Here is a 115343-nt window from a genome sequence, read left to right on the forward strand (position 1 = left end):
ATCCGGTCCCTTGAGGTGGATATGCCCCAACTGGACTTGGGCGCCTGTATCGCCGGCCTCGGCCGCGGCTTGCAGCCAGCGCAGCGCCTCGGTCACGTTGCGCGGGCCGCTGGCGTCAGTCAGATAGCGCAGACCGAGCTCGCGCTGGGCGACGGGAAGCCCTGCTTCGGCGGCGCGGCGGAACCAGGACAGGGCCGCGGCGCGATCCTGCTTCATGCCGTTGCCGCGATCCAGCGCTAAGGCAAGGAAAAGCTGTGATTGGACATGGCCGTTGGCGGCGGCCTCGGTCAGCCAGCGCTGAGTTTTAACGGTATCCTTTTCGGTGCCGATACCGCGGGAAAAGGCCTTGGCAAGCTCGAACTGGGCGGCAACGTGCCCCTGTTCCCCGGCGGCCAGGAGCCAGTTCAGTGCATTGGCAGGATCGGCCTCCATGCCGACACCGTTCTGCATCGACAGAGCCAGGTAGTATTGCCCGCCGGAATTGCCGCGCGCAGCGGCGCGTTGCAGCAGCGGTGCAGCGGCCAGCGCGCCTTTTTCCGTCTTGGAGCTGAGGTAGATGCGGGCCAGAAGCACCATCGCCTCTATATGGTCCTGATCAACCGCCTTTTGCAGCCACGTCGCCGCGGCCTTGTTGTCGCGCGGGCCACCATGGCCATTGGCCAGAACCCGGCCATAGCGGTACTGCGCCAGCGCGGTGCCTTCGGTTTCGGCCAGGATTTTCAGACCCTCGCGAACAAAGACCATGTCCCCCGCGGCCCAGGCGCGCTCGATTTCGGCCATGGTGGGGGCGGCGGGTTGTGAGGGTTGGGCGGGGTTCTCACCGCTGGTCTGTGCCGGAAGAACGTTCGGGCCAAGGACCAGGGCACAGGCAAGGCAGAGCGGGACAAGGCGGAAAGAATGCAGCGTCATCTGGGGAATCCATTGTTCGGGTTCTTGGTTGTGGCGGTCGAAAAAACTGAAACTATAGGTGTAGGTTAAGATGCGATGCGCGCATGGTCAAACCGGCAATCGCAAGGTCAGCCAGAGGAGGCCGGTTGCCGCCGCCAATGCCGCACCGAAGGGCAGGGGCCGTGTGGCCTGCATCGCATGGCTGCGCCCCATCAGCGCACCGATCAGAGCAGAGGCAAGCGCCGCAAGAGATGCCATGAGAACCATGATCGGCAGCATTTCCGGGCCAAGTGCGGCCCCCAGCCCGGCCATCAGCTTGACATCGCCCAGGCCCAGCCCCTCGCGGCCGCGCAGCCAGAAATAGGCCAGGCGCAGGGCCAGGAAACTGCCCAGCCCGATGGCCGCGCCCCAGATTGCATCGGTCATTGACGGCAGGCCTGTTTGCCAGGCCAGCAGCAGCGCCACGATCAAGAGCGCCCCGGTCAGCAGATCGGGCAGGCGAAAATGGTGCAGATCGGCCGCGGCCAGCGTCACGAGAAGCCAAAGAAAAACAGCATAACCCCAGGCCAGCATTGGCGTCGGCGCCAGAACCACGGCAAAGAGAGCAAGGCCGACGGTGGTCAGTTCGAAGTAAACAAGCCAGGACGGGATCGGTGCGCCGCAATGGCGACAACGGCCCCGGGTCAAGGCAAAGGACAGGATCGGGATCAGGTCACGGGCGGAGAGGGGGATCTTGCAGCTCCGACAATGCGAGCGCGGCAGGATGATGCTTTCGTCACGCGGCAATCGGTCGGCTGCGAGCGCCAGGAACGAGCCGGCAAATGGCGAAAACACAAGCAGCATCAGGATATATGGATCGGTGAGGGCCATGCGGTCTCATACGGTGTGGATGACTGATTGTCAGCCCGTTTGCCGCCTTGTAGGGTGGAACCATTCAAGCAAGGGCTATTTCGCATGACTGACACAACGCGGCGCACAACCGGCAAATCCGATGACGGGTTTTCCCTTTTGGAACTGATGGTTGTGGTGGTGATTCTGTCGATCCTGGCACTGGTCATCGTGCCGCGTGTGATCGACCGCCCGGATCAGGCGCGGGCGGCACGGGCGCAGTCGGACATCGCCGCGATTGTCAGCGCGGTCAAGCTCTACCGGCTTGATAACTTCCGTTATCCCAGCACCGAGCAGGGGCTTGCGGCGCTGGTGAGCAAGCCGGTGACAAGCCCGGTGCCGGAAAACTGGAGCAAATACATGGACCGGCTGCCGGTCGATCCCTGGGGCAAGCCCTATCAGTACCTGGCACCGGGCGTGCATGGCGAGTTCGACGTGTTCACCTATGGGGCGGATGGGGCCGCCGGCGGCAGCGGCGCCGATGCGGATATCGGATCGTGGGCGACGCAGTAGATCAACCGGGAAACCACGCGCGCGCCGGGTTTTCGCTGATCGAGCTGCTGGTGGTGATTGCGATTTTGGCGGTGCTGGCGCTGGGTGTGGTGTTCACGGTTGGCCGCGACAGCAAGAGCAGTGATCTGGAAGCGTTTCGCAGCGCCTTTGTTTTGCAGCGCGATCTGGCCATCGAGGGGCGCGAGATGCGCGGGTTGCGGATCGGTCCGCGTGTCATGCAGGTCATGGTCTGGCGACCCGGCGATGGGCAGGAACCGGCAGGCTGGCAGGGCGCGGGGGACGGGCTGCGCTGGCGCGGCCGGGTCGGGTTTTCCACCGCGCAAATCCCGCCAATGGGCGCGCCCGAGATCGTGTTCCTGCCGGATGGCCAGGGCAGCGGGTTTTCGGTGCAGTTCGATGATGGCGCACGTTGCGAGAGCGATGGATGGACAGGGTTGTCATGCGGATGAGTGCCCGGTGGCATAGCCGGCGCAGGCCGGGCCGGGCGCGGGGCTTCACCCTGGTCGAGCTCGCGGTTGCGATCCTGGTCCTGTCGGTCGGCGCCATCGCGGCGACCCGCGCCGGCGATCAGGCGCAGCAATCTCTGGGCGGGATACAGGCGCGCATACTGGCACGAATCGTGGCCCAGAACCGGGCCGAGGAGTTGCACCTTTTCGGTGCCATTGCCGCGCTGCCTGAAACGGTCGCGATGGGCGGCCAGAGCTTTGTCGTCAAGGTCGAGCAGGCCCCGACCCAGGGCGGTCTTGTCGAGGCCCGGATCACCGTGCGGTCCGCCCTTGGACCCGGCGCGCAGCTTGTCGGGTACGTGCCGCAGTTCGGAGAGCGGCAATGAGCCGGCGGATGCGCGAGAGGCGCGACCGGACGCGCGGGCTGACCATGATCGAGCTGGTCGTGGCGATGTCGGTTTTTGCGCTGGTGGCGGTGCTGGGGCTGCAATCGCTTGGCGGGATGCTGCGGCAGCGTGACCGGGCCGCCGAGTTTGCCGAAGCCGGGGCCGGGCTTGGGCGGGCCACCAGCCTGATCCGGCAGGACCTGTCGCTGATGGTGCCAGTGTTGTTTTATCCACCCGGCGGTGGCGTGGTCTCGGCACTCGATGCCGACCCGGCGGGAAACTGGATGTCTCTGAGCGTCGGGAACGCGCATCGCTATGCACCGATGGGAAAATCCGGTCTTGTCGAACGGGTGGAATACCGGCTGAACCGAGAGACCGGGCAGCTGTTGCGCGGTGTCTGGCGCACCGTGTGGCCGGTCGGCGCGGACCAGAAAAGCCCGGACATCGTGGTGATGGAGGGGGTTGCCGACCTGCGGATCCGCAGCCACTGGACCGGGATCGGCTGGATCGAGGGGGTGCGGTTCGCGGCGTTGGACAAGACTATGCAGGAGGTACGCAAGTCGCAACAGGATGACGCCGGAGTGGCAGCGGAGACCTATTCCGATTTTCTGCCCCAGGCGGTCGAGATTACCCTGGTGACGCAGGCGTTTGGAGACATCCGGTTGCTGGAGACATTGCAATGAAAATGGCAATGAACAGGGCAAGACGGCAGGGTGGCTTCGTGCTTGTCAACGCACTGATCATCGTGGCCGCCCTTTCGGCGGCCGCGGTCTATATGCTGAGCCGGGCCGAGAGCGGCAGGGTCCGGGCCGAAGTGGCACTGCATGCGGTGCAGTTGGGGCTCTATCTGGACGGGTTCGAGAGCCTGGCGCGGGCAATGTTGGAGCAGGACCTGCAAACCGGAGCGCAGACAGATCACCCAGGCGAGGCCTGGGCCCGCGCGGTGCCGCCGGTGACGCTGGACCGGGGTCAGGTGCGCGGTCAGATCCGCGACCTGCAGGGGCGGTTCAACCTCAACCGGCTGGCCGATCCCAATGACATGCTGGCCCGGGCCGCATTCGAGCGGTTGGCGCAGCGGCGCGGGGTGTCGTCGGTCAGCGTTGCCGCGATTGCCGGGTTTCTTTCTCCGGACGGCCCGGCCGATCCGCGGGCCTATGCCCATAAGGAGGTGCCAGAGCGCCCGGTCGGAGGCGCCCTGGTGATGGTTGAACAGCTGCGCGGCATTCCAGGGCTGAGTGCACGTGATATCGAGAGGCTGGCACCGTTCATCGCGGTCCTGCCAGCGGATGCGTCACTCAACATCAACACGATATCGGCAGAGGTCCTGGCCAGCTTTTTCCCGAACGTCGAGGTCACGCATATTGGTGCGCTGGTGCAATTGGCGCGGCGGCAGCCCTTTGCTTCGATCGAGACCTTCCTGAACGAACTTGGCAAGATCGTGACCCCGGAGGTGATCGAGGACCTGCCGGCGGCGTTCTTTGCCGTCGGATCGTCGTGGTTCGAGGTTGAGATAGTTGCCGATCTGGACGGGCGACGGGCATCCAGACGGGTTGTGATCAACCGTTTGTCGCTTCCCCAACGGCCAGTGGTGGCCTATCGTCTGGACAACTGGAACTGAGAGGGTGGCACACCGGTGGTGCAGGCGGGTAACAAGGCAGGGCGCGTGACATGACGGCAGCGTCGCCCACGTTCAATCCCAAGGGGTTTCTGCGTCTGGACGGTGTCGGCAGCACGCGGCCCGGCAAGCGGCAGGTGGCTCTGGTGCCGGGCGCGCGTGTGGCGGTGATGACGCTTGATTTGCCTGCGGGCCTGCAAGGGGCCGCGCGCGAAAAGGTCGCCCGGCGGCAGGTCTCGGACATGACCGGGCAGACGGCCGAGGCGTTGGATATCCGCCCGTTTCATGGTCCCGGAGGGGCACGGGCCTGGACCCGGGTTCTGGTGGCCGGGGCGGATGAAGTTGCAGGTTGGCGGCGGGTCGCGGGAGAGCGCTGTCGCGCGGTGCTTCCGGACTATCTGGGCTTGCCCGCGGCCGAGGGTCTTTGGACCGTTTACGTTGAAGCGGATACGGTGATGGCGCGGCTGGGACCCGGGGATGGGTTCTCTGCGGCGCCGGAGTTGGCCGGGGCGATGCTGCAGCGCGCCTGGGACGAGGTGGAAGAGCGTGACCGGCCCAAGGCGATCCTTTTGATCGGGCAGGATGCGGCGGGACTACGTGACTGGGCCGATGCTACCGGAGTGGCGGTTGTTGAGAAGATTGCCGAGCTGGGTCGGTTGGGCGTGGCAACGCCCAAACCTCTGGCCCATGGAGAGTTGGGGTTTGATCTGCGCCGCGACGCCCAGGCGGCGCGGGCGCGGCTCAGGGCGCGAGTGCTACCGTGGCGCTGGCCGGTTCTGATCGGGCTGGTTGCGGCGGGTCTGTGGGCGGCGGGGCAGATTCTGGCAACCCAGCGGCTGGAGGAGCAGCGCCGCGAGATGACGGCGGCAACCATCGCACAGGTGCGCGAGCATTTTGTCCCGCAAGGGCCTATTCTCGACATCCGCACCCAGGTTAGCCGCGAGATCGAGGCGCGCCAGGCCGGGCGTGGTGGCGGGCCCGAGGTGTCGCATATCGCGCCGCTCGAGCTGTTCGGTGCGACCGCCGAGGTGCTGGCCGCACAACGCGCCCGCGTCGGCGTGGTCAGCTATGGCCCGGTGCAGGGTTTGGAAATCACGGCCGAGTTGGCGGATTTTGCCGCGCTCGATGGGTTGGTCGAAGCCCTTGGTGTGGCGGGATTGCAGGTGACGGTTCTGCAATCGCGCAGCGTCGACGGCGGCACGGAGGCGCGGTTGAAGCTGTCGACAGGCATCGGCGGGGAGGACAGGCCATGAGCATGATCGACTGGCTGGTGGCCCGGACAGGGCGCGAACGCGGGCTTTTGGGCGTGCTCTTTGCCATTTTGGTGCCGCTGGGATTAATCCTCGGGGTTCTGTTGCCCCTGGGGGAACGCCGGGCCGGGGCCGAACGGGCGCTGGAAGAGGCGCGCATGCTCAACATCTGGGTCGCGGCGCGGGCCGAAGAGGCCGCCGCTCTGGGCCTTGTGCCGGTGGAGTCGGCGAAGGAAATCGCCCCGATTGGCATTTCGGCGCTGGAACAGGGGTTGAAACAGGCCGGGCTCTGGCCCTATGTCAGCCGCCTTGAAGCGCGCAGCGAAGGCGGCATCGCACTTGATTTCCAGGAGGTCGAGTTCGTTGACCTGATCACCTGGCTGCAGACGGTCGCGCCGCGCTGGGGTTACGGTTTCGAAGGGTTCCGCTTCGAACCGCGCGAAGTGCCGGCGATGGTCAAGGTCTCGATTGCCCTGTCGGAGGTTGGGGTGGACTAGGCGACCGCGGTCCGGTCAGGGGTGCCGACCGCGGCGCTTGTGGCAGGTACGGGACGCTCCGCGGGGTGGTTTTCGTCCACGCAAGAGGCGCAGGGCTGGGGCTCTTTCTTGGGACAAATACTCATTCACGACATCTGTGCCTGAGGCCTGTTTTCAGCTTTCCGAGTGACAGGTGCAGCCGCGCCGCGCGTCAGCGCGGCGCCGCCAGATACCATGCGGGCCGAGCGAAGAGGCCCCCGGGACGCCGTCAGCTGCGCAACAACCTCCACTGTGACGCTGTCAGGCAGCGCAAACCTTTATCCAGCGACCATCGACTGCATGTCGAAGATCGGCAGCAGCACCGCCAGCACGATGGTCAGAACGAAGGCACCCACCAGCATCATCAACATCGGCTCCAGCAGGGCGGCAATGCGACGGCGCTCGGTTGAGAGCGCGTTTTCAACCATCATCGCGGCGCGTTCGGTCATGCGCGCCAGCCGAACAGAAGCCTCGCCCGCAGCAATCAGCTGTCGCGCGACCGGCGGGATAATCGACAGGCGCTCCAGCGCCGAAGACAGGGTTTCGCCCTGGCGCACGGCTTCGGTGACCGCGCGCCCTTCATTGGTGAATTGCCGGACCCAGAGCACCTGTGACGCACTTTCGGTGGCACCCAGGACCGGCTGGCGGCTGGCCAGAACCAGCGCCAGTGTGCGCAGGTACTGCACGGCCGCACCGCGCCGCATCAACCGCCCCACCATGGGCAGGCGTAACAGAAAACGTGCCCGCGCCTGGCGCCAGCGCGGGATGGCCGAGGACGCGCCCCAAAGCACCAGCAACCCGCCCGCACCGATCAACAGCCAGAGTGCGTTGGCAGATATCCAGTCGGAGATGCTCAGCATGGTGCGGGTCAGCCCGGGCAGAGGGCGGCCAGACATTTCAAACATTGATACGATTTCGGGGGCCACGGTCGTCATCAGGATGCCGCAGACCAGAAGCGACACGGCGGCGACGAAGGCAGGGTAGATCAGCGCGGTGGAAATCTGTGCCTTGTCGGTGCCAAGCGTCTCCAGGTGATCGGCCAGTTCCCCCATCACCGTCGCGGTATCGCCGGCGCTTTCACCGGCGCGCACCGAGGCGATGTAATAGGCGGGCCAGCCTGCGCCGGTGCTTTCCAGCGCCTCGGACAACGACGCGCCTTCCATCAACTCGGCGCGGGCCCTGGCCGCCACTGCGTCCAGGGCTGGATGTCCGCCCTGGCGTACTGCCTCCAGCGCGGCTTCGGTCGGCATTTCGGCTGCCAGAAGCACTGCCATCTGGCGGGTGAACACCGCCTGAAGATCGGCACCGAGCCGAATACGACGACCGGCGCCCCGGGCGAGTGACAGGGCGGACTGTCCCTTGGTCGCGCCCTGTTGCGGGGTCAGGTCTTCGACAAACAGTCCCTGGGCCTTCAATTCGGCCGAGGCCTGAGCCTCGGTGTCGGCAATAACGGTACCGGTCTTGCGTTGGCCAGCATCGGTATAGGCGGTATAGGCATAGGCCCTCATGCCACGTCTCCGACGACGCGCAGGGTCTCGGATACGCTGGTTTCGCCAGCGGTAACCTGGGTGAGACCTTGGCCGACCAGAGTCTCGTCGCTGCTGAGCGCCAGCGATTTCATCTCCGATTCCGCAGCGCCCCGGTCGATGGCTTCGCGCAGGGCTTCGCCGACTTCGATCATCTCGAAAATGCCGATCCGGCCGGAATAGCCGCTGTTGCCGCAGGCTTCGCATCCTGTCGCATCGAAGATCTCGAGCGGCAGGGGAAGGCCGTGGTTTTCGAAATGCCGTGCTTCGGATGCCGTCGGGGCGTGGGGCGATTTGCAGTCCGGGCAGAGGCGGCGCAACAGGCGCTGGGCAATGACGCCGCGCAGGGTGGCCGCGATCAGGAAGTTGTCGAGACCGAGATCGCGCAGGCGCACCACCGCGCCGATGGAGCCGTTGGCGTGTAGTGAGCTGAAGACAAGGTGGCCGGTGAGCGCGGCCTGGGCCGCAGTGCTGGCGGTTTCGCCATCACGGATTTCACCCACCAGGATCACGTCGGGGTCCTGGCGCAGGGTGGCGCGTAACCCTGCGGCAAAGGTCATGCCGATCTCGGCGTTGATCTGGCTTTGCGAGATGCCGGGCAGGTCATATTCGATCGGGTCCTCGACGGTGACGATGTTTCGTTCATCGCGGTTGGCAAGTTTCAAGAGCGAATAAAGCGTCGTGGTCTTGCCCGAACCGGTCGGACCGGTGGCCAGGATGATGCCGTTCGGCAGCGCCGAGAGCCGTTCGAGAAGCGTCTGCTGCGCAGCGGAGAGGCCCAGTTCCGACAGCGGCATCAGTCCCGAGGAGCGATCGAGGATTCTGAGCACGATGCGTTCGCCGTAATTGCCCGGAAGCGAGCTGACCCGTGTGTCGATGCCGCGCCCACCCAGCGACAGCGGGATGCGCCCGTCCTGGGGCAGGCGGGTTTCGGCGATGTCGAGCCCGGCCATGACCTTGAGCCGCGAGACCACACGCTTCACCGGCACGTCCGAGCGGTCCATCACGGTTTGCAGGAAGCCATCCACCCGCATCCGGGCGCGCAACCCGCCCTCATAGGGTTCGACATGCAGGTCCGAGGCGCCCGAGCTGACGGCGCGTTTCAGAAGGGAATTGACTAGTTGGATGACCGGGGCGTCCTCGGCCTCGTCCAGAAGGTCGCGGCCACGGGTTGATCCGGTGGTGCCATCTTCGAGATCGAAAGTGAGGTCTTCGCCGTCGCCCGCGCCCTGGCCGGATTGATAGCTGCGGGTCAGGGCGGCCTCGAACCCGGCGACGGTTTCCTGCTCGAAGTGGAGCGGGCCGGGCGGCGCGCGGCGCTGGGCCTCGCGCAGGCCGAGCGAGGTGGCACCGGGTCCGGCAATGATGCGCGCACCATCGAGGATCACCTGGTTGTCGCGGGCAAAAGCAAAGGGCAGGCGCGCCGGGGCCGCTGATGACACAGAGGCCGGAGATGGGGTTGCGGAGTCCTCGATCAGATCAGTCCTTTGCTGGTGCCACGTTAGTTTGGGGGAGTGTCCAACATTGGATGGGGGGAAGGCAAGGGTCGGCGAGAGTGCGGTCTTTCGAAACATGTGGCGCGTCGACGGGATGCTACCTCTGCTATGTCTCATTGCCGGTGCGGAAGGTGTTTTTTACGGCGCGTCGGGTTTGCGGCTCGGGAGAAGGTGATTGTACGATAGGCGGTCGGATGGCCTGGAGCTGGCTTTCGAATTGCTTGCGCAATCCGACCGACTGGGGGGCCAGCCCCCCAGACCCCCCGGGATATTTCTGGCAAGAGGAAGAGGCGGACCGGGGTGTTGGAATGACCGCTTGAGGCCAGAAGCGGACTTGGCGGTAGGCCGGTTTGCAACCCTTGAGAACGTGGTAGAGGCCTCGTATCAGTTCCCGTTAAACCTCAATCGCGACGGCAGGGGTGGGTAGTTGCGGCTTTGGGCGATGTCATCGACGAAGCCGGCGTCAAACGGCTGGTTCAGGTCGGCGCCGTCAAACGGGAAGCTGCCACGCGGTGTGCGCGGGTATTGGCCGTCATCCATCGGCGCGATGGTCTGGCTGGCGGCCTTGGCCTCGCGCGAGATCTGGCGGGTGAGTTTGCGGGCCTCGGCATCGGTGGCCACGACCTGTGGGCGCAAAAGCACCAGCAGCACGCGCTGGTTCTTGGAGGCGTTTTTGCCCCGGAACAGTCCGCCCAGAAGCGGGATTTTCGACAGCCCCGGCACCCGTTGATTGGCGCTGCCCGAGCCATTTTCCAAAAGGCCGCCCAGCATCACCACGTTGCCGTCACGCACCAGAACGGTGGTGGAAATGGCACGTTTCGAGGTGATCTCGCCGCCCGAGGCCGAGGTGGTGCGGGTGAGGTTCGAGACCTCCTGGTTGATCAGCATCTTGACAGTGCGGTCGGCGTTGATCTGGGGCGTGACGGCGAGGGTCAGGCCGACATCCTGACGTTCGACCGTCTGGAACGGGTTTTCCGGGTTCGAGCCTGAGCCGGTCGAGGTGAAGGAGCCCGTGACGAAGGGCACGTTCTGGGCGACGACGATCTCGGCCTCTTTGTTGTTCAGCGTCATGATCGACGGCGTCGACAGAAGCCGGGTCGATTGCTGGGTGGCCACGGCCGCCAGGAACCCGGCAATGCCGTTTGAACCGTTGCGTGGCACACCGGCAAGGATACCACCATTGCCCACGTCGACGGTCTGTTCGTTGACGATGGCACTGACCAGGCTGGTCAGCGTCGGGCGGCCCTGCATCGAGAATTGTGCCCCACCGACGATGGCCTGGTTCACGATGCCGCCGAACTGGGCGGTGAGGTCCGAGAATCCTTCAACGGTCATTTCAAAGATCACCGCTTCGACAAGCACCTGGGTCGGGCGGCGATCAAGGTATTTGACCATGTTCTGGATGTCGTCGATCCGGTCCTGCGGCGCGGTGATCAGCAGGGAATTGGTCTGTGGTTCGGGAACGATATGAATCTGCCCCTCGGTTTGCGGGTTTTCGCTTTGCAGGCTGCGCAGCACGATATCGGCGAGAGTGGCGGCCTCGGCATAGTTGAGGCCGATAGCGGTGGAGACGGTGTTGTTGCGCTGGGTATCAAGCCGGCTGGCCAGGGCACGCACCTGCTGGCGAAGCTGGTCGGGGCCAGAGATGACCAGCGCGTTCGAGCGCCGGTCGACGGTCACCGAGGCGCCTTCGGGCACGATATTCATGGCCTGCACCACCTGCAGCACCTCTGCCGCGTTGGCGTTGCGCAGGCGGATCATCTCGATCGGTTTCTCGGAAGGTTTGTCGAGCCGCTTGATCAGGCCTTCGATGCGGCGATGGTTCTGGCCACGGTCGGAAAGGATGATCAGGTTCGAGCCGGGCACGATGGACATCACCGCCTCGGCCGGCAGGAGCGGGCGGACCACCTCGGTCACCTCGGCAGGCGTGGCGTTCTGCAACTCGATCACCCGGGTCTGGTAGCTGCCATCGGCAACGCCCAGGCGCGAACCGGGCGACATTTCACGGGCTGAGTTCATCGCCACGATCTTGTCCGAGCCAACGCCTTCGATGATGGTCAGGCGGTTGAGCTCCAGCACCGACAGGAAGACCTCGTATAGCTCGTCGGGGGTGAGCGTGCCGGGGGCGAGGATAGTGACGGTGCCGCGCACGTTCGGGTCGAGCACGTAATTGCGCCCCGTGGTTTCGGCGACGATTTCGACGAAACTGCGCAGATCGGCATCGCGCAAATCCAGCCGGACCTGGGCCGATGCGGGGATCGCCATCAGGGCGGATAACCCCAACGCCAGAAAAAGGGCCAGCACATGCGCCCTTGCCGTCACAAGTCTGTTCATAACCTGCTCTCTGCCTGCTTTGCCACGCGTGCCCGGGTCTTTGTTGACCTCTTCCAACACAGGCGGCTGCCTCTGATTTTTTGTCAGTTTAACCTAGTTCACCGGGAAATGGCACAAAATCCTTCAACGCTTTGCAAGATGTGGCCGAAATCCCTCGGACCCTAAAGCGTTTCTGCATATTGCCGTGCCTCAACAACCTGTCGAAACACTTTATTGGGCAAAGCCCAGAAGTGCCGGGTCGGCCTGGCCATCGGTAATCCAGACGCCGTCATGGTCGATCCGGTCGATCAGGTAGCCATCGTCGAGCCTGTCTCCCGCCCGCAATACCTTTTGCCCGGTGGGATGCGAAATCATCGCCAGCGTCACATCACCGGACTGAACCAGCCCGGTCAGGGTGTAGCCCAGGCTTTCGATCGGGGGCATCTGCGGTTTTGGCGGTTGCGGCTCGGCGACGGGTGTCGGCGGCTGCGGTTCCGGTTGTGGCGGCATCGGCGGCTGCGGTTCGCCAAACAGCGCGGGCCAGACACGGGGCGGTTCTGGCTCGGTCGCGATTTGCGCCTCGCTGGTGTCGACAATCGCCAGCGGCGTCAGGGCCGGGGGTGGATCCTTGACCTCGTGCCATAGGCCCTGGCCCGCCAGGGCGGCGGCGGTCAGGGCGATCAGGGTGAGCAAAGCGGCAACAAAGCGCATCTGAAATCCTTGGCGGTCTTGAAATACTTGGACCGGGCGATACTGGCATGTTAATTTCCATTAATAATATACCAAAAAAGTATGAGAGCACAATGCAGGCAGGACAAATCCTAAAGGTCGGGCTATCCGGCATGGCGCTTATTGCGCTTGTAGGTTGTGAAGAAGGCGCCCCCTTCGGACAACAGACGTTCCGCGCGCAATATGCCGTGGCGCGGCAATCCCTTGAAAACGGGCAATATGAGAAAGCAGGGCGCAGCTACCAGAGGTTGTTGGAGCAGGCTGGGCCATTGGCCCCGCGGATTCGGCTGGAATATGCCCACACGCTGTTACGGCAAGGGGATTTCCCCCAGGCAGCGGCGCAGGCGGGCAGCCTTGTGCAAGGATCAACCGGTGCGGCGCGGGCTGCAGCGCTGGCTGTGCAGGCAACGGCCGAGCACGAGATGGCGCTGCAATTCCTGGCCCAGGGCGACCGGGTCAAAGGCAAACAATACCTGATCCGAGCCGACAAGGGCATGGCCGAAGTTTTGAAGAAACACCCCGAGATGGACCCGATTGGCAGCCTTGCGGCGCGTCGGGCCAGCATCAAGGTGCGCAAGGCGGCCTTGTGAGCACCTGATGCCACGGTTTTCGGCCAATCTTGGGTTTCTGTGGACTGATCGGTCGTTGCCGGAGGCGATCCGGGCGGCGGCGCGGGCGGGCTTTGCCGCGGTGGAATGCCATTGGCCCTATGACGAAGATGCCGGTGAGGTTGCGGCGGCGCTGAGCGAAACTGGCTTGCCGATGCTGGGGATCAACACCGTGCGCGGTGGCGCAGGGGAGTTCGGCCTGGCGGCGCTACCCGGGCGCGAGGTCGAGGCGCGGGCCGCCATCGAGCAGGCGGTGGCCTATGCCATGGCCATCGGCGCGCAGGCGGTGCATGTGATGGCCGGCAAGGTTCAGGGGCCAGCCGCAAGAGCGGTGTTTCTGGACAATCTCGACTATGCCTGCGGGTTGGCGGGGCAGCAGGGGATCACGGTTCTGATCGAGCCGCTGAACCAGTGGGATGCGCCGGGCTATTTCCTGCAAACAACTGATCAGGCGGACGAGGTTATCGGCGCATTGGGGGCCGCGAACCTGAAGCTGATGTTTGATTGCTATCACGTGGCGCGGCAAGAAGGAGATGTGGCGGTGCGGCTTGAGCGGTTGTTGCCAATCATCGGCCATATTCAGTTTGCCGGAGTGCCGGAGCGTGGTGCGCCTGAGCTGGGCGATTTGGACTACAATGCACTGTTTCGAACCATCGACTCGCTGGGATGGTCCCGGCCTCTGGGGGCGGAATACCGGCCCGAGGGGGATACCCGTGACAGCCTGGGTTGGATGACAGCCTTGGGTTGAACTGCGCAGGACGTCCCGGGGGCGGCTTCACAGGTTACAGTCCCTTTGATACATTAAAAATCATGTAACGCGACGAATCGCGTGGATTTTGGGAGGAATCATGAACAAATTTACCAAACTGCTGAGCAGTGCCGCGATCTGTGTCGGCACTTTTGCAGGCGCCGCCATGGCGGAAACCAAGCTGGTCATCTCGACCTGGCTGCCGCCGAAACATGCGATCAACACGGGCATGTTCCAGGGCCTGATCGACATGATGGAAGAGGCCACAGGCGGTGAAGTGACCGCCGAGCTGAAACACGGGCTGGCCCCGCCGCCGGCGCAGATGGACCTGGTAATGGACGGCGCGGCCGATTTCGCCATCATCTTTCATGGCTATCAGCCGGGTCGCTTCACCGGCACAAAGCTGATCGAACTGCCGGGCTATGAGGGCAATGCCGAGGCCGCTTCGGTCGCTTACTGGCGCGTGCATGAAAAGCACCTGGCCAAGCTGGACGAACATCGCGGCGTCAAGCTGGTGTCGCTCAACACGCACGGACCGGGGCAGGTTCACTCGAACGCAAAAGTGACCGAGATGAGCCAGATCAACGGCATGAAAATCCGTATCGGTGGCGGTGTTGCCGGTGATGTGGGCGCGGCACTGGGCATGAAGGGTATTCGCGTACCTGCGCCGAAAGTGTACGAGACGCTGGCCTCGAACGCGGCTGACGGTGTGGCGATGCCGGTGGAAAGCCGCCGGGGCTTCAAGCTGACCGAAGTCGCCAAGAACGTCTATGAAATGCCGGGCGGTTTCTATCGCGGCTCGTTTGCCGTGATCATGAGCCAGGAGGCGTTTGATGCCCTGCCGGAAGCGGCCCAAAAGGCGCTGGACGAGAAGGTGTTCGGTGAACCGGCGAGCCGTATGATGGGCGCCGTCTGGGACGCGTCGGACGCAGCCGGTTACGAGGCCACCAACGGCGCAGCGGATAACGTGATCAACGTCGCCAACGAGGCCGACCAGGCAGCGTTTGGCAAGATTGCAGCTGACGTCACCGCCAAGGTTCTGGCCGAGCTGGAAGCGGCCGGTGTGGATGCACAGGCGGCCTATGACATGGTCAAGTCCGAGATGGCCGCGAACTAAGCGGTTGCCTTGAAAAATTTGGGGCGGCGCAGTTTTGTGCCGCCTCGACCTTTATCCGAGGCCAGGCGATGCATGTGATATCCAACCTTTTGCGCAAGAGCGCGGCCTTGCCGGTGGCGGTGGCCAGCGCGGCGCTGTTCTTCCTGATGATCCTGACCTTTTGCGACGTGGTGTTGCGGTCAGCCTTCAATGCGCCGATCGAGGCCGCGACCGAGCTGACGCGGATTTCCATGGCGATCACCGTGTTTGCAGTGATGCCGGTGATGTCGGCACGGGGGGAGCATATCAGCGTAGACCTGCTGGACGGGGTGTTTCAGAGGCTGCGGTTGACGCGTATCCGCGATGCCATCGTGTTCATCGGCTGCGGCGTCATGCTGTACTGGCCGGCGGGACGAGTTGTGGTGTTGGCCGAGAGGGCGCGGGATTACGGTGACGTAACCGAATACCTGGGCATCCCGGTGTTCTACATGGGCTGGTTCATCGCAATTATGACTTATCTGACCATGATGGCGATGGTGCTTCGGGGGCTTGCCATCCTGTTCGCGCCGCAACTGTTGGAGCGTCAATCATGATCGAGGGAATGATCGGATTTGCCTGCGTCCTGGCGCTGGTTCTGGTGCGGGTGCCGATTGCCTTTGCCATGGGGCTGGTCGGGATGATCGGCTACACGCTCGAAAGCAGCTATCGCGGGGCCATTTCGATGGTGGCGCGGCTGATCATCGACACGGCGCAGGATTATGGCCTTTCGGTCGTGCCGCTCTTCATCCTGATGGGACTGTTTGTGAACAAGGGCGGGATCAGCCGCGAGCTTTATGCCGCCGCCAACGCTTTCATGGGGCATTTCAAGGGCGGGCTGGCGATGGCGACCATCGTGGCCTGCGGCGGATTTGCCGCGATTTCCGGCTCGTCACTGGCGACGGCGGCGACCATGTCGAAGGTGGCGATGCCCGAGATGCGGCGGTTCAACTATGATGACCGGCTGAGCACGGCGTCGATTGCGGCCGGGGGAACGTTGGGCATTCTGATCCCGCCAAGCGTGATCCTTGTGATTTATGGTCTTCTGACCGAGACCTCGATTGGTAAACTTTTCATCGCAGGGGTGATCCCGGGGATGCTGGGCATCCTGTTCTACCTGTTGGCGGTACGCTGGTCGGTCTGGCGCAATCCTGCCTCGGGACCTGCCGGGCCGCGGACCGATTGGGCCGGGCGAGTTTCCGCGCTGAAAGGCGTCTGGGCGGTGATGCTGCTGTTCTTCCTGGTGATTGGCGGGCTGTATGGTGTTCTGGACTTCTATCCACTGAACCTGACCTTTTCACCGACCGAGGCGGCGGGGATGGGGGCGATGGGAGCTTTTGTCATCGCGCTGGCGCGGCGGCGGCTGTCATTCAAGGACACGCTTGAGGTGCTGAAAGATACGGCGATCACGGCGGCGTCGCTGTTTGCCGTGTTGATCGGGGCGTGGATTTTCTCGAATTTCGTCAACCGGGCGGGGCTGCCCGAGGCTTTGTTGGCGCTTGTGACCGATAACAACCTCAGCCCGTGGATGGTGATGGCGGTGATCCTTGTCATTTACATCGCGTTGGGCTGTGTGTTCGAGAGCCTGTCGATGCTTTTGCTGACCGTGCCGATCTTTTATCCGCTGGTGACGTCGCTGGGGTTTGACCCGGTGTGGTTTGGTATCATCGTCGTGGTGGTGACCGAGATCAGCCTGATCACACCGCCTGTCGGGTTGAACGTGTTCGTGCTCAAAGGGGTGGTCGGAGACGTCAGCACCGGCACGATCTTCCGCGGTGTTACACCGTTCTGGGTGATGGACATCCTGCGATTGGCACTGCTTCTGGCGATCCCGGCACTGGCGCTATACCTGCCGTCACAGATGTGAGAACGGGATGCAGGATCTGAAATCGGATAAGGTGGAAAGCCCCGCGTCGCTGACCGGGTTGCCGTCGTACCTGATGATGCGGATCACCCACGCTTATAAACAGTCGCTGCATGAGAAGTTGAAGCCGATCGGGCTCAACATGATTTCGACGCGGATCGTCGTATCGCTGAAGATGTTTCAGGAGATGACGGTGAGCGAGCTGTGTGTGCACGCGATTGCCGAACAACCCACCATGAGCCGGGCGCTGGACAAGCTGGAAGGCGACGGGATCGTCGAGCGCCGCGTCAGTGAAGAGGACCACCGAGCGCGGGCGGTGCGGCTGACCGAGAAGGGGGCTGGATATGTTGAAAAAATCCTGCCGGGGATGCTGGGCCTGAACGAAAAACTGATGCAGGATGTTCCGGAGGCGGATCGCGTTGTGTTCATGCGAACGCTTCTGAAAGTTCTGGAAAACGCGGATGGGCGGGACTAGGCCGCCCGCATTCAAAAGGGTTTGAGCCATGGGGAAACGAATTGCATTGGTGACAGGTGCGGCGCAGGGCATCGGTTTTGCCTGTGCCGAGGCCTTGGTCGCGGACGGATTTCGCGTGGTTTTGAGCGATGTCAACGCCGAAGGATTGGCGGAGGCCACGGCAAAAATCGGCGGCGACGCGGTTTCGATGGTTTGCGACATGAGCGACGTGGCGGCGATTGGCGCGTTGTTTGATCGGATCGAGGCTGAGATCGGGCCGGTGGGGGCTTTGGTGAATAACGCCGGGATCGGATTGCCTGGGTCGTTCCTGGAGTATCCGCTGGAGGATTTTCAGAAGGTTCTTGATGTGAACGTGACTGGTGTTTTTGCGGCCACGCAACGGGCGGCGCAGACCATGGTCGAAAAGGCCATCAAGGGCGCCATCGTCAACATGTCGTCGATCAACGCGGTGGTGGCGATCCCGGCGATCCCGGCCTATTGCGCCAGCAAAGGCGCGGTGATGCAGCTGACCAAGGCATCGTCCTTGGCGCTGGCCGAGCATGGCATCCGGGTCAACGCGGTGGGGCCGGGATCGATCGATACCGAGATGATGGCGGCGGTGAATTCCAACCCCGCGGCGATGCAGAAAGCCCTGTCGCGCACGCCGCTGGGGCGCATGGGCGAGGCGAAGGAAATCGCCGATGCGGTGGCCTTTCTGATCAGCGACAAGGCCAGCTATATCACTGGCGAGACGATCTATGTCGATGGTGGGCGGCTGGGGCAGAACTATCCGGTTTGATCATTGATTTCGAATTGGCTTTTCCAATCCGACAAGGCGCAAAATGCATGGCATTTTGTCGCTCGGTTTTCGGCTGGGGGGCCAGCCCCCCAGACCCCCCGGGATATTTTTGGCAAGAGGAAGGATTGGGACCCGCATTTTCATGTCCGCGTTGCGTTTCCGCGTGGGGTAGCCTCATCATGCCGCGTGCCAATCACGTCAAACTTGTCGATCCAGTTGCGTACCGAGAAGACATCGAAATAGATTGTCAGCAAAGATGGAAGCACCAGAACCACGAGGATCATCGAGGCGGTCAGGCCGGCAGCAACCGACAGGACAAGCGGCACCATGATCTGCACCTGTGGGCTGCCGTCTGCCATCAGCGGGATCAACCCGACGACCGTGGTCCCGGTGCTGAGAAGGATCGGGCGGAACCGGTCGCGCACGGCGTCCAGTGCGGCCGAGACGTGGTCTTCGTCTTTCAGGTGGGTCTGAAAGAAGGTGAGGAACAGGATGGCGTTGTTGACCACGATGCCCGCCAGCGAGGCAAAACCGATGAAGCTGGGCATGGCGAGGTCGATACCCATTGCCCAGTGACCCATGATCGTGCCGATCAGGGCAAACGGAATCGATAACATGACAACCAGCGGCAGGGTGTAGCTGCGGAACTGGAAGGCCAGTATCAGGTAGACACCTGCAAGACCGAGGAGCAGCTTTGATTGCATCGAGGCTGTGGATTTGGCCTGATCTTCGGAGGCACCGCCGATGTCGATGCTGATACCGGAATAAAGGGTTTCCAGCTCGGGTCCGACCTCGTCCACGGCAAAGGTGGCGATGGCGGTGGCGGTCACGGCGTCGCGGTCGATCTGACCGATGATGTTGGCCTCGGTCTGGCCGTTACGGCGGTTGATCGCCGGGTAACTTGTGGTCAATTCAATGTCGGCGACCGTAGCCAATTCTGTCAGCTTGCCATTGCCGACCGAAATCGGGAACTGTTCCAGCTTGGTCAGGCTGTCGACTGCGTTGTCGAGTTCCACACGCACGGTAACAGTGGAGAGGCCTGATCGGAAATTGTCAGTCTCGGACCCGGAAAAGGCCTGCCGCAACTGGTCGGCCAGGGATTGCGGCGTAAGGCCGATGGCGCTGCCATAGGCGTTGAGCGACAGGCTGGCCTCGAACCGGCCCCCGTGGAAATTCAGGAAGGCCTCGGTCACGTCATCGCGGGCCAGAAGCCGGGCCAGCATTTCGGCACCTGCGGCTTCGACCTGTGCGAGGTCACGGCCCAATATGCGGATGTCAATATCCGAGCCGCCCGGGCCAAGTTCGGCCTGGGCAAAGCTGGCTTGCACGAGGTCGGGGATCGGTCCGGCCTCGGCCCGCCATTGGGCCAGGACATCGTCGGCACGGATATTACGGCGCGAGCTTTCCAGCAGATCGACGGTCAGGGTGACGGTGTTGGAACCGTTGTCATTGACGTCGGAATTGGTGGCGTATTGCACCAGTACCCGTTTGACCAGGGGCTCTTGCCCTTCGGTCTTGGGCGTCAACTGGGCGTTAACGCGATCCAGCGCCGAGGTCAGCTGATCCACGGTTTCGACGGTGCGTTCGCGGGCGATACCCGAGGACAGAGCAAGTTTCACTTGAACCGTGTCACCTTCGATCGCCGGGAACCCGACAACCTTGATCTGACCCGATGTGACCAGCCCGACCGACAGGATCAGTGCGGCAATGACCGAGCCAACGGTCAGATAACGTACCTTAACAAAGGCTCCGGCCAGCGGGATCACGATCTTTTCCTTGAACGCCTCAATGGCGCGGGCGGCGGGGCGGTTGTGAGAATTGTCAGGGTTGTCGGGGCCGTGGCCGCCGCTGAGGTGGTGCGGCAGGATTAGGAACCCCTCGACAAGCGAGAGCGCCAGCGTCAGCAGCAGAACCATCGGAATGAATTGCAGAACCCGGCCCATGTCGCCGGCCAGAAACATCAGTGGGCCAAAGACACAGGCGGTCGTCAGGAAGGACGAGGTCACGCCGGGGATCACTTCGAGCAGGCCTTTGGTGGCGGCTTCGCGCTGGCCAGCGCGTTTGCGCCAAAGCGCGATGTTTTCGGCAATCACGATAGAATCGTCCATGATCAGGCCCACCGCCATCAACAGCGCCACAAGGGTGATCATATTGATTGAAATGCCCAGCGTGCTCATCAGGAACATGGTGCCCAGGAAGCTGACCGGCAGGGCGGCGGCGATCCACAGCGCGTCGCGCAGGGTAAAGAACAACCACATGGTGCAAAAGACCAGGAACAGGCCGATACCGGTGTTCTTGAGGATCAGGTTGAGCCGTTCATTCACCAGGTCGGTCATGTTGAAGGTGATGGTCAGGTCGAACGGTTCGGGGAATTTCGCGCGCTCTTCGACCAGAAGGGCCTCGACCCGGTTGTAGGCGCGGATCGCGTCCGCCTCCTTGGTTTTGAAGAGGTAGATGATTGCAGCCTGCTTACCGTTGATGAAGGATTCCTGGTTTTCGTCCAGGTCGACCAGGTTGACCGAGGCCACATCACTCAGTTGGACAACGCCGCCGCTCGCGGTTTGCAGGATGATCAGGTCTTCGAGCTCGGCCTTGTTGCGCCGCGTGTCGGCGTATTTGAGGGTCAGGCTTTGTTCGTCCGTGAGCATAGCGCCCAAGGGCAGACGCAAGGAACGAGCGTTGATGGCGTTAACGATATCCTTGCCGGAGAGGCCATAGCGGCGCAGGGCGAGATCATCGAAACTGACCCGCAATTCGCGGTCGGTGATGCCCGAAACGCGAGCTTCGGTTACGCCTTCGAGGTGTTGCAGGCGGTCGGCCAGCGTGTCGGAATAGCGGATCAGCCCCTCTTTTCCGTCGATACCTGACACCGCAAGCATGGCTATGAGTTCGGTATTGCCCTGAAGCTTGATCATCGGGGTTTCGGTCTCGGTCGGGAAGTCATTGATCCCTGAAACCGAGGAAAACACATCATTGTAGAACTGGATCTCGTCGCCGCCTTCATCCAGTTCCGCTGCGGCCTGGGCCACGCCGTCGATGGCAAGGCAGGTCATATCGGCCAGACCGGTGGTGCCGGTCAGGGCGTCTTCGATGGGGGCGCAGACCTCTTCTGCGACGTCGCGGGCCGAGGCGCCGGGATAGGCAACGGTGACCGATACGATCGACTTGGAAATGTCGGGGAAGGTTTCACGCTTGATGTTGCTGATGCTGGCAAGACCCAGAAGACATAGGCCCACCATCAAAAGGTTGGCGGCGACCGGGTGGCGGACGAACCATCCGAACATCTCAGTTTCCCCCGTTCGCGGGAACGATATCCAGCGCCATGCCAAGAACAGGTGGCTGCGGGTTGGTTAGGATCAGGGTGTCACCGGGAGCAAGCCCGTCGCGCACGATCACCTCGTCGCCAAGAACGGCACCGAGGGTCAGCGCTGTCTTAGCCAGCCGCGCATCATCTCCCACCACGTAGGCAAAGGGCGCGCCGATGTCGTCATAGCGCACGGACTGGCGCGGGATGGCGAGGATATTGTCGACCTGAGGCGAGGAGAACTGCACCGAAACAAAGGCCCCGACATTGAGCGGCGGGCGTGACTGGGCCCTGCTGCTGATCAGCGGGTCATCGACCCGGACGATCAGACCAAGCGCGCCGGTGGTGCTGTCCAAGGTGCCACGCATACGGACGATTTCGGCGGGCCAACGGGCGTTGGGGCGGCCGGGGTCCGTGGTTGTTTCCGAGACGACCTGAGCCGTGATGCCGGCGTCGCGGAAGATCGAAACAGCCTGAGTTGTGTCTATTGTGCCGCTGTCGCTGCCCTTGTTCCGAAGCGCCAGGCTGATCATCGGGGCAAAGGCAGCGGGTTGCAGCTCGGCGGTGATTTCGGCGGCAGAAATGTCTTGTAGTTCGAGCACCTTGTCGCCCAAGCGCACGAACTGCCCCTGTTCAATGTTCAGCGCCGAGACGCGGGCCTTGAAAGGCGCGGTGACGCGGGTTTTAGCAATCGAGCGTTCGGCATCGGCCAGATCGGCCTTGCGCACTTTGAGGGTGGCTTCGAGCGATTGGCGTTTCGAAGGGTAGAGCGCCTGTGTATTGCGCAGGTTGGTGATCGCGGTGGACTGCGCCAGCAGAGTTTTTTCAGCCTTGTCGAGCGCGGCTTGTGTAGAGGTGCCCCGGTCCACCAGGGCCTTCACCCTGTCGTATTCGGCTTGGGCAACCGCAAGAACGCGTTCCTCAAGTTCAAGCGAATTGCGGGTGTTGCCCTCTTGCCCGTCAAGTTCGGCCAGCTGTGCCTCGACCGAGGCGATGTTGGCCACCGCCTTTTCGCGGGCAAGTTCGTAATCGGTGGCGTCGATGCTGAAGAGGGTCGATCCGGCCTCGACGATGCTGCCGACGGCGAGATCGGTCTGCAGATCTTCCATCCGGCCCTGCACCTCGGCTACGGCGGTCCACTCATGCACCGGTTCGACCCGGCCATAGCCGATGGCGGTGGCGTTTGCGGGCTTTTCCGCCAGGGTGAATGTGCGCACGGCCAGACGGGTTTCGGGCTTGGGCGCAGGTTCTGTCGGCACGGTTTCGTTCATCTTCATGAAGCCGAACACGGCCAGCGCGATAGGGGGGATGAAGAGCAGGGGTTTGAGGTTCATGTGAACGCTTCCGTCAATGGGGCGGCATGTCGGGGTGCCACTTCTGATGTGGGCGTTATCCTGCGCCCGGGCAATGGTAGATGGGTGACGTTGACGCAGAAGCGCCGACGCTTGCAAGCTTTTACGGTCGTCTCGCCACCTTCCGTCGCAAAAAATTCGCGTCGATCAGATGTCGATGGTGATTTCCGTCTCATCGGCGGCTGCGCGGGATTGGCAAGTGACGATTTCGCTCTCGCGTTGCTTGTTGGACAGGACAAAATCACGGTGTTCGACCTTTCCCTTGAGCAGCCCGCATTTGCAGACACCACAAATCCCGTCCGAGCATTTCACATCCACATGCACACCGTTTTCCAGCAGGATCTCCGCGAGATCCTTATCGGCGGGCACAGAAAGGGTTTTACCGGACTTGGCGAGGTGCACGGTGAACTCGTGGTTCACATAGTCGGGCTGTTCGGGGACCGAGAAATATTCAAGGTGGCGCGCCTCTTCGGGGAAGCCTTGCCGCTCGGCGGACTGCATGACGCCGTCCATGAACCGGTCAGGTCCGCAGGTGTAGACATGCCAACCCGGTTGGTAACCTGATAGCACCTTATCGAGATCAGCGCGGGTGCCCTTGTCTGAGAAATGAAGTGAAACGCGGTCCTTCCACGCGACATTGGCGAGGTCATAAAGGTAGCCTGCGCCGTCTTTGCGGCTCGCGGAATAGTGCAGTTCGAAATCGTGGCCCAGGGCGTGCAGGCGGTGGGCGAAGGCGATCATTGGGGTGATGCCGATGCCGCCGCCCATCAAGAAGGTTTTCGTCGCGGTTTCGTCCAGTTCGAAATGGTTGATCGGTTTCGACAGGAACACCCGCCGGCCCTCGGTGAAGATGCGGTGCAGCATTTTCGAACCGCCGCGGCCTTCATCCTCGCGCAACACGCCGATCTGGTAGGTGGAGCGGTCGGCCGGATTGCCGGACATGGAGTATTGCCGCAGGAATTCGGGCGTGACCACCACGTCGAGATGCGCGCCTGCCGTCCATTCCGGCAGAGCGCTGCCGTCGAAGGAGGAGAATTCGTATTTGGTGACGTCCGGAGTCATCTGGTCCACGCGTGAGATGCGAGCTTTGATCACCGGGGCATCGTCGTAAGAGGGGTATTCGTGGGCCAGCCCCTTGGTGTCACCGCGCGACAGGCGGACTTTATATTCGCCCGCGGTGATCAGCGCCTGGTAGGCTTGGATGCCAGCCTCGCGATCCATCGGGAAGGGATATGGCCAGGGCGGCGGAGCCAGAGTGGCGGGATAGACCGCCAGGGTCTGGTCCTCGTACTTCAGGTCAAGATCGGTTTGCAGGCCCCGTTGGTTGGGTTCGTAGGTTGGCGCGCGATAGCCGCCATCCTCTTTGATCTCGATATCCCACCACCATTTCTTGGCCGGGTTCAGCGAGCCATGGCCGAGCCAGTCATCAAGCCGGGCCAGAGGTGGCGCGGTGAAGGGCAGGTTCATTGCCGCCCAGCGGAAGGGACGTTCGGAAAAGATACCTTCGAGGTTCCACGGACAGGTCTTCATGCAGCGCCCGCACATGGCACCGCCTTCGTTGGTCACTCGATAGGTGGTGCATTTCTGGCTATCGGATTTCCAGATTTCATAGCCGTTGAACATCAGCTTCGGCCCGGCGGTGATCGCGCCGGAAGGGCATTCGCGGGCGCATTTGTTGCAGGCCTCGCAGAACTTCTGAAGCCCGAAATCGATCGGCTTGTCATGGGCCAAGGGCATGTCGGTGGTGACCACGCCGGATTTGAGACGGGGCCCGAGCAGCGGGTGCAGAATGACTTCGCCTATACGAGAGACCTCGCCCAGACCCGACAGGAGTAGCAGGGGAGGTTGCAGCACTTCGCCGTCCATCACCGAGTGGGCCTTGGCAGAGTAGCCCAGGTTGCGGATCTGCTTGGCGATGACCCCGCCAAGCAGGGAAAACCGCAGATAGGCGCGCATCGACTGGGCCACGGCAATCCAATCGTCACCGGAAGCGCCCTCCATGGTCTCATACCCCTGGTCGAGGATCATCGAGATGGCGTTGTCGTGCGGTGGAATCAGCTCTTCGCCGGTGGCGTCATGGGAGTACCAGGTCCAGTCCGGGCAGCGTGAGATACCCACCGCGTCGGTGCCAAGGAAATAACTTGCGGCCTTGACGTTTTGCGCGTTGCGTTCCGCTTCGGTCGGTTTGGCGGCGTCTTTGTTGGCGGGGCCGTCCTGCAACAGGACAAAGGCGCCAAGAACGCGGCGTTGCGCCATCGAAGGGGCGGATTTGCGCACGTAATGCCCGCCGATGGTCGCGGCCTGCACCTTCTTGCCCATGTCGCCGAACTGGGCGCGGGCGAACATGTCGGTGCGTTTGGGAACCCGGGCAACGCGGCCCTCGTCGATGAAAGTTGTAGGCTGGTCGACGCGTTTCAATTTCTCGAAGGGGAGCGATCCATCGGCATAGTTGCGGCGAGCATAGGGATCGCGGTTGAACGCGCCCTTGACCGTACCCTTGCCCAGTTTCCACGCCAGACCAAGATGTTGGCTGGACATCGGGGCCAGCAGGGCGTCGGTGGCCAATTCAAAATCGGTGGTGACGACGGCAACGCCAAAACCTTCGCCCAGATGTGGTGCGATGAGTTTGCCGTTTTCGAGCGCGGCAAGGCCGGAGGCCACGGTCAGGCGATTGAGATCGACATCGGAAGACGAAGACGTGTGCGCCTTGGCCTCGTATCCCAGCAGGCGAATGTAGTTGGCAAGGACCACCGCCGCCTCGGTGGCGCGCAGGCAGGCGCGGTGGTCTTGAGCGTCCATGATCCATTCGGCACCAGGTTCGTCCGCGTGCGGATCACGGTGATGCTCAAAGAGGCAGACAATGGCGTGGCTGTGGCTGTCGATGGAACTGGGCGGGGCCTCCATCGATTCCTTGAGGTCGGCCATGATCAGGTCGATGCCCGAGGCCAGCGTCTTGGTCTGCCGGGTGCGCAGATCATGGGCGAGGCGGTCGATCTCGGGGTTTCTGATCGGGTTTTGCAGCCGGGCCTCGTCGGGCAGGCGGCAGATGCCCATCATCGAGGCATCCGAGAAATAGCCGAAGCCCTTGATATGCTCGGCCCGCTCGCGCGGATCGGACGGGATTTCGGCCTTCTGGGGATTGACGATCCCGTCGCGGATCGCGTCCATCATCGCCTGGTATTCACCCATCGCATTGACCAGCGAGTGCGGTGTGTCGAGCCGCTCGAAAGACAGGGCTGCCATCGGTGGCACCGCGTTCAGGTCCGCATGCCCCGAGGCGCGGGCCAGATTCTCGAGCGGATAGGGGCCAAGGTGGAAGGCGCGGTTCCGGGTCGAGAAGAAACGTGTGCCCATGAGGACTCCTGATCAGTTCGTTGCGCGCCGGGGTACACTAGCCGGTTCGGGACTGGGGCGGAATAGGGGTTTGATAGGTCGTTGATGTGCATGCTTATCTTTTCCTTGAAGTAAAATGATAAGTATGATTACTATATTGGAATTGAAAACCAACGAGAGGCCACGCCATGCAGTTTCATGTCAACGGGTTTCGCGCCGGGGATCCGGACGTCCATGCCGCCGCTGAGGCCCCGGTACGAGTGAACGGTGCCAACGGCCTGCCGGAAAAGGTTGATGTGCTGATTGCCGGCTGTGGACCGGCGGGGCTGTGCCTTGCGGCGCAACTGGCGGCCTTCCCCGAGATTGCCACGATGATCGTCGAGCCCAAGGACGGCCCGATGGAAAAAGGGCAGGCGGATGGGATCAACGTGCGTTCGATGGAGATGTTTCAGGCCTTTGGCTTTGCCGACAAGGTCAAGCGCGAATCCCATTGGATCAACGAAACCACCTTCTGGATGCCGAACCCAGAGGTGCCCGGTGAAATCGCCCGCGTCGGGCGGGTGCAGGACGTGGCAGACGGGCTGAGTGAGATGCCACATGTGCTGATCAATCAGGGCCGGGTGCATGACATGTATCTCGACGTCATGCGCAATTCACCGTCGCGATTGGAACCGGACTACCAGTTGCAGGTGGTCGATCTGGAGGTGGACGCCGAGGTCAGCGAGTACCCCGTGACCGTGACGCTGGAGCATACCGCGCCGGGTCGTGAGGGAGAACGCGAGACGGTGCGGGCCAACTACGTGGCGGGCTGTGACGGCGCGCGCAGCAATGTGCGCCGGGCGATTGGTGGAGCGTTGCATGGCGATGCGGCACACCAGGCCTGGGGCGTGATGGACGTGCTGGTGACCACCGACTTCCCGGACCTGCGGATGAAATGCATTGTCCAGTCACAGGCTGAGGGCAATATCCTTGTGCTGCCGCGAGAAGGCGGGCACCTGGTGCGGTTCTATGTCGAGTTGGACAAGCTTGATGAAAGTGAACGCGTCGCCGACCGGGGGCTTGGGATTGACGACATCATCGCCAAAGCGGCGCGGATCATGGCGCCATACAGCTTCGATGTGAAAGAGGTGGTGTGGTGGTCGATCTATGAAATCGGGCATCGGCTGACCGACAAGTTCGACGATGTGCCGGCAGGGCAGACCGGCGACCGCACGCCGCGAGTGTTCACTGCGGGCGATGCCTGTCACACCCACAGCCCCAAGGCGGGGCAGGGGATGAACGTGTCGATGGGTGACGCGTTCAACCTCGGCTGGAAGCTGATTTCGGTGTTGACCGGGCGGGCCGCGCCGGAACTCTTGCATTCCTATTCCGACGAGCGCCGGGCGGCCGCCAAGGGTTTGGTGGACTACGATCACCAATGGGCCCGGATCGTCAGCGCGCCGCCAAGTGACGGTGAGGGTGGCATGCCACGGGTGCAGCGGCAGTTCATTGACGGTGGTACCTTTACCGCCGGGTTGACCGTGCAATACGCACCCTCGGCCTTGACGGATGATGACCGTTTCCAAGGGCTGGCCCCGGGATTCGAGATCGGGAAACGGTTCCATTCCGCGCCGGTGGTCCGGCTGTCGGATGCCAAGCCGATGCATTTGGGTCATGTGATTGAGGCGGGCATTCGCTGGACCGTGTTCCTGTTTGCACCGCGGAGCCCGCAGGCGCTGGATGATCTGTGTACCCGGTTGGAAAACGACCCCAGCTCGCCGCTGAACAGGTATCGCCGCGAAGGCGAGGATATCGACACCCTGATCGACTTCCGGGGCGTGTTCCAGCAAGGAATCCGCGACCTGGCCTATGGTGATATGCCGCCGCTGCTGCGCCCTGGTGTCGGCCGCTACGGCTTGACCGACTATGAAAAGATCTTCTGTGCCGACGTGAAAAGTGGCGAGGATATCTTTGACATGCGTGGCGTAGATCGAGACAAGGGATGCATGGTGGTGGTGCGGCCGGATCAGCACGTGGCGCAGGTTTTGCCGCTGGATGCGGACCAGGAACTGGTGCACTTTTTCGGCGGCGTTTTCCAAATGCCTGACGGGGGTTGATCCGGACCATTGAAGGGGACAAACTGGGCTTTGAGCGTAATAGTTTCATTGAGTCCCAGTGGCTTATCTAGGGCAAAAGAAAGAATAGACCGGAGGCCCCCCGATGTCCTTGCTGTTTGCTGTGCTTCGGCGTTTGCGCGGGCTGAAACGGGCCACCATGTTTTTCGGCGCGGGGGCAGTGATGCTGACCTTGTCGGCCTGTTCCGACACCGGCCCGGTCTATCTGACGGCGGAGGCGCTTCAAGCCTGGGTCAGGACACCGGGAGCGGTTGATCCGCGGTCCGACCGGGCGCCTGCCGTGTCCGAAGATGCTGTACGTTTCGCCCTGTCACGGGGGCAGCGCCGGTCGATGCTGCGCACCGGCAATGAATGGCTTGTCGGGCAGAGCTATCTCTTCGGGTTCGATGTTCGCGCCGATCGCAAGCAGCTGGGCAACAGGCCGGTGGTCATTTCTCGCCTGATGCGCAAGAGCGATCCGACGCGGGTGCTGGCGGAGGTCAGGCTGGATGCGCGTAACGGCGTCACGGTGATGGGACGCAGCTGTATCCCGGCCAACGCGTTGGGGACATGGCACCAGGTCGAGATGCGAATTAGGCTGGCCGACGATGATACCGGTTTTTTCGAGGTATTTTGCGACCGCAAACCGGTCTGGGCACAAAGTGAATTGCGCACAACCCAACCGCCAATTTGCCGCCGAAGTGCGGGGTGCAACCAACCTGTGGCCAAACCTGTGGCCTTTGAATGGCAGTTTGGCCTGCTGGCGGTTGGCCGAGCGACCCGTGCGGTACAGGTTGAAATGCAGCGGGTGTTCTACCATCGGTTGTTTGTGATCCCGAACCGAGTTGGCCGGCTTTAATCGTGAAAAACGTGGTTTGAACCCGAACGGTTGCATTCCGCCGGGACCCGCTATCGCTTCGGAAACCGAGGGTTTTACCAGGCTGGTTGTGCGTTGGATCAGCCAATTGCACGTCCATTTCGGTCAGCGTTGCCGCGTGCCAAGCTCGATGGATGGGTTAGTTCAGGCCTAATGAGTGATGCGAAACTAAGTAATTACACCAATAGCCACACGGAATTATTGTCATGTGAATGAACTGCGAGGGCAAAGGAGACGCGCGTGCCGGAACAGGGACCGAATGCCATCGAAGTCAGGGAGGCAGTGAAGCGATACGGTGATTTCACCGCGCTGAAGCGCATTACCCTGACGATCGAGGACAACGAATTCTTCACGCTGCTGGGGCCGTCGGGCTGTGGCAAGACCACGCTTTTGCGGATGATCGCCGGGTTCGAGGATGTAACCGAGGGCGAGATTTTCCTGTTTGGCGAGGAAATTGAGAACCTGCCGCCAAACAAGCGGCCGGTGAACACGGTGTTCCAGAATTACGCCTTGTTTCCGCATCTGACTGTTCTCGACAACGTGGCCTTTGGCCTGGAAATGCGCGGCGCATCCAAGCCCGAGGCACGCACCCAGGCAGGTGAGATGCTTGAGCTGGTGCAGCTGAGCCAATTTGCCGGACGCAAGCCATCGCAACTGTCGGGCGGGCAGCAACAGCGCGTGGCGCTGGCCCGGGCACTGGCACCGAAACCCAAGGTGTTGCTGCTGGACGAGCCGCTTTCGGCGCTGGACCTGAAGCTCAGGAAAGCGATGCAGCTGGAGCTGAAGCACCTGCAGCGCGAAACCGGGATCACCTTCATCTTCGTCACCCATGACCAGGAAGAGGCGCTGACCATGTCGGACCGGATCGCGGTCATGTCGGCGGGCGAGTTGCAGCAGCTGGGCGAGGCACGCGACATCTATGAACGCCCGCGCAACATGTTCGTGGCCGACTTCATCGGCGAAACCAACCTGCTTGATGTGTCGGTCGATGCCATTCGGGACGGCCGCGCGATCTGCCATCTGGGCGGCGGGCACGAGTTGACCTGCAACGCGGTCGACGGGATCGGTATAGGCGCGCATGTACACATGTCGGTGCGGCCCGAGCGCCTGTTCATTTCGGACGCGCCAACTGAAAGCGAGAGCCTGAAAGGGACCGTGGTTGAAAACGTCTTTGTCGGCACCGACATCACCACCATCGTTGATCTGGCCGACGGGCCGAACTTTTCCGTGCGAACCTCGAATTCAGACCGCGGCAACAAGCGCATCTTCGAAGCCGGCGCGCCGGTTTTCGTCAACATGGAGCTGGGGGCCGCGCGCCTCCTGGTTGACTGATGGCGGGCGGGGCGGCAAGCGGTGGCAGCGCCACGACCGACACTTATGCTGAAGCCAGACATTGGCTTTTGCTTCCATCCTGGATCGTGCTGCTGGGATTGTCGCTGATCCCGGTAGGAATGATGCTGATCTATTCCTTCCTGACCAAGGAGTTCCGTGGCGGAGTGATCTGGGAGTTCAGTTTTGGCGCCTATGATCAATTCTTTTGTGACCGGGGCCTGTTCGGCGATGAGGCCTGCAAGATCGAATGGACCTATATCCTGATCTTCTGGCGGTCGATCTGGCAGGCGGGCGCGGCGACGCTCCTGAGCCTGGCGATCGGCTTTCCAACGGCGTATTACATTGCGACGCGGCCGGCTAAGGTGCGCCCGCTCTGGGTCTTTCTGATCACCATTCCCTATTGGGTGAACCTGCTGATCCGGACCGTGTCGATGAAGTTCCTGCTGCGTGACGAGGGTCCGCTGAACGGGTTCTTGATGAATATCGGCCTGATCGACGATCCGATCCGCATCATCAACACAAATTTTGCGGTGCAGCTGGGGCTATTCTATTCCTATTTGCCGTTCATGGTGTTGCCGATCTATGCGGCGGTCGAGCGATACAATTTTGCGCTCTCCGAGGCGGCGGCGGACCTTTATGCCAGTAAATGGACCACCTTGCGGAGGGTTCTTCTGCCCGCGGTGAAGCCGGGTGTGGTGGCGGGCTGCATTCTGGTCTTCGTGCCGTCGCTGGGCTCGTTTCTGGCGCCGGATCTTCTGGGCGGGGCCAAGAACTTCATGATCGGTTCGCTGATCGAGGAGCAGTTCAAGGGCAATGCCGGCAACTGGCCTTTCGGGGCGGCGGCCTCGATGATCCTGTTGACCCTGGTCCTGATCATCCTGCTGATCTTTGCCCGCCAGCAGGCCAAGGCGGAAAAGGAGGCGGGATGATGGCCAGCAAGACCGGCGACGTCCGCAGCTACAAGGGCTTTCGGGCCATCACCCTTTTGTGCCTGGTGATCCTCTATGCGCCGCTGGTGGTGGTCACGATCTATTCCTTCAACGCCTCGAAATCGATCACCGTGTGGGAGGGGCTGTCGCTGCAATGGTACGCGGATGTCTTCACTGGGCCGGAGAGCGGCAAGTTCAAGCTGGCAGCGCGCAACAGTTTTGTCATCGCGATCATTGCCGCGACGGTCTCGACCACGATCGCCACGCTGGCGGCCACGGCGATCATCCGGGGTGGCAGGTTCCGCCTGCGCAGGGTCAGCTTCGGGCTGATCACGCTGCCCTTGATGGTGCCCGAGATCGTGACCGCGGTTGCGACGCTGATCTTCTTTAACGCGATTGGCTTCGACCGCGGGCTGATGACCATCGTCCTGGCGCATATCGCGTTTTGCATTCCGTTTGCCTACCTGCCGATCTCGGCCCGGATGCAAGGGATCGAAGACAGCTATGAACAGGCAGCGATGGACCTTTATGCCAGCAAGCGGCAGGCCTTTACCAGGATCCTGCTGCCGCTGATGATGCCCGGCATTATCTCGGGCTTTCTGCTGGCTTTCATTGTCAGCCTGGATGACTTCATCATTACCAATTTCGTCAAGGGGGCCGGTGTCGAAACCCTGCCTACGGCGATTTTCGGGTCGGTCAAGCAGGGGATCAAACCGAACATCATGGCCATATCGACCATGTTGCTGGCCGTGTCCGTGTTGATGGTCACGATCAGCTATTTTGTCAGCAAGTCTGACAACACCAAGTAATCAACAGTGGAGAGGAAACGATGAAAACACTTCTGAAATCGGGCGTTGCTGCCCTTGCCCTGAGCTTGGGCGCCAATGCCGCCGCCGCGGAGGGCAAACTGGTGATTTATCACTGGTTCGAATACATGCCGCAGGAGCTTTTGGACAAGTTCACCGCCGAGACCGGGATCGAGGTGACGATGGACACCTATGACAGCAACGAGGCGATGCTGGCCTCGCTCAAGGCCGGGGCGCTGGGCACCTATGACGTGGCGGTGCCGGGCGATTACATGGTCGAGATCATGGCCGGTGAGGGCATGCTGGACACGATCGCCGACGGTGAGTTGGCCAACAAGGGCAACATCGCGCCGGAATGGGCCGACCCGTCCTTCGACCCGGGCCGCACGCATTCGATCCCGTACCAGTGGGGTTCGACCTCGTTCATGGTGGATACGGCCGTCTATGGGGGCGATATCGACACCACGGACATCCTGTTCAATCCACCGGCGGAACTCAGCGGCAAGATCAACATGCTCGACAGTCAGGGCGAGGTTATGGCGATGGCCGCGCTGCATGTGGGTATGGAGCAATGCTCGACTGACCGCGAAAAGCTGAAAGCGCTGAACGCGATGATGATAGATGCCAAGTCGCACTGGGCCTCCTTCAACAGCGACACCGCCAAGGAGGTTCTGGTTTCGGGTGACGCCGCAGTGGGTCAGATCTATGACGGGTTCGGCGCCAAGGCGCGGGCCGAGAAGGCAACGTTGAAATATGCCTTCCCGACCCAGGGCTATGTGGTGTGGATGGATAACGTGGTGCTTCTGAAGGATGCACCGAACCGCGACAGTGCCATCAAGTTCATGGATTTCCTATTGAAACCGGAAAACATTGCCGCCGTGTCGAACTATGCCCGCTATGGCGCCGGTGTCACCGGGGTTGGGCCGCACCTTGATCCCGAACTGGCAACCCTGCCGGAATCGAATCCGCCAGCCAGCGCCGGTGACGGCGTGTTCATCCAAGTCTGCGACGAAGCCACCCAGGCCGTCTATGACCAGATCTGGACCAACGTGAAGAAGTAACGCCTGGTCCTTTTCGAGAATTTCGCCCCGGACGGTTCCCGCTGTCCGGGGTTTTGCGTTTTGGGGACAGCTTCGCTTGGCCCGTGTCAGGATGTGTTGACGCTGGCTTGTAGTCCGAAACGAACCTGCCGGCCCAACTTGACCTTCCCAAATGCCCACGGCGGAAAATCGCCGGACTGTGCCGTGTTTGGCGCCCATGTAATGCACCGTGATGCGGTTGATGTTGGTTTTCCCCGTGTCTTGGGGTAGTTTGCCTGCCAAGAAGGCCGAAAAACGGTCACACACAAAAATGAGCAGGCAGAATGGAAGCAGAAACCCTTGCCCTGGCGCAGGAGATTGATTTCTCCTTGTGGGCCCTTTTCGCGCGCGCCACGCTGACCGTCAAACTGGTGATGATCCTGTTGATCGTCGCGAGTTTCTGGTCCTGGTCGATCATCATTCAGAAAATCATCAACTACCGCAAGGCCCGGGTCGAGGCGGACAAGTTCGACCGGGCCTTCTGGTCAGGAGAGCCGCTCGATGGGTTGTTCGAACAGATCGGCACCGACCCGAGCGGCCAGTCCGAGAAAGTCTTTGCTGCCGGCATGATCGAGTGGCGACGCTCGCACAAGCCCACGGGCGAGATGATCATGGGCGCGCAGGCGCGGATTGACCGCAGCATGGATGTGGCCATCGCCAAGGAGGCTGAGGTCTTGCAGAAGGGTCTGCCGATCCTGGCCACCGTGGGGTCGACCGCGCCGTTTGTGGGGCTGTTTGGCACCGTTGTGGGCATCATGAACGCGTTCATCGAGATCGCCCAGCAGCAGCAAACCAACCTGGCAGTGGTTGCCCCCGGTATTGCCGAGGCGCTTTTGGCGACGGGCCTTGGCCTGCTGGCGGCGATCCCTGCGGTGGTGTTCTACAATAAACTGAGCGCCGACAGCGACCGGATCATTGCCAGCTACGAGGCCTTTGCCGACGAGTTTGCCACCATTCTCAGCCGCCAGTTGGACGCCTGAGCCATGGGAGCAGGTGTTGTAAAATCCACCCATGACGGGGGGTCGAGGCGTCGGCGCAGGGGCGGCCGCGCCCAGCCGATGAGCGAGATCAATGTCACGCCCTTTGTCGACGTGATGCTGGTGCTATTGATCATCTTCATGGTCGCCGCGCCGCTGATGACGGTGGGCGTTCCGGTAGAATTGCCGAAAACGGCGGCCAATGCGCTGCCCGCCGAGGCCGAGGAGCCGCTGACAGTGACGGTTACTGCGGATGGCAAGGTGCTGGTGCAAACCAGCGAAGTGCCGCGCGAGGAACTATTGGGCAAGCTGCGCGCGATTGCCGCCGAGCGGGCCAGTGACCGGGTGTTCCTGCGCGCCGATGGGGCCGTGCCTTACGCCGAGGTCGTGCAGGTGATGGGGGCGCTTAACCGCGGCGGGTTCTCAAATATCGGGCTGGTCACCGAGGGTGGCGGTCCGAAGCTGGACGAGACGCAGAACTAAGCGATCATGAACACGGGTCAGATCATATCAGGTGTTGGGCATCTGGGGCTGATTGGCTGGATGCTGTTCGGTGGCAATTTTGCCAGCGAGCCGTTGCCGTTTGATGTGACCGATGTCGAGGTGATCAGTTCGGCCGAGTTCGAGGCGATGCTGGCCGGGCAGAACGTGCCCGAGACGGTGACCGAGGTGGCGATGCCTGCCCCGCCCGTGCCGGATGCGCCGCCGACGCCTGATCTGAACTCAACACCGGACAATCCGCCGGAACAGGCCGAGCCGGAGGTGGCCGAAACGTCGCCCCCTGACGCGCCGCCAGACCCGGTAACACCCGCGCCCGAACCGGCAGACATTGCCGATCAGCCACCCGAGATCGCTCCGCCACCACAAGACGACGTTGCCGTTTTGGTGCCGCAGCAAAGCCCGAGGCCGCAGTCCCGGCCGGTTGAACGGTTGGCGCCGACACCGGTGGCGCGCCCGCCCGAACCCGAGATCGCCCCGGATCCGGTGGTGCGGGAAGAAACAAGTGATGAGCCGGCGGAAGAAACCCGGCCGGATGACGAAGCCACGGCCCCGCCCGAGGCCCAGACAGATCCGCAGCCTGAAGCGAATGACGAGGTGACCGCAGCGCCAACACGGTCCGTGCGACCCCAACTGCGTCCGCGTCGTCCGGCAGCGGAGCCGAGCGAGGACACGTCCAATGCAGTGAATGCGGCATTGGCCGCGCTTCAGAACGAGGACGCCCAGGGCGGGGAGCCGACCAATGCGCAGGCCGGCGCGGGCAGCGATCCGTTGACACAAGGCGAACGTGATGGGCTGATTGTCGCCATCAAGCAATGTTGGAATGTCGACCCTTACGCGGCATCTGGTAAGGTGACGGTTGTGGTCAAGGCCGAGTTGGACCGCGAGGGCAAGATTGCCGGGACGCCGAAATTCATCAGCGCCAGCGGCGGAGATCAGACCGCGACGAATGTGGCGTTTCGCAATGCGCGCTCGGCGCTGATTGAATGTGGCAGGCGGGGATTTGACCTGCCCGAGGAGAAGTACGAGCAATGGCGCGAGATCGAGATTACCTTCAATCCGGAAAAAATGAGGCTGGAATGATCATCAGGTGGGTATGTGCTGGGTTGGCTCTGTTTGCGGTGTGGTGTGTGCCACCCTATGCAGAGGCCGAACCGTTGCGGATCGAGATTACCGAAGGGGTGCAGGAGCCGATGCCCTATGCGGTGCCGGATTTCGTGGCGGAAAACGGTGCCGCGGCACAGGTGGCCCAGGACATTGCCCGGGTGATTGCCGATGATCTTGGCGGTACCGGCCTGTTCCGCGAAATCGGCAAGGCCGCCTATATCAGCCAGATCACCAGCTTCTCGTCGCCGGTGCAATTTGCGGATTGGAAGGCGATCAATGCGCGCGCGCTGATCACAGGTGCGGTGAGCGTGAACGGCAACAACGTGACGGTCAAGTTCCGGGTCTGGGATGTGTTTGCCGACGAAGAGCTTGGCAACGGACTGCAATTTTCCGGAACGATTGATGGGTGGCGACGGATGGGGCACAAGGTGGCCGACGCGGTGTATTCACGTATCACCGGCGAGGGCGGCTATTTCGACAGCCGGGTGGTGTTCGTTTCCGAAACCGGGCCAAAGAACGACCGCAAAAAACGGTTGGCCATCATGGATTATGACGGGGCCAATGTGCAGTACCTGACCGATAGTCGCTCGATTGTGTTGAACCCACGTTTCTCGCCCACCGGGGACCGGGTACTTTACACCAGTTTCGAGACGGGATTCCCGCGAATTTACTTGCTGGACGTGGCAAGTGTGGGACGCCGGGTGCTGCAGAGTCGGGAAGGGACGATGAGCTTCGGTTCGCGATTCAGCCCGAGCGGTGACAAAGTGGTGTTCTCGCTCGAAGCCGGGGGCAATACCGATTTGTACGAGATCGGCGTGTCGGGTGGAGGTGAGCGGCGGTTGACCTCGGCGCCGTCGATCGAGACCTCTCCCAGTTTTTCACCGGATGGCAGCCGGATCGTGTTTGAAAGTGACCGATCCGGGTCGCGGCAGCTCTATGTCATGCCCGCGAGTGGGGGAGAGGCGCAGCGGATCAGCTTTGGCCCCGGGAATTACGGCACTCCGGTGTGGTCACCGAGGGGAGATCTGATTGCGTTTACCAAGCAGCACAAGGGCCGGTTTCATATTGGCGTGATGCGTGTCGACGGGCAGGGTGAGCGGTTGTTGACGGCATCCTTCCTTGAGGAAGGGCCGACCTGGAGCCCGAATGGGCGGGTGATCATGTTCACCCGCGAAACCCAGGGCGCGCAGGGTAGCGCAAGCCTTTACATGGTCGATATCACCGGCCGTTCGCTGAAGAAGGTGCGCACGCCGGGCGGCGCATCGGACCCGAGCTGGTCACCGTTGCAGAAGTGAGAGACGGGCAACGCGCCGTCGGTCCGTGGGCTTCGGAAAAACACCTGTGGAGCGGGTAAAATGGGACAAATCGTCGAAACGACACTATCGTTCCAGTTCAATGACCCAAGGAGTGCCCGATGATACAGCGTTTGTTTCTTGCATGTGCCCTAGTTGCGGTTAGCACTGCGGCTGGAGCTTCTTGTGACGGCCCCGAGGTCAAACCCTCTGCTGCTGCATGGCAAGTTGAAGAAACCGACGATGGGTGGATTGCCCGATCGGAAGCTTATCCCGGGTTGGACGTACCGCTTCACATGGCATCTCCCAGTGTTCCGGAGCTTTACGAATTCGTCACACTGCCGCGCTATCAACACCGTATCGGCCTCCTGCAGTACTTTGCCGGAGAGCCGGGAACTTCGCATTTGGTCACATTGATCCACAACGCGATTCTGGACCTGGAGGCGGGTCGCGTAATCGGTGACGCGCCCTTCAGCGAAGATTGTGTTCCCACTGAATGGTCTTGGTCTGATGGCGAAGTCAGCGTCCAGTCATCCTATGGACATGAGGTCTTCGATTTGCGCTAGGTTGGCCTTGGCCGTGCGCAGGTCTGACTGTATATCCGGCGCGCCATGCGGACGTTACGCAACCCATTCAGACACCGGCGCGGCTGCATCGCTAAGCGATTGCGAGTGAATGTCGACCAGCGTTGGGCCGTCATGAGCGATCGCCTTGGCCAGCACGGTGCGAAGGTCGTCGGGGTCGCGGACGGTCCAGCTTTTGACGCCGAAAGCCGAGGCGACAGCGGCATGATCGGTGCGGTTGAAATCGACGTTGTAGTAACGTTCGTCAAAGCCCGCTTTTTGCCCGGCCTTGATCCAGGAAAAGGTCGAGTTTGAGAACACGATGCAGGTGATCGGCATGTGGTGGCGGACCATGGTTTCGAACTCGCCACAGGCGAAGCCGAAGCTGCCGTCGCCCATTACGGCAAGAGTTTTCACATCGGGGCGGCCGATATGGGCCCCCATGGCGGCGCCGATGGAATAGCCCAAGGCGCCGTGGGCGCGGTTGGTGATGAAATGGCGGCCATCGCGCGGCCAGCGGTAATAGCCTGAGAAATAGGGACAAGGGGTGCCCGGGTCAGCAACCACCACAGCATCGTCATCGAGCACTTTCATCAGCTCGGCCATCACCCGTTCGGGGCGGATCGGGGTGTCGCGGGAACTGGATAGAGCGCTAAATTGTTGTGCTTTGGCCGCCCAGGCGGCGGTGGCACGGGCCGCCCCGTTCTGCGGGGCGCATTGGCGGGTTTCAAGAGCATCGGCCAAGGCCTCGAGCGCGAGGCGGGCATCGGCGTTGATCGATACGGCGGTGTCGTAATTGGTGCCGGGCACGTTTGGATCACTGTCGATATGGAGGATGGTTGTGCCCTTGGCGGGCGAGGACCAGCGTTCGGTGGTGACGGACCCGGCTCGACAGCCAATAAAAAGAACGACATCAGCTGCATCAACCTCGGCCCGTGTCGCCGGGATGCCGCCGTTTGATCCGACCACGCCCAAGGCCAGCGGGTCGGTTTCGGCGATGCTGCCCTGGCCCGAGACCGTGGTGGCCACAGGCATATCAAGCGCGCGGGCGACGCGGGCCAGCGCCGCTTCAGCGCCCGATATCACGGGACCTCCACCGCAGATGGCGATTGCGTTTTTCGCGTTCGCAAGGATGGTGGCGGCCTCTTCGATGGCCTGTGCATCCGGGGACTGACGTTCTGCCGGGAAATGGGTGTGGGCGGCGTTGGCGTGAATCTCGTCACTTTCGACCGGGGCTTTTTGGGTGTCAAACGGCAGGCACAGGTGGACGGCGCCGGGGGTGCCGGTTGTCATCTGCCTGAAGGCCTCGCGCACCACGGACGGCAGTTGCGAAGCGTCGTCGAGCGAGGCGTTCCACTTGGTCAGAGGTTTGAACAGCGCCGGTTGGTCCAATTCGGTCAAGGGGTATTTGCCGCGCGAGGTGGTGGCCACGTCCGAAGTGATCGCCAGGATCGGGATCGAACTCTCGCTGGCCTCGACCACGCCGGGCAGAATGTAGGTGGCACCGCCGCCCGAGGGCCCTTCGCAAACACCGGGGCGACCGGTCACGCGGGCATAGCCGTCGGCCATATAGGCGGCGTGGCGTTCATCGCGGGTCAGGAAATGGGTGATGCCATGATCGAGCGTTGCCATCGCGTCGTAAAACGGCAGGGTGGTGTCACCGCAGAGGCCAAAGATGTGGCGCACGCCGTAGGCTTCGAGCATGCGAACAAGGGCTTCGCCGCCAGTGAGTTGGTTGGTTTTCGCCTCGGACATGGTGCTTCCCCGTATCGAATCTGATCGTTGTATTTTTACCTGTATACAGCTTTGCATATTGATTTCAAGTTCTGAACATGGCAGGGATCGGGACAGGCGAACGAAGGTATGTGACATGAGCGAAACCCGCGTTGACGATATTTTCCAGAGGCTCAAGGCCAAGGCGGTGTCGTTCGAGTTGCGCCCCGGAGACCGGATTAACGAGGGGGCGCTGGCGCGTGAACTTGGGGTCAGCCGCACGCCATTGCGCGAGGCACTGAACCGGTTGGTGGCCGAGAAGTTCTTTGATTTTCGTCCGGGGACCGGGTTTTTCTGCCGCCCGCTGGAGGCGCAGGAGATTTATGACCTGTTCGAGTTGCGCCGGGTGCTGGAAATGGCTGCGGCGCGGATGGCGGTGGAGCGGGCCAGCGACGAGGATATCGCGACGCTGAAGGACCGGCTTTATGCCGAAGGGCTGGAGACATTGGGGCTGAGCGTGGCCGAGGCCTGTGCCCGTGACGAGGCGTTCCATGTTGGGATTGCCGAGTTGAGTGGCAATGCGCAGCTAGTGGCGCAATTGGTCGGGATCAACGAGCGCATCCGCTTCATCCGCTGGATCGAAATGAGCGCGCGGATCAAACGCTCGAAGAACCAGCACATGCAGATCATGGAGGCGCTGGAGAAGCGCAATGCCAACAAGGCAGCGCGGCTCTTGGGCGAGCATATCGAGAAGCGGATGGATCAGATATTGGCCTCGGTCCGGCAGGGGATTGCCAGCATCTATGTCGATGGCGGCGAGGTGTTGCAGGATCGGGTGCTTGAGGAGGAAGGGGCATGAAAGCGCAAGGCGGCAAGTCGATCTATGGCGCGTCGGTCGGCATATTGATGCTGGATGCGCGGTTTCCGAGGATTCCCGGCGACATGGGCAATGCGTTGACCTGGCCGTTTCCGGTGCACTACCGGATCGTGCGCGATGCCTCGCCCGACCGTGTGGTGCGCAAGGGTGGGGCGGGGACGCTGGATGATTTCATTGCCGCCGCGCGGGCGCTGGAGGCCGATGGGGTGGACGGGATCACCACCAATTGCGGCTTCCTCGCGCTGTTCCAGGATGAGCTGGCAGAGGCGGTGAATGTGCCGGTGGTGACGTCGTCCCTGATGCAGGTCGAGCAGGTCAACCGGGTGCTGCCCAAGGGCAAACGGGCCGGGGTGCTGACGATTTCGAGCTCGTCGTTGACGGATGAGCATTTGCGCAAGGCACGGGTGCCCGAGGGCACGCCGATCGGCACGACCGAGGGCGGGCAGGAGTTTACCCGGGCGATCCTCGACAATGAGCTGGAGCTGGACGTGGAGCTGGCGCGGCAGGACAACGTTGAGGCGGCGCTGGAGTTGCAGAAGAACAATCCCGAGCTGGGCGCGATCGTGTTGGAATGCACCAACATGACACCCTATGCGGCGGATATTCAGGTGGCGACGGAGTTGCCGGTGTTTTCCATCGTGTCGCTTATCGCGTGGTTCCAGGCAGGGCTGGCGCCCGGGCGGTATCTGTAGCTTGTTCTTGGCAACGCAGGACGGTATGCCCTTACACGCTCTTTCTGGAAAGGGCGGCTGCGACAAGGACCTGATGTCATGAGAATTGCCTATACGATGGCCAACCGGCAGGGCGGCACCGACATGCTGCTTCATGAACTGTCCGAGATTGCGGCCGCGCGTGGGATCAAGGCCTGCGGTTTGGTTCAGATCAACACAGAATGCGCCGATGGCGGAAAATGCGACATGGACGTGCAGGTGCTGCCCAAGGGCCGGGTGATCCGGATTTCGCAATCGCTGGGCCGCGAGGCTCGGGGATGCCGTTTGGACAGCCAGGCGCTGGAAGAGGCGGTGGGGCTGGTGACGGTCGAGCTGGAGAGCGGGGCCGATCTGATGATCATCAACAAGTTCGGCAAGGCCGAGGCCGAGGGGCGGGGACTGCGGCCCGTGATTGCCGAGGCGCTGGGCATGGACGTGCCGGTGGTGGTCGGACTGAATGCGGCCAACGAGGCTGCATTCGAGGAATTTTCCGGTGGGCTGGCCGAGAAGCTGGAGCCGGAGATTTCGGTGCTGACGGACTGGGTTGGCAAGGCCGGCGCGTAATTCGCCCGCGTAACATGGGCCCGCGTGTGGCCTACGCGTGGCCTAACCGAGACGTCAGTTTCCGAGGATGCCCGGCAAGCGCAATCCATGGTCGCGAGCGCAGTCGATTGCGACTTCATACCCTGCATCGGCATGACGCCAGACGCCAGAGGCCGGGTCATTCCAGAGCACGCGCTCCAAACGTTTCGCGGCCTCGGGCGTGCCATCGGCGACAATCACCACGCCTGCGTGCTGCGAAAACCCCATGCCGACGCCGCCGCCATGGTGCAGGCTGACCCATGTGGCGCCTGAGGCAGTGTTGACGAGCGCGTTCAGCAGCGGCCAGTCCGACACGGCGTCGGAGCCGTCTTTCATGGCTTCGGTTTCGCGGTTGGGGCTGGCGACGGATCCGCTGTCCAGATGGTCACGTCCGATGACAATGGGGGCCTTAAGCTCTCCACTGGCCACCATTTCATTGAACATCAGGCCGGCCTTGTGGCGCTCACCCAACCCGATCCAGCAGATGCGGGCGGGCAGGCCCTGGAAGCTGATCCGTTCGCGGGCCATGTCGAGCCACTGGTGCAGGTGTTGGTTTTCCGGGAAGAGCTTCTTCATCGCTTCGTCGGTTTTGTAGATATCCTCCGGGTCGCCAGAGAGGGCGCACCAGCGAAACGGTCCAATGCCCTTGCAAAACAAGGGGCGGATATAGGCAGGGACGAAACCAGGGAAGGCAAACGCGTTCTCAAGCCCCTCTTCGAGGGCGACCTGACGGATGTTGTTGCCGTAATCAAGTGTCGGCACGCCATCGTTCCAGAAGTCGACCATCGCCTGCACGTGGGTCTTCATCGAGGCGCGAGCGGCTGTTTCGACGGATTTGGGGTCACTTTCACGGGCGGCGGCGGCCTGCGCGAGAGTCCATCCCTGCGGCAGGTAGCCGTTGAGCGGATCGTGCGCCGATGTCTGATCGGTGACGATGTCGGGGCGCAACCCGCCTGCCTTCATCCTGCGATGGATTTCGGGGAAGACGTCGGCGGCATTGCCCAGAAGGCCGACGGATTTGGCCTCGCCCGTCTTGGTCCATGTCGCGATCAGGTCGAGGGCTTCGTCCAAAGTGCGGGCCTTTTCATCGACATAGCCGGTGCGCAAGCGGAAATCTATGCGGCTCTCGTCACATTCGACAGCAAGACAGCAGGCCCCGGCAAAGACCGCCGCAAGCGGTTGCGCCCCGCCCATGCCACCAAGCCCGCCGGTGAGAATCCAGCGCCCCGTGAGGTCTCCGCCATAATGCTGGCGGCCTGCTTCGGCAAAGGTCTCGTAAGTGCCCTGAACGATGCCTTGGGTTCCGATATAGATCCATGATCCGGCAGTCATCTGGCCGTACATCATCAGCCCGTTTTTATCGAGCTCGTTGAAGTGGTCCCAGTTTGCCCAGTGCGGAACGATGTTGGAATTTGCGATCAACACGCGCGGCGCATCCGCATGGGTGCGGACGATGGCCACGGGTTTACCGGATTGAACGACAAGGGTTTCGTCGGCCTCAAGATCACGCAGACCGGCGACGATGCGGTCGAAATCCTCCCATGTGCGGGCGGCGCGGCCGATGCCGCCATAGACCACCAATTCGTGCGGATTTTCGGCGACGTCGGGGTGCAGGTTGTTCATCAGCATCCGCATCGGCGCCTCGGTCAACCAGGACTTGGCAGTGATCTCGGTACCGGTGGGGGGGAAGACGTCGCGGATGTTGTGGCGGGGATCGGTCATGTGGGCCTCCAGCGGATCAGGGTTTCGAGGATGGTTTTCAGGTGCGCGCGCAGGGCGGTGGCGCGGGTGTCGTCATAGGTCCAGGGCGGGGATTCCTGCATGTAGGTCGACTGTGCCAGTTCCATCTGGATGGCGTGGACGCCGTTTACCGGAACGCCATGGTGGCGCGTGGTCCAACCGCCCTTGAATCTGCCATTGTAGACGGAGGTAAACCCCGTGGCCCCGGCGCAGACATTGGCGACGGCCTGTTCGATACGCGCGTGGCAGGAGCGGCCAAGGTCGGTGCCGATGTTGAAATCGGGCAGGGTGCCTTTGAACAGGAAAGGAATGTGCGAGCGGATCGAATGACAGTCGTAAAGGATCGCAATGCCGTAGAGCGATTTGACCCGGGCAAGTTCGGCGCGGATGGCGTCGTGGTAGGGGGTGTGGAACTGGTCGCGACGGCGGGTGATTTCGACCTCATCGGGCTCGCGGCCCGAAAGGTAGATCGGATTGCCGTCGAAATCGGTGAGCGGACAGAGCGTGGTGGTGTTCTGATCCGGGTAAAGACTGACGCCAGCTGGATCGCGATTTGCGTCGATGACATAGCGATGCACCGGCGTGCGGATGGTGGTGATGTTCTCCACCAAGCCGTCGTAGAGCCGGTCGATATGCCAGTCGGTGTCGGCCAGGGCATGGCCGTTATCGTTGAAGTTGGCCATGATCTCTGGAGGAACATACGTTCCGGTATGGGGCAGACCAAGGATCAGGGGGCTGGTGCCTCGGGTGACCTCGATCATGGGTTGAGTTCCACGTTGGCGGCCTCGGCTAGTGCGCCCGATACAATCAAGTGTGCCGCCTTTTCGAGGTCGGGGGCAAGGAAACGGTCCTGCTCCAGAGGCGAGACATCGGCACGCAAACGGTCGAGAGCCGCTTTCAGTGGGGACGAGGTGGTGAGTGGGGCGCGGGCCTCGATCCCTTGGGCGGCACATAGGGCTTCGACCCCGAGGATGGTGGAGAGGTTGATCCCCATGCGCTCAAGGCGGCGGGCGGCGTGGGCGGCCATGGAGACGTGATCTTCCTGATTGGCCGAGGTCGGGGTGCTATCGGTCGAGCAGGGGTTAGCGAGGTGTTTGTTCTCGCTCATCAGCGCCGCCGTCGTGACCTCGGCGATCATAAGGCCCGAGTTGAGGCCGGGATCGGGGGTCAGGAAGGGCGGCAGGTCATGCGAAAGCGCCGGGTCGACCATAAGCGCGACGCGGCGCTGGGCGATGGCACCGATTTCGCTGAGCGCCAAAGCGATCTGATCGGCGGCGAAGGCGACCGGTTCGGCGTGGAAATTGCCGCCCGAGAGGATGGCGCCATCTGCGGAGATGACGAGGGGATTGTCGGTGACGGCGTTGGCCTCGATTTCCAAAGTCTGGCCTGCAAAGCGCAGGAGGTCGAGCGCCGCGCCGGTCACTTGTGGGGCGCAGCGGATGCAATAGGGATCCTGCACGCGGGTGTCATCGTCGCGGTGGCTTTCGCGGATTTCGCTGCCGGACATCAGGGCGCGCATTGCCGAGGCAGTATCGATCTGGCCGCGATGGCCGCGCAGGTCATGAATTTCGGCGCGCAGGGGGGCGGTGGACCCCATGATGGCATCGGTTGAAAGCGAAGCCGTCACCAGACTGGCGCGCAGGAGGTGGCAGGCGTTGAACAGGCCGGTGAGGGCCAGCGCGGTTGAGAATTGCGTGCCATTGATCAGGGCGAGCCCTTCTTTGGCGCCAAGGGTGATCGGGGTGAGGCCTGCGCGGGACAGGGCCTCGGACCCCGCCAGGGTTTCGCCTTGATAGAGCGCCTGGCCTTCGCCGATCATCACAGCGGCCATATGGGCCAGCGGGGCAAGATCGCCCGAGGCGCCGACCGAGCCTTGTTCAGGGATCACCGGCGTTAGGTTTGCGTACAGCATGGCCTCGATCTGGAGACAGATTTGCCAGCGCACGCCGGAAGCGCCGCGCCCCAGGGACAGGAGTTTCAGGGCCATCATCAGGCGGGTTGTGGCGGGGTCGAGCGGTTGCCCGACGCCGCAGCAGTGGCTGAGGATCAGGTTGCGTTGAAGTTGTGCGGTTTGGTCGGGCGGGATTTTCACCGAAGCGAGTTTGCCGAAACCGGTGTTGACACCATAGACCGGGGTATTGCCCTGGGCGGCCTGTTCCACGATCTGGGCGGCGGCCTCAACCTGCGGTTTGCAGGCGGGGTCGAGGGAGATCTTGGCGCTTCCGCGCCAGATTTGTTCAAGTTGTTTGAGGTCAGCAGTGCCGGGAGTGAGGATCATAGGGTGCCCTCGTGGATGCGTTGGTGCAGCGGATTAAAGCCGAAACGATAGGAGAGCTCGGCCGGGTGTTCGACGTTCCAGATGGCAAGGTCGGCACGCTGGCCCGGGGTGATGGTGCCGCGATCGGTAAGGCCAAGGGCAAGGGCGGCGTTTCTTGTGGTGCTTCCAAGGGCCTCGGCAGGGGTGAGGCCAAACAAGGTGCAGCCCATGTTCATTGCCAAGAGGAGCGAGCCCATGGGGGAAGAGCCGGGGTTCCAGTCGGTGGCAAGCGCTATCGGGACGTCATGGTGGCGCAAGGCATCGACCGGCGGCATTTGCGTCTCGTGCAGGGTGTAGAAGGCGCCGGGCAGAAGGACTGCGACGGTGCCTGCGCCGGCCATGGCGGCTGCGTCGCTTTCGTTGGCATATTCGATGTGATCGGCTGAGAGGGCGTTGTATTTGGCTGCCAGCGCGGTTCCGCCAAGATGCGAGAGTTGCTCGGCGTGGAGCTTGACCGGCAGGTCGAGGGCGCGCGCGCGATCGAATACGCGGGCGATCTGGGCGGGGGTGAAGGCGATGCCCTCGCAGAAGCCGTCGACGGCATCGACCAGACCTTCGCCGTGGGCAGCGTCAAGCGCGGGCAGGCAGATCGTGTCGATATAGGTGTCCGCATCCATGCCCGCGGGCACGGCATGAGCGCCGAGGAAGGTCGTTTTCACAGTGATCGCGCGGGCCTGTTCCAAGGCGCGGGCGGCGCGGAGCATGTTCAACTCTGTTTCGAGATCAAGACCGTATCCGGATTTGATTTCGACGGTGGAGACGCCTTCGCCGATCAGGGCGTCGATGCGGGGCAGGGCTGTGGCGATCAGGTCGTCAAGGCTGGCATCACGGGTGGCCGTAACGGTGGAAATGATGCCGCCTCCGGCACGGGCAATGTCCTCGTAACTTGCGCCTTCCAGACGCATTTCGAATTCGCGGGCGCGGTGGCCGCCATGGACGATATGGGTGTGGCAGTCGATCAGCGCGGGGGTAACAAGGCGGCCCTCATGCGGATGATGCGGCAGGGCAAGGTGATCGGCCGGACAGCCCGAAAGGGGGCCAACCCAAAGGATTTTTCCGTCGCCGACGGCAATGGCCGCGTCGGGGATCAGTCCATAGGCGTTGTCATCGCCTTGCATTGTTGCGGCGGTAAGGCCGGTGAGGAGGGCGGCACCTTGCATGCGAGAATCCTTGATAAAGTGCGTGCATAATATTATTATGTAGCTACTTAATATTGTCAACTTGGAGATGATGAGGCAGTGCCGATGCAAATCCTTCATGCAGGACAAGCGCTTACCCCGGGTGGGTGGCAGCGGGACGTGGAAATTCACATCGGTGATGATGGGCGAATCGCGTCAGTGGCGGGGCAGAAGGGCGTGGCCGACGTTCGGGTGGATTTAGCGCTGCCTGCGCCGGTAAACCTGCATTCGCACACGTTTCAACGGGCGATGGCGGGGCTGACCGAGTCGCGGGGACCTGATGCGCGTGACAGTTTCTGGACCTGGCGGACGTTGATGTACCGCTTCCTTGAGAGGCTGACCCCGGAGCATGTAGAGGCAATTGCGGCGCAGGTGTTCATGGAATCGCTGGAGGCCGGGTATGGTGGCGTGGCCGAGTTTCATTACCTGCATCACGGGCCAGGCGGGGTAGCCTATGACAATGCGGCCGAGATGGCCGACCGGGTGGTGGCGGCAGCGGAAGAGGCTGGAATCGGGCTGACCCTGTTGCCGGTGCTTTACGAGCGGGGTGGCTGCGACGGGCGGGCGCTGGAAGGCGGTCAGCTGCGGTTCGGCAATGATCTTGAGCGATATGGCGCGGTGCTTGAGGGCACTGCGTTGCGCCGTGCGGATGATCGCATGGGGGTGGCCCCGCATTCATTGCGGGCCGTGCGTGCTGAAAGCCTGACGGTGGTGTCGGACATGGTGCCCGAGGGACCGGTACATATCCACTTGGCCGAGCAGGTGGCCGAGGTGGAAGAGGTTCTGTCCCATACCGGGGCGCGTCCGGTCGAGTGGTTGTTGGGCAATGCACAGGTGGATCGGCGATGGTGCGCGGTACATGCAACCCAGATGACGGATACTGAACTGGTGGGGCTGGCCGAGAGTGGTGCAGTGGCCGGATTGTGCCCGATTACCGAGGCTAACCTCGGGGACGGGATGTTTCCGGGGGCCAATTTTTTGCGCGCCGGGGGGCGGTTCGGCGTTGGATCGGATTCAAACGTGCATGTGACGCTGTTCGGAGAGTTGTCGATGCTGGAGTATTCGCAGCGTTTGCGCGACCGGGGCCGGGCGGTTCTGGCAGATGAACGGTCAACCGGGCGGGTGCTGTTTGAAGAAGTCGCGCGTGGCGGAGCGCAGGCGGCGGCGCGCGGCTCCGGCGGACTGGCGGTCGGGCAGGTGGCCGACATTTTGGGGGTTGAGAGCGATAATGAGTTTCTGTGTGGGCGCGGCGGGGACGCTGCGCTGGATACGCTGATCTTTGGCGGACGCGGGCGCGAGTGCATTCGCGAGGTCTGGAGTGCTGGGCGGCATGTGGTCAAGGGTGGGCGGCATCTGACCCGTGGCGCGATCGTGCAGCGATTCCGGGGAGTAATGGACGAACTGGGGCAGGGGATATGACCATAACAAAGCGGCGGTCCTGGCAGGATGTACGGGACGAAATCCATGGCTGGATCCTGGATGGGCAGATGGCCCCGGGTGACCGGTTCGAACGCGACGAGGATATCGCCACGCGGTTGGGTTGTTCGCGGGCCACTGTGCAACGGGCGATGGGCGATCTGGCCGAGCGCGGCGTGGTCGAGCGGCGGCGCAAGGGGGGGACGCGGGTGCGTCCCGATCCGGTGACACGCGCGACCTTTGACATTCCGATTGCACGCCATGAGGTCGAAGCGCGCGGCGGGGTCTATGGCTATCAGTTGATCCAGGCGGCGTTGGAAAAGACGCCGCGTCCGGTGGCGGCGGCCTTGGATTTAAGGGCGCCGGTTGAAATGCTGCGGGTGGAGGCGCTGCACCTGATGGATGGGCGGGTGTTTCTTTACGAAGATCGCTGGGTGTTCACCCGGACCGTGCCCGAGATATTGACCGTCGATCTGAGTGCTGAGAGTGCCAACGAATGGTTGGTTCATAACAAGCCCTACAGCGCCTGTGATCTGCATTTCTCGGCCCAGGCGGCGGATGGCTACCTGGCCGGGATCATGGGGGTTGAGGCGGGGGCGGCGCTGTTCGTTCTGAACCGGACGACATGGAGCGGGGATGCACCAATCACCACGGTGAAGGCGGTGCATATGCCGGGGTACCGGATGGTGACGCGGGTTTGAACCTGTGCTTTCGGGTGTGAAGCGGGCTTTACTGCGCATTGCGTCAATGGTCGCTCTACGGGGCGCAGCAGACTTTCGATGCATGCCCGGCTATTCGGGCCAGCCCTAAGCCGACGAGGTGGCAAGTCTTGTTTCAGAACAATTACAACCGTTCCCAGTTCCCGTCAGAAACCGTTATCACTCACCTGCCGGCACCCCGGCGGCTTCCAGCGCCGCGTGGTAACGTGTGCGATACTCCGGATGACGTGACCGTGGAAGAGCTTTTACGCCTCCACGACTGCGTTCCGGTCCATGGCCAAGTGACGCTCGACGCGGAAATAGTTACAGCAGGCTTCTTCAAGGCCGGAACACGCGCCACACCTCTCGCGCCAAACGCCGTCATGATGCGTTCACCGGATACGAACACGCATCTCTGCTTTCTTTACGATGCGTTCGGAGACTTGGAAGTCACTGCCATCCTGACGCCCGCGACAAGCCCATTTGCCACGCTCAAGTGAGGACGGAGCCACCGGAATAGATCTCGAACGAAAAGGTCGGCCAGATGCCTTGCATGATATCCGACCGGCCTTTTCAAGGTCCGCCGGCTTGTTTGTACAATTCGGCAGGCAGCCGGGTCGTACCTTGGCATTTCGTCAAGAAGTTGAGCCTTGGAAGAACGGTTGTTGATGCAAATTGATCGCTCAGAACAGGACGCTGCGAATTTCCTCACATGGTAGAATACGTTCTTACCGGCCCTTCGCTTCAATTGTGGCAAATGTCGGCTTTTGGCCAGTCCACCGCTTGGTCGACGTGCATTGGGGGAGGTCAGAACGTGGGGGGGGTGCAGGCGCTGATCACCACACATTTCTCAGGACCGACCTGGCGGAAGCGGTGGGGCGTGCGGCTGTCGAAGTAATAGGCATCGCCGGGGCCGAGCACCTTGCGTTGATCTCCCACGGTGACCTCGACACGGCCCGAGACGACGATGCCGCCTTCCTCGGCCTCGTGGCCATAGAGGTTGCGCCCGGTATCGGCGCCGATGTCGTAGGTTTCGTACAGGATCATCATCGCGCGACCAAAGAGGTTGGTGCCGATCTGTCTGAACGAGAGTTTGCCCTTGGCAATCTCGGTCAACTCTTCGGCGGCGTAGAAGACCTGTTTCTCGGCTTCGGGTTCAAAGGCGAAGAACTCGGACATGGCGACCGGGATGCCGTCGAGGATGCGTTTCAGGGCACCGACGGAGGGGTTCATCTTGCCCGCCTCGATCAGCGAGATCGTCGAATTGGTGACCTCGGCCCGTTTGGCCAGGGCACGTTGCGATAGCCCCGCGCGGTCGCGCAGGAGGCGCAGGCGCAGGCCGATATCGAGACCGGGGCTGTCTGGGCTGTTTGACATGTTCAGTATCCGCAACAAAATGTTTCCCTATCGTGATATTTCAGGAGGTTGACGGGTGCAAGAAACAGCCTGTTTTGCAAATGTGAATCACCGTAGGGTTATTTGATCAAATGTTTGGCGTCGCGGGATGCGTCGCCCCAGGGGAGAGACCACCATGACAAATGCCGAGATTGGAAAACGCCGCGAAGCCGCCGTGGCCCAGGGTGTGGGCGTGCAGACCGGGATCTATGCCGAACGGGCGTTGAATTCCGAGGTCTGGGATGTCGAGGGCAATCGATACATAGACTTTGCCGCCGGGATCGCCGTGGTCAATACCGGGCATTGCCATCCCAAGGTGATGGACGCGGTGCAGAAGCAGGTGAGCAATTTCACCCATACCTGTCACCAGGTGATGCCCTATGAAAACTATGTCCGGCTGGCCGAGCGGTTGAACGAGAAGGTTCCGGGCGATTTCGAAAAGAAGACGATCTTTGTCACCACCGGTGCCGAAGCGGTGGAAAACGCCATCAAGATTGCCCGCGCGGCAACGGGCCGCCCGGCGGTGATTGCCTTTGGCGGGGCGTTCCATGGCCGCACCTTCATGGGGATGAGCCTGACCGGCAAGGTCGCGCCCTACAAGAAGGGCTTTGGCGCGATGATGCCGGATGTCTATCACGTTCCCTTCCCGGTCGAGTTGCATGGCTCGTCGGTCGAGGAGGCATTGGGTGCGCTGACAAAGCTGTTCAAAGCTGATCTCGACCCCGAGCGGGTGGCCGCGATCATCCTGGAACCAGTGCAGGGTGAGGGCGGTTTCTATCCCGCGCCGGCGGCCCTGATGAGCGGGGTGCGCGCGCTCTGCAATGAATATGGCATCGTGATGATCGCCGACGAGGTGCAGACCGGGTTTGCCCGCACCGGCAACCTGTTTGCGATGGAGGGCTATGACGTGAGCGCCGACATCACCACCATGGCCAAGGGTCTGGCCGGGGGGCTGCCGCTGGCGGCTGTCACGGGGCGCGCCGGCCTGATGGACGCCGCAGCGCCGGGTGGTCTGGGTGGCACCTATGGCGGCAACCCGCTTGGGATTGCGGCGGCTAACGCGGTACTGGACGTGATCGAGGAAGAAGACCTTTGCGCGCGCGCCAACGAGTTGGGGTCGCGGTTGAAGCAACGGTTGGAATCGATCCGGGCCAAGACACCAGAGATGGTGGATATTCGCGGCCCCGGCTTCATGGTAGCGGCGGAATTCAACACCGCCGACGGGTCGGCACCAAACCCGGACATGGCCAATGCGATCCGCGCCGAGGCGTTGGAACGCGGACTGGTTTTGCTGACCTGCGGGGTTTACGGCAACGTGATCCGCTTCCTGGCGCCGATCACGGTGCAGGACGAGGTGTTTGCCGAGGCGATGGACATCCTGGAAGCCTCGATCGAGGCGGTGAAGGCGCGGGGTTGAGTTTCGAATTGGCTGTGCCAATCCGACCGGCCGGGGGGCCAGCCCCCCGGACCCCCCGGGGATATTTATAGCAAGAGGAAGACAGCGGCTGGGTTCGAATTGAACCGGTGAGGTCTAGGTGACAGACTTCCTAAGATCGTCGGTCGCGAGTTGGTCGTGGAGCCCGATACAGACAATTCCCGTTGCGCACGTGCCTGTAGCCGGATCGGCCTGCCAGCGTTTTCCGACCACCTGAATGAGCCATGATCTTTTGTCCTTGCCAGTGACATGGCCCTTGGCGCGGATGATGCCATAGCCCCCGGCGGCGAGGGTTTTGGCGAGGGCCTGGGCATCGACCGGGGTTGAGGGGGTCAAAACGAAGCTGTCGAACAGGGCATCGGAGTGGGGGGATTTGTGGCCTGTGCCGGGGGTGGTGACCGCGCCGAAAATGGTTTCGGGAGCGACCTGGCCGAAACGGGCTGGAAGCTGGGCCGCGCCGGGGGCCATAGTGGCTAGCCATTGGAGCAGGTCCGAGGCGGTTGCCTCGTCCACCAGGTCGAGCTTGTTGATCACCACGATTTCTGCGTCGGCCAACTGGCGGGTGATGGTATCGCCGATGTAATCGTCGCGAGCCGCCTTGCGGACGGTTTCGGCGTCAACCACAACGATGGTGCCGTCCGGGCGCACGCCATCAAGCAATGCGACCGAGGCGGTGATTGCGCCGGGGATGGCCACGCCCGAGCTTTCGATGATCACGTAATCGGGGCGGGGCTGCATTTGTGACAGATCGCGCAGCGCGGCGAGAAGATCATTGCCGAACGAACAGCAAACGCAACCGCCGGCAATGGAGATCAGGCCGTCCTCTTCCGCCTCGATCAGGTCGGCGTCGATCGGCAGTTCGCCGAACTCGTTGACCAGGATTGCCAGCCGTCGGCCATCGGCGTGGCGCAGGAGGTGATTGAGCAGCGTGGTCTTGCCCGAGCCGAGATAGCCACCGATGGTGATGGCCGGAAGAGGATCGCTCATAGGTCTGACGCGGCGAAGATGCGGCCGCCCTGAACCGTGCCCCAGACAGCAATATCCTTGAGCGCCATCGGGTCGAGCGCTGTCGGATCATCTTCGAGCACGGCAAAATCGGCCTTCTTGCCAACCTCGATCGAGCCGACCTCGCTATCCATGTGCAGGGTATAGGCGGCGCCGAGGGTGATGGCCTGAAGCGCCTGGTCGACGGTGATTTTCTCGCCTTCGCCCTGGGTGCGCCCAGAGGCGGTGATGCGATTGACGGCGGCCCATGCTGTGAAGAGCGGGCCAAGCGGCGTGACGGGTGCGTCGGAGTGGATGGCCATGGGTACGCCCGTGTCCAGCGCGGTGCGGCAGGCGTTCATCCGTTCGGCACGTTCCGGGCCGACGGTCAGGCGGTAATGTTCATCGCCCCAGTAGAAATGGTGGTTGGCAAAGAGGTTCACGCACATGTCGAGCGTCTTCATCTTGCGGAACTGGGCGGCATCGGCCAGTTGGCAATGTTGCAGGACAAACCGGTGATCCGGGCTCGGGTTGGCCTTGAGGGCAGGTTCCAGCATGTCGAGCGCCATTTGCGTGGCCTGATCGCCATTCGTATGCGTATGGACCTGCACTCCGGCGGCCAGTGCGCGCTTGTAGAGGTCAAGCATCTGCTCGGGTGGGGTATACCAGAGGCCGTTCGGGGAGCCGTTGTGATAGCCGGGCCAGCGCATCCGGGCCGAGAAACCCTGGATTGAACCATCGGCCACGGCCTTGATCCGACCAAGGCGCAGGCGTTCGGTGGATTTCTCTTTCAGCTCAAGTACGTAGGCGACGATTTCTTCGGCGCTCATCCCGAAAAAGACGCGCAGAGGGACGATGATGGCGGGATAGCTGTCTTCGCCGGTCACGCGCAGCATCATCGACACCGAGTCATCGGTTAGGCGCGCGGCAAGGTCGGTGCAGGTGGTCACGCCCGAGCGGACGCAAAGCTTGCCGTAATCACGCAAGCCCCGTTCATCGCAATCGGTCATCGCGCGGTCAAAGCCGACATGTTCGCCGACAGGGGTCATGGCGTCGGGGCCGTAAAGTTCGCCGGTTGGCAAGCCATCGTCGCCCAGGGGAATGCCCTGGTGATTGACGCCGGTTTTTAGAAGGCCGGCCAGCTCAAGTGCCTTGGAATTGACGTTGAGAATATGGCCCGAGGCATGCAGTACGCCGATGGGGCGGGCGGTGGACACTTGATCGAGGTGGTGGCGGTTGACACGTTCATTGTTCATGTAGATCGGATCAAGCGACCATCCTGAAAGCGGCGCATCCGGGTCCGACAGTTCGGAATCGGCCTCTTTCAGGCGTTCCAGAACCGCGTCGATTGTCTTCAGGCCGGACCACATCTTGCCATCAGGGTCCATCCGATCAAACCAGCCGACATAGGTGTTGCGCCACAGGGTGCCCTCCATAGTGTGGGCGTGGCCCTCGACAAAGCCGGGCATCAGAACCTTATCGGCAAAACGGTCGTCCAAGGTGTAGTCCCCCCAGGGTTCCAGGTCCGACAGCGCGCCAGCACCAAGGATGCGGCCATCGCGCACGGCGACATGGCTGACCACCGGCTGATTTGGGTTCATGGTTAGGATTTTGCGGGCAGAATAGATAACGGTATCTGTCATGGGGGTCCCCGAGCTAGGCTATCCGATCAAGCTAGGGCGGTTTCAATTCCCTGAAAAATGGATTTAACTGGCTAATAACCTCGGATTTATGATGGAGGCCCGGGTTTATTGAATTTCACGCTAAAGCAATTGCGCTATATCGAGGCCGCGGGGCGGCTGGGTTCGATCGCGCGGGCGGCGGAAGAGATGAACATCTCTCAAAGCTCGATCACGGCTGCGATTGATGCTCTGGAGCAGGGCTTGGATTACGATATTTTCGTGCGCACTCCGGCCAAGGGGATTCAGGCCACGCCATCGGGGGCCGAGACGCTGACCCTGATCCGCAGTTTCATTGACCAGTCGCGCCATTTCGAGACAGAGATGCAATCTGTGGGCGGGGATGCGGCCGGATTGGTGCGGATTGCGTGTTACGCCACTGCGGCACCGTCTTTCCTGCCGCCGATCTTGCAGGCCATCACCGAAGAGTTCCCGGGGATTTCAATCAAGCTTTTGGAAGGTAACATGGATCGCATCACCGAGTTTCTGTTCGATGGCGAAGCGGATCTTGTGTTCACCTACGAGGAAACAATTGACCAGAGACAGCATTTTGAACCGCTGTTCGAGGCACCCGCCTATGCCTTGATCTCGGTCCGCGACCCGTTGGCAGCGCAGGACAGTGTGAGCATGGCCCAACTGGCCGAGCGGCCGATGGTGTTGCTGGATCTGCCAAGAACGCGCGAATATTTTATCAGCATGTTCACGGATAAGGGGCTGGATGCCAATGTGGCCCATACCACTCGGTCATCAGAGATTTGCCGGACATTGGTGGCCAGTGGATTCGGGTATTCGATTCTCAATATCCACCCCCCTGAACACTTGGGGGCAGACGCACCATACCGGGCCGTTGCCATTCGTGACGGTGGCGCCGCGCCCGTGTTTGGCATTGCGACTTTGGCCGGAGCAAGACCACCCAAAACGGTGCGCGCGTTTCTGGACAGTTGCCTGCGCCTGAGTGCGGCAAATGCGTTTTCCGGGATAACCGTTCCCTTGCCGGCCAGCTAAAACCCACATAAAATAGTGAAACTGATCTTATTTAATCTGTTTTCTGACGGAACGACTCTGCGCTAGGCTTCCTCTCAATAACAAAAAACAAGAAATCCATTCTGGGAGGAATGACATGAAACACATGTTCAAGGGCCTTGTGGCCGCGACCGCGCTTGCGTCGGTTTTGGCGACAGGGGTGGTGGCCGAAGAGCCAAAGCGCGGCGGTACGCTGCTGACCGTGCTGGGCACCAATGTTCGGAACCTAAATCCGGCTGTGCAGTCGGGGATTGTTACGGGCTATCCAGGGGCACAGCTTTTTGCCGCGCCTCTGCGTTATGACGACAGCTGGACGCCGCAACCTTACCTGGCCGAAAGCTGGGAAGTGAGCGACGATGGGCTGAGCGTGACCCTAAATCTGGTCAAGAACGCCACGTTTCATGATGGCCAGCCGATCACATCGAAGGACGTGGCGTTCTCGGTCGAAGTAATCAAGGCAAACCACCCGTTCAAGGCGATGTTTGCCCCGGTTGAAACCGTGGAGACGCCGGACGACCACACCGCCATTCTGAAGCTCAGCAAACCGCACCCGGCGCTGATGCTGGCGATGTCGGGCCAGCTGATGGCGATCATTCCGCAGCATATTTACGGTGATGTGGCGATCAACGAGGTCAAGACCCACCCGCGCAACAACGAGAACGTGATCGGGTCCGGCCCGTTCAAGCTTGTCGAGTTCAAGAATGGTGAGCATGTGATCATGGAACGCCATGAAGGGTTCTTTATGGAGGGACGCCCCTATCTCGACAAGATCGTGATGCGGATCATCTCGGACCCGGCGGCACGTGCGATTGCATATGAAAACGGCGAGCTGCACATGGGCGCGTTTGAATCGCTGCCACGGATCATCAACCGATTGAAGAAGGTCGATAGCCTGACCGTGACTCCCGAAGGTTATGGCGGGATCGGTCCGCTGGACTGGCTGGCGATGAACACCACCAAGGGGCCGCTCAAGGATGTGCGCGTGCGCAAGGCGATTGCCTATGCGGTGGACAAGAAGTTTATCATGAATGCGCTGATGCAGGGCACGGCCAACGAAAGCCGCACCGGCATTCACCCTGACAGCCCGTTCTACAATGCGGATGTCGAAGCCTACGAGGTTGATCTGGACAAGGCCAACGCACTTCTGGACGAGGCGGGTTTCCCGATGGAGGGTGGCAAACGCTTTGGTCTGACCATTGATTTTGGCTGGCCGGGCGTGAAACCGCAGGTCGAGTATGTCAAGGCGGCGCTCAAGAAGGTGGGTATCGAGGTCGAGGTCCGTTCAAGCGCCGATTTCCCGACCTGGGCCAAGCGCATGGGCACGATGGATTTCGACATGAGCTGGGACACCGTGTTTAACTGGGGTGACCCGGTGATCGGGGTGCACCGGACCTACGATTCGACCAATATCGCCAAGGGCGTGTGGTCAAACACCCAGGGCTATGCCAATGCCCGCGTCGACGAACTGGCGGCGATGGCTGCGGTTGAGAACGACCCGGAGAAACGCAAGGCGCTTTATGCTGAGTTCCAGGCGATCATCGCCGATGAGCTGCCGGTCTATCACGTCAACACGTTGCCGTATCACACGGTCTATTCCGACAAGGTCGGAAACCCGCCTCTGGGCATCTGGTCGACTTCGTCACCGATCGACATGGTCTATCTGAAAGACTGATGACCTGAGACAAGAGCAAGGTCTGCGGCGGGGGATCATCGCCGCCGCGGGCGACCTTTCTGGCGAGGGACAGTCCCGTGCAATTCCTGCAAACGACCATGATCCGTGTGGCCTATGCCATCCTCCTGCTTCTGGCGGTTCTGGTGCTGAACTTTTCGCTGATGCATTTGGCGCCGGGTGATGTGGCTGACACGATCAGCCAATCCATGGGCGGGGCCGACGAAGAGATTTTGAACGAGATTCGCCGCGATTACGGGCTGGACCGGCCGTTCATCGTGCAACTGGGCACCTATATCGGCAAGGTTCTGAGTTTCGATCTGGGTTATTCGTTTTTCTACAATCAACCGGTGACCAAGCTGATCCTCGAGCGGTTGCCGGCGACGTTGCTTCTGGTGTTCAGTGCGCAGTTGCTGGCGTTGGTTGTGGGTGTTGTTCTGGGGGTTTATTCGGCGCGCAAACCTAACGGGATCGTCAGCCATTTCGTGACCTTGTTTGCGCTGTTTGGTTATTCCGCGCCGGTATTCTGGACCGGTATTCTGCTGCTCATCGGGTTCAGCCTGCATATCCAATGGTTTCCGGTGGCCGGCATGCGCGATGTCACCATCGAGGGCGGGTTCTGGATACATTTCATGGACGTGGCGCGGCACCTTGTGTTGCCGATGATCACGCTGGCGTCGATCTTCTTTGCGCTTTATTCGCGGCTGGCCCGGGCGACGATGATGGAGACGTTGGGCAGTGACTACGTGCGCACGGCCAAGGCCAAGGGGCTGACCAACCGTCAGGTGGTTTACAAGCACGCGCTGAAAAATTCGCTGTCGCCGGTGATCACGCTGGCCGGTTTGCAGTTTTCGGCGGTGGTGTCTGGCGCGGTTCTGGTCGAGGCGGTTTTTAGCTGGCCGGGGTTGGGAACGCTGGCGTTCCAGTCGATCATCGCGCGAGACACGCCGACGATCCTGGGCATCCTGTTTTTCTCGGCTCTGGTGGTGATTGTCGGCAACTTGTTGACCGATTTCGCATTGCGGCTGGTTGATCCGCGGGTGGGAGGCAAGAAATGACCGAGACTCCGCAAATGCCGGAGATGCCGGAAGAGAGCATCCCCAAGGTCCGCCATCCGGCCGCCGAAGCCTGGGAAATGTTTGCCCGCAACCACGCGGCCGTCGTGGGATTGATCGTGCTAATCCTGATCACGTTGGGGGCAGTATTTGGCCCGATGCTCTATCCGACCGATCCGTTCGATATGGTCTGGGCGCCGTTTTCGCCGCCGGGACAGGAGGGGTTCCTGCTCGGCACGGACTATCTGGGGCGTGACCTGCTGGCGATGATCATCAACGGCGCACGGGTGTCGCTGATCATCGGTCTTGCCGCCGCCGTGGTGTCGATTTTTATCGGCGTGACGATCGGGGCGCTGGCGGGGTTCTATCGCGGCTGGGTGGAAGAGGCTTTGATGCGGTTCACCGAGTTTTTCCAGGTGTTGCCGACGCTCTTGTTCTCGATGGTGATCGTAGCGCTGTTCGGGGCAAGCCTGCCGATGATCACGTTGGCGATCGGCATCGTCAGTTGGACCGCCGTTGCACGGATTACCCGGTCGGAATTCCTGCGCATCCGCGAGCTGGAATACGTGATGGCGTCCCGCGCCTCGGGAGCCAAGAACATGAAGCTGATGTTCCGGGTGATTCTGCCCAATGCGCTGCCGCCGATCATCGTGCAATCGGCGCTGATGGTTGGTTCGGCAATCCTGTTCGAGGCGGGGTTATCGTTCCTTGGTCTGACCGATCCGAACGTCGTCAGTTGGGGGCAGATTATCGGCTCGAACCGGCAATATATCCTGGATGCGAGCTATACCGTGACCATACCGGGGCTGGCGATCTTCATCACCGTGCTGGCGATCTCGTTGGTGGGCGATGGATTGAATGACGCGTTGAACCCGAAATTGAGGCAGCGCTGATGTCTGGACCATTGCTCAAAGTCGAAAACCTGCGGATCGAACTAACCACCCGCGACGGGGTTTGCCCGGTGATCGATGATTTGTCGTTCGAACTGGAGCATGGCGAGAACCTGTCCTTTGTGGGCGAGTCGGGCTGTGGCAAGTCGATGACCGCGCTGGCGATCATGGGGTTGTTACCCGAGGGGGTGGGCCGTGTGGCGGCAGGTAGTATCACGTTTGATGGTGAAGAGCTGACCACGGCGAGCCGGCCGCGGCTGCGCGATATTCGCGGCAATGAAATCTCGATGATTTTCCAGGAGCCGATGACCTCGCTCAACCCGGTTTACACAATTGGCGAGCAGATTGCCGAGGTTTTGCGGGCGCATCAGGGCCTGTCGCAAAAGGCGGCCTGGGATATGGCGGTGGAACTGCTGGATGCGGTGCGTATCCCCAATGCCAAGGGCCGGGTCGGGGATTACCCGTTCCAGATGTCGGGCGGGCAGCGGCAGCGGGTGATGATTGCCATGGCACTGGCCTGTCAGCCCAAGATCCTGATTGCGGACGAGCCGACAACGGCTTTGGACGTGACCGTGCAGGCGCAGATTTTCGATCTGCTGCGCGATCTGCGCAAGGACACGGGAACGTCGATCATCCTGATTACCCATGACATGGGCGCGGTGGCGGAAATGGCCGAGCGGATGATCGTGATGTATGCTGGGCGCGGGGCCGAAATTGGCCCTGTCGATCAGATCATCGACCATGCGCGTCATCCCTATACCAAGGGGCTGATATCTTGCGTGCCGCATATTGTTGACACGCTGACGGATGAACGCGCGCGCCTGACCGAGGTGCCGGGAATTGTGCCGGGACTGGCCGAATTCGGCCGCGACATGTGCCTGTTTGCCTCGCGCTGTGGCATGAGGGTGGAGCGATGTCTGCAGGAACGCCCGCCGATGCAGGATTTTGAAAACGGTCAACGCGCCGCCTGTTGGCGCGCGGAGGAAGTGTGATGGCAGACGAGACCAAGACACCACTTCTGAAGGTCGAGAACCTGGGCGTGCGGTTCGCTGTGAAGCGCGGTGGCGGCTTTGGCCACAAGTCCTGGTTGCATGCGGTTGATGACGTTTCGTTCACTGTCAACCGGGGCGAAACGCTGGCGATTGTCGGCGAAAGCGGATCGGGCAAGACGACCGCCGCACTGGCGGTGGCGCGATTGGTTGACGCCTGGACCGGGCATGTGGACCTGAGCGGGCATGACATTCTGGCGATGGAAGGCGAAGAGCTGCGTCAGGTTCGCACCAAGGTTCAGTTCATTTTTCAGGATCCCTATTCGAGCCTGAACCCGCGGCAACGGGCCGAGGATATCGTGCGCGAACCATTAGCGAGCTTGACCGACAAGAGCAAGGATGAGCAACGCGAGATCGCTGATCGACTGTTTGCTGCGGTGGGATTACGGCCCGAGCAGAAACGGCTGTTCCCGCATCAGTTTTCCGGTGGTCAGCGGCAGCGGATCGGGATCGCGCGAGCTTTGGCGACGCAGCCTGAGCTGATCATTTGTGACGAACCGGTTTCTGCGCTGGATGTGGCGGTGCAGGCGCAGATCCTGAACCTTTTGAAGGATTTGCAGGAAGAGTTCGGGCTGACCTATCTGTTCATTTCGCACGACCTGGGCGTTGTGCAGCACATGTGTGACAGCATCGCGGTGATGTATATGGGCAAGATCGTGGAACATGCCGACCGGCTGAGCCTGTTCGACAATCCGCTGCATCCGTACACGGCCGCACTGTTGTCGGCTGTGCCGTCCGTCGACAAGGCGCGGCGTGCGCATACCAAGCGGATTCTGATCCCTGGTGACCCGCCCGATCCTGTGAACCTGCCCAAGGGGTGCCGGTTTGCCAATCGCTGTCCTGTTGCTCAGGACATCTGCCGCGCCGAGGAGCCCGAGTTGATCGACCGGGGCGAAGGGCATCGGATTGCCTGCCATCTCGTGGATGACAGCCGACAATCTGTATTGTGAACTGGAGGCTCTTCTGACCTGACGGTCAGCTTCGTGGAAGCGCGGTGGTGAGGAAGTTGCGCAGCACCTCTGGCGCGACGGGTTTGTGGATTAGTGGCCACTCACGGGATTTGCACAGCGCAGTGATCTCGGGATCGCGGGTGGCGGTGACAATGCATGAGGGTATTGTGCCGAGCCGGGTGGATATGTCGTTCAGGAGGTCGGTGCCTGTATCGCCATCGTCCAGTTGGTAGTCGGCGATGACCGCATCCGGGGTGATACCGTCGGCGTCGATGATTTCGAGCGCCTGGGTGCGGTCAGCGGCGGGCAGGACGCAGAGGTTCCAGGTTTCCAGCGCCGAGGTCAGGGCTTGGCGCAACTCGTCGTCGTTTTCAACGAGCAGAACGATCCGATCATCGAGCACCGTACCTGATAGGGTCGGGTCAGCGGCCGAGCGGTGGGAGAATACACCCATGGGGGCGGCACGGGGCAGGTCGATTAGGAAACCGGTGCCGCGACCCGGTTCCGAGCGCAGCGTCAGAGGGTGCCCCAGCAGGGCGCAGGCGCGTTCGACAATCGCAAGGCCGAGGCCAAGGCCCTCGGCGGCGCTGGCGGCATTCCCGAGCCGTTGAAACTCGCGGAAGACCAGTTCCTGCTGGTCAGCGGCGATGCCGGGACCGGTATCCCAGATTTCAACACGAAAGGATCTGCCGTGGCGTCGGGTGCCAACGAGAACCTTGCCGGTTTCGGTATAGCGGATGGCGTTGACGATTAGGTTTTGCAGGATGCGACGCAGATAGGTGGCGTCCGAATTGACATAGGCCGAGGTCGGCAGGATGCGCAGGTCGAGCCCCTTGGCCCGGGCGGTCGGGGTGAGTTCGTCGCGTAACTGCCCGAGGATCAGGTCGAGCGGCACCGGTGCAGGGTGGACGGCGGCCTTGCCTGCATCGAGGTTGGAAATGTCCAGAAGCGCCTCGAGAATGGTTTCGACGCTGCCAAGGGCGCGGCGGGCCTTGTCGGCGATGCTGGCGTTCTGGTCTGCGTCGAGATCGGGGGTGATCGAGGCGAGGTAGAGCTTGGCAGCTGACAGGGGTTGCAGCAGGTCGTGGCTGGCTGCTGCAACGAAACGTGATTTCGACGCATTGGCGCGTTCGGCCTCCGACAAGGCATCGGCCAGTTCAAGGGTGCGTTCAGTCACACGGGCCTCGAGCTGTTCGTTGGCGTGCTGGATGGCGCGTACAGCCGTGCGTTCGGCTGTCACATCGGCGAACGAGATCACGAAGCCCTTGTCGGGCATTTCTCGGGCATGAACGTCCAATGTCTTGTGGTCCCCCTGGCGGATTTCAAACGTGATCGGCGGCCGGTCGGCGGTGGAGGTGATCCAGTCTCGGATTGCTTCGTCGGTGATGCCGCTGGAATAGGCAGCATCGTCGCTGAACCCCTTGAACAGCGTGAAGAAACGCTTGCCCATGGCGAATTGGCGCGCTGGAATTGACAGCATTTCACCGACATTCTGGTTCCAGCCCGCCAGCCGCGCCTGGTTGTCGAAGATGCAGACACCCTGGTCGAGATGCTCAAGCGTGGCGCGGATGAGCCGGGCCTGATCGTCGCGCATCCGCTCGCGTTCCTGGCGTTCGAGCCGCATGATGTCGGTCACATCTGTCTGCAGGATCACGGTGCCGCCATCCGGGGTACGGTGTTCGCTGATCTGGACCCAACGGTCCCAGATCATCCGGATGTTGAAAATGACATGGGCATCCTTGTGTCGTTCGAGCCGCCGGGCGGCCCAATTGGCAGCGGTAGTGTTTTCCGGCAGGGCCAGGAAGCGCGAGCTGCTGACGAGGTCGACGTAATCGGCGAAGCGCAGGCCAGGGCGCAGCGCGGGTTGGACATCCGGCATGTGCAACCCGAAGCGGGAGTTGCACATGACGAGGGATTCCTCGGAGTCAAACAGGGCAAATCCCTCTTGCACCGCCTCGATGGCATTGGCGAGGTTGGAGCGGGCCTGCTCGGTGGCGCGGTTGGCCTCGGCTAGCGATGCGTTGGCGACATTGAGGAGGTCGAGGGCGCGTTCGAGGTCACGGGTACGGGTACGGACCTCTTCTTCCAGAAGGGCCGCGCGTTGGAACTGGGCGTAGGCGGCACCGGAATCGTCGGTACTCTGTTCAACCCGACGCATCAGTGCGGAGTTGATCTTGATGAGCTTCTCGATCTGGCGATCGGGGCTGTCGGTGGGGTTGATCAGCGAGTCTGTCATTCAGCCCCCTCGGGCGGATAGATCGCCACACCGGTCAGGGTCTGGTTGACATGCATCGAGTTGAACTGCTCGCCATAGGTTGAAAATCCGACAACGCGGTGGGTGCGCAGAAGGGCAGAGAGAGCGCCGGTGACTTGGTTTTCCTGGGCTTCAAGGCGGCGCAGAAAGCAATCGCATCCAAGAATGACCGAAGGTGGCATCGGATCGGCAAGGGCAGAGAGTTCGGCGTCGAGATGTTCGACCATGTCGCGGGCTTCGGCCAAAGTCAGGACAAGTCCCTCGTCAATGGCCGAGAAGAATTGCAGGTCGCCGCTGTCGTTGATCTGTTGGATCGAACGGACATGGTGCTGACCACCGATGCGCACCACCACAGGGTGGGCCGCGAAGGTGAAAGGCGTGAGCTGTTCGGGGTCCTTGCCAAGGATGCGGGCATATTCACGGGCTGCCGGTTCGGCGTTGATTTCATGGACGATACGGCGCGCGGGGTCGGCGCCGGTCACGACCATGCGGCGGTCCGTGGGCAGGAAATGGTCGGTCTTGAACACCTTGACCGGACAGTCGGTGCGCACCTGGACCAGAACGGCGGCGTTGGTATAGGCGCGGCCTTGATGCAGCACGAAGGTTTCGCCGAACGTGTCGCCATCCCCGGCCGAACCGCCAAACAACGGAACCGGGCCAAGGCCGACGGCAAGGTCCGAGGTCAGCTTGTCCTCGAGCGTGGACAGCCCGTCGATCAGCATAAAGTTGAATTCATGTGGCCTGGCGGGGTGAGTCAGCCGCAAATCGTGGCGGGACTGGATCATCCGGTCGATCAGTGCCTGGGCGTCATAGTCACTTAGGTTCGGGAGAAGCGTGGTTTGCGTGTGGAAATGGGTGGAGGGGAAGCCGATGGCGACAATTTCACCCTCCGCATAGCCGCGCTGCGAGATTTCCCCTGCAGTGGTACAGCCGACGACGGTAGCGCCGGTGAAGCAGCGCGATGCCTCGGCGATCAGGTGATCGCTGTCGGCTTGCGGAGTGACCAGCAGTACCACGAGATCGAGATCGTCGGTTCCCATTTTGTCTGCCAGCGCCCGGATGGCATGCGCGTGGTCATGGCGCACCGAAGCGATGCGCAGCACGGGCGACAGGGTCGCCCGTTTCACGGACCCGGGGTCGAGGTTCAATCGCTCCTCCTTCGATCAACCACGGTGTAGGTTATGCCGGGTTGCCGCCCTCTGGCAAGAAGCTGGAGAAACTGGTTTTCTTGGCGATCAGCACGGCTTGCGTGCGGCTTTGCACGCCGAGTTTGCGCATGATGGCGGTGACATGGGCCTTGACGGTGGTCTCGGCAATTGAGAGATCAAACGCGATTTGCTTGTTCAGCTTGCCCTCGCAGATCAGTTGCAGGATGCGCGCCTGCTGGTTGGTGAGGGATGCAAGGCGAGCGAGCGCATCTTCGCTGTCGGGACTGTTGCCGGAGGTTTCGGGAGAAACGGCGACATAGCCTTCGGGGGTAAAGGTTTCGCCGCGCGCCACGGTGTCGACTGCGGTGCGAAAGACGGCGCGTTCGGAGTGTTTGGGCACGAACCCAGCCGCCCCGGCCTGAAGAACGCCCGAGATGACGCGGTTGTCGGACATGGATGACACAACAATCACCGGCACCCGCGCCGCGGTTTTGATCCGGACCAAACCGTCGAGCCCGTCCACATCCGGCAGGTTGAGGTCGAGTACAACGAGGTCGGGTTTGTCCGAACTGTTGAGCAGGGCCAGCGCATCGTCCAGGCGTGCCGCTGTTTGCACGGCCCGGATGCTGGTTGCGGCCTGCAGCGTCATCGACAGGGCGTCACAGAACAGCGGATGATCGTCAACGATCAAGGCGGTGCGGAAAGCGTAAGTTGCGGTGGAGTATTCGGCGCTGGGCATTGCGGCGGGGCCATCTGGTTGTGTTGGAGATGAGTCTAGCGATGGGGCCGGAAAAGGCCATAGGCCAATGGTCGGATACAGGGCGCAGGGGTGTGGCCTACACCCAAGGTCGCATAGAACCGAAACGCGCTCTCGGCGTAGCGTTAGCGCGACCAAGCAAAGAGGCGTGACATGGAACTAAGCGATTCCCGGGTGATTGCGGCCGACCGGGGTACAGTATGGGAGGCGCTTTTGTCGGCGGACGTGCTGAAGGAATGCGTGCCGGGCTGCCAGGAAATGCATGGTAGCGCCGACGACGGATTCGAAGCCGTGGTGGTGCAAAAGGTCGGGCCAGTGAAGGCGACCTTCAAAGGAAGCGTAACGATCTCGGACCGGGTCGAGTGCGAAAGCCTGACCCTTAGTGGTCAGGGCAAGGGCGGCGCGGCGGGATTTGCCAAGGGCGGGGCCAAGGTCCGGCTGGAAGAGGGTGACACGCCCGGCAGTACGGTTCTAAGCTATGATGTAGAGGCCAAAGTCGGTGGCAAGCTGGCGCAATTGGGCAGCCGCATCATCGGCGGGTTTGCCAAGAAGATGGCGGACCAGTTCTTTACCCGGTTTCAGGAGGCCGTGGAGGGACCAGACGAAACCGAAGAGATGGCCGAGGGAGAGGCCGTCGAAGGCGAGACAAAGAAAAAAGGCTGGTTCAAACGAGTGATCTCGGGTTGAGCCGGTCAATTTGAATTCCAAGGGAGGAGTAAAATGGCAACAATTTCAATGACGGTGAATGGAACACCGATGTCCGGGGAGGCCGAGGGGCGCACGCTCTTGTCGAGCTTCCTGCGCGAGACATTGGAACTGACAGGCACCCATGTGGGCTGTGACACGGGCCAGTGCGGCGCGTGCACGGTGCATGTGAACGGCAAGTCGGTCAAAAGCTGCAACATGCTGGCGATGGAAGCTGATGGTGCCGAGGTGTCGACCATCGAAGGCCAGGCTGGTGATGATGGAAACTTGAGTGCGCTGCAGGCGGCGTTTCAGGAACATCACGGGCTGCAATGCGGTTTCTGCACGCCGGGCATGATCATGGCGGCGGCCTCGCTGCTTGAGGCCAACCCCAAGCCCAGCGAAGCCGATGTGCGCAAGCATCTGAGCGGTAACCTGTGCCGCTGCACCGGGTACCACAACATCGTCAAGGCGATCATGGCAGCGTCCGGTCAGGACGTGGGTGCCATCGCTGCGGAATAACAACAACACTTAGGGTGCGTGATTTCACGCATCATTTGGGAGGATAACAGATGCCAGCAGATGGAGGCATTGGCGCCAGCACCAAGCGGCGCGAGGACGTTCGGTTCCTGACGGGGACCGGCAATTATACCGACGACATCAACGTGCGCGGTCAGGCCTATGTGGCTTTCCTACGTTCGGACGTGGCGCACGGTAAGATCAACAGCGTAGATACCAGCGCAGCGGCGGCGATGCCCGGCGTGGTGCGGGTGTTCACCGGCGCGGATTTCGAAGGCGTTGGCGGGCTGCCGTGTGGGTGGTGTGTGACCGACAAGCACGGTGAGCCGATGCAGGAGCCGGCTCACCCAGTTCTGGCACAGGGCAAGGTGCGCCACGTTGGCGATGCGATTGCAGCTGTGGTGGCCGAAAGCCCGGAACAGGCGCGTGATGCCTGCGAGGCGATTGACGTGGATATCGACGAATTGCCCGCGGTGGTCGACATGAAGGCCGCGTTGGTCGATGGTGCCACCAAGGTGCATGACGATCTGACATCGAACCTTTGCTATGACTGGGGCTTTGTTGAGGAAAACAAGGGAGCCGTGGAAGAGGCGATTGCCAATGCGGCCCACGTGACCACGCTTGAGCTGCGCAACAACCGGCTGGTTGCCAACCCGATGGAACCGCGCGTGGCGATTGGGGACTACAACAAGGCGGGCGATGACAGCACGCTTTACACCACCAGCCAGAACCCGCACGTGATCCGCCTGTTGATGGGCGCTTTCGTTCTGGGCATTCCCGAGCACAAGCTGCGCGTTATTGCACCCGATGTCGGGGGCGGTTTCGGGTCGAAAATCTTCCACTATGCGGAAGAGGCATTCTGCACCTTTGCCGCCAAGGCGATCAACCGTCCGGTCAAGTGGACCTCGTCGCGGTCTGAAGCGTTCATGAGCGATGCCCATGGCCGCGACCACGTGACCAAGATCGAACTGGCGCTGGATGCGGACAACAACTTTACCGCCATCCGCACCGAGACCTATGCCAATATGGGGGCTTACCTGAGCACCTTTGCACCGTCGGTGCCGACATGGCTGCATGGCACGCTGATGGCGGGCAACTACAAGACGCCGGTGATCTATGTGAACGTGAAGGCGGTCTTTACCAACACGGTGCCGGTGGATGCCTATCGCGGCGCGGGTCGCCCAGAGGCGACGTTCCAGCTGGAGCGGGTGATCGACAAGGCGGCGCGTGAATTGGGCGTTGACCCGATTGCCCTGCGGCGTCAGAACTTCGTCACCCAGTTCCCCTATGCCACCCCGGTGGCGGTGGAATATGACACCGGCGATTACAACGGCACGATGGATGTGCTGGAGAAGATGGCCGACCTGTCGGGTTTTGAAGCCCGCCGCAAGGAAAGCGAGGCACGCGGCAAACTGCGTGGCCTTGGCCTGAACTGCTACATCGAGGCTTGTGGCATCGCGCCGAGCCAGTTGGTTGGTCAGTTGGGCGCACGTGCTGGTTTGTATGAATCAGCTACCGTTCGAGTGAATGCCACCGGCGGCATCGTCGTGATGACCGGCAGCCACAGCCACGGGCAGGGGCACGAAACCACCTTCCCGCAAGTTATCGCAGACATGATCGGGATTGATGCCTCGATGGTCGAGATCGAACATGGCGACACCCAGAACACGCCGATGGGCATGGGCACCTATGGTTCACGCTCGATTGCTGTGGGGGGCTCGGCCATGGTGCGGGCTGCCGAGAAGGTGATCAACAAGGCCCGCAAGATTGCGGCGCACCTGATGGAAGCCAGCGATGCAGATGTCGAGTTGAAGGACGGGCAGTTCACCGTTGCAGGGACCGACAAGTCGGTCGCCTGGGGCGATGTCACGCTGGCAGCTTACGTGCCGCACAACTATCCGCTGGAAGACATCGAACCGGGGCTTGAAGAGACGGCGTTCTATGATCCGTCGAACTTCACCTACCCGGCGGGCGCCTATGCCTGCGAGGTTGAGGTCGACCCTGAAACCGGCAAAGTGGAAATCCAACGCTTCAACGCAGCGGATGACTTTGGCAATATCATCAACCCGATGATCGTCGACGGCCAGGTCCATGGCGGGATTGGTCAGGGGATTGGCCAGGCACTATTGGAAAACTGTGCCTATGACGAGGATGGTCAGCTTCTGAGCGCATCCTTCATGGACTATGCCATGCCACGTGCTGATGATGTGCCGTTCTACGGCGTGGATCACTCCAGCCAGACGCCATGCACCCATAACCCGCTTGGGGTGAAGGGTTGTGGCGAGGCCGGGGCAATCGGCTCACCGCCAGCGGTGGTCAACGCCGTGATAGATGCGCTGCAATCGGGCGGCCATAACGTAACTCACATCGATATGCCCATGTCGCCGTCGCGCGTCTGGGCGGCGATGAACGGTTAAGGGAGGACCGGAACAATGTATGCATTTGATTTTGAGAAACCCTCGACCGTTGCCGAAGCGGTTGCCGCATTGGGAGATGAAGACGCGCAGGCGCTGGGCGGGGGACAGACCCTGATCCCGACGCTGAAACAGCGGTTGGCTTCGCCATCCAAGCTGGTCTCGCTGGCCGGGATTGCTGAGATGAAGGGTGTCACCATCGCCGATGGTGTGTTGACCATCGGCGGCGGGGCGACCCATGCCGAGGTTGCGGCGGACGCCTGTGCGCCGCTGGCGGCGCTGGCGGGCAACATCGGTGATCCGGCGGTGCGTAATCGCGGTACCATTGGCGGGTCACTGGCCAACAATGACCCGTCGGCGGACTACCCGGCGGCGATGCTGGCGCTGAAATCCACCATCGTGACCAATGCGCGCGAGATTGCAGGGGATGACTACTTCCAGGGGTTGTTTGAGACGGCGCTTGAGGAGGGTGAGATCATCACCTCGGTGCGCTGCGAGATCCCGGACGGGGCGAACTATCAGAAGTTCGAACAGCCTGCGTCGCGCTTTGCCTTGGTGGGCGTGTTCGTGGCGCGTTATGCCGACGGCGTGCGCGTCGGCGTGACCGGTGCCAGCGAAGAGGGTGCGTTCCGCTGGAGCGAGGCCGAGGCGGCGTTGAACGCCAACTTCTCGGCGGATGCTTTGGATGGGATGGCACCCAGTGCGGACGGGATGATTTCCGATCTGCATGGCTCGGGGGCCTATCGCGCCCATCTGGTGGGAGTCATGGCACGGCGGGCCGTGGCCGCTATTTGAGCCACTGAATCATGAAACGAGAAAGCCCCCGTCTGTGCGGGGGCTTTTTCTTTTCCTGATCGCGGCGCAGACTGAGCCTCGTAGATGCGAGGAGAAAAGGACATGAACAAGACGATCAATACAGACACGGCACCGCCGCCCTATTCGGCGTATTCGCAGGCCGTGGAGGTGCCGCCCGGTGCGCGCACGGTCTACATCTCGGGTCAGGTCGGGGCCGAGCTGGATGGTACAGTCGTAGATGATGTGCGGCGGCAACACGAGCTGGCATGGCAAAATGTTTTTGCCATTCTGGAGGCCGCCGGGATGGGTAAGACCGACATCGTGGATGTGTTTGCCATCGTCACGGATCAGGCCGGCGTGCCGATGTTCCGCGAGGTGCGGGATCAGATGATTGGTGGGCATTTGGCCTGTTCGACGATCATGATCGCGGGGCTTGCCAGCCCGGACTGGAAAATCGAGATCGCAGTCCGGGCGGCGAAGATCGATAGTTGAGGGCGGCTTGGACCGCCCCCAAAACTCAGGTTTTGAATACGCGGTAGATCGCCGGGATCACCAGAACGGTCAGCAAGGTTGAACTGAGCAGACCGAACAGCAGCGAAATGGCGAGGCCCTGGAAGATCGGGTCGGCCAGGATCACAACCGCGCCGATCATGGCGGCAATCGCCGTCAACAGGATCGGTTTGAAGCGGATGGCTCCTGCCGCCAGAAGTGTGTCGATCAATGGCGTGTCCTCGTCGGCCTCGTTGCGGATGAAATCCACCAGTAGGATCGAGTTGCGCACGATGATGCCCGCCAGCGCGATGAAACCGATCATCGAGGTGGCCGAGAACGGCGCGCCCAGCCACCAGTGGCCACCGATGATGCCAAGGAAGGTGAGCGGGATCGGTGTGAGGATCACCAGCGGCAGACGGAACGACCCGAATTGCGCCACGACGAGGATGTAGATACCCAATAGAGCCACGGCAAAGGCCGCGCCCATGTCACGGAAGGTGATCCATGTGACCTCCCATTCGCCATCCCACAGCAGGGTGACGGCGGTGTCGTCTTCGGGCTGGCCATTGAGGCGGATCGTGGGCTTGGTGCCCTCTTCCCATTCCATCTTGTCCAATTCCTCGGCCACGGCGAGCATGCCGTAGAGGGGCGCCTCGAACTCGCCTGCCAGCTCGGCCATGACCATTTCGGCATAGCGGCCATTGTGGCGGAAGATCGGGAACGAGGCCTTTTCCTCGTGGACTTCGATCACGTCGCCCAATTCCACGACACCGCGTGCGCCGGGAAGGACGTTGGCGGGGATCGGGGTGGACATGAAACGCTCATCAAGCACGCGGTCGGATTTGTCCCGCTCGACCCGGATCGGGATCGGGCGGCGGCCGTCTTCGCGGTGTGAATATCCGACCGTCATGCCACCGTTGAGGATGCCGAGTGTGTCAAAGACGTCGCTTTCCTGCACCTGGTGGAATTCCAACTGGTCAGTCGAGATCGTGGCGCGCAGGCGGCGCGGTTGGATGCCGAAACTGTCATCGGTGTCGACGATGTAAGGAATAGCCTCGAAGGCCTGGCGGATTTTCGATGCCACCTCGCGGCGGGTTTCGGCGTCGGGGCCATAGACCTCGGCCAGGAGGGTGGCGATGACCGGCGGGCCAGGGGGCGGTTCGACGGTTTTGAGCGAGGTTCCGGGGGGCACATCAAGAGCAAGGACGCGGTCGCGGATTTCCAGCGCGATGTCGTGAGACGAGCGTTCTCGGTGGTGTTTGGCCGCAAGGTTGATCTGCACGTCGCCCATCTGCGGCTGATTGCGCAGGTAGTAGTGGCGCACGAGGCCGTTGAAGTTGAAGGGTGCGGACGCCCCGGCATGAGTTTGGGTTGAGATCACCTCGGGCAGGTCCAGCACGGCGGCAGCAACCTTTTGCGCGACGGCGTCGGTAGCTTCGACCGAGGAGCCCTCGGGCAGGTCGATGACGACGCTGAGTTCGGACTTGTTGTCGAACGGCAGAAGCTTGACCGTCACATCCTTAGTGTAGAGCAGGCCAAGCGAACCGAAGGAGGCCACGGCGGTGATCAGCAGGAACATCAGCGCGATGAACTTGGACCGCAACAGGGGTTTGGCCACGGCGATATAGGATTTTTCCAGAATGCCGCCGTGATGGCCGCCATGGACATCATCCCCGGCATGGGCTGACATATCGGCGTTGCCTGCAAATTTCAGCATCAGCCACGGGGTGATGATGACGGCAACGAAGAATGAGAAGATCATCGCGGCCGAGGCATTGGCTGGGATCGGCGACATGTAGGGGCCCATCAACCCGCTGACAAAGAGCATCGGCAGCAGGGCGGCGACAACGGTCAGCGTGGCGACGATGGTGGGGTTGCCCACCTCGGCCACGGCGCGGATTGCCTTTTCAACGCGGGAGGCCTTGTCCTTCATGGCCCAGTGGCGTGCGATGTTTTCGATCACCACGATGGCGTCATCGACAAGGATACCGATCGAGAAGATCAGCGCGAAAAGCGACACGCGGTTGAGCGTATAGCCCATGATCCAGGCGGCAAAGAGGGTGAGCAGGATGGTCACGGGGATGACCACGGCGACCACGATGGATTCGCGCCAGCCGATGGCGATCAGCACCAATGCGACGATCGAGACGGTGGCGAGGCCGAGGTGGAACAGGAGTTCGTTGGCCTTCTCATCCGCGGTTTCGCCATAGTCGCGGGTGACGTCGATCTGGATCGCGTCGGGCACCATTTTCGGGGCCAGTTGATCGACGCGGTGCAGGATTTCCTCGGCCACAAGCACGGCGTTGGCGCCGGCGCGTTTGGCAATCGCGAGGGTCACTGCGGGGGTTCGGTGGATGTTGCCAGCCCCGTCGCGGATCACGTTGGCAACCATCTTGTCGGAGGTGTCGGGGACATAGGAAACATCGGCAACGTCGCGCACGTAGACGGGGCGATTGTCGCGCGAGGTCAGCAGCAGGTTGGCGACCTGCGCCGGGGCGCGCAGGGTCTGACCGGCGACAAGGGCGATTTGTTCACCGTTGTTGCGGATATTGCCAGTCGAGAACGCCTTGTTTGCCATCTGCACCTTGCCGGCCAGCTGTTGCAAAGTGACACCGTAGAGCGCGAGGCGCTCGGGGTCGGGGGCGATGCGGATCGCCTCAGGGCTGTCGCCGACAAGGTAGGAGAGACCGACATTGTCGATCTTGGCCAGCTCGACCTGCAATTCGCGGGCGATGCGGGTGATGTCGTTGGCGGTGACGTGGCTCTCGCCCGGCTTGGCCGAAAGTGTGAGCGTCACGATCGCGACGTCATCAATGCCGCGACCGACGATCAGGGGTTCCTGAATGCCAACAGGGATGCGGTCCATGTTGGCGCGCACCTTGTCATGCACGCGCAGGATTGCGGTGTCAGTCGAGGTGCCGACAAGGAAGCGAGCGGCGACCATGGCATAGTCATCCATCGAGGACGAATAGACATGTTCGACCTCGTTGATGCCCTTGACGATGGTTTCCATCGGCTCGGTCACCAGTTTCACGGCGTCCTCGGCGCGAAGGCCGGGGGCCTGGATGTGGATATCCACGAGGGGCACCGAGATTTGCGGCTCTTCCTCGCGCGGGAGGGCGAAGAGGGCGACCAGGCCCACCGCCAGCGCGGCAAGGATCATCAGCGGCGTGAGCGGCGACTGGATGAAGCTGCGGGTCAGACCACCGGCGATGCCGAGGGGTTTGTCCTCGGGGGCGGTTTTCTTAGTGTCCGTCATTGCCGTGATCCTTTGCCGGGGTATAGGCGACGTCCTTGGTCAGGGTGACGTTTTCACCTTCCGAGAGACCCGAGAGGACTTCGATCATCGATTTTCCGTCAATTACATGGTGTTCACCGGGCACGATGGCGCGCAGGGTGCCGTGCTCGCCTTCTTTGACGGTCACGAAATCAAGGCCCATGCGGGTGACGACAAGGTCGGCGGGCACCAGCAGCGCGGAGGTTTCGCCAACGGGCAGGCGTACGAGGACACGGGCGTCGACAAAGCCCGAGCCAAGTTCGGACATTTCTACATCGGCGATCACACGGCCATTCTGGATTTGCGGGTAGACCTTGGCGAGTTTGCCGGTCTGCGTGGAGCCGTCTTCGCCGATTTGGATGTCGGCGCCTTCGCGCAGGAAAGCGGCGTGGCGTTCCGGCACGGCAAGGCGCAGGTAGAAGCCACCGCCTCCGATCATCGAGACGACCTCGCCCGGCATCAGGACCGAGCCGGTGGTGACGGGCACAGTGAGGACACGGCCTGATATGGGGGCCAGCACCGCGCCTTCGGCGGCGCGCTGTTCGATGACGCGTTTCTCGGCCTCGATCGATTCGATCTGGCTTGTCAGCACGTCGACCTGGGTGCGGAGCGCATCGAGCCGTTGGACTGTGGTTACTCCGCGTTTCAAGAGGTCTTCACCGCGGGTCAGTTCGGTTTGGGCATTTTCAAGCTGCGATTGTAGGGCGTCGACCTGGGCAACAATGCTGTCGAGTTGCAGCGCAAGCTTGGCGTCGTAAATGGTGCCGATCTGCTGACCTTCGGTCACGTCGGTGCCTTCAGAGACGGTGATTTCGGTCAGCGTGCCGCCGATGCGTGAACGGGCCGGGACGTTGTTACGCGCCTCGACCTTGCCGAATACGGCCTTCCATTCGGTGATGGTGGTCATGGTGACGGTGGTCAGCTCTTCGGTGGCGGCGGGCGTGGTAAAGGGCAAGCTAATCCCCAGTACGGCGGCGATGATCATCCTGCGCATGACAGAGTTTCCTTCAAATCAGGTTCGTGGCATACATATGCAAGTTTTAATATATATTGCAAGGGGCATTTTCCACAATTGCTTGACCGACCGGTCGGTTTAATAGTAATTTGTTTCTCACGCGCAGTATTGCATTTGCCTATGGCGGCCTTGTCGCGTGCCGGGTTGTGTGTACTGTCGGGTATTGGAAGCCGAAAACCGTGCTCTTTCAAGGGTACGAAGGAAAACAAGGGGATCTGACGAGGGCAAAGGATGTCGCTGTGCGGGTGGAGAATGCACAGAAACATGGTTTTGACGGTTACAAAATACCGTTGAATCAATGACCTTGCGAATCGAACAGGACCCAAAGGGAGAAAACGTCTGATGAAGACGTCCACCAAAATTGTTGTATGTGGATACGCCGAGTGATGCGATTTCACGGCTATTTCCGTAGTTCTTCGGCCTATCGTTGCCGTATCGCCTTCAATTTGAAGGGGATCGAGTATGATTTCGAGCAGGTGCATCTGAAGCACGGGGCGCAGAAGGACGCGGCTTACAAGGCGCTCAATCCACAGATGCTGGTTCCGACACTGGAAACCGATGAGGGCGATCGCCTGATCCAATCTCTGGCGATACTGGAATGGCTGGACGAGACCCACCCCGAACCGCCGATACTGTCGCGCGACCCGTTAACCCGGGCCAGAGAACGTGGCTTTGCCCAGGTAATTGCCTGTGAAATCCACCCGCTGCAAAACCTGCGGGTGCTGAAATACCTTGGTCAAGAGCTGGGTGCGGACGCGGATCAGACAAGCGCCTGGCTGGCGCGTTGGCTGGGCGACGGGCTTGAGGCCTGTGAGGGACTGTTGGCGCAAACCGGGGCGGCGACGTCGTTTTGCTACGGCGAGCAGCCGGGCCTTGCGGATATCTGTCTGGTACCGCAGGTGTTTTCGGCCCAGCGGTTCAATGTCGATATCAGCCACCTGACCCGCGTGAACGAGATTTATAACAATTGCGCCGCCTTGCCCGCATTCGAGCAGGCGCACCCGAAGAACCAACCGGATTTCGAGCCCTGAACAGTTTGGGGCAATCCACAACCATCCATCATTAATGACAAAGGGAGATGTCAGATGATCAACAAACGTAACCTTATGGGCCTTCTGGCTGGCACGGCAATGGCCGTGGCCGCGGGCAGCACGGCAATGGCACAGGAAGTGACGCTGAAAATGCACCAGTTCCTGCCGGCGCAGGCCAACGTGCCCAAGCTGATCCTGGATCCGTGGGCGCGTCGCGTCGAAGAAGCCTCGGGCGGGAAAATCAAGATCGACCATTACCCGTCGATGCAGCTGGGTGGTAAGCCGCCGCACCTGATGAGCCAGGTTGAAGACGGCGTGGCCGACATCGTGTGGACCGTTCTGGGTTATACCCCGGGCCGTTTCCCGAGCTCGGAAGTGTTCGAGCTGCCCTTCATGATGACCAACGGTGAAGACACCAGCCGCGCCATGTGGCAGTTCGCCGAGGCAAACATGATGGATACCGAGTTTGCCAACATCAAGGTTCTGGCAGTTTGGGTTCACGGCCCCGGTCTTATCCACTCGAAAGCGCCGATCAAATCGGTCAAGGACCTGAATGGTGTCAAGCTGCGTGCCCCGTCGCGGATGACCAACAAGCTGTTCACTGAACTGGGCGCCACCGCCGTTGGCATGCCGGTTCCGGCTGTGCCCGAGGCACTATCGAAAGGCGTGATTGATGCGACCGTGATTCCGTGGGAAGTCACCGGCGCGCTGAAAGTGCCGGAGCTGGTTGAGAACCACACCGAATTCGGTGACGATTCGCTTTACACCGTGGGATTTGCCCTGGCGATGAACAAGCAGAAATGGGACAGCCTGTCGGATGAGATGAAGGCGGCCATGGATAGCGTGTCGGGCGAAGAGCTTTCGGCGCTGGCCGGTAAGCTGATGCAAGGTGCTGATGCCGGGTCGCGTGAAGCGGCGGCGGGTCGTGGCAACAACATCATGACGCTCACCTCTGACGAAGTGCAGGAGTGGAAAGACGCAGCCGCCGGTATCGAGGCAGGTTGGATCGAAGAGATCAACGGTTACGGCATGGACGGTCAGGCGCTGGTCGACCAAGCCCGCGAGTTGATCAAGAAAAACAGCATGTAAGATGCTTAACCGACGGGCCGCGGGTTAACTCCCGTGGCCCGTTTGTTGTGCAAGGGCGGCGGTAAAACACCAAAGCAAGGGGAATTCGATATGCAGCTTCAAAGGATCATGATGAGCCTCGCGCGGTTCATGGCTATTCTCGGTGGGTTAGTTCTGACCTGTCTGATCCTTTTGACCTGTATCTCGGTGCTGGGACGCGGGATCAATACCTTCCTGCATTCCGGCATGATGCAGAACACTATGCCCGGCCTGGCGGATACCCTGCTGGGCACGGGGGTGGGGCCGGTTCTGGGGGATTATGAACTGGTCGAGGCCGGGATCGCCTTTTCCATCTTTGCCTTTCTGCCCTTCTGTCAGATCACCGCCGGGCACGCCACGGTCGACATCTTCACCTCTCGCCTGTCGGTGAAGGTGAACCGGTTCATCCAGATGGTGGTGGAAATCGTGTTCGCAGTGGTTCTGATCGTGATCGCCATGCGGCTCTATGAAGGCATGATGGCGAAGATGGGACTCAAGGACACGCCCGCCATTCTGAAACTGTTCGGTGACAAGGGCGGGTTGTTCATGAGCGAAACCAGCCAGCTTTTGCAGTTCCCGCTGTGGTGGGCCTATGGGTTGAGCCTGATTGCGGCCATCGTGGCGGCGACTGTCGGGGTTTACATGGCCTTTGTCCGGATTGGTGAGTTCTTCTCCAATCGCACGGTTGTCGAAAGCGCGGGAGTGGATCATTGACCAACTTTGAAATTGGGTTGACCTCGTTCCCCGTCCTGCTTTTGCTGATCTTTCTGCGGGTGCCGATCGGGCTGTCGATGTTTCTTGTCGGCATGTTCGGCCTGTACCTTGTAACCGGTGGTTGGAACGTGGCGCTGGCGCGGTTGAAATCCGAGACCTATGGCACGTTTTCCAGTTATTCGTTGTCGATCGTGCCGATGTTCCTGTTGATGGGGCATTTCGCGACGCTGGGGGGCATGTCGACCGCGCTGTTCAAGGCCGCAGAAAGCTGGCTGGGGCACAGGCGTGGCGGGGTGGCGATGGCGGCCGTGGGGGCTTGTGCCGGGTTCGGCTCGATTTGCGGCTCGTCCTTGGCGACCGCGGCCACGATGAGTCAGGTCGCATTGCCCGAGCTGCGCCGCTATGGCTATTCAGGCGGGTTCTCGACCGCGACGCTGGCAGCGGGGGGGACGCTGGGTATCCTGATCCCGCCCAGCGTGATCCTGGTGATCTATGCCATCTTGACCGAACAGAACATTGCCAAGCTGTTCCTGGCGGCGTTCATTCCCGGTCTTCTGGCGGCGATTGGTTACATCATCACCATCTCGATCTATGTGCGCATCCACCCGGATGCGGCGGGCACGCGCGAACCGATTCCATATGGCGAGCGGTTCCGGGCGCTGGCGGATGTCTGGCCGGTGCTTGTGGTGTTCCTGCTGGTTGTTGGTGGCATTTACCTGGGTTGGTTCACGCCCACGGAAGGCGCGGCGGTGGGGGCCTTTGGCACCGGGCTGATCGCGCTGCTTAATGGCGGTCTGAACAGGGCAAGTTTTATCGAGAGCTTCCTGGCGACGGGACGCTCGACAGGCATGATTTTCTTTATCGTGCTGGGGGCGGCGTTTTACAATGGGTTCCTGGCGCTGACGCAGGTACCGCAGGAATTGGCCAGTTACGTCACCTCGCTGGGTTTCAGCCCCTGGGTGGTTCTGGCGATCATCCTGGCGCTTTACCTGGTGTTCGGCTGCGTGATGGACAGCCTCAGCATGATCCTGTTGACCATTCCGATCTTCTTTCCGATCATCAGCACGCTTGATTTCGGACTGACCCCCGAGGAAACCGCGATCTGGTTCGGAATTATCGTGCTGATCGTTGTCGAGGTCGGTTTGATCACACCTCCGGTGGGGATGAACCTGTTCGTCATCAACTCGATGGACCGGACCACGCCGATGGTCGCCACCTACCGGGCAGTGATGTATTTCGTGGCCTCGGACGTGGTTCGGGTGATCATCCTGGTGGCGTTTCCGTCGATCACGTTGTTCCTGCTGCGTGCGTTGCATTGACGATTTGTCAATAGGGGTGCGCAGTGAATGCGCACCTTAGGCAGCCCTCTGTGGACACGATTAACCGTATGTAACTTCATGCCGGGATCGGTTAACGCTGCCTGAAAACAGGGGGCTGAACTTGGTCTGCAACCTGTCGGGTATCTGTCGGGCGCTCAGGGTGTTAATCGTTTGCCGGGCATGTAGTCGAGTGCCGCGGTCATCGCCTCTTGCCATTACATTCCAAATATGAGATGTGATTGCGGCGTAGCGTGAGCACAGGAAAGGGCAGGGCGATGACCGAGACTACACAAGAGATGCCGGAACGTGGCCTAAGGCATTATCCGGTGCCGCTGTTTGGCATGGTGATGGGCTTGTCGGGCCTGACGCTGGCGATGCGCCAGGGCGAACTGGCTTATGGCTTGGGCGGCGCCATGTCGATGGCGCTCTATTTCTTTACCTTCGCGGTGTTCCTTCTGATCGGCGGCGGCTATCTGGCCAAGCTGATCAAGTATCCAGGCGCCGTGGTGGGTGAGTGGAAACACCCTGTACGGCTGAGCTTCTTCCCGGCGATTTCGATTTCGATGTTGCTGTTGGCGGTGGCGACGCTGGAGCGGAATGAGAGCCTTGCCACGGGTCTGTGGCTGGTGGGGATGGCGCTTCAGTTCGTGCTGACCATCGCGGTGATCTCGAACTGGATCGGCACACGCAGTTTCCAGCACGGCATGCTGAACCCGGCCTGGTTCATTCCTGCCGTTGGTAACGTGATCGTACCGATTGCCGGCGTGCCGCTTGGGTATGTCGAGCTGAGCTGGTATTTCATGTCGGTGGGTCTGGTGTTCTGGATCATCCTGCTGACGCTGGTGATCAACCGGTTGGTGTTCCACGATCCGCTGCCCGGCAAGCTGCAACCGACACTGGTGATCCTGATCGCCCCGCCCGCCGTTGGGTTTGTCGCCTGGCTGCGCCTGAACGGGGGTGACATCGATGCCTTTGGCCGTATCCTGATGAACAGCGCCTACCTGTTTACGGCCATTGTGCTGGTGCAACTGCCGCGCATTGTGCGGTTGGATTTCGCCCTGAGTTTCTGGGCGCTGAGCTTCCCCTTCGCCGCCGCTACGATTGCAAGTTTCCGCTTTGCTGCGGTAACGGGGTCGGCCACGCACAAATTGTTCGGGCTGATCCTGCTGGTGGCTTTGGTCGCGATCATCGCGGCGTTGCTCTATCGCACCGCCAAAGCAGCGTTGGCCGGGAAGATTTGTATCCCCGAGTAAGGTCGGTACCCTTTGAGAGGCCTTATTATTTGCTTGGGAGAAAGGCCGTTTGTGGCCTAGAGCAGGTATTTGCCAAAAAGAACCTGTGTGGCATCAAGGCGCGGAGCGCCGCCGTGCGATTAACAGACCGTCCGAGGGGTTGGTGACTTGGAAAGGGCAGTGTTTTTCGGAGAGTGCACGCAGGCTTTCAGCGGACAAAGCTGTCCCAACTTGTGTTGGATCACCACCCCATTGTCTGGTGGTCGCACAGCTTCTCCTTAATGTCCGCTCAACCCCAAAAGCGCCCTTCCGATCACAAAAACATTCATGACCTGCATCAAGGTGCCCTGGCGAACCCGGGTTCATACTTCTCCTGACTCAGGAAAGGAGGGCGCCATGTATATGAACATTCTGGTACCGGTTTCATTCGACGAAGAACGCGATCCCGGTCGGTCGATCGCGGTGGCCCGTGCCTTGGCGGGCGAAGGGGCGCATATCACGCTGTTGCATGTGATCGAGCAGGTGCCGGCCTATGCGGCTGCGTCCGGTTGGCAGAGCTATCTGGAGGACGCGCGTAAGGCGGTTCAGGCGGAGCTTGACAAGATGGCCGAAGCCATTCCCAATGCCGAGGGTGTCGTGATCGAGGGCCATTCCGGTCGGTCCATTCTGGACTATGCCAAGGAAAAATGGAGCGATTGCATCATCATCGCCTCGCACCGGCCGGGCCTGCAGGATTATTTCCTGGGCTCGACCGCATCGCATGTGGTGCGGCACGCTGGCTGCGCGGTGCATGTGATACGCTAGGCTGACAGGAGCAGCCCGTGAACCCAGGTTTGGAAAAGGGTCAGGGGCTGCCGGGAAACGCATATGAGGGAGACATAGATGTACAACAATATTCTGGTGCCGATTGCGGCCGACCATGATCCGCAGACCGAAGAAGCGCTGGCAGTGGCGCGTGCGTTGAGCGCGGAAGGGGCTAAGATCACTGCACTGACCGTGGTCGAGGCGATGCCGGGTTATATTCTCAGCCAATTGCCCGAAGGGCAGATGGACAAGACCCGTCACGAGGTTGAAGAAGGGTTGAAGGAAGATTTCGCCGCAGCCGATGACGTAACGATCAAGGTGATCGAAGGTCATTCGGCACGCACCATCCTGGACTATGCTGAGGAACATGGCGCGGATTGTATCGTCATTGCCTCGCACCGGCCCGACATCACCGACTATTTCCTTGGATCCACGGCGGCGCGGGTGGTGCGCCACGCACAATGCGCGGTGCACGTTCTGAGATAAGCGGAATGGTGGGGTGAAACCCCACCCTACGCTTGCGGGGGGCGGGATGCCTTCCCATATCGGGGACGAACTGCGAAGGAGCTAGCCCCGATGAAATGTCCGGTTGACGGTGAAACCTTGGTGATGGCTGAACGCCACGGGGTCGAGATTGACTACTGCCCGAAATGCCGGGGTGTCTGGCTTGACCGGGGCGAATTGGACAAGATCATCGACAAGGCGGCAGGGCCAATGGCTCTGCCTGATCCCGAACCGGCCCCCGCCCCCGAACAAACACCCGAACCTGACCCGGCGCCACAGCCGCGCGTCTGGCAGGAACCATACCGCGAAGAGCGCCCCTCCAAGGGCAAGCGATATACCAAGGAAAAATCCAAATACTCCAAGAGCAAACGGCGGCGCGATGAGGACGATGACCGGCGCTATCGCAAGAAGAAAAGCTGGAAACGGTCGATCCTGGAAGAGATATTCGATTTCGACTGACTGCGTCAGAACGGGCAGTTTTCAATTCGTGCGAAACCGGGCAGGGTTCGGCCCGAACAGAGATTGAAAAGGAACCGCCCGATGCGTATTTTGCCCGCCCTTGCCTTTGCTCTTGCCGCCAGCCCCGCCTTTGCCGGGGACCCGGTGAACATCACCAAGGACATGGGCGCGGTCACGGTGCCGACCGAAGGTGGCCCGGTCGAGATCAGCCGAATCCAGGACAGCGACAACGTCATCACCGGTGATTTTGCCAAGACCTCGCGCGCCTGCCCGCCGTTCTGCGTGCAGCCGATGTCGCCTGCCGAAGGCGTGACCACGATTGGCGAATTGGAGCTGCTCGAAGCGCTGAAAGATCCCGAAATCAAGGTGATCGACAGCCGGGTGCGTCCGCATTTCGAGACCGGCACCATCCCCGGCGCGGTCAACATGCCCTATACCGAGATGGCCGATCAGCTTGAGGTTCTGGGCTGCGAAGTGGATTTCGAAGGCTATGAATGCCTGCCCGAGAATGTGCCAGTGATTGCAATGTTCTGTAACGGCCCGTGGTGCGGCCAATCGCCCGCCGCCATTCGCCGCATCATCAAGGCCGGCTATCCGGCGGACAAGATCTTGTATTACCGGCAGGGGATGCAGGGCTGGCGGATGCTGGGCCTGACCGTGACCGGCGGCGAGTGACCCGTCAGAGGTCGGCGGCGGTGAGGCGATAGGCCTTGCCGAAGCCGGCATTGAGCAACCCGTCGGTGATTTCAAACCGGACAAAGCTGAAATCCGGGAAATCGGCGTAGAGCGTCGATTTCGGGCGCTGGTCAAGGAAATGCGCGCGAATGCCTGCACAAGCCGGGTCGCTGCGCGCGATGAATGCGGCGCTGCCGTGCAGGGTCAGCCGCGGATGGGTCAGCGGATCGCCCTTGCCCGCGGTATCCCCGATCAGAAGGGCGCAGGCCGGGTTGGCACGCAGCGCGGCGGTGTGGCTGGCCAGCTCGGAGATCAGCGTCATGGGCGCGCCGTCCGGGGCCACGGCCAAGGCCACGCGGGTGGCCGAGGGCAGCGTGGTGCCCGGCTGGATCACGGCCAGCGCCGCGTGATCCGAGGTTTCGATCAGGCTGCGGGCCAGGGTGCGGGCGTCGTCATCGGCGGGTTGAAACGGGTCTTGCGCGGGCATTTCGGCGTCAGTCGCGGGTCGAGGCAATGGCGGTGATCTCGCTGGTCTGCGGCGGGTTGGCAAAGGTCGGCCCGACGGTTTCGCGATAGGTGGCAAAGGCCTCCGAGGCAAGGAAGGCCTGTTTGGTGGGCTCGTCGGTGAATTCGAGTACACCGATAAATTCCGTCGGGCTCCCGGTCGAGAAACAGCTGTAGTTCAACCCGACGATGCCTTCGTCTTTGAGCCCGGCGACCAGGGCTGTCATTGCTGCGGTCTGGGCGTCGTGATGATCGGTCGATGCGAGCGTATAGCGGACAAGCAGTGACATGGGTTTTCCTTCCTGTTGTGCGCCCTGATTTGACGCCGCCGCGGGCGGGTTTGGCAAGGGCAGGCGCATCCCGATTGCGTGAGTGGTTGTCTTGGGCCCGGCTTCCGGCGCAGAGTGGGGACAAGACAAGGGAGGCGAGAGATGAGCGATTTGCCCGTGATCGGCGCGCAGCTGACGGTTCTGGACCTGGACCGGCACCGCGACTGGCTGTTCGAGAAGAACCGCGACCTGGAACTGCCGGAATTCTGCATGGCCGATATCCTGCGCAGCCCGGACGCATTCATCGACATGGCATTGAAAAAGCTGGATGGCTGGAACGGGCGGCTGGGCATTCACGGGCCGTTTTCGGGGTTCGAGCTGGACGTGAAGGACCGCGAATTGCGGGCAGTGGTGCAGGCGCGGCTGAACCAGGCACTGGATGTCTGCGAGAGGCTCAAGGCGCGGCAGATGGTGCTGCATTCGCCCTATGATCCGTGGGATACACATAACCTGGACAACGGGCCAAAGGATCGCGAGAAGTCGATTTCGGCCATTCTGGACACGCTGAAACCGGCAATCGCGCGGGCGTCGGATCTGGGTGTCGAGATGGTCTTGGAGAACATCAAGGACACCGATCCGGGTCTGCGCCGTAGGGCCGTCGAGGCGGCGGATAGTGCGGCGTTGAAGCTGTCGGTCGATACCGGTCACGCGCTCTGGGCGCATGTCTCGGCCGGCGCGCCGCCGGTGGACCGGTTCGTTTCAGATGCCGGGGAGTTGCTGGGCCATGTCCATCTGCAGGATGCCGATGGCTATGCCGACCGGCACTGGGTACTGGGCGAGGGGGAAACCAATTTCCACGCCATCTTCAAGGCGCTGGGCGAGTTGGACGTCAAGCCACACTTGATTGTTGAGATCAACGATTTCAGCCGGGTGCCGGAGAGTGCTGCGTATTTGGAAGCATTGGGGTTGGGTCAATGACCCGAGTGCCGGGCTGAAGCCCGGCCTACACCGCCGCAGGGCGGGCTTCAGCCCGCCATCCCCGATTACCCCATGGCAAACCGTTTGCCACAAACGCCGCGCCCGGCCCGGGCGCGTGCCCAAATCAGAGATATGGGCATGAGTTATCGACCACTTCCAACCGCCTGCTTCCATCTCTCAACCAATCAGCCCTGTTTGCTGCCTACGGAATGAGCGCGGGGCAGCGCCAACGGACCGCCGCAGTCAACGGCTTTCACGGTTGCACCAGAGCGCACAATTCAGCGCCACGAGAGGCACTAGAAAACGCAACTCGTGCTCACAAGCCTTTGGGGATGCCTCCCTTAGTTTTCAGTGGCAGCAGAACGAGCCGAGCTTGGCGCCGCTCATCAGGCGGTCGAAATGACGGCCTTTCATATGCACCAGCGTGCGGTGATCGCCAGCTTCGAACCAGACCTCGTCGAGGCCCATCATCTGCTTGTCCATCACCACCGGTACACCATAGGCAACGCCGACGGGTGGCGCTGCGCCGATCTCGCAATCATCGAACACTTCGGTGACTTCCTCTTCGGGGGCAAGGCCGAGACGCCGATGCAGTATCGATTGAAGCTCGTGCAGGTCGATCATCATGTGGCTGGGCAGAACCGCGACAAAGGGGCCTTCTTCCATGTGAATCAGCACCGATTTTGCAAGGTGATCGCCCGGCACATGGGCCTGTTCGGCAGTCTCGCTGGCGGTTGCGGTATAGGGATGGGCAAGCATGTCGAACGGCAAGCCTTTAGCGTCGAGGTGATGCTTGAGACGGGATGCAATAGCCATTGTGTCCTCCTGTAACAGAGGGCGCAGCGGCCGCATGGGTGCCTGTAAAAAACGTTCCGAAGAAAACGCTGTTGCTTTTGAAGGCGCCGCGTCTTTGCAGTTTCTGCGTTGCGGACGCTTTGCCACATCGATGGTCCACAGCGATGTGTCGAAACGCTTCTGTGGGGCGCAACCGGGGCGCCCTTTGGGGTTTCGTGATGGGGGTATTGTGACTCCGAAGCGGTGAGTCGGGCAAGGGGGCGGTGTGGGTGTCGAGAAAAATTGTCATAGGGCGGGGCTCGCCCCGCCTTCTGCCTGTTGGATTGGCTCATCCGATCATGTCGAGCACCGCGGGCGCGCCAGAGTGGGTGAGAGGTGCGCCTGATCTTGAAGATCAGTAATCCTCTCGGGTGCTCGAGAGCGCGGCGGATCTCGGCACATTTGATCTGGGGCGATGATCGAAAACAGCGCGTCCCCGAACAACGAGGACGCGCACGATGGCCCAGCGGAATGGCTTTTCGCCTTGGCGCGATGGCCTAGAAGTTGAAGCGGATACCAACCCGCAGCGCGTGCTGGGTGACGTCAACCGGCATGGTGACGCCCGGGAAGGTCGGTGCCAGCGCCCCGTTTGCAGTGCCGAAATCGGTATAGCGGTATTCGGCGCGCATCACGGTGTTGGGCGCGAGTTCCATGTCCATGCCGAAGCCGGCAGTCCAGCCGTTCAGCCGTTCGTTGTAACCGCCACCCGGCGGAACCGGTACGGACGGGCCGCCCAGGAAGTCAAAATCGCCGACGGCCCAGCCAGCGGTGGCATAGTAGAGCGTCGGTTTGTTGCCCAATGCCCCGGCATAACCGAGAACACCGCGCAACGAGCCTTGCCAGTTGCCCTGGACCACGCCTTGCGACGTGGCGCCGGTGGTGTTGACGAAACTGCCTTCCAGGCTCGACATTTCAAGGTCGATCTCGCCGCCCCAGACGGTGTTGCCGTTCTGCACGGCATAGCCCATGAACCCGCCGATCAGAATGCCATCCGGGCTGGAATTGCCGGAAGGTGCGAGGTTCGAGAAGCTGTGATTGGCATCGCCCAGGCCATAGCCAAGGGTGATACCGCCATAGAGCCCGCTCCAATCCTGGGCCGCGACGGCAACCGGAAGTGCGAGGATTGCGGTTGTTGTAATGAGAAGTGATTTCAAATTGCGCATGTCGTTCCTCCATATCTGTAGGATGCCCCGTGGGCGTCCGAGCCCGGGAGGCGACTCGTTACATACGGGCATAGTATACTCGGGTTTAGCTTGAATGGCTCTGAGGTGGGTCAAATCGGGAGGGTGATGGTGGGGTGAAACCCCACCCTACGGACGGTTTCTGGCGCACCGTCAGCCACAAACGCCGCGCCCGGCCCGGGGTGGGAGCGGAACGCGCCCGCCCATGGGGGCGGGACGGGCGCGTGCCCAAATCTGTGATTTGGGCATTGGGGAGTCAGGGAGAGTGTGGCGCCTTTGAAAGGGTTGGAGCTTGGGAGTAAACCAAGCTCAATTGCAGACAAGCTTGCGTTTCCCCATTTTTCAAGCAAAGAATACTCAACTTATTGCTGAATGCGGCGGGCGCAATTCATTTTTGTCTAGGGGGAGCGGGCTTGGCAGGTAGAAAAGTCAAGGAATTTGAAGAATACCTTGTTGGCGGCGGTGAAGCTCAAGTCGACCACGATCAATACATAGATTGCCCCGCGTCTGCATTCCTTCGATATTGTATAGAGGCAAAGGATGCGGTTGATCTTTGTGCCCGGCATTTCCCGAAGAAGAAAAGCGATGGCGAGTACTCCAAGGCATCTCAAGATAGCTTGGAGCACATAGTAATTGCTATGCTACCTGCAATAATGGGTCATTTTGAAACCTATCAAAGGTATTTATTTGCAGGTGTTTTTGATCGCACGGTCTTCTTAGAAAAATTCGAAGTGTCAGCGTTCTTCAAACGGCTCGCTAAGGAAACCAATATTGAAATTGACCACCTTAGACTCGCTGCACATCGAAGTGGTGGAGCAAGTTCAGTAGGTCTTATTTTGGCCGATTGTATGAACGGATGGCACGCCCCGGAACGCGTGAATGAGTTTTTTTTACGCGTTTGGTTTCAAAAAGCAGTTTTTTTCAACCAACGACAGCCAACGCTTGCGCGTACTTTGGCAGTTAAGGCATTCGATTGTTCACACTGGTGGCACATTGACACTTCCAGACGCGCAGAAAGTCCCTGAGCTTGCCGCGAACGGGGATCAAAACATTGTTTTTGAGAAAAATTTCGTTTTTGAAGTGGCTAGAAAAATACATCCCGTGGTTCGAGACTCAACCATGCGACTGAAGGAGGCTTTCGAGTCACGTTTGTTGCCAAGTGTGACAGAGAAAGAACGGAACGAAATTGAGCATTTTTTCACAGTAAAGTCATCTATTCCTGCTTGGTTGAAATAACCTCACCGCCCCCGCCGCTTCACATTCCCGCCACGCTGCCCAGCCCGGCCAGCCGTTGAGCGCCCCCGGGACCCAACAGCCGCCTCCGAGGCCTTCTCGACCGCATATTGCCGCGCCAGCGGATCGTCGGCGATGGCCAGATCGACCGCTTCCAGCCGTTTGACCTCGTCGCGCAACCGGGCGGCCTCTTCGAATTCGAGGTTCTCGGCGGCCTTGCGCATGTCGGCGCGCAGGCCATCGAGAACAGCCTCGAGATTGGCGCCGTGCAAGGGTTTGTCGATCTTGGCGGTGACGCGGGACATGTCCACGTCGCCCTGGTAGAGGCCGGCCAACACATCCTCGACGTTTTTCTTAACCGTTTCCGGCGTGATGCCGTGTTCCGTATTGTAGGTGATCTGGCGGGCGCGGCGGCGGTTGGTTTCATTCAATGCGCGCTCCATGCTGCCGGTGATACGGTCGGCATACATGATCACCCGGCCATCGGCGTTCCGCGCGGCGCGGCCGATCGTCTGGATCAGCGAGGTTTCGGAACGCAGGAAGCCCTCTTTATCCGCATCAAGAATGGCGACCAGCCCGCATTCGGGGATGTCGAGCCCTTCGCGCAAAAGGTTGATGCCGATCAGAACGTCGAAGGCGCCAAGCCGCAGATCGCGCAGGATTTCGATGCGTTCCAGCGTGTCGATGTCGGAATGCATGTAACGGACGCGGATGCCCTGTTCGTGAAGGTATTCGGTCAGGTCCTCGGCCATGCGCTTGGTCAGGGTGGTGACAAGGATGCGCATGCCGCGGGCGGAGACGATGCGGATTTCATCGAGCAGATCGTCGACCTGTGTTTCAACGGGGCGGATTTCCACCTCGGGATCGAGCAGGCCCGTTGGGCGGATCACCTGTTCAGTGAAGACACCGCCGGATTGGTCCAGCTCCCACGCCGCCGGGGTGGCCGAGACGAAAACCGATTGCGGCCGCATGGCATCCCATTCCTCGAATTTGAGCGGGCGGTTGTCCATGCAGGACGGCAGGCGGAATCCATGTTCGGCGAGCGTGAACTTGCGCCGGTAGTCGCCCTTGTACATGCCGCCGATTTGCGGCACCGATACGTGGCTCTCGTCGGCAAACACGATGGCGTTGTCGGGGATGAATTCAAACAGGGTGGGGGGCGGCTCGCCGGGCGCGCGGCCGGTGAGATAGCGCGAATAGTTCTCGATCCCGTTGCAGACGCCGGTGGCTTCGAGCATTTCCAGATCGAAATTGGTGCGCTGCTCCAACCGCTGGGCCTCGAGCAGTTTGCCGTCATCGACCAGCTGGGAGAGGCGCTGTTTCAGCTCGAGTTTGATGCTTTGGATGGCCTGCTGCATCGTCGGTTTTGGGGTCACGTAGTGGGAATTGGCGTAGACCCGGATCTGCTCCATCGTATCGGTCTTTTCGCCCGTCAGGGGGTCGAATTCGACGATGGATTCGAGTTCTTCCCCAAAGAAGGACAGGCGCCAGGCACGGTCTTCGAGGTGAGCGGGGAAGATCTCCAGGCTGTCGCCGCGTACACGGAAGCTGCCACGCTGGAAGGCCTGGTCATTGCGGCGGTATTGCTGGGCGACGAGATCGGTGATCACGGCGCGCTGATCATACAGGCCGCCGACCTTCAGATCCTGGGTCATGGCGCCGTAAGTCTCGACAGAGCCGATGCCGTAGATGCAGGACACCGAAGCGACGATGATCACGTCATCACGTTCCAGAAGGGCGCGCGTGGCCGAGTGCCGCATGCGGTCGATCTGTTCGTTGATCTGCGATTCCTTCTCGATATAGGTGTCCGAGCGGGCGACGTAAGCCTCGGGCTGGTAATAGTCATAAAAGCTGACGAAATACTCGACCGAGTTTTCTGGAAAGAAGCCTTTCATTTCACCGTAAAGCTGCGCCGCGAGCGTCTTGTTGGGGGCCAGGATGATGGCGGGGCGTTGGGTTTCCTCGATCACCTTGGCCATGGTGAAGGTCTTGCCGGTGCCGGTCGCGCCCAGAAGCACCTGATTGCGCTCGCCTTCGTTGATGGCCTCGGTCAGTTCGACAATCGCGGTGGGCTGGTCACCCGCGGGTTCGAAATCGCTGTGCATGACAAAGCGCTTGCCCCCCTCGAGCTTTTGCCGGGTTTTCACGTCGGCGGCCTGGGCGTGCATCATCGGCTGAGACTTGTCGGAATGGACGTGGGGCATGGAGAATCCTTCACCTGAGGTTCCATATTTGTTCTTTTGGCGGACAGGTTCAAGGGGGCGGCGCGGGGATGGTGACAGGAGGTGTCAGAAGGACGCCGACAGGATCGACAAGGGAGGGCTGTTTCGCGGACTTACCCCTCCTTGGCGCAACATTCGTAAACTTGACCACATGGTAAATTAATAATTGTTGCGATTGACCTAGGGGCATTGTTACAAAAAACAGGCAAGCAGCAAGCTTGGTTGTCCCCGCGCTGCAACACACCCACCCCTCGCTCCCTGTGGTGTGGGGACAACCAACGCCTGATCGCTGATTTTCCGCAAAACCCGGCTCTATCCCGCCGATTTCGGCCTTGCCGCCCAGCACCGCTTGAGGTTAAACCAAGGGCGTCTCAAGCAAGGAGCCACGCCCATGCCCGCACGGATCTATCGCCCGGCCAAAACCGCCATGTCCTCTGGCACAGCCAAGTCGAAATCCTGGGTGCTGGAATATGTCGCCGACCAATCGCGCGAGATTGATCCGCTGATGGGTTGGACCTCGTCGGATGATACGCAGGCGCAAGTGCGGCTGAAGTTCCCGTCAAAAGAGGCGGCGCTGGACTATGCCGAAGAGCACGGTATCGACACGGTGGTGAGCGAGCCCCATTCCCGCAAGTACAATATCCGCCCCGGTGGCTATGGCGACAACTTCGCCACCAACCGGCGCGAGCCTTGGACGCACTAAGCGCCCCTGGCAGCGACAGCCACAACAGCCTGTCCGAACTCCCCTTGCCAAGCGGTCCACAAGGTCGCAAATAGGGGGCAGCGGTCCCTTAGCTCAACTGGATAGAGCAGCTGACTTCTAATCAGCAGGTTGAGGGTTCGAGTCCTTCAGGGATCGCCATTTAAATCAAAGTCTTATTAGAACTCTAATGCAGCATAGAGGGGAATCTTGTGCGTTTTTTTGTGCGTTTTGCGAAAAAGTGTTAGGATGCGCTTCGTAGACTTGAGATGGCGCCTGAAGGTGTGAGCCACAAAGCTTAGTTCTCTCCGGCATGCCTGAAGCCATCGATTGAAGGGAGGCGCGTAAATACGTGGCGAATACGTACACAGACGAAAACGGCAAATTTGCTCGTGGCAACCCAGGCAAACCACGTGGTGCACGTAACACCGCCACAAAAGCCGTGGAGGGCCTGCTTCAAGGCGAAGCTGAAAGTTTGACCCGTAAGGCCATCGACTTGGCCTTGGAAGGCGATACCGTTGCGCTGCGTCTATGTCTGGAGCGCATAGCGCCGCGACGGAAGGACACGGCGGTGCAATTTGAGCTTCCCCCCATGGAATGCGCTCAGGACGCCGCAGAGGCCGCTCAAGCGGTTCTTCAGGCTGTCTCTGATGGAGACCTTACTCCGATCGAGGCATCAACCGTGATGAGTCTGATCGAGCAGTACCGGCGCACTTTGGAAGTGACTGAATTCGAGATGCGCATCCAAGCATTGGAGATGGGAAGATGAGATTGCGGGAGCGGCTGGCAAAGATGGAGAAGGCAAATGTGGTGGATCGCTCGTACTTCAGTAAGTTGACCGATAAAGAACTTGCCGAAAGATGGAGGTTCGATTTGAAAGGAGTGGGGGTGGATTGGGAGGAATTCAAAGAGGATCCGTGTGGCTCACTCGAAAGGCACTTCGAAGGTTATCCTGACGATGAAGGGTTGTTGGCCAGATTGTTGGAATTGATCGATCAAGCTGAAAGCTCGTGGTACGAGTTGGCAGATTAGAATATCTACACCGTCTGCCGCCCTACCTGCAGGGTGATGCGAAACGGCCCATTGCAGACATTCGTTAACGGTGTGGCGAACGGCTGTTTCGAGCCCAACCTGTTCCTTGGATTTTCTCGCTGCTTGCGCTCGCAGCGTCAGGAATGCCACGTGAGCAAGAAGTTCGGTGCCGCTATGCAGCGGAAGCAACGGTCATTCATACAGGCTGCAGCGAGAATCAAACGTCGAATTCACTAGTCGCGGACGGAATCGAAACTGGACAACTGCGTGGTTACCCCTAACCGATAGTACCTAGGGCCAAAAGATCAGGCAGTTGTCATCGGAAGTGTCCTGTACGTAGCACCGCCGCGGTCGCAGTAGCGGCAGGTTAGTTCAGAAAGTAGGTCGATATTTCAAAGGGCCGAACGGGCGGCAGTCTCCAAAGCATGGTGCAGAGAGCGCGCGTAAGAGCGAGGGCCAAGAACCGAGTAGTGGCTGGCAGTTTCAAAGCAGATGACCATACAGCTGAGATGCTCCAGAAGAGCACGCGTAGCACTCCCAGCCTCCATAGCAGCCAAGTTTACTCCGCTCAAACGCTCGAACACGCCCCGGCACATCCCCTCCAGGTCAAAACGGCACCAACCATCTGTTTGCTCTGTCACCGACGCCAGTCCGGCCACTGCATCAACGAGTTGGTAGGACATGAGTTCATGCTCTGAGGTCTCCGCCGAGATCAGCCACTGGTCCTGTGCGAACCAGCTTGCCGCGTATGAGCCCGCTGCGGCATGCCTCCCCACCTCAGGTAAAGCAAAACCCAGCATTGCTTCGGCAGCTTTTCGGCCTTCGTCCTCGCGCCCCTTGCGCAGGGCAAGCGAGGCAAGCGCCTGGTTCGGAACCTCAGTGATTGTTAGCCCATTGAACCGGTCGACACGCGGAGTTTCGCCCCAAAGCGGCGTGATAGTTTGAAGATTAAGCACGCAAGCGCCCTCCTTCGGGGTCAAAAAAGTGAGTGGAAATGACCTGAACCTTTACATCGGTTCCCCGCACGGGATCGACCACGCGGATAATCTCGCCCATGCGCTGATCACCGCCTTTGAGATAGGCCATTCCGATGGAGTGCCCCAGATGCGGCGAGATACAGGCTGATGTCACATGCCCCTGTTCGCTGTCGATCTGAACAGGCGCAGTTTCATTCACCAACTGGGAACCGGCGGTTATCACTTCGCTTTGGTTCACGGGCTTCAGGCCGACAAGGCGCAATCCATTGGGATCAGTCAGCCCCTCCCGCTGGTCCAGTGTACTGCCGATGCTGTCTTTTTTGCGGGATACCATGCGCCCCATACCCAGCATCAGTGCGGTGGCCCTGCCGTCGAGTTCGCGACCCGTCGGGTGGCCTTTCTCAATGCGCATGATGTCGAGCGCCTCAAGACCATAGGGAGCTACTCCAAGATCTTGCCCCAACTCTAGCATTCGGCGCCACAGCGCATCACCATAACGGGTGGGAACAGCCAGCTCGTAGGCCAGCTCGCCCGAGAATGAGATCCGAAACAGGCGTGCCCTCAGGCCGCCGCACAGCGTCACGGAATCGCAGGCCATGAACGGGAATGCCTCGTTTGAGATATCAAACTCGGAATCCACAATCCTCTGCAGCAGTTCGCGCGATTTCGGTCCAGCGATGGCATACTGCGCCCAAGCCTCTGTGGTCGAGATCAGCTGTACGTCCATGTCCGGCCACAAGCATTGACGGGCAAATTCCATGTTTCTCAGAACCGCCCCGGCATTGGCTGTTGTGGTCGTGATGACGAAGTGTTCTTCCGCCAATCGTGCAGCGGTGCCGTCATCGTAACAGGCGCCATCTTCGCGCAGCATGATGCCATAGCGCACCTTACCCACTGCCAGCTTGGCAAATCCATTGGCATAGACCCTGTTCAGGAATGACGCGGCATCCGCGCCCTGAACGTCGATTTTTCCCAGTGTGGTCACATCGCAGATGCCCACATTCTTGCGCACGTTACAGGCCTCTCGGTCAGCGGACTGGCGCCAATGGGTCTCGCCCGGCTGCGGAAACCAACGCGCCCGCATCCAGTCGCCAGCAGTGTCAAAGGGCGCATTGTGTTCCCTGGCCCATTTGTCAGTCGGGGTTTCGCGCGTCGGGTGGAAGTGTTTGCCCACCGTACGCCCGCCGATTGTGCCCAGTGCAACCGGTGTATAGGGCGGCCGGAAAATTGTCGTTCCCGTTTCGGGGATCGATTTGCCGGTCAGCTCGGCCATTATTGCCAAAGCATTGACGTTAGCGGTCTTGCCCTGGTCAGTGCCCATGCCGAGAGTAGTGTAGCGTTTGAGATGCTCGACCGATCGGTAGTTCTCCTGATGTGCCAGCTTAACGTCCTTGACGGTCACGTCGTTCTGCAGGTCCAGCCAAGCCCGGCCCTTGCCATGGGGCACATGGTAAAGTGGCTGGAGGTTATAGGCGCTGTTAACGGCGCGCGGCAGCTTCAATGCGCTGGCGGCGATACCCAGGCTTTCCAGTGCAGCCACGGCTTCTTCCGCCCCGCTGCGCAATGCGTCTTCAGTCGAAAACAGGCCTTTGGCCGCCCCCGCCACCGACATGCCAACTGGGATGTTCTGGTCGGGAACGAAAGCTGCAATACTCTCATTCCAGACAGGCCGGCCGCCCTGGTGGCAGGTCAGGTGGACGTTGGGATTCCAGCCGCCAGACACACCCAGGGCGCCACAGGCTAGCGTTTCCTCGCGGCCATCCGCTTGACGGACCCGGATGCTGCTCAGGCCATGCCGCCCCTTGGTGCCGATAACATGCGCGCCACTGATCAGTCGCACACCCGTCAGTGTCGGCGCATCCAGCCGGGCATCGACGATAACTGTGACATCAACACCTTTTGCCATCAGGTCTACCGCAGTGCGATGGCCATCATCATTGTTGGTGAAGACCGCCACCATCCGCGCGGGCGTCGCAGCCCAGCGGTTGGCATAGGCCCGCATCGATCCTGCCAGCATCACCCCCGGACGGTCGTTGTCCGGGAAAACAATTGGACGCTCGGTTGCCCCGGCACAAAGGATCGCGCGCTTGGAATATACCCGCCACAATGTCTGCCGCGGCTTGCCTTCCACAGGGGTGTGCAGATGGTCCTGCACCCGCTCGACCACACCGTAAATCCCGTGGTCAAAGGCCCCCATCGCCGTGCTTCGCGGCATCAGGCGCACATTGTCCATCGCGGTTAGCTCGGCCACAGCCTGCTCAACCCATTCGACCGCAGGCTTTCCGCCGACATCTTCCTGTTCGACGTTCAGGCGCCCGCCAAAACGGCAATCTTCATCCGCGAGGATGACGTTTGCGCCTGCACGGCCCGCGGTTAGTGATGCCATCAGGCCAGCGGGCCCACCCCCAATCACCAGCAGATCGCAATGGAGAAAGCCCTTTTCATATTCATCCGGGTCATCTTCCCCAGACAGGCGACCAAGGCCTGCAGCTGAGCGGATGATGGGTTCATAGACTTTCTCCCAGAAAGCCGCCGGCCACATGAACGTCTTGTAATAGAAACCGGCGCTCAGAATATCCGAGAACAAATCGTTCAGGGCAAGCAGGTCGTAACGTAAGCTGCCCTTGTAGTTCTGTGAGCAAGCAACCAGCCCTTCGTACAGCTCCGCTACTGTAGCGCGTGTGTTTGGTTCCTGCCGGGCTCCACTGCGCAATTCGACCAGCGCGTTTGGCTCCTCGGAACCAGCGGTGAAGATACCACGCGGACGGTGATACTTGAACGATCGACCCAGGAAACGCACGCCATTGGCCATCAGGGCAGACGCAAGCGTGTCGCCCTCATACCCCTGATAGGCACGCCCATCGAAATTAAAGTTCAGTGGCTTTCCGCGGTTGATCAGGCCGCCATTCAAACGGTTGGATTGGGTCATTTGCTGCGCCCCTGCTTGCGGGCCACATCGCTGGCCAGTTCGACATTAGTGATTTCATGCGTCACCGTGTTGCGTGTTACGACTAACCACGAGCGGTCGCCATGCTCGTGATACCAAAGCTCGCGGTGCTCCCCGGCTGGATCATCACGCAGGTAGACGTATTCGAAAAACTGATCCATCGCGTCCCCGGCCTGCCAGCCGGGACGGTCAATCAGGCAAGCATCACCGAGATAGGTGAATTCCTGCCGGTCACGCGGCCCCAAAAGAGGGTGATTGATAATCATTTGACCGCTCCTTACTGCCGGTTCGGGTTCGGGCCTTGGCCCTTTTCATCAAGCAGGTAACCGGTCCGGAACCGGTCAAGACGATAGGGCTTGGCAAGTTCATGCGGCTGTTCGGTGCTTAGAAGATGAGCAAAGCATTCGCCGGCTGCGGGAGTTGCTTTGAATCCGCCGTAGCACCAGCCGCCGTTCAAATAGAGACCCTTGATCGGCGTTTCGTCGATCACCGCATGGCCATCCATGGACATATCCTGCAAACCACCCCATGCCCGCAAAAGACGAGCGCGCGACAGCATTGGGAACAAGGTCACAGCGGCTTCAATCACCGATTCAAAGACCGGCAGGTTGCCCCGCTGCGCGCAGGAATTGTACTGATCCAGGTCGCCTCCCATAACCAGGCCGCCTTTGTCCGACTGCGAAATATAGAAGTGACCTGCGCCATAATTGACTTGGCCGGGAATGATGGGCTTCAGCCCTTCAGACACGAAAGCCTGAAGAACATGGCTTTCGATTGGGGTGCGAATGCCTGCCATGTCCATCACTCGGCTGGTATTTCCAGCTACCGAGACACCAACCTTCTTTGCGCCGATGAACCCGCGGGTTGTCTCAATCCCCAGGACCTTACCTTGCTCAATCCGGAACCCCGTCACTTCGCAATTTTGAAGGATATCTACTCCGCGCCTGTCGGCCGACCGCGCATATCCCCAGACCACTGCGTCATGGCGGGCGGTGCCACCGCGCCGGTGAAGATAGGCACCCGTGATAGGGAAACGTCCGTCGAAATTCATCGAGGGGTACATCTTGCGCAGCTTCTCAGGCCCCAAAATCTCGCCATCTGTGCCTTGCATCCGCATGATGTTGGTTTTGCGATAGTGGTCGTCCCTCTCTGAGTCGTTGTGGTGCAGGAACAGCAAGCCACGCTGTGAGTGCATGACATTGAAGTTCAACTCCCGCTCCATCTTTTCCCACAGGCCAACACTGTGATCATAGAAGCGGGTATTTGGAGGCAAAGTGTAGTCACCACGCACAATTGTCGTGTTACGCCCAGCATTGCCGGACCCAATCCAGCCTTTCTCGACCACTGCGATGCTTTTCTCACCATATTTCGTCACCAGGTAATGTGCAGTGGCCAACCCGTGGCCTCCGCCGCCAATGACAATGATGTCGTAATTGGGCTTGGGTTCCGGATTGCGCCAAGCAGGCTTCCAACCTCTTTGGCCATTCAAGGCCTCTCTGATGACTCTTAGCCCTGAGTACCTCATGGCATTCTTTTCCTTTATGGCACGGGTGCCCATTTGGCACCCAGTTCGTGGAACCGGCCAGTTTCAACGCTGATGTGGGCAATGCCGAATCCCATGTTCTGGAACGCTTAATGCTCATAAGTTAATCGATTAACTTTCAATTCGTCAATCACCTTCAACGCCAATAGGAGTCGCAGTTCAAGTATCGCTTACAGTGCTGGGCGTTCGCCCGGGTGGGCGGACGCGTGCCCGATACTTGCGTATCGGGCGGGTGAACGCGATCAAACGCGACACCCTCCAAAAGGCAACTCAGGCAACCAAATGGCGATCTTGTGCCTGATTCACGAATCGGGACGACTACAAAGCTCTTGAATGGTGGCGACAAGTTTCGCATCTATGGCACGGTTGGTTGTATCATTGCGGTTGTTGTGGCGCCTTGCGCCCGGCAGACGAGATCCCGGAATTGCCTCGTATTTGTCGAAAAACTCCTCGCAATGGCCCTCCCAACCTTCACCGGCCAGTAGTGATGGCGAAAATGCCAGGAAAAACTCTCCCCCACGGGGAGGGCCACCATCACCGTTGTCGGCATCTTGCGCTTCATAGCTAAACCGTTCACCGGTCGCACCAGCCGCCAAGAGTTCAACCATCGTTGCAATAGCAGAACCCTTGTGCCCTCCGAAGGGAAGCAAAACGCCTTTCAAGATTGCTGCCGGATCGGTGGTTTCATTGCCATTCTCATCCAATCCGGTTCCAAGGGGGACCGAATGGCCATCTCTTGCGGCAATTGCAACATCGCCGCCTGCCATTGCGGAGGTTGCCATGTCGAATACAAATGGTGGTTTGTTTTTCCGTGGCCAGGCAAAAGCGAGCGGATTGGTACCAAATAAAGGCTTGTTTGAACCATGTGGTGCGACATTTGGCATATAACTTACACAAGCCATCCCTGCCAAATTTTGTTCGGCCAATGCCTCAACTTCTGGCCAAAGGGCAGCAAAATGATGCGTGTGGGTAAGAGTCATTACTGCGATACCGAACTCACTCGCTGCTTTCGCCAGCGCTGGAATACCTCGCTCGATTGCCAAGGGGGCATACCCATCGTCGCCATTCGCGTTAACAATTACAGGTGATTTGTTGGAAATCTGCGGATCGGCGGCGCCGTTGACCTTCCCACTACGTAGGGATGCCACATATCCGGGCACCCTGAACAAGCCGTGGGAATGAGACCCGTCTCGCTCAGCAGCAACAACCGTCCGGGTCAGGGCCCCGGCGTTTTGAGGGTCGCATCCATTTTGGGTGAATGCTTCTAGTGCGAGATCATGTATCTCACTCAGCGATAGGTTTACGACGGTCATTAGAAAAGCCTCCTCAGCCGGGCACGGAACGAAATCGAATTTTGTAGCGCAGTATTATTCATGACTTTCTTCTTTTGGTGTCTGGGCCATTGTTTATGGCGGGTGATGTTGCGGAATATCTCAATTCAACGGTCCCAAGTGTTTCGAGAACCGGCGGATGCATGCTGCGCCGAAATCAGTCGCTGGCAATGAGGGTTCTCGGCTGCCGCCAAGCTCAATTCCCAAACGCGCTGCGGCCAGCATCTTTCCATAGGTCAGGAAATGTGGAATTCCCTGCATGATAAAGCAGAGAACCGGCAATAGATCGGCATATAGCTTATCGGCCCGCTCTTCGGTCCCAGCAGTGAATTCAGCGAAAATTTCGCTGGTCTTATCTACCGTATCAATCGCCGGGATCAGCCCACTGGCACCCGCGCGCAGGTTGTCAGGTAATTCCAGTCCGCACCGACCATTGAAAAGCATCACGCTATCCCCGAGCTCTGACGCGACAGACTCAAGATTGACGGCGTTGCATTCCAGTTTCGCGATGGTGAAATTTTCGTGGTCATTCGCAAGCGCGATCAAGCTCTGGTTACTTAGTCCGAAGCCAAGGAACTCCGGCGCGTTCTGAATCCCAACCGGGCAATCGACCGCCGAGATAATCTCGGAGAAAAAGCCCGCCAGCTTTGCATCGTCCATTTTCTGCGAGGGAGGCTGGAGCATCAGTGCCGACACGCCGCTTTGAATTGCTCGCTTCGAAAACTCAATCTGCTCGGTGATCGTATCGCCATAGACGGTCGCCAAGAGCGGTTTGCGTCCTTCAATGCGCTCCGCGACGACTTCAAGGACCTCGATGCGCTCATCGAATGTCAGCTTCGAGACCTCCGTACCCAGCCCCAGAATCGCAACTCCGGCAGCCTGGGTGCCCAAAGCCGCATCCACCTGACGCCGAAACGGATCCTGGCGCAATACACCGCGATCGTCAAAGAACGCATAGAGCATTGGATAAATGCCGGGCGATACGACCGCAGATGAATTGTCTTGCAATGCTATCATGTTACCTCCAAACCATTCTTCTTGTCGTAGGCTTCTGCGGCCCGACCAACGGCGTCCTCGTTCAGGGTAAATCCAAGACCAGGGGCGGACATGACCGGAATTTTCCCGACATTTGGCGCCAGATCCGGGCTTTCGACGATGTCCTCTTGCAGGAGTTGCCACATGATCTGATTGCCATCATCCAAATTAGGAACACCCGACGCAGCTTGTATCGAGGCGCAGGTGGTAATTCCGGTCTCCCAAACACCGTGAATACACACGTTGATGTCGAACACCTGAGCTATCGCAGCGACGCGGCGGAACCCAAGAATACCTCCAGTTTCGTGCAGACCCACAGTCAGCAGGCTTGCCGCACCGCTGGAGCACATCGAGTGAGCCTCCTCTAGTGTGAACACGGACTGGTCGGCAGCAATTGGGACTGAGCAGGATTGCTTCAATGCCTTCAATGCCGGAACGCCGGCAATCGCCGAGACTGGCTGTTCAACCATCTCGAGATCATACTTGGCGAGCTTATTGATCATCACCTGGGCCTCCATCAAGTCCCAGGCCTCATTCGGGTCGATGCGAAGTCGCTTGTTGCCAATTGCCTTTCTAACAGCTTCGACATTGGCCATATCTTTCTCGTTGGTGTATCCGGCCTTGAGGTAAATCACTTCAAAGCCGTCCTGCGCCAACTGACCGGCATGTGCAGCAACCTCTTCCGTACTGTCTCCCTGGACAAACCCCATGAAACTCACCGTGTCATGGATCTTCCCACCCAACAGGGCATGAACTGGCAGGCCCACCGATTTGCCAAGTGCATCCCAAAGGGCCAATTCAACACCCGCAAACGCAATATTGCCTATTCTTGGATGAGATTGGCTGGCGTAGTGATGTCCAAAATTTTGCGTAAAGAGCTGCTTCATCAAATTGATGATTTGAGTGATGGGCTGCCCCAGCAGGACCGTTTTGGCGGTTAGTAAGAGCGTCTGGATCGCCTCTGGTGACGTCATCGTCGGGGCGGTTTCGCCGTAGCCGACGACACCCGCATCCGTTTCGATCTCAACCAGGATTGTTGTTTGACCAAGATTCTTGCCCATGGCCCAGACATAGGGTGTCTTGAACTTGGAAAAGAGCGGCGTGAAGCGAATATCTTTTATTTTCATGATCTTGTCTTCCAGTAGGTTTATCTTCGGTCTAGTGTGATCGAGTTACTGCATAGCTGGATGCGTCCAAGGGTGTGGGCTTGCCCATGATGAGATCAGCAAGCAACTCTGCCGACCCGGTGGCGAGGGTCCAACCCAGATGGCCGTGCCCGGTATTGACCCAAAGCCCCTTGCTGGATGTTTCGCCGATATAGGGCAGACCGTCAGCACTCATCGGGCGGAATCCAGTCCACGGCTCTCGCTTGCAGCCGTCAAGCGTCTGCGCAAGGTTGGGGTAAACGGATTTGGTCAGGCGATCGAGTTGCCGGATTATTTTGGGGCTTAGAGTGTCGTCATGCCCGGCGAATTCGGCAATTCCAACTGCGCGCAATTTGCCATTAATTGGAACAATCCCAACATGCATCCCTTCGTCGATAACGGGATACGAAGGCAGGTCGTTGACGCCGGTTGTATCGTATGTGACCGAGTACCCTTTGACGGGGCGCACCAAGATTGATCTTGCGTCGTTTGCAGCCAATTTTCTTGTATTGGCCCCAAGGGCCAGAATGGTATTCTTCGCCCGAATATCTCCGATTGTTGTACGCGCGCCGATGACCCTGTCGCCTGACATCAGCAGTTCATTGGCTTGGCAACTAACATGTATTATCTGACCAGAAGCGACGAGGTCATCGCGGAGGATTTGACAGAATTTTCGCGAGTCCGCCACCACATCAGCGGAAAAACGAATTCCGCCTGCCAGCTGCGGGGCCAGCGCTTGAAGGTGCGGCTCAGCCTCAACAGTTTGATCAGGCGTTAGTGCCTCCCAATCTAGCCCAACCTCACTGAGGTGACGATTGGATCTGATCTGGGCTTCCAGACCTGGTTGGTCGCGGTAGATTTTGATGGTGCCACATTTTTTGGCTTCGAATTGGTCTGCGTATCCTTTGTAGTATTCCTCAAAGATATCCATGGAGAAGAGCGCCAGTTCGAGCAACCGGCGCGTATGGAGTTCGTGCAGATACGGCTTTGAGTTCTTCAGAAAGTGCAGGCCCCATTTGAACAGGGACGGGATAGCTTTCGGCTTGATCCGCAGTGCGGAATTTTGTGTCACGATTGACCTCAAAAGCGTGGGTAATATCCCTGGCGAATTCCATGGCATGGTCTGTGAAGGCACCAGCATCGCACCGTTTGCAAAGTTGGCACCGAGACCGACATCTTCGTTGGCCTCCACCAACGCGACCGAGCAGCCGCGTTTGGCCAATCGGTGGGCCGTTGTGATGCCAATCAGCCCACCGCCGATTATGAGCGCGTCCGCTTTCACGGCTTGTCCGTGATATGAGCGTGGGCCGCGAAGTCAAAATTGGCTTTCGGAGCCAGAATTTCAGCAACGACGACCGTCGCCCGGTTTGAAGGAACAGAGTTTTGCATACCAACTTCTTTCTATTCTGGCTGGTGTTTTCGCGGCGCTAGGAGCCGAAGAACATGTTCGGCAACCACAGAGCGATCCCAGGGATAAACGTGGTGATCAGCAAAGTTGGCAGCCAAGCAAACACGATGAAAATCAGTGTCGGCCAGATCAGTTGTCGGACCGGCACGTCTGTCACTTGCGATCCGAGATACAGAAGCGGTGCCGTTGGCGGCGTGATGTTGCCCATGCCAAGATTAACACCAAGAACTGCGGCAAAGTGGATTGGATCCATTCCAGCTCCAACAGCGATGGGTAGCAGAAGCGATGCGCTCAGGATGATTCCGCTGATATCGTCCATCAGCATACCAATCAGAAGCATGACCAGATTGAGCATCAGGAAAATCATTATTGGGTTATCTGAAATGGAATAGATCAGATCCTCGGCGAGACCGGGAATATCTTCGAAAATCAGGAAGCGACTGGCGATTAAGACTGTGAAGATCATGACCATGACCACGCCGATCGTGATCGCCGAGTGTTTCAAACTTTCATAGAAGGTTTTGAGTGTCAGGCCGCGGTAGACGAAGAAGCCCACCGGAATGGCATAAATTACGGCGACGCCAGCGGCTTCGGTGGGCGTCATGATGCCACCATAAATGCCGCCCAGAATGATCAGTGGCATCAGGATCGCCGGTGTTGCGATGGCTGTCTTACCAGCAAGTGCACGGAAGAAACGTTCCGGAACTTCGGTAACCAGAATCTCGGTATCCTTCCGAAGGATCACGAAATTCACGATGATCAACAGGGTCATAAGGATCAGTCCTGGTACGACCGTTGCGAGGAAACACTCAAGAACGTTCAACTGACCGACCCAAGCATAGAGCAACTGTGCGCCGCTTGGCGGAATCAATAGGCCTAGAGGACTCGCACTGATTACCAATGCGCCGGAAATGCCTGCGGGATACCGTGCCTTGCGCAGATGCGGCATGATGATCGAGCCGATGCAGGTCAATGTGGCGGCACCGCTGCCCGAGATTGCGCCGAACATCGCACTGGCCACGACCGAGGCAGCAGTTAGCCCGCCGCGGAGATGGCCGAACATAAGCTCTGCAATCTCGACAATCGGCTTTGCAATTTTGCCCCGCTGCATAATATCGCCAGCCATGATGAAAAGAGGAATGGCCAGCAGGATAACTGAATTCATCTTCCAGTGGCCCGTCGCGAAGAACCCAGAGACATCGTACCCTCCGGTATAGGCCAGAAGGATCAGCACACCGCCAAAGGCCAATGGAACCGAGACGCCGATTGCCAGCAGGACGCAGATAAGGATTATGGCGATGAGGATTACCATGTCACAACCTCCTCTTCATCGGGCTCTGCCCGTCGCGCATTCTCCATGGCCTCGGCATATCGATCGGGGCCCACTCGCAGCATCAGGAAGATCGACAAGGCGCTGTAGAACGCCATAAACACGAACCCCACGAAAATTCCAAAGCGTGGAACAATAAACGGAATCTTCAGGGCGATGGTGGTTTTCCATCCAGGATATGCCGCGATCTCATCCGCAATCATCAGCCAGGCCCAGTAAACAAGTACCAGCGTTATGGACAGCTCGATGATCTGGATCACGAGCTTGCGAAGCCACAGCAGTGTTGAATTTTCGGTGACTGTATCAAGAAGATCAGCGTTGATCTGCTTGTCGTAGTAAGTGCCAAGCGCACTGCCCAGAAAGAAGACCCAGAAGCAGATCGGCATGAGCCATTCTTCGTAGGCAAAAAGATCGCGTTCCAGAATGTACCGGAACAACACGACAAAGAAGAACGTTATCGGCAGTATCGGAAGCGCGACCGCGACCAGGACTGACTTTATCCGAACCATCAGCCGAACGAACCGGCTCAGACCGGGTGGCAATGCATCTTCAAATAGTACCATCGAAAGTTCACTCCCCGTTAAGAGGGGGATGCCAGACAATCACGGCATCCCCAATTAATGAGCAACCAAAGAAAATCTTGGTTACTTGGCGGTCAGCTCGTCGATAAGGTCCTGCCCAACCACGTCCGCCAGTTCCGGCCAGACGTTTTCCTGGATGTGGGCAACCATCGCAGCGCGCTCTTCAGGGCTGTACTCAAGAATTTCCCAGCCAGCTTCCTTCAGCTTTTCGACGAAGCCTTGATTGCGGCCCCAGGATGTGTTGATCGCAACGTTGGCGGCTCTCTCGGCGGCAGCCCGGATAACGTCGCGCTGTTCCTGGTTCAACTTCTCCCAGGACTTGCCACTGGCATAGAATGATGACGCTTCGATAGCCGTGTTCACGGGAATAAAGTATTTCCCCACGCCGGCGGCCGCGAAGGTCGAATAGGCCCATTCCGGCGTACAGCAGATCGCTCCGTCGATGACGCCAGATTGAAGCGCTGGCAGAACCTCCGCCCAGTTCATCGTTGTCGTCCGATACCCGAGGCTTTCGGTGGTCTTTTTGGCGACCTCTGAACTCCAGACGCGGATGTTCACGCCCTTATCACCGAAACCGGCATAATCGGTAGGTTTTTCGTTCGCGACAATACCGACCAACCCTTCGCCGGTATTGGCAAGATAGACCAGCCCCAGGTCGTCCATGATCCCGGCCAGGATCTGGTTAAACTTGGAGTCCGGGTTGCCGTAGACCGCTTTCAATTCGTCAAAAGTCGTCACCAACCCTGGCAGGTTCATGACTTCCAGCCGAGGATCGGCCTGAGCGTAGATGAACGCTTGTACAAGGTCGATATTGCCGCGAATGGCATCCTCGATCAGTTCTTCGCCGGATCCCAACTGTGAGGCCGGGAAATAGGAGATTTTCACGCCTACGTCTGCGTCTTCAATCTCTTTGATCATGTTTTCGACAATCTCATGGCCGAAGTGGTTGACTGGATAGGTCCCGGCCAATTTCAGCCTGACCGTGTCGGCGAGGGCTGTTGTTGCAAGTAGGCCTGACAACGCCAGACCCGAGATTATGCCGAATGCATATTTTCCGAGTTTCATGTTCGTATCCCTGTTGTGATTTCGTTTGGCTCCGAATGCTTGGGTAGTTCTGCATGGGAGTCACGCAAAGTTAATCGATTAACTTTTACAAATCAAATTAAATCGATTAACTCTGACTTCTCATGGGCAACTTGCCCGAAAGAACGTTGGAAATTACTACCCTAGGCAACCATAACCATAGGAAAAATAATAAGAATGCAGAAGCCGACCCTTAGTCAAATCGCAAAACAGTTAGGACTTTCCACTGCAACTGTTTCTTTGGCGATGAAGGAAAACAGCCGAATCTCGGACCAGACGCGCGCCAGGGTCAAAGAAGCGCTGCGCGAATCTGGCTATGTCTATCAGCGTTCCGCGGCAGGATTGAGGAAGTCAAAGACCGACACGGTGGGTATCGTGCTTAACAACGTGTCCGACCCGTCCTTCAGCGAGATTCTGGGAGCGATTGAAGGTGAACTTGCCAAAGTAGGAAAAACGGTCTTCCTGTGCAATACGGATGAAAAAGTGGAGAGACAATCCGAATTCATCAGGAAAATGTCTGAGTACAATGCAGATGGCATCGTCCTGGTTCCTGCGATTGGAACTCAGGCGACCGACCTGGAAGAGATGAAGAAATTCAGCCCCCCAATAGTGTGTGTCTCGCGAGAGATCAGTGGCTATCCCATCGATTCAGTCGTCGCTGATGAGACACTTGCGGGTTACACGGCGGCAAAACATCTGCTTAACCTTGGTCACAGACGCATTGCCGCTGTTGGCGGCACAGTCAATATTTCCCCATTTAACCGTCGCATGAAAGGCATCAGGCAAGCATTTGACGAAGCGGGGCAAGAGTTTGATCGTGCGCTTGTTTTCGAATGCCGCCCTGTTCGTGCTCAGGGATACGAAGCAGCGGCGAGAATTCTGGATGTCGAAGATCCGCCGACTGCTGCCATCGGATATAATGCTATCGTCACCCTTGGACTGAAAGCCGGTTTGCAGAGGTTGGGAAAAAAAATCGGAGTAGATTTCTCGTTGATCGCGAACGAGGGGATCGATGAGTTGCAACACACCAATCCGCCGCTGAGTACGACAAGCATTGATCTGCAAGAGATGGGGAGAGTTGTCATTCAACATCTGCTAAGCCGTATCTCGGATCCGACAGCGCCAACTAAACTCACTCTCGTCCCGACAGAATTGATCCTGACTGATAGCGTTAGCTCACATCGTTAAAGTATGTCGCGTTCTATCGGATTGATTTCGACCAAGTGCTGAGCGTTCGACCGCCATGGCACGGGCGGAAGCGTGCCCAATACCTGCGTATCGGGCGGGTGAAACCGAAGGGCCTGAAACTGCTGGATTCCAGACCCGCAGAACAAAACAGCCCTGGTCAGGCAAACCGATATGCATATTCGTATCTCCAAGTGCCGTTACGCCAGTATGACCGCTCAGAAACGCCCGTAGGTCAAGTAGGCTTCTTTCGGATCCGTCCCGCTACGGATAGCCGAGCGGACCTTGTTCTCGGTGTTCATCACTTCCTCGACCTCAACCACGATCTCTTCTGCGATTTCACCTGGGATAAGGATGGCCCCATCAATGTCGGCAATCAGAAAATCCCCGGGCTTAACGACAACGTCACCGATCTGCACAGGGACTTCCATTTTGTCGACCGACCATGCGCCCACCACATCGCGGGCGGTGTAGAAGCGATGGAAAACGGGGAAACCGATGTTACGAATGAAATTGCTGTCCCGACACCCGCCATTGGTCACATATCCGCGCACACCGCGCATCTGGAGCGTCTCGGCAGACAGTTCCCCCATCATCGCGATGTCGTCAGTGTGGCCATTGCAAACTACGACATGGCCAGACGGCGCTGTTGAAAGGAAACCCGTCCAAGCCAGCAGAGCATCATCAGCACTAATCCCAGGTTTTGGTGTTCCTGAAATTGTGAAAACGGGACCAGCAAGAACATGAGTATCGTCAATCGGCCGGATGTCTTTGGGCAGAACAGTATTGTCTATCCCTCTCTCGCGCAGGGCGTCATAAACTGCACCGCTGTAGCATTTTGCAAGGCGTTCGGTGAGAGCGGCTTTTTTGTCATTATCTGTCATGGGTTTTCCTCCAAGTGACTTAATTTACAAGAGTTAGTAGGTGGCCCGGCCGCCAGACAGATCGAATACAGCTCCAGTGGTGAAGGAGTTTTCAGGTGAAACCGCCCAAACGATCATCTTCGCGGCCTCTTCGACTTCCAGGAACCGGCCACGAGGGATTTTGGAAAGCATATAGTCAATGTGCTCCTGGCTCATCTGGTCGAAAATCCGGGTCCGGGCCGCAGCCGGCGTCACGCAGTTTACTGCAATATCGTAGCCAGCCAGTTCCTTGCCCAAGGACTTAGTCAAGCCGATCACCGCGGCCTTGGAAGCCGAATAGGCGGAAGCATTAGGATTGCCGTCTTTGCCTGCGATGGACGCGACATTCAGGATGCGTCCATAGCCTTGCTCTCGCATTCCAGGAACGCAGACGCGGTTCACATAGAATGTGCCGTTCAGGTTAATGTCGATGATCTTGCGCCAAGCTTCGGGATCGTAGGTGTCCAGCGGTTCGTTGGGACCTGCGATCCCAGCACTGTTGATCAAAATCGAAGGAATTCCCGCTGCCTCGCAAGTACGCTTGTAGGCCGCTTCCACCGAAGACAGATCGGTGATATCGCAGTCCACCGCGAAAGCATTGCCGCCCAGAGCAGCCATTGCGTCCCCGTTGCTTGCATCAATGTCCCAGCTGACGACCTTCGCACCTTTTTCGATCAGAAGCCGAGCCGCAGCCAGGCCTATTCCCTGCGCACCGCCGGTTACGATTGCAACTTGGTTTTCCATCACTTTGTCCTCCTGATGAAAATCACGGCTACAGGCAGCCTTCATTCACTGGGCTTGCCTTTTGAGACCGATATGGATGTAGGCCTCGGGAAAAGATGGACCGGGCAACCAATATAGCTGGCCCAGGAACAGCGCCAATGGGGTGAACGGCCTGGCGCCGGGGAGAAGGTCAGCACTGCACAACGTCCTGGCGCTGCACGCCCAGGCCTTCGATGCCGAGTTCCATCTTGTCGCCCGCCTTAAGGTATACGGGCTCAGGCTTGATCCCCATGCCCACACCCGGAGGTGTGCCGGTGGAGATGATGTCGCCTGGCTGCAGGCTCATGAACTGTGACAGGTAAGAGACGATGTGAGCCACCCCGAACACCATTGTGTTCGTGCTTCCGTCCTGGCGGCGCTCTCCGTTCACTTCCAGATACATCGGCAGATTCTGCGGGTCAGAAACCTCGTCGCGGGTCACCAGCCAAGGTCCAATAGGCCCGAAGGTGTCGGCTGATTTGCCCTTAGTCCATTGACCCGCGCGCTTGTTCTGGAAATCACGTTCGGAAATGTCGTTGATCACGCAGTAGCCCGCAACATGGTCGAGAGCGTCTGCCTCATCGATGTATTTTGCCTCTTTGCCGATCACCACTCCCAGTTCAACTTCCCAGTCGGTGGCCTTCGAGCCACGGGGGATTTCAACCGTGTCGTTGGGACCGCAAATTGCCGAGGTCGCCTTTGCAAAGATCACCGGCTCCGGCGGCACCTCAAGCCCGCTCTCCTCGGCATGGTCTGAGTAGTTGAGTCCAATACAGACGAACTTGCCCACACCGCCGACGCATGGACCATATCGGTCGACTTCAACGGCAGGCAGCGACGACAGGTCAGCTTCGGCAATGCCGGCCAGGCCTTGATCCGTCAGAACGTCACCAGCAATGTCATACACCAAGCCGGACAGATCGCGCACAACGCCTTCGGCGTCAACGATCCCGGGTTTTTCCTGCCCTTTCGGGCCGTAACGTAAAAGTTTCATGATAGTCTCCGTTTAGAGGGCCCAGCCGCCGTCGATGATATGGGCTTGGCCCGTGGTAAATCCGCTGGCATCCGAGGCTAGGTAAACTGCAAGCGCTGCAATTTCGTCTGCTGCGCCAACGCGTCCCATGGGCTGGCGCGCAATGAATTGCTCGTGCGCTACCTCATAGTCGCCAGTTGCGCGCAACCTGTCATGCAACGACGGGCTATCCACGGTACCAGGGCAAATTGCATTGCATCGGATGCCTTGGGTTACGTAGTCAGCAGCGATCGCTTTGGTCATGCCGATAACCGCCGCCTTGGACGCGCAATAGACAAAACGATTTGGCACGCCCTTCAATGAAGATGCCACCGAGGACATGTTAATGATCGAACCCTTGCCTTGTTCAAGCATGCCCGGCAGAACTGCTTTACACAGGCGGTACATGGCCTTGGCATTCAGGTCGAAGGCAAAGTCCCAGTCTTCCTCGGTGCTTTCCAGGATATTGCCCGCATGGACAAATCCAGCGCAGTTGAACAACACGTCCAGCCTACCAGCTTCTGCCAATACTCGCTTGATGTCTTCTGGATTGGTGGCATCCAGTTTCCATGCTGTAATGCCGTCAAGCCCTTCAAGCTCGGCTAGAGCAGTTTCATTGATGTCGGTGGCAATGACCGAGGCACCGGCCTTGGCGAAAGCCTCAGCGCTGGCGCGCCCGATGCCCTGCCCGGCGGCGGTTATCAAGGTGGTCTTGCCCTCAAGGCTAAATTCATATGTCATGATATTGATCCCAGTTTCTAGACGTCACTTTGAAAGAAATGGTTCGAGCCGCACGAAGGCTTCTTCGAGAACATCGGCAGGTTGCGCGTAGCAGAGCCGCAGATAACCTTCCCCCTGGGGGCCGAACGCCACCCCGGGCGCCAGCCCGACTTTGGTTTGCTCAAGGATTTCACCTGCCGCGGCGAAGCTATCGGTCAGCCCGTCAACCCGAAAGAAGCAATAGAAGGCGCCATCAGGCTCAATGAACTCCACCCGCGAGAAGGTGTTGAGGCGCTCAGCAGTGATTTCATACCCTGCCTGGATTTTGCTCAACAGGCTGGCAATTTCCTCTTCGCCGCCGCGCAGGGCTGCAATACCCGCCTCCTGGACAAAGCCGGCTGTGCAGGACGTGTTGAACTCGGTCAACTGACCCAGCTTCCCCTCGAACGCGGCGGGAGCCACGATCCAGCCAAGCCGCCATCCGGTCATCGACCAGCATTTTGAAAACGAGTTCACAGAGATCAGCTGATCCTCAGGCTCTGCAATCGACAGGAATGAGGGCGCGTGACGCCCATGGCGGTAGAGCCGGGAATAAACGTCATCGGCAACGATCCAGATGCCGTGCCGGCGGCAATGCTCCAACACCAGACGCTGCTCCTCGGCCGACATGGTCCAGCCGGTGGGGTTGTTGGGCGAGTTAATCACCACCGCTTTGGTGCCCGGTGTCAGCGCCGCGATCAGCTCTTCCACGTCGAGCGCCCAATGACCGCCCTTCGGCACGATTGCCACGCTCGCAATCTCTGCACCGGTCGCCTTGAAAGCACCGATGATATTGGGCCAGCCCGGCTCCACTGCGATAACCCGGTCGCCGGGAGTCACAAGAAATTCAGCCGTCAGCATGAGGCCTTGCATTCCGGAAGGGGTGACTGTGACCTGAGCCGGTTTCAGACGGCTGCCCAGAAGTTCGTTGCTATAAGCACAAATCGCTTGCCGCAGCGCCATCGCGCCATTGTTCGGCTGGTACATATGATTGCCGGCCTTGAGCGCGGCAATTGCAGCGTCCACAATCAGTGAATTGGTCGGCCAGGCGCCTTCACCGAACCAGAGCGGCAACACGCCGTCTTGCTTCATGCCAAGCTCTGCAACCTCGCGGATCTTGGAGGCTTCCAAAGCCCGCGCACGGGACGAAATCGAGCTCAATAGTGTTGCGTTGTCCATAACGAAGATGTCAGTCAAAACGGCCCGTCCTGTCGATTGTTAAATCGATTGAAATCATAGGCAATATGCCTATACACTAGGCAATCTGCAACTTGGGACGGGCTTGGATATCAATGCGTGATAAGATCGACGAGCAAATACTTGAAGCACTGCGCAGGGACTCGCGTGTGCCCGTCACCGATCTTTCGAGGAAGGTTGGCCGTTCGCGCACTGCGGTGCAGGCAAGGCTTTCAAGACTGGAGCAAACTCAGCAGATTCTTGGCTACACAATCAAGGAACCTTCGACCGTTGAAACAGGCGGCATAGGGGCAATTGTACTGATAAACATGGAAATCCGCAGCAAGGGGGAAGCAGCAGCACGCGAATTTGCGACCATTCCAGAGGTTGCAAGTTGTCTAAGAGTCGTAGGAGACCACGACTTCGCGCTGCTCATCAATCCCATCGAAAAGCCGCGTCTGAATCTCGTGCTGGAGCAGATCTATAAAATCGATGGTGTCAAGCGTACCGAGACGATCATGGCTCTCTCCAAAGAGTTCTAAACGACTACCGGCTTCTATGGTTACTGAACCAGACCGAGTTTACCGGAGACGTTTGAGTTTGTCATTCTACGGCGATCTTAGCTGCGCAATCTGCGTTGTAGAAGTTCCTTTCTGCTGGTGCGGGTGAGATATACCCGAGCGGGCCGAAGAGGCGCTTTTCGTTGCACCAATAGACCCAATTGAGGGTTGCCATTTCCACGTCTTTCTTGCCACTCCACGGGCCTTCGTGTTCGATGACCTCAGCCTTGTAGAGGGCGTTATCGTAACTGTCCCCGCTACTGCCGACCGAGGCACCGACCTTCGCCTCGTCAAGGCGCTCGGAATACTTGATCGACAGGTATTGAGCCCCGCGGTCCGCATGTCTTCGAGAAAGCACTTGCGCAGCGCGGGTACATAATGTTCCACCATCGGAACCTCCTGTCATCAGATTGAGAAGGTCCCAATCTGATGACAGGTGCGCCAATCTACAAAATCGCAGCACTTCGCTTACAGCACACCGCTCGCCTCGTTCAAGCGCCGCGCAATCTGGTTGACGTTGTTGCCGGTGCGATTGAGCGAAGCCGATACCCGCAACAGATCAATCGTAGGCCGCGTCCACTATAAACTCGACCCCAAGTTCTGCACGGGCTAGCTTGGCTTCGCCGCAGGCACGGGCTGGCGCGTGACATACGGTTTGACATAGGCCGCAGGCATGAGCCGCACATCATGACCAATTTCGGTCAGCTCGCGCGCCCAGTGATGGGCCGACCCGCAGGCTTCTTTCCCGACAAGGCAACTCGGCAATTTCTCGAAGAACTTAAGCAACTGCTTGCGTCGAATTGTTCGATTGAAAACAATCGCCCCGTCTGCGGTGATGCCGTGAGCTTGGAAGACGTCCTTACCAAGATCCAGTCCAACTGTTGTAACTTCCATGGTGGGGTTCCTTTCCTGTCAGAAGATGACTTCTACAGTATGCCGCAAAGCGCGACGGTTGGCTGCAGGCGCCATCCACCCCATCCGCGTCTGAGTTGTCAGACCAGGCTGCGGCGAAACTACAGTTTCGGTCTCAGCCAAATCCGCGCTGTCGAGCGGCTGCTTCGGTGATTTGCGCTGCGCTGCCACATCGAACGTGCCGCAGATGCAAACGGATGCTGCGTCAGCAACATGCCCAAAGGCCAATGTCTGGAGAGTCCCGCATTCCAGACCTCCGTTATGCTTGCAGCGAAGGTCTGCTGCGAGCCCATCCCGTGAATTCGACTTTCTCGCTGCGCGCGCTCGCAGCGCGATTTTCGCTGCAATCGCATCACTCTCGTCGCTGCAGCACGGTGTGACAAGCGGCCATTCATGCAGTGTGCAGAAATTCTCAAACCGCAAATTCACACTGTGCGGACTTCTCGAATCTTGGCTCAACCAACACAAACGCCGTGATCTTCCTACCTGCCAAGGTACCATGGTTTCAGGCACTCAAACGGGCATTGCAATCGTTCGCGCGTGGTCGAAACAATGACCAAGTAGATAGCGTCAGCCAGTTCTTGAACTGGTCAAAAGCAAACGGCTTTTATCGGGCACTGGGAGGCGAGCGCGCGGTCAATCTGGAACACCGCGAAAGGCGCCGCTCATGCGTGAGACGGTGGTAATGATCCAAGCCGCAAAAACACAGCGTTCCTCGGCCGATCCAAGGCGATTGCGCCCGGACAGCATCACGCATTCACTGCGCGCCCGGTCAAATCTTGAGATCCAGCCTTGGTTTCCAGAAGGGGCGAAAGAGTTCGATTTTGGGGCAGCGGTTCATGACCACCTGCAGGCCTGCATCCTCGGCCAATTTGGCTGCATTGTCATCATAGACCCCGATCTGACCCCAGAGCACTTTGGCACCGATCTTGATGGCCTGTTCGGCAATGTCAAAAAACTCTTCCTTTGGGCGGAAGACTTCGACCATATCAACTGGCCGGTCGATTTCGGCCAAACTGTGGTAAACCTTGATTCCGCGAATTTCTGTCAGGTTCGGGTTAGGGTTTACCGGAATCATATCGTAGCCTGTCTCGTGCAACACCCTCAGCACGCCGTAACTGAATTTGGTCTTGTCGGCACTTGCCCCCACCATCGCAATGGTTTTGACCGATTTCAGGATGTTGGCCAGATATGCAGGGTCGTAATCGTAGAGTTCGTCCATTGCTGTCGCAGGCATGGGTCAGACCTCCTTTGGTGTGGCGATATCCGCCTTGAGTTCATGGGGTTTCAGCGGGTCGAGGAACGGGTTGCGATACAGCCTGTCGTGGCTTTCCACCCCGATTTCCAGCGTTATGTCCGTAACGGCGCGCGCGACACACAGGATGACGTAGCCGTCATTGATCTGCCGGTTGTTCAGCGCAACCTGACGACGTTGATCAACCTTTCCGGAGGTCAGCTTGGCCGCACAGGTGATGCAGCCGCCGTATTTGCAGCCAAAGGGCAGATCGACGCCTTGATCACGCAAGCTGTCCAACAGCGGACGGCGTGGATCAACCTCGTAGGTCGCGCCATCACGATTGGCGATCGTCACGATCATAGCCAAATGTCACTTGTACAATCTCCGCCGGGATAGCGCGCCTCGTGACAACGGCTTGGGCCATTTGGTTCTTGTCCAAAGTCGACGATGAACTCTTTGTTCAGGCTCATCCCGCCGTTCACCGGGTCACAGTCAATCATCACCATCACACCGCCCTGTTCGCGGATTTCAGGGTAGAACTGGTTGTCCCACGTGGAGAACAGCGAGGTCGTGACATAGAGGCGTTTGCCGTCGAGCGAGAGTTGAAACATCTGCGGCCCGCCGGCCATCTTGACGCCGTTTACCTCAGGCGCCTTGCCCAGCAATCCACCCATCCAGACCTGACCGGTCAGCACCGGATTATGCGGATCAGAGATGTCGTATTGGCGCATGTCGCCATGCAGCCAGTTGTTAAGATAGAGATATTTGTCATCCATCGATACAAGGATTGCTGACATCACACCGGGCACGGGAATGGGCCATTCAGGATGTGGCTCATTCTCTACGTCGATGATCTTTTCCCACTGCCATTTACCCGCGTCGTCCTTCCACCAGTGAATGACATTCGAAGACAAAGCCGCCCCGCAGAACCCGTGGGTGCTGTCAGGATCATGGTGGAATTTGACCTCCAAAGGCAGCAAGCCATCTTCGCCCAGATACATGGTCTCAATCGGCACCTTCTTCTCAAAGTCCCAAAAATGCAGCTCGCGGCCGTATTTCAGGTGACCAACTTCTTCCAGATCAAACCCCGGCATGAAGGTGTTGGGGGCGGCCCATTCAGAGCTGACCATGATGTTGTGGCGTGGCTGGTACCAGAAATCATAGCCGAACTTGATGTCACCCATCGAGTTTTCCCAGCGGCCCTGGATCTCGAATTCCTTGTTCAGATGCAGATAGCCGCCCGGCGCTTCGCCCTTGGCGTCGCCCAGCATCGAGATGATGATTTCAGAGCCCAGACAATGCACCGTATGGGGCCCGCTCAGATTGGTTTTGGACTTAATCTCGGCCCCATCAATAACCTTATGCAGACGCGGCGCGCGCGGGTCCGTGGCGGTGTCCACGATATGAATGTTGTTGGACCGCACGCCGGGCAATAGCAGGTATTTGCGTGACATGGAGCCATCGTCGAAACACGACGAACAGGCATTCCAGCCCATGTGGTGCAGCTCATCGCCAGTGCCCGGCATTTCCAAACGGTGGATGACCTCAGAATAGGTCGGGCTGTCGGGATCAACATCCACCGTCGCCAGATAGTCGGGTTTTTGAATGCCCGTCCCAGTGTAAATGGCAATCGTATAAAGCAGCTTTTCACACGGCGCTTTGATCGCATCGGCAGGCGAGGCATAGCCAGGGCCACAACATTCCATCCGTTATCCTCCAATAGTTATCCGCGCATGCCGGCCAAATGGGGCCGCCAATTTGGTTCGCGTTTTTCAACACATGCGCGGTCCTTCTCGGCCAGTGCGCGCACTGCAGTCAGTTCTTTTCGATCACGACCTGCGCAAAAACCATAGCCATTTGCAACGGTGACGCTCACAGGCACCTCGCAGGCCTTCCAAAGATCAATGATTACAGAATGCAACCGTTTCAACAACGCCATCTCGCCCGCCTTTTTGCAAAGAGGACAGCGAACCGAACCTTTCGCTTCCCATTCCTCGTAGTGCAGCGCGCATTCGCGGTCATAGCGGTGCCGGCACGCGTCGCTTGGCCTTTCAAGGTCGTCGTCCATCCGGGGTGAACGGAGAAGGTCAAGTTCTGTCATCAAATACCGGCCAATCGATTGGAACGCGCATGAGTTCCGGCAGGAGTTTAGAAAAACGCCTGTGCCACAGCCAATCGAATTAGTAGATGCACCCATACATAAGGCAGATGTGAAGCCCCAACCTATACAGAG

107 protein-coding genes, 1 tRNA gene and 3 pseudogenes (1 of these 111 running past the window's edge) are annotated in these 115343 nt (G+C 60.1%); 60 read left to right on the forward strand and 51 right to left on the reverse strand.

Going from position 1 to position 115343, the window contains the following annotated elements:
• A protein-coding gene (locus RXV86_RS00260; protein ID WP_316296797.1) for a hypothetical protein crosses the window boundary here: on the reverse strand, positions 1-909 show its 5' portion. It extends 726 nt beyond the left edge of the window; the window shows 909 of its 1635 coding nt (coding positions 1-909); its start codon is at positions 907-909; its stop codon lies beyond the left edge, outside the window.
• 87 nt (positions 910-996) lie between these two features.
• Entirely contained in the window at positions 997-1758 is a 762-nt protein-coding gene (locus RXV86_RS00265) for an A24 family peptidase (RefSeq protein WP_316296798.1), read from the reverse strand.
• A gap of 84 nt (positions 1759-1842) precedes the next feature.
• On the opposite strand from RXV86_RS00265, the gene gspG reads away from it, so the two are divergent.
• From gspG to gspM, 7 genes are read left to right on the forward strand one after another with little or no spacing between them, the layout of a single operon-like run.
• A complete protein-coding gene (gene gspG / locus RXV86_RS00270) occupies positions 1843-2289 on the forward strand; it encodes a type II secretion system major pseudopilin GspG (RefSeq protein ID WP_316296799.1) in 447 nt (148 codons plus the stop codon).
• A complete protein-coding gene (locus RXV86_RS00275; protein WP_316296800.1) occupies positions 2274-2738 on the forward strand; it encodes a prepilin-type N-terminal cleavage/methylation domain-containing protein in 465 nt (154 codons plus the stop codon). Before gspG ends, RXV86_RS00275 begins: the two co-directional genes overlap by 16 nt.
• Positions 2735-3121 (forward strand): type II secretion system protein, encoded by a 387-nt coding sequence (locus tag RXV86_RS00280; protein ID WP_316296801.1) that lies wholly within the window; start codon positions 2735-2737, stop codon positions 3119-3121. The genes RXV86_RS00275 and RXV86_RS00280 overlap by 4 nt, the downstream gene beginning before the upstream one ends.
• A complete protein-coding gene (locus RXV86_RS00285) occupies positions 3118-3804 on the forward strand; it encodes a type II secretion system protein GspJ (RefSeq protein ID WP_316296802.1) in 687 nt (228 codons plus the stop codon). Before RXV86_RS00280 ends, RXV86_RS00285 begins: the two co-directional genes overlap by 4 nt.
• An 8-nt stretch (positions 3805-3812) precedes the next feature.
• Positions 3813-4739, forward strand: a complete 927-nt coding sequence (gene gspK / locus RXV86_RS00290; protein ID WP_316296803.1) for a type II secretion system minor pseudopilin GspK — start codon at positions 3813-3815, stop codon at positions 4737-4739.
• A 50-nt stretch (positions 4740-4789) separates the two neighbouring features.
• Positions 4790-5989, forward strand: coding sequence for a type II secretion system protein GspL (gspL, locus tag RXV86_RS00295; RefSeq protein ID WP_316296804.1), 1200 nt, complete (start codon positions 4790-4792; stop codon positions 5987-5989).
• Positions 5986-6483 (forward strand): type II secretion system protein GspM, encoded by a 498-nt coding sequence (gene gspM, locus RXV86_RS00300; RefSeq protein ID WP_316296805.1) that lies wholly within the window; start codon positions 5986-5988, stop codon positions 6481-6483. The genes gspL and gspM overlap by 4 nt, the downstream gene beginning before the upstream one ends.
• 296 nt (positions 6484-6779) lie before the next feature.
• Here gspM and RXV86_RS00305 read toward each other — a convergent pair whose 3' ends face one another.
• The 4 genes from RXV86_RS00305 to RXV86_RS00320 form a co-directional block, all read right to left on the reverse strand.
• The gene (locus RXV86_RS00305) at positions 6780-8009 is read right to left on the reverse strand and encodes a type II secretion system F family protein (RefSeq protein ID WP_316296806.1); all 1230 of its coding nucleotides are present in this window, start codon (positions 8007-8009) and stop codon (positions 6780-6782) included.
• Positions 8006-9469 (reverse strand): GspE/PulE family protein, encoded by a 1464-nt coding sequence (locus RXV86_RS00310; RefSeq protein WP_316296807.1) that lies wholly within the window; start codon positions 9467-9469, stop codon positions 8006-8008. Before RXV86_RS00310 ends, RXV86_RS00305 begins: the two co-directional genes overlap by 4 nt.
• Positions 9470-9907: 438 nt before the next feature.
• Positions 9908-11857 (reverse strand): type II secretion system secretin GspD, encoded by a 1950-nt coding sequence (gene gspD / locus RXV86_RS00315; RefSeq protein WP_316296808.1) that lies wholly within the window; start codon positions 11855-11857, stop codon positions 9908-9910.
• 210 nt (positions 11858-12067) lie between these two features.
• Positions 12068-12547, reverse strand: a complete 480-nt coding sequence (locus tag RXV86_RS00320) for a type II secretion system protein N (protein ID WP_316296809.1) — start codon at positions 12545-12547, stop codon at positions 12068-12070.
• Between the two features lie 92 nt (positions 12548-12639).
• On the opposite strand from RXV86_RS00320, the gene RXV86_RS00325 reads away from it, so the two are divergent.
• From RXV86_RS00325 to RXV86_RS00355, 7 genes are all read left to right on the forward strand, one after another.
• Positions 12640-13155 carry a hypothetical protein gene (locus RXV86_RS00325; RefSeq protein ID WP_316296810.1) on the forward strand — a complete coding sequence of 172 codons (516 nt, stop codon included), beginning with the start codon at positions 12640-12642 and terminating at the stop codon, positions 13153-13155.
• A 7-nt stretch (positions 13156-13162) separates the two neighbouring features.
• Positions 13163-13921 (forward strand): TIM barrel protein, encoded by a 759-nt coding sequence (locus tag RXV86_RS00330; RefSeq protein ID WP_316296811.1) that lies wholly within the window; start codon positions 13163-13165, stop codon positions 13919-13921.
• Between the two features lie 100 nt (positions 13922-14021).
• Positions 14022-15038: a TRAP transporter substrate-binding protein gene (locus RXV86_RS00335; RefSeq protein ID WP_316296812.1), complete on the forward strand. Its 1017-nt coding sequence runs from the start codon at positions 14022-14024 to the stop codon at positions 15036-15038.
• Positions 15039-15106: 68 nt separating this feature from the next.
• Positions 15107-15610 carry a TRAP transporter small permease subunit gene (locus tag RXV86_RS00340; protein ID WP_316296813.1) on the forward strand — a complete coding sequence of 168 codons (504 nt, stop codon included), beginning with the start codon at positions 15107-15109 and terminating at the stop codon, positions 15608-15610.
• A complete protein-coding gene (locus RXV86_RS00345; RefSeq protein WP_316296814.1) occupies positions 15607-16920 on the forward strand; it encodes a TRAP transporter large permease in 1314 nt (437 codons plus the stop codon). Before RXV86_RS00340 ends, RXV86_RS00345 begins: the two co-directional genes overlap by 4 nt.
• Positions 16921-16927: 7 nt before the next feature.
• Positions 16928-17392 carry a MarR family transcriptional regulator gene (locus RXV86_RS00350; RefSeq protein WP_316296815.1) on the forward strand — a complete coding sequence of 155 codons (465 nt, stop codon included), beginning with the start codon at positions 16928-16930 and terminating at the stop codon, positions 17390-17392.
• 28 nt (positions 17393-17420) lie between these two features.
• On the forward strand, positions 17421-18170 hold the full coding sequence (locus tag RXV86_RS00355; protein WP_316296816.1) for an SDR family oxidoreductase: 750 nt from the start codon (positions 17421-17423) through the stop codon (positions 18168-18170).
• A 140-nt stretch (positions 18171-18310) separates the two neighbouring features.
• On the opposite strand, the gene RXV86_RS00360 is transcribed toward RXV86_RS00355, so the two are convergent.
• The 3 genes from RXV86_RS00360 to RXV86_RS00370 form a co-directional block, all read right to left on the reverse strand.
• A complete protein-coding gene (locus RXV86_RS00360) occupies positions 18311-21454 on the reverse strand; it encodes an efflux RND transporter permease subunit (RefSeq protein ID WP_316296817.1) in 3144 nt (1047 codons plus the stop codon).
• A gap of 1 nt (position 21455) precedes the next feature.
• Positions 21456-22808: an HlyD family efflux transporter periplasmic adaptor subunit gene (locus RXV86_RS00365; protein WP_316296818.1), complete on the reverse strand. Its 1353-nt coding sequence runs from the start codon at positions 22806-22808 to the stop codon at positions 21456-21458.
• 165 nt (positions 22809-22973) lie between these two features.
• Positions 22974-26180 carry a reductive dehalogenase gene (locus tag RXV86_RS00370; RefSeq protein ID WP_316296819.1) on the reverse strand — a complete coding sequence of 1069 codons (3207 nt, stop codon included), beginning with the start codon at positions 26178-26180 and terminating at the stop codon, positions 22974-22976.
• A 167-nt stretch (positions 26181-26347) separates the two neighbouring features.
• Between RXV86_RS00370 and RXV86_RS00375 the strand changes: the two genes are divergently transcribed.
• The 11 genes from RXV86_RS00375 to RXV86_RS00425 all read left to right on the forward strand — a co-directional run bounded on the left by RXV86_RS00375 (position 26348) and on the right by RXV86_RS00425 (position 37715).
• Positions 26348-28255 (forward strand): FAD-dependent monooxygenase, encoded by a 1908-nt coding sequence (locus RXV86_RS00375; protein ID WP_316296820.1) that lies wholly within the window; start codon positions 26348-26350, stop codon positions 28253-28255.
• A gap of 103 nt (positions 28256-28358) precedes the next feature.
• Complete coding sequence (locus RXV86_RS00380) at positions 28359-29111, forward strand: hypothetical protein (protein ID WP_316296821.1); 753 nt, start codon at positions 28359-28361, stop codon at positions 29109-29111.
• Positions 29112-29369: 258 nt separating this feature from the next.
• Positions 29370-30461, forward strand: coding sequence for an ABC transporter ATP-binding protein (locus RXV86_RS00385; RefSeq protein WP_316296822.1), 1092 nt, complete (start codon positions 29370-29372; stop codon positions 30459-30461).
• The gene (locus RXV86_RS00390) at positions 30461-31390 is read left to right on the forward strand and encodes an ABC transporter permease (protein WP_316296823.1); all 930 of its coding nucleotides are present in this window, start codon (positions 30461-30463) and stop codon (positions 31388-31390) included. The genes RXV86_RS00385 and RXV86_RS00390 overlap by 1 nt, the downstream gene beginning before the upstream one ends.
• Positions 31390-32199, forward strand: coding sequence for an ABC transporter permease (locus RXV86_RS00395; protein ID WP_316296824.1), 810 nt, complete (start codon positions 31390-31392; stop codon positions 32197-32199). The genes RXV86_RS00390 and RXV86_RS00395 overlap by 1 nt, the downstream gene beginning before the upstream one ends.
• Before the next feature lie 20 nt (positions 32200-32219).
• A complete protein-coding gene (locus RXV86_RS00400; RefSeq protein ID WP_316296825.1) occupies positions 32220-33257 on the forward strand; it encodes an extracellular solute-binding protein in 1038 nt (345 codons plus the stop codon).
• A gap of 302 nt (positions 33258-33559) precedes the next feature.
• On the forward strand, positions 33560-34255 hold the full coding sequence (gene tolQ, locus RXV86_RS00405; RefSeq protein ID WP_316296826.1) for a protein TolQ: 696 nt from the start codon (positions 33560-33562) through the stop codon (positions 34253-34255).
• Positions 34256-34258: 3 nt separating this feature from the next.
• Positions 34259-34735: a protein TolR gene (gene tolR / locus RXV86_RS00410; protein ID WP_316296827.1), complete on the forward strand. Its 477-nt coding sequence runs from the start codon at positions 34259-34261 to the stop codon at positions 34733-34735.
• Positions 34736-34741: 6 nt separating this feature from the next.
• On the forward strand, positions 34742-35833 hold the full coding sequence (locus RXV86_RS00415) for an energy transducer TonB (RefSeq protein ID WP_316296828.1): 1092 nt from the start codon (positions 34742-34744) through the stop codon (positions 35831-35833).
• A complete protein-coding gene (gene tolB / locus RXV86_RS00420; RefSeq protein WP_316296829.1) occupies positions 35830-37152 on the forward strand; it encodes a Tol-Pal system beta propeller repeat protein TolB in 1323 nt (440 codons plus the stop codon). The genes RXV86_RS00415 and tolB overlap by 4 nt, the downstream gene beginning before the upstream one ends.
• A gap of 119 nt (positions 37153-37271) precedes the next feature.
• Complete coding sequence (locus RXV86_RS00425) at positions 37272-37715, forward strand: hypothetical protein (RefSeq protein ID WP_316296830.1); 444 nt, start codon at positions 37272-37274, stop codon at positions 37713-37715.
• Positions 37716-37769: 54 nt separating this feature from the next.
• Here the strand turns inward: RXV86_RS00425 and RXV86_RS00430 are convergent, their stop codons facing one another.
• Complete coding sequence (locus RXV86_RS00430; RefSeq protein WP_316296831.1) at positions 37770-39467, reverse strand: thiamine pyrophosphate-binding protein; 1698 nt, start codon at positions 39465-39467, stop codon at positions 37770-37772.
• A gap of 115 nt (positions 39468-39582) precedes the next feature.
• Here RXV86_RS00430 and RXV86_RS00435 point away from each other — a divergent pair, with 115 nt between their 5' ends.
• The 3 genes from RXV86_RS00435 (at position 39583) to RXV86_RS00445 (ending at position 41576) form a co-directional block, all read left to right on the forward strand.
• Positions 39583-40284, forward strand: a complete 702-nt coding sequence (locus RXV86_RS00435; RefSeq protein ID WP_316296832.1) for a GntR family transcriptional regulator — start codon at positions 39583-39585, stop codon at positions 40282-40284.
• Entirely contained in the window at positions 40281-40994 is a 714-nt protein-coding gene (locus tag RXV86_RS00440) for an aspartate/glutamate racemase family protein (protein WP_316296833.1), read from the forward strand. The genes RXV86_RS00435 and RXV86_RS00440 overlap by 4 nt, the downstream gene beginning before the upstream one ends.
• 78 nt (positions 40995-41072) lie before the next feature.
• Positions 41073-41576: a DUF2478 domain-containing protein gene (locus tag RXV86_RS00445; RefSeq protein ID WP_316296834.1), complete on the forward strand. Its 504-nt coding sequence runs from the start codon at positions 41073-41075 to the stop codon at positions 41574-41576.
• 54 nt (positions 41577-41630) lie between these two features.
• Here the strand turns inward: RXV86_RS00445 and hutU are convergent, their stop codons facing one another.
• Genes hutU through hutI form a run of 4 tightly spaced genes read right to left on the reverse strand, consistent with a single transcriptional unit; the run spans position 41631 to position 46811 of the window.
• Positions 41631-43316 (reverse strand): urocanate hydratase, encoded by a 1686-nt coding sequence (gene hutU / locus RXV86_RS00450; RefSeq protein ID WP_316296835.1) that lies wholly within the window; start codon positions 43314-43316, stop codon positions 41631-41633.
• A complete protein-coding gene (gene hutG, locus RXV86_RS00455; protein WP_316296836.1) occupies positions 43313-44095 on the reverse strand; it encodes an N-formylglutamate deformylase in 783 nt (260 codons plus the stop codon). Before hutG ends, hutU begins: the two co-directional genes overlap by 4 nt.
• Positions 44092-45612, reverse strand: coding sequence for a histidine ammonia-lyase (gene hutH, locus RXV86_RS00460; protein ID WP_316296837.1), 1521 nt, complete (start codon positions 45610-45612; stop codon positions 44092-44094). Before hutH ends, hutG begins: the two co-directional genes overlap by 4 nt.
• Positions 45609-46811 (reverse strand): imidazolonepropionase, encoded by a 1203-nt coding sequence (hutI, locus tag RXV86_RS00465; protein WP_316296838.1) that lies wholly within the window; start codon positions 46809-46811, stop codon positions 45609-45611. Before hutI ends, hutH begins: the two co-directional genes overlap by 4 nt.
• Before the next feature lie 84 nt (positions 46812-46895).
• Here hutI and RXV86_RS00470 point away from each other — a divergent pair, with 84 nt between their 5' ends.
• The 3 genes from RXV86_RS00470 to RXV86_RS00480 all read left to right on the forward strand — a co-directional run bounded on the left by RXV86_RS00470 (position 46896) and on the right by RXV86_RS00480 (position 49443).
• Positions 46896-48248, forward strand: a complete 1353-nt coding sequence (locus RXV86_RS00470) for a formimidoylglutamate deiminase (RefSeq protein ID WP_316296839.1) — start codon at positions 46896-46898, stop codon at positions 48246-48248.
• Entirely contained in the window at positions 48245-48946 is a 702-nt protein-coding gene (locus RXV86_RS00475) for a GntR family transcriptional regulator (RefSeq protein ID WP_316296840.1), read from the forward strand. Before RXV86_RS00470 ends, RXV86_RS00475 begins: the two co-directional genes overlap by 4 nt.
• Positions 48947-49074: 128 nt before the next feature.
• Positions 49075-49443, forward strand: a complete 369-nt coding sequence (locus RXV86_RS00480; protein ID WP_316296841.1) for a hypothetical protein — start codon at positions 49075-49077, stop codon at positions 49441-49443.
• A 307-nt stretch (positions 49444-49750) separates the two neighbouring features.
• Here RXV86_RS00480 and RXV86_RS00485 read toward each other — a convergent pair whose 3' ends face one another.
• Positions 49751-50320 carry a cupin domain-containing protein gene (locus tag RXV86_RS00485; RefSeq protein ID WP_316296842.1) on the reverse strand — a complete coding sequence of 190 codons (570 nt, stop codon included), beginning with the start codon at positions 50318-50320 and terminating at the stop codon, positions 49751-49753.
• A gap of 154 nt (positions 50321-50474) precedes the next feature.
• Between RXV86_RS00485 and RXV86_RS00490 the strand changes: the two genes are divergently transcribed.
• Positions 50475-51755, forward strand: coding sequence for a 4-aminobutyrate--2-oxoglutarate transaminase (locus RXV86_RS00490; protein ID WP_316296843.1), 1281 nt, complete (start codon positions 50475-50477; stop codon positions 51753-51755).
• A 114-nt stretch (positions 51756-51869) separates the two neighbouring features.
• Here RXV86_RS00490 and RXV86_RS00495 read toward each other — a convergent pair whose 3' ends face one another.
• Together RXV86_RS00495 and RXV86_RS00500 are read right to left on the reverse strand one after the other, a co-directional pair.
• Positions 51870-52760 carry a GTP-binding protein gene (locus RXV86_RS00495; RefSeq protein WP_316296844.1) on the reverse strand — a complete coding sequence of 297 codons (891 nt, stop codon included), beginning with the start codon at positions 52758-52760 and terminating at the stop codon, positions 51870-51872.
• Positions 52757-54400: an amidohydrolase gene (locus RXV86_RS00500; protein ID WP_316296845.1), complete on the reverse strand. Its 1644-nt coding sequence runs from the start codon at positions 54398-54400 to the stop codon at positions 52757-52759. Before RXV86_RS00500 ends, RXV86_RS00495 begins: the two co-directional genes overlap by 4 nt.
• A 108-nt stretch (positions 54401-54508) precedes the next feature.
• Between RXV86_RS00500 and RXV86_RS00505 the strand changes: the two genes are divergently transcribed.
• From RXV86_RS00505 to RXV86_RS00530, 6 genes are all read left to right on the forward strand, one after another.
• The gene (locus RXV86_RS00505) at positions 54509-55441 is read left to right on the forward strand and encodes a LysR family transcriptional regulator (protein ID WP_316296846.1); all 933 of its coding nucleotides are present in this window, start codon (positions 54509-54511) and stop codon (positions 55439-55441) included.
• A 115-nt stretch (positions 55442-55556) separates the two neighbouring features.
• Positions 55557-57131, forward strand: coding sequence for an ABC transporter substrate-binding protein (locus RXV86_RS00510; RefSeq protein WP_316296847.1), 1575 nt, complete (start codon positions 55557-55559; stop codon positions 57129-57131).
• A 77-nt stretch (positions 57132-57208) separates the two neighbouring features.
• Positions 57209-58186: an ABC transporter permease gene (locus RXV86_RS00515; RefSeq protein ID WP_316296848.1), complete on the forward strand. Its 978-nt coding sequence runs from the start codon at positions 57209-57211 to the stop codon at positions 58184-58186.
• 14 nt (positions 58187-58200) lie between these two features.
• Positions 58201-59076, forward strand: a complete 876-nt coding sequence (locus RXV86_RS00520; RefSeq protein ID WP_316298393.1) for an ABC transporter permease — start codon at positions 58201-58203, stop codon at positions 59074-59076.
• Complete coding sequence (locus RXV86_RS00525; protein ID WP_316296849.1) at positions 59076-60065, forward strand: ABC transporter ATP-binding protein; 990 nt, start codon at positions 59076-59078, stop codon at positions 60063-60065. The genes RXV86_RS00520 and RXV86_RS00525 overlap by 1 nt, the downstream gene beginning before the upstream one ends.
• Complete coding sequence (locus RXV86_RS00530) at positions 60065-61072, forward strand: ABC transporter ATP-binding protein (protein WP_316296850.1); 1008 nt, start codon at positions 60065-60067, stop codon at positions 61070-61072. Before RXV86_RS00525 ends, RXV86_RS00530 begins: the two co-directional genes overlap by 1 nt.
• A 25-nt stretch (positions 61073-61097) precedes the next feature.
• On the opposite strand, the gene RXV86_RS00535 is transcribed toward RXV86_RS00530, so the two are convergent.
• Genes RXV86_RS00535 through RXV86_RS00545 form a run of 3 tightly spaced genes read right to left on the reverse strand, consistent with a single transcriptional unit; the run spans position 61098 to position 65213 of the window.
• The gene (locus RXV86_RS00535; RefSeq protein ID WP_316296851.1) at positions 61098-63308 is read right to left on the reverse strand and encodes a PAS-domain containing protein; all 2211 of its coding nucleotides are present in this window, start codon (positions 63306-63308) and stop codon (positions 61098-61100) included.
• Positions 63305-64474, reverse strand: a complete 1170-nt coding sequence (locus RXV86_RS00540) for an FIST N-terminal domain-containing protein (RefSeq protein WP_316296852.1) — start codon at positions 64472-64474, stop codon at positions 63305-63307. Before RXV86_RS00540 ends, RXV86_RS00535 begins: the two co-directional genes overlap by 4 nt.
• A 31-nt stretch (positions 64475-64505) precedes the next feature.
• Positions 64506-65213, reverse strand: coding sequence for a response regulator transcription factor (locus RXV86_RS00545; RefSeq protein WP_316296853.1), 708 nt, complete (start codon positions 65211-65213; stop codon positions 64506-64508).
• A gap of 171 nt (positions 65214-65384) precedes the next feature.
• Between RXV86_RS00545 and RXV86_RS00550 the strand changes: the two genes are divergently transcribed.
• The 5 genes from RXV86_RS00550 (at position 65385) to RXV86_RS00570 (ending at position 70135) form a co-directional block, all read left to right on the forward strand.
• Entirely contained in the window at positions 65385-65918 is a 534-nt protein-coding gene (locus tag RXV86_RS00550; RefSeq protein ID WP_316296854.1) for a carbon monoxide dehydrogenase subunit G, read from the forward strand.
• Positions 65919-65951: 33 nt separating this feature from the next.
• On the forward strand, positions 65952-66437 hold the full coding sequence (locus RXV86_RS00555; protein ID WP_316296855.1) for a 2Fe-2S iron-sulfur cluster-binding protein: 486 nt from the start codon (positions 65952-65954) through the stop codon (positions 66435-66437).
• A 50-nt stretch (positions 66438-66487) separates the two neighbouring features.
• Positions 66488-68851, forward strand: coding sequence for a xanthine dehydrogenase family protein molybdopterin-binding subunit (locus tag RXV86_RS00560; RefSeq protein WP_316296856.1), 2364 nt, complete (start codon positions 66488-66490; stop codon positions 68849-68851).
• A 15-nt stretch (positions 68852-68866) separates the two neighbouring features.
• Positions 68867-69643, forward strand: coding sequence for an FAD binding domain-containing protein (locus RXV86_RS00565; protein WP_316296857.1), 777 nt, complete (start codon positions 68867-68869; stop codon positions 69641-69643).
• Between the two features lie 102 nt (positions 69644-69745).
• Entirely contained in the window at positions 69746-70135 is a 390-nt protein-coding gene (locus RXV86_RS00570) for a RidA family protein (protein WP_316296858.1), read from the forward strand.
• Positions 70136-70160: 25 nt separating this feature from the next.
• Here the strand turns inward: RXV86_RS00570 and RXV86_RS00575 are convergent, their stop codons facing one another.
• Positions 70161-73394 carry an efflux RND transporter permease subunit gene (locus RXV86_RS00575; protein WP_316296859.1) on the reverse strand — a complete coding sequence of 1078 codons (3234 nt, stop codon included), beginning with the start codon at positions 73392-73394 and terminating at the stop codon, positions 70161-70163.
• Entirely contained in the window at positions 73381-74406 is a 1026-nt protein-coding gene (locus RXV86_RS00580) for an efflux RND transporter periplasmic adaptor subunit (protein ID WP_316296860.1), read from the reverse strand. Before RXV86_RS00580 ends, RXV86_RS00575 begins: the two co-directional genes overlap by 14 nt.
• 407 nt (positions 74407-74813) lie before the next feature.
• On the opposite strand from RXV86_RS00580, the gene maiA reads away from it, so the two are divergent.
• The 9 genes from maiA to RXV86_RS00625 all read left to right on the forward strand — a co-directional run bounded on the left by maiA (position 74814) and on the right by RXV86_RS00625 (position 82272).
• On the forward strand, positions 74814-75458 hold the full coding sequence (maiA, locus tag RXV86_RS00585) for a maleylacetoacetate isomerase (RefSeq protein WP_316296861.1): 645 nt from the start codon (positions 74814-74816) through the stop codon (positions 75456-75458).
• Between the two features lie 54 nt (positions 75459-75512).
• A complete protein-coding gene (locus RXV86_RS00590) occupies positions 75513-76547 on the forward strand; it encodes a TRAP transporter substrate-binding protein (RefSeq protein ID WP_316296862.1) in 1035 nt (344 codons plus the stop codon).
• Positions 76548-76637: 90 nt separating this feature from the next.
• On the forward strand, positions 76638-77279 hold the full coding sequence (locus tag RXV86_RS00595; RefSeq protein ID WP_316296863.1) for a TRAP transporter small permease subunit: 642 nt from the start codon (positions 76638-76640) through the stop codon (positions 77277-77279).
• Positions 77276-78598: a TRAP transporter large permease gene (locus tag RXV86_RS00600; protein WP_316296864.1), complete on the forward strand. Its 1323-nt coding sequence runs from the start codon at positions 77276-77278 to the stop codon at positions 78596-78598. Before RXV86_RS00595 ends, RXV86_RS00600 begins: the two co-directional genes overlap by 4 nt.
• Before the next feature lie 275 nt (positions 78599-78873).
• Entirely contained in the window at positions 78874-79851 is a 978-nt protein-coding gene (locus tag RXV86_RS00605) for an SLAC1 anion channel family protein (RefSeq protein ID WP_316296865.1), read from the forward strand.
• 375 nt (positions 79852-80226) lie between these two features.
• On the forward strand, positions 80227-80634 hold the full coding sequence (locus RXV86_RS00610) for a universal stress protein (RefSeq protein WP_316296866.1): 408 nt from the start codon (positions 80227-80229) through the stop codon (positions 80632-80634).
• Positions 80635-80712: 78 nt separating this feature from the next.
• Entirely contained in the window at positions 80713-81120 is a 408-nt protein-coding gene (locus tag RXV86_RS00615) for a universal stress protein (RefSeq protein WP_316296867.1), read from the forward strand.
• Positions 81121-81210: 90 nt separating this feature from the next.
• Complete coding sequence (locus RXV86_RS00620; RefSeq protein ID WP_316296868.1) at positions 81211-81597, forward strand: zf-TFIIB domain-containing protein; 387 nt, start codon at positions 81211-81213, stop codon at positions 81595-81597.
• A gap of 81 nt (positions 81598-81678) precedes the next feature.
• Positions 81679-82272, forward strand: coding sequence for a rhodanese-like domain-containing protein (locus RXV86_RS00625; protein ID WP_316296869.1), 594 nt, complete (start codon positions 81679-81681; stop codon positions 82270-82272).
• Between the two features lie 4 nt (positions 82273-82276).
• On the opposite strand, the gene RXV86_RS00630 is transcribed toward RXV86_RS00625, so the two are convergent.
• Positions 82277-82759, reverse strand: a complete 483-nt coding sequence (locus RXV86_RS00630; protein WP_316296870.1) for a pyridoxamine 5'-phosphate oxidase family protein — start codon at positions 82757-82759, stop codon at positions 82277-82279.
• 7 nt (positions 82760-82766) lie between these two features.
• Positions 82767-83066: a hypothetical protein gene (locus RXV86_RS00635; protein WP_316296871.1), complete on the reverse strand. Its 300-nt coding sequence runs from the start codon at positions 83064-83066 to the stop codon at positions 82767-82769.
• 141 nt (positions 83067-83207) lie between these two features.
• Between RXV86_RS00635 and RXV86_RS00640 the strand changes: the two genes are divergently transcribed.
• Positions 83208-84023 carry a sugar phosphate isomerase/epimerase family protein gene (locus RXV86_RS00640; protein ID WP_316296872.1) on the forward strand — a complete coding sequence of 272 codons (816 nt, stop codon included), beginning with the start codon at positions 83208-83210 and terminating at the stop codon, positions 84021-84023.
• Positions 84024-84371: 348 nt separating this feature from the next.
• On the opposite strand, the gene RXV86_RS00645 is transcribed toward RXV86_RS00640, so the two are convergent.
• Positions 84372-84839, reverse strand: coding sequence for a YbaK/EbsC family protein (locus tag RXV86_RS00645; RefSeq protein WP_316296873.1), 468 nt, complete (start codon positions 84837-84839; stop codon positions 84372-84374).
• 515 nt (positions 84840-85354) lie between these two features.
• The gene (locus RXV86_RS00650; protein ID WP_316296874.1) at positions 85355-86020 is read right to left on the reverse strand and encodes an outer membrane beta-barrel protein; all 666 of its coding nucleotides are present in this window, start codon (positions 86018-86020) and stop codon (positions 85355-85357) included.
• 431 nt (positions 86021-86451) lie between these two features.
• On the opposite strand from RXV86_RS00650, the gene RXV86_RS00655 reads away from it, so the two are divergent.
• A complete protein-coding gene (locus RXV86_RS00655) occupies positions 86452-87063 on the forward strand; it encodes a hypothetical protein (RefSeq protein WP_316296875.1) in 612 nt (203 codons plus the stop codon).
• A 213-nt stretch (positions 87064-87276) separates the two neighbouring features.
• Here RXV86_RS00655 and uvrB read toward each other — a convergent pair whose 3' ends face one another.
• Positions 87277-89475: an excinuclease ABC subunit UvrB gene (uvrB, locus tag RXV86_RS00660; RefSeq protein ID WP_316296876.1), complete on the reverse strand. Its 2199-nt coding sequence runs from the start codon at positions 89473-89475 to the stop codon at positions 87277-87279.
• 409 nt (positions 89476-89884) lie between these two features.
• Here uvrB and RXV86_RS00665 point away from each other — a divergent pair, with 409 nt between their 5' ends.
• The 4 genes from RXV86_RS00665 (at position 89885) to RXV86_RS00680 (ending at position 91225) form a co-directional block, all read left to right on the forward strand.
• Complete coding sequence (locus RXV86_RS00665) at positions 89885-90196, forward strand: ETC complex I subunit (protein WP_316296877.1); 312 nt, start codon at positions 89885-89887, stop codon at positions 90194-90196.
• Between the two features lie 82 nt (positions 90197-90278).
• Positions 90279-90355, forward strand: a tRNA-Arg gene (locus RXV86_RS00670).
• A 190-nt stretch (positions 90356-90545) separates the two neighbouring features.
• Complete coding sequence (locus tag RXV86_RS00675) at positions 90546-90962, forward strand: hypothetical protein (RefSeq protein WP_316296878.1); 417 nt, start codon at positions 90546-90548, stop codon at positions 90960-90962.
• Positions 90959-91225: a hypothetical protein gene (locus RXV86_RS00680; RefSeq protein ID WP_316296879.1), complete on the forward strand. Its 267-nt coding sequence runs from the start codon at positions 90959-90961 to the stop codon at positions 91223-91225. Before RXV86_RS00675 ends, RXV86_RS00680 begins: the two co-directional genes overlap by 4 nt.
• Before the next feature lie 392 nt (positions 91226-91617).
• Here RXV86_RS00680 and RXV86_RS00685 read toward each other — a convergent pair whose 3' ends face one another.
• The 11 genes from RXV86_RS00685 to dctP form a co-directional block, all read right to left on the reverse strand.
• Complete coding sequence (locus RXV86_RS00685) at positions 91618-92181, reverse strand: sarcosine oxidase, gamma subunit (RefSeq protein WP_316296880.1); 564 nt, start codon at positions 92179-92181, stop codon at positions 91618-91620.
• Positions 92174-95131, reverse strand: a complete 2958-nt coding sequence (locus RXV86_RS00690) for a sarcosine oxidase subunit alpha family protein (protein WP_316296881.1) — start codon at positions 95129-95131, stop codon at positions 92174-92176. Before RXV86_RS00690 ends, RXV86_RS00685 begins: the two co-directional genes overlap by 8 nt.
• A complete protein-coding gene (locus RXV86_RS00695) occupies positions 95128-95415 on the reverse strand; it encodes a sarcosine oxidase subunit delta (protein WP_316296882.1) in 288 nt (95 codons plus the stop codon). The genes RXV86_RS00690 and RXV86_RS00695 overlap by 4 nt, the downstream gene beginning before the upstream one ends.
• Before the next feature lie 11 nt (positions 95416-95426).
• Complete coding sequence (locus tag RXV86_RS00700; protein ID WP_316298396.1) at positions 95427-96674, reverse strand: sarcosine oxidase subunit beta family protein; 1248 nt, start codon at positions 96672-96674, stop codon at positions 95427-95429.
• A gap of 320 nt (positions 96675-96994) precedes the next feature.
• A complete protein-coding gene (locus tag RXV86_RS00705) occupies positions 96995-98005 on the reverse strand; it encodes an Ldh family oxidoreductase (protein WP_316296883.1) in 1011 nt (336 codons plus the stop codon).
• A gap of 120 nt (positions 98006-98125) precedes the next feature.
• Positions 98126-99040, reverse strand: coding sequence for a dihydrodipicolinate synthase family protein (locus tag RXV86_RS00710; RefSeq protein WP_106607277.1), 915 nt, complete (start codon positions 99038-99040; stop codon positions 98126-98128).
• A complete protein-coding gene (locus RXV86_RS00715; RefSeq protein ID WP_316296884.1) occupies positions 99037-100185 on the reverse strand; it encodes a mandelate racemase/muconate lactonizing enzyme family protein in 1149 nt (382 codons plus the stop codon). Before RXV86_RS00715 ends, RXV86_RS00710 begins: the two co-directional genes overlap by 4 nt.
• A gap of 31 nt (positions 100186-100216) precedes the next feature.
• Positions 100217-101485: an FAD-dependent oxidoreductase gene (locus tag RXV86_RS00720; protein ID WP_316296885.1), complete on the reverse strand. Its 1269-nt coding sequence runs from the start codon at positions 101483-101485 to the stop codon at positions 100217-100219.
• A 145-nt stretch (positions 101486-101630) separates the two neighbouring features.
• Positions 101631-102923, reverse strand: a complete 1293-nt coding sequence (locus RXV86_RS00725; protein ID WP_316296886.1) for a TRAP transporter large permease — start codon at positions 102921-102923, stop codon at positions 101631-101633.
• Positions 102917-103543 (reverse strand): TRAP transporter small permease subunit, encoded by a 627-nt coding sequence (locus RXV86_RS00730; protein ID WP_316296887.1) that lies wholly within the window; start codon positions 103541-103543, stop codon positions 102917-102919. The genes RXV86_RS00725 and RXV86_RS00730 overlap by 7 nt, the downstream gene beginning before the upstream one ends.
• Before the next feature lie 42 nt (positions 103544-103585).
• Positions 103586-104587 (reverse strand): TRAP transporter substrate-binding protein DctP, encoded by a 1002-nt coding sequence (dctP, locus tag RXV86_RS00735; protein WP_316296888.1) that lies wholly within the window; start codon positions 104585-104587, stop codon positions 103586-103588.
• 195 nt (positions 104588-104782) lie between these two features.
• Here dctP and RXV86_RS00740 point away from each other — a divergent pair, with 195 nt between their 5' ends.
• Entirely contained in the window at positions 104783-105793 is a 1011-nt protein-coding gene (locus RXV86_RS00740) for a LacI family DNA-binding transcriptional regulator (protein ID WP_316296889.1), read from the forward strand.
• A 215-nt stretch (positions 105794-106008) separates the two neighbouring features.
• On the opposite strand, the gene RXV86_RS00745 is transcribed toward RXV86_RS00740, so the two are convergent.
• The 5 genes from RXV86_RS00745 to RXV86_RS00765 form a co-directional block, all read right to left on the reverse strand.
• Positions 106009-106674 (reverse strand): RraA family protein, encoded by a 666-nt coding sequence (locus RXV86_RS00745; RefSeq protein ID WP_106607287.1) that lies wholly within the window; start codon positions 106672-106674, stop codon positions 106009-106011.
• 33 nt (positions 106675-106707) lie between these two features.
• Positions 106708-107436, reverse strand: coding sequence for an SDR family NAD(P)-dependent oxidoreductase (locus RXV86_RS00750; RefSeq protein WP_106607586.1), 729 nt, complete (start codon positions 107434-107436; stop codon positions 106708-106710).
• A gap of 169 nt (positions 107437-107605) precedes the next feature.
• Positions 107606-108448 (reverse strand): fumarylacetoacetate hydrolase family protein, encoded by an 843-nt coding sequence (locus RXV86_RS00755; protein ID WP_316296890.1) that lies wholly within the window; start codon positions 108446-108448, stop codon positions 107606-107608.
• 12 nt (positions 108449-108460) lie between these two features.
• Positions 108461-109207, reverse strand: coding sequence for an SDR family oxidoreductase (locus RXV86_RS00760; protein WP_044049121.1), 747 nt, complete (start codon positions 109205-109207; stop codon positions 108461-108463).
• A gap of 24 nt (positions 109208-109231) precedes the next feature.
• A complete protein-coding gene (locus RXV86_RS00765; protein WP_316296891.1) occupies positions 109232-110422 on the reverse strand; it encodes a pyridoxal phosphate-dependent aminotransferase in 1191 nt (396 codons plus the stop codon).
• Between the two features lie 95 nt (positions 110423-110517).
• On the opposite strand from RXV86_RS00765, the gene RXV86_RS00770 reads away from it, so the two are divergent.
• Positions 110518-110943 (forward strand): AsnC family transcriptional regulator, encoded by a 426-nt coding sequence (locus RXV86_RS00770; protein WP_316296892.1) that lies wholly within the window; start codon positions 110518-110520, stop codon positions 110941-110943.
• Between the two features lie 61 nt (positions 110944-111004).
• Here the strand turns inward: RXV86_RS00770 and RXV86_RS00775 are convergent.
• From RXV86_RS00775 to RXV86_RS00805, 8 genes and pseudogenes are all read right to left on the reverse strand, one after another.
• Positions 111005-111304: pseudogene (locus RXV86_RS00775) on the reverse strand (IS3 family transposase); the annotation flags it as partial.
• A 125-nt stretch (positions 111305-111429) separates the two neighbouring features.
• On the reverse strand, positions 111430-111516 hold the full coding sequence (gene mobC / locus RXV86_RS22040; RefSeq protein WP_367575553.1) for a plasmid mobilization relaxosome protein MobC: 87 nt from the start codon (positions 111514-111516) through the stop codon (positions 111430-111432).
• A gap of 4 nt (positions 111517-111520) precedes the next feature.
• Positions 111521-111607 (reverse strand): annotated as a pseudogene (locus RXV86_RS00780) (RidA family protein); the annotation flags it as partial.
• A pseudogene (locus RXV86_RS00785) lies at positions 111601-111855 on the reverse strand (IS110 family transposase); the annotation flags it as partial. The pseudogenes RXV86_RS00780 and RXV86_RS00785, both read right to left, overlap by 7 nt.
• Before the next feature lie 790 nt (positions 111856-112645).
• Complete coding sequence (locus RXV86_RS00790) at positions 112646-113110, reverse strand: CoA-binding protein (RefSeq protein WP_316296893.1); 465 nt, start codon at positions 113108-113110, stop codon at positions 112646-112648.
• Between the two features lie 3 nt (positions 113111-113113).
• Positions 113114-113470, reverse strand: a complete 357-nt coding sequence (locus RXV86_RS00795; RefSeq protein ID WP_316296894.1) for a 2Fe-2S iron-sulfur cluster-binding protein — start codon at positions 113468-113470, stop codon at positions 113114-113116.
• Complete coding sequence (locus RXV86_RS00800) at positions 113467-114816, reverse strand: selenium-binding family protein (protein ID WP_316296895.1); 1350 nt, start codon at positions 114814-114816, stop codon at positions 113467-113469. The genes RXV86_RS00795 and RXV86_RS00800 overlap by 4 nt, the downstream gene beginning before the upstream one ends.
• A 17-nt stretch (positions 114817-114833) precedes the next feature.
• Complete coding sequence (locus RXV86_RS00805) at positions 114834-115178, reverse strand: hypothetical protein (RefSeq protein ID WP_316296896.1); 345 nt, start codon at positions 115176-115178, stop codon at positions 114834-114836.
• Between the last annotated feature and the right edge of the window lie 165 nt (positions 115179-115343).

The sequence above is a fragment of the Aliisedimentitalea sp. MJ-SS2 genome, assembly GCF_032586155.1.
Lineage (GTDB): Bacteria > Pseudomonadota > Alphaproteobacteria > Rhodobacterales > Rhodobacteraceae > JAWHTC01.

Coding starts and splice junctions, on each gene's coding strand:
- RXV86_RS00755 (WP_316296890.1), bottom strand. CDS start 108,448: ATGAAACTTTTACGTTACGGCCCGAAAGGGCAGGAAAAACCCGGGATC.
- tolB (WP_316296829.1), top strand. CDS start 35,830: ATGATCATCAGGTGGGTATGTGCTGGGTTGGCTCTGTTTGCGGTGTGG.
- RXV86_RS00435 (WP_316296832.1), top strand. CDS start 39,583: ATGAGCGAAACCCGCGTTGACGATATTTTCCAGAGGCTCAAGGCCAAG.
- RXV86_RS00635 (WP_316296871.1), bottom strand. CDS start 83,066: ATGTCACTGCTTGTCCGCTATACGCTCGCATCGACCGATCATCACGAC.
- RXV86_RS00645 (WP_316296873.1), bottom strand. CDS start 84,839: ATGGCTATTGCATCCCGTCTCAAGCATCACCTCGACGCTAAAGGCTTG.
- RXV86_RS00345 (WP_316296814.1), top strand. CDS start 15,607: ATGATCGAGGGAATGATCGGATTTGCCTGCGTCCTGGCGCTGGTTCTG.
- RXV86_RS00485 (WP_316296842.1), bottom strand. CDS start 50,320: ATGTCAAACAGCCCAGACAGCCCCGGTCTCGATATCGGCCTGCGCCTG.
- RXV86_RS00530 (WP_316296850.1), top strand. CDS start 60,065: ATGGCAGACGAGACCAAGACACCACTTCTGAAGGTCGAGAACCTGGGC.
- RXV86_RS00520 (WP_316298393.1), top strand. CDS start 58,201: ATGCCGGAGATGCCGGAAGAGAGCATCCCCAAGGTCCGCCATCCGGCC.
- RXV86_RS00590 (WP_316296862.1), top strand. CDS start 75,513: ATGATCAACAAACGTAACCTTATGGGCCTTCTGGCTGGCACGGCAATG.
- RXV86_RS00390 (WP_316296823.1), top strand. CDS start 30,461: ATGGCGGGCGGGGCGGCAAGCGGTGGCAGCGCCACGACCGACACTTAT.
- RXV86_RS00500 (WP_316296845.1), bottom strand. CDS start 54,400: ATGACAGATACCGTTATCTATTCTGCCCGCAAAATCCTAACCATGAAC.
- RXV86_RS00550 (WP_316296854.1), top strand. CDS start 65,385: ATGGAACTAAGCGATTCCCGGGTGATTGCGGCCGACCGGGGTACAGTA.
- RXV86_RS00710 (WP_106607277.1), bottom strand. CDS start 99,040: ATGATAGCATTGCAAGACAATTCATCTGCGGTCGTATCGCCCGGCATT.
- RXV86_RS00355 (WP_316296816.1), top strand. CDS start 17,421: ATGGGGAAACGAATTGCATTGGTGACAGGTGCGGCGCAGGGCATCGGT.
- gspK (WP_316296803.1), top strand. CDS start 3,813: ATGAACAGGGCAAGACGGCAGGGTGGCTTCGTGCTTGTCAACGCACTG.
- RXV86_RS00430 (WP_316296831.1), bottom strand. CDS start 39,467: ATGTCCGAGGCGAAAACCAACCAACTCACTGGCGGCGAAGCCCTTGTT.
- RXV86_RS00630 (WP_316296870.1), bottom strand. CDS start 82,759: ATGCCCGCGCAAGACCCGTTTCAACCCGCCGATGACGACGCCCGCACC.
- RXV86_RS00495 (WP_316296844.1), bottom strand. CDS start 52,760: ATGAGCGATCCTCTTCCGGCCATCACCATCGGTGGCTATCTCGGCTCG.
- gspG (WP_316296799.1), top strand. CDS start 1,843: ATGACTGACACAACGCGGCGCACAACCGGCAAATCCGATGACGGGTTT.
- RXV86_RS00360 (WP_316296817.1), bottom strand. CDS start 21,454: ATGTTCGGATGGTTCGTCCGCCACCCGGTCGCCGCCAACCTTTTGATG.
- maiA (WP_316296861.1), top strand. CDS start 74,814: ATGCGATTTCACGGCTATTTCCGTAGTTCTTCGGCCTATCGTTGCCGT.
- RXV86_RS00805 (WP_316296896.1), bottom strand. CDS start 115,178: ATGGACGACGACCTTGAAAGGCCAAGCGACGCGTGCCGGCACCGCTAT.
- RXV86_RS00610 (WP_316296866.1), top strand. CDS start 80,227: ATGTATATGAACATTCTGGTACCGGTTTCATTCGACGAAGAACGCGAT.
- RXV86_RS00510 (WP_316296847.1), top strand. CDS start 55,557: ATGAAACACATGTTCAAGGGCCTTGTGGCCGCGACCGCGCTTGCGTCG.
- RXV86_RS00620 (WP_316296868.1), top strand. CDS start 81,211: ATGAAATGTCCGGTTGACGGTGAAACCTTGGTGATGGCTGAACGCCAC.
- RXV86_RS00595 (WP_316296863.1), top strand. CDS start 76,638: ATGCAGCTTCAAAGGATCATGATGAGCCTCGCGCGGTTCATGGCTATT.
- RXV86_RS00335 (WP_316296812.1), top strand. CDS start 14,022: ATGAACAAATTTACCAAACTGCTGAGCAGTGCCGCGATCTGTGTCGGC.
- RXV86_RS00800 (WP_316296895.1), bottom strand. CDS start 114,816: ATGGAATGTTGTGGCCCTGGCTATGCCTCGCCTGCCGATGCGATCAAA.
- RXV86_RS00680 (WP_316296879.1), top strand. CDS start 90,959: ATGAGATTGCGGGAGCGGCTGGCAAAGATGGAGAAGGCAAATGTGGTG.
- hutH (WP_316296837.1), bottom strand. CDS start 45,612: ATGATCCTCACTCCCGGCACTGCTGACCTCAAACAACTTGAACAAATC.
- RXV86_RS00690 (WP_316296881.1), bottom strand. CDS start 95,131: ATGACCCAATCCAACCGTTTGAATGGCGGCCTGATCAACCGCGGAAAG.
- RXV86_RS00745 (WP_106607287.1), bottom strand. CDS start 106,674: ATGACAGATAATGACAAAAAAGCCGCTCTCACCGAACGCCTTGCAAAA.
- RXV86_RS00305 (WP_316296806.1), bottom strand. CDS start 8,009: ATGAGGGCCTATGCCTATACCGCCTATACCGATGCTGGCCAACGCAAG.
- RXV86_RS00575 (WP_316296859.1), bottom strand. CDS start 73,394: ATGACGGACACTAAGAAAACCGCCCCCGAGGACAAACCCCTCGGCATC.
- RXV86_RS00750 (WP_106607586.1), bottom strand. CDS start 107,436: ATGGAAAACCAAGTTGCAATCGTAACCGGCGGTGCGCAGGGAATAGGC.
- RXV86_RS00445 (WP_316296834.1), top strand. CDS start 41,073: ATGAGAATTGCCTATACGATGGCCAACCGGCAGGGCGGCACCGACATG.
- RXV86_RS00375 (WP_316296820.1), top strand. CDS start 26,348: ATGCAGTTTCATGTCAACGGGTTTCGCGCCGGGGATCCGGACGTCCAT.
- RXV86_RS00580 (WP_316296860.1), bottom strand. CDS start 74,406: ATGCGCAGGATGATCATCGCCGCCGTACTGGGGATTAGCTTGCCCTTT.
- hutG (WP_316296836.1), bottom strand. CDS start 44,095: ATGATCGAGGTCACCCGAGGCACCAGCCCCCTGATCCTTGGTCTGCCC.
- RXV86_RS00365 (WP_316296818.1), bottom strand. CDS start 22,808: ATGAACCTCAAACCCCTGCTCTTCATCCCCCCTATCGCGCTGGCCGTG.
- tolQ (WP_316296826.1), top strand. CDS start 33,560: ATGGAAGCAGAAACCCTTGCCCTGGCGCAGGAGATTGATTTCTCCTTG.
- RXV86_RS00490 (WP_316296843.1), top strand. CDS start 50,475: ATGACAAATGCCGAGATTGGAAAACGCCGCGAAGCCGCCGTGGCCCAG.
- RXV86_RS00700 (WP_316298396.1), bottom strand. CDS start 96,674: ATGAGGTACTCAGGGCTAAGAGTCATCAGAGAGGCCTTGAATGGCCAA.
- RXV86_RS00330 (WP_316296811.1), top strand. CDS start 13,163: ATGCCACGGTTTTCGGCCAATCTTGGGTTTCTGTGGACTGATCGGTCG.
- RXV86_RS00760 (WP_044049121.1), bottom strand. CDS start 109,207: ATGACATATGAATTTAGCCTTGAGGGCAAGACCACCTTGATAACCGCC.
- RXV86_RS00280 (WP_316296801.1), top strand. CDS start 2,735: ATGAGTGCCCGGTGGCATAGCCGGCGCAGGCCGGGCCGGGCGCGGGGC.
- RXV86_RS00740 (WP_316296889.1), top strand. CDS start 104,783: ATGCAGAAGCCGACCCTTAGTCAAATCGCAAAACAGTTAGGACTTTCC.
- gspM (WP_316296805.1), top strand. CDS start 5,986: ATGAGCATGATCGACTGGCTGGTGGCCCGGACAGGGCGCGAACGCGGG.
- RXV86_RS00265 (WP_316296798.1), bottom strand. CDS start 1,758: ATGGCCCTCACCGATCCATATATCCTGATGCTGCTTGTGTTTTCGCCA.
- RXV86_RS00570 (WP_316296858.1), top strand. CDS start 69,746: ATGAACAAGACGATCAATACAGACACGGCACCGCCGCCCTATTCGGCG.
- RXV86_RS00395 (WP_316296824.1), top strand. CDS start 31,390: ATGGCCAGCAAGACCGGCGACGTCCGCAGCTACAAGGGCTTTCGGGCC.
- RXV86_RS00525 (WP_316296849.1), top strand. CDS start 59,076: ATGTCTGGACCATTGCTCAAAGTCGAAAACCTGCGGATCGAACTAACC.
- RXV86_RS00475 (WP_316296840.1), top strand. CDS start 48,245: ATGACCATAACAAAGCGGCGGTCCTGGCAGGATGTACGGGACGAAATC.
- RXV86_RS00770 (WP_316296892.1), top strand. CDS start 110,518: ATGCGTGATAAGATCGACGAGCAAATACTTGAAGCACTGCGCAGGGAC.
- RXV86_RS00350 (WP_316296815.1), top strand. CDS start 16,928: ATGCAGGATCTGAAATCGGATAAGGTGGAAAGCCCCGCGTCGCTGACC.
- tolR (WP_316296827.1), top strand. CDS start 34,259: ATGGGAGCAGGTGTTGTAAAATCCACCCATGACGGGGGGTCGAGGCGT.
- RXV86_RS00440 (WP_316296833.1), top strand. CDS start 40,281: ATGAAAGCGCAAGGCGGCAAGTCGATCTATGGCGCGTCGGTCGGCATA.
- RXV86_RS00615 (WP_316296867.1), top strand. CDS start 80,713: ATGTACAACAATATTCTGGTGCCGATTGCGGCCGACCATGATCCGCAG.
- RXV86_RS00795 (WP_316296894.1), bottom strand. CDS start 113,470: ATGATCGTGACGATCGCCAATCGTGATGGCGCGACCTACGAGGTTGAT.
- RXV86_RS00425 (WP_316296830.1), top strand. CDS start 37,272: ATGATACAGCGTTTGTTTCTTGCATGTGCCCTAGTTGCGGTTAGCACT.
- gspD (WP_316296808.1), bottom strand. CDS start 11,857: ATGAACAGACTTGTGACGGCAAGGGCGCATGTGCTGGCCCTTTTTCTG.
- RXV86_RS00705 (WP_316296883.1), bottom strand. CDS start 98,005: ATGACCGTCGTAAACCTATCGCTGAGTGAGATACATGATCTCGCACTA.
- hutU (WP_316296835.1), bottom strand. CDS start 43,316: ATGACCGATCCCCGCCACAACATCCGCGACGTCTTCCCCCCCACCGGT.
- RXV86_RS00370 (WP_316296819.1), bottom strand. CDS start 26,180: ATGGGCACACGTTTCTTCTCGACCCGGAACCGCGCCTTCCACCTTGGC.
- uvrB (WP_316296876.1), bottom strand. CDS start 89,475: ATGCCCCACGTCCATTCCGACAAGTCTCAGCCGATGATGCACGCCCAG.
- RXV86_RS00380 (WP_316296821.1), top strand. CDS start 28,359: ATGTCCTTGCTGTTTGCTGTGCTTCGGCGTTTGCGCGGGCTGAAACGG.
- RXV86_RS00565 (WP_316296857.1), top strand. CDS start 68,867: ATGTATGCATTTGATTTTGAGAAACCCTCGACCGTTGCCGAAGCGGTT.
- RXV86_RS00325 (WP_316296810.1), top strand. CDS start 12,640: ATGCAGGCAGGACAAATCCTAAAGGTCGGGCTATCCGGCATGGCGCTT.
- dctP (WP_316296888.1), bottom strand. CDS start 104,587: ATGAAACTCGGAAAATATGCATTCGGCATAATCTCGGGTCTGGCGTTG.
- RXV86_RS00470 (WP_316296839.1), top strand. CDS start 46,896: ATGCAAATCCTTCATGCAGGACAAGCGCTTACCCCGGGTGGGTGGCAG.
- RXV86_RS00715 (WP_316296884.1), bottom strand. CDS start 100,185: ATGAAAATAAAAGATATTCGCTTCACGCCGCTCTTTTCCAAGTTCAAG.
- RXV86_RS00400 (WP_316296825.1), top strand. CDS start 32,220: ATGAAAACACTTCTGAAATCGGGCGTTGCTGCCCTTGCCCTGAGCTTG.
- RXV86_RS00285 (WP_316296802.1), top strand. CDS start 3,118: ATGAGCCGGCGGATGCGCGAGAGGCGCGACCGGACGCGCGGGCTGACC.
- RXV86_RS00415 (WP_316296828.1), top strand. CDS start 34,742: ATGAACACGGGTCAGATCATATCAGGTGTTGGGCATCTGGGGCTGATT.
- RXV86_RS00545 (WP_316296853.1), bottom strand. CDS start 65,213: ATGCCCAGCGCCGAATACTCCACCGCAACTTACGCTTTCCGCACCGCC.
- RXV86_RS00605 (WP_316296865.1), top strand. CDS start 78,874: ATGACCGAGACTACACAAGAGATGCCGGAACGTGGCCTAAGGCATTAT.
- RXV86_RS00340 (WP_316296813.1), top strand. CDS start 15,107: ATGCATGTGATATCCAACCTTTTGCGCAAGAGCGCGGCCTTGCCGGTG.
- RXV86_RS00555 (WP_316296855.1), top strand. CDS start 65,952: ATGGCAACAATTTCAATGACGGTGAATGGAACACCGATGTCCGGGGAG.
- RXV86_RS00695 (WP_316296882.1), bottom strand. CDS start 95,415: ATGATTATCAATCACCCTCTTTTGGGGCCGCGTGACCGGCAGGAATTC.
- RXV86_RS00790 (WP_316296893.1), bottom strand. CDS start 113,110: ATGCCTGCGACAGCAATGGACGAACTCTACGATTACGACCCTGCATAT.
- RXV86_RS00560 (WP_316296856.1), top strand. CDS start 66,488: ATGCCAGCAGATGGAGGCATTGGCGCCAGCACCAAGCGGCGCGAGGAC.
- RXV86_RS00640 (WP_316296872.1), top strand. CDS start 83,208: ATGAGCGATTTGCCCGTGATCGGCGCGCAGCTGACGGTTCTGGACCTG.
- RXV86_RS00725 (WP_316296886.1), bottom strand. CDS start 102,923: ATGGTAATCCTCATCGCCATAATCCTTATCTGCGTCCTGCTGGCAATC.
- RXV86_RS00535 (WP_316296851.1), bottom strand. CDS start 63,308: ATGACAGACTCGCTGATCAACCCCACCGACAGCCCCGATCGCCAGATC.
- RXV86_RS00665 (WP_316296877.1), top strand. CDS start 89,885: ATGCCCGCACGGATCTATCGCCCGGCCAAAACCGCCATGTCCTCTGGC.
- RXV86_RS00625 (WP_316296869.1), top strand. CDS start 81,679: ATGCGTATTTTGCCCGCCCTTGCCTTTGCTCTTGCCGCCAGCCCCGCC.
- gspL (WP_316296804.1), top strand. CDS start 4,790: ATGACGGCAGCGTCGCCCACGTTCAATCCCAAGGGGTTTCTGCGTCTG.
- RXV86_RS00650 (WP_316296874.1), bottom strand. CDS start 86,020: ATGCGCAATTTGAAATCACTTCTCATTACAACAACCGCAATCCTCGCA.
- RXV86_RS00320 (WP_316296809.1), bottom strand. CDS start 12,547: ATGCGCTTTGTTGCCGCTTTGCTCACCCTGATCGCCCTGACCGCCGCC.
- hutI (WP_316296838.1), bottom strand. CDS start 46,811: ATGCAAGGTGCCGCCCTCCTCACCGGCCTTACCGCCGCAACAATGCAA.